The sequence below is a fragment of the Mesorhizobium sp. M0771 genome, from assembly GCF_040320155.1.
Taxonomy (GTDB): domain Bacteria; phylum Pseudomonadota; class Alphaproteobacteria; order Rhizobiales; family Rhizobiaceae; genus Mesorhizobium.
The window spans coordinates 1-112,766 of the sequence record NZ_JAMYPC010000018.1 but is presented as its reverse complement, the minus strand read 5'-3'; the positions used below and the strand labels follow the sequence as shown (position 1 = coordinate 112,766).

General features: G+C 63.2%; 104 protein-coding genes, 2 tRNA genes and 1 pseudogene (1 of these 107 running past the window's edge). 62 read left to right on the top strand and 45 right to left on the bottom strand.

The annotated features are described in order from the left end of the window. The 5 genes from NKI05_RS24420 to NKI05_RS24400 form a co-directional block, all read left to right on the top strand. Positions 1 to 734: the 3' portion of a glucokinase gene (locus tag NKI05_RS24420; protein ID WP_023710339.1), read on the top strand. Its footprint begins 286 nt before the window's first position; 734 of the gene's 1,020 nt are visible here — the last part of the coding sequence; the start codon falls outside the window, past its left edge; its stop codon occupies positions 732 to 734. Positions 735 to 1,013: 279 nt separating this feature from the next. Beyond that, positions 1,014 to 2,873: an ABC transporter ATP-binding protein gene (locus tag NKI05_RS24415; RefSeq protein WP_023681221.1), complete on the top strand. Its 1,860-nt coding sequence runs from the start codon at positions 1,014 to 1,016 to the stop codon at positions 2,871 to 2,873. Continuing rightward, positions 2,870 to 3,691, top strand: a complete 822-nt coding sequence (gene dapB, locus NKI05_RS24410) for a 4-hydroxy-tetrahydrodipicolinate reductase (RefSeq protein ID WP_023747442.1) — start codon at positions 2,870 to 2,872, stop codon at positions 3,689 to 3,691. The genes NKI05_RS24415 and dapB overlap by 4 nt, the downstream gene beginning before the upstream one ends. Positions 3,692 to 3,718: 27 nt before the next feature. Beyond that, complete coding sequence (locus NKI05_RS24405; protein WP_023672068.1) at positions 3,719 to 4,339, top strand: 2,3-bisphosphoglycerate-dependent phosphoglycerate mutase; 621 nt, start codon at positions 3,719 to 3,721, stop codon at positions 4,337 to 4,339. A gap of 299 nt (positions 4,340 to 4,638) precedes the next feature. Beyond that, a tRNA-Leu gene (locus NKI05_RS24400) sits at positions 4,639 to 4,723 on the top strand. Between the two features lie 101 nt (positions 4,724 to 4,824). Here the strand turns inward: NKI05_RS24400 and NKI05_RS24395 are convergent. The 3 genes from NKI05_RS24395 to NKI05_RS24385 all read right to left on the bottom strand — a co-directional run bounded on the left by NKI05_RS24395 (position 4,825) and on the right by NKI05_RS24385 (position 5,957). Next, the gene (locus NKI05_RS24395; protein WP_023672069.1) at positions 4,825 to 5,169 is read right to left on the bottom strand and encodes a low affinity iron permease family protein; all 345 of its coding nucleotides are present in this window, start codon (positions 5,167 to 5,169) and stop codon (positions 4,825 to 4,827) included. 200 nt (positions 5,170 to 5,369) lie between these two features. Beyond that, complete coding sequence (locus tag NKI05_RS24390) at positions 5,370 to 5,678, bottom strand: DUF1236 domain-containing protein (protein WP_023672071.1); 309 nt, start codon at positions 5,676 to 5,678, stop codon at positions 5,370 to 5,372. A 48-nt stretch (positions 5,679 to 5,726) separates the two neighbouring features. After that, positions 5,727 to 5,957 carry a hypothetical protein gene (locus NKI05_RS24385; protein WP_081727407.1) on the bottom strand — a complete coding sequence of 77 codons (231 nt, stop codon included), beginning with the start codon at positions 5,955 to 5,957 and terminating at the stop codon, positions 5,727 to 5,729. A gap of 206 nt (positions 5,958 to 6,163) precedes the next feature. Here NKI05_RS24385 and NKI05_RS24380 point away from each other — a divergent pair, with 206 nt between their 5' ends. Next, entirely contained in the window at positions 6,164 to 6,463 is a 300-nt protein-coding gene (locus NKI05_RS24380; protein WP_023681215.1) for a DUF1236 domain-containing protein, read from the top strand. Between the two features lie 47 nt (positions 6,464 to 6,510). On the opposite strand, the gene NKI05_RS24375 is transcribed toward NKI05_RS24380, so the two are convergent. Then, complete coding sequence (locus NKI05_RS24375; RefSeq protein ID WP_196814851.1) at positions 6,511 to 7,245, bottom strand: hypothetical protein; 735 nt, start codon at positions 7,243 to 7,245, stop codon at positions 6,511 to 6,513. Positions 7,246 to 7,630: 385 nt separating this feature from the next. Here NKI05_RS24375 and NKI05_RS24370 point away from each other — a divergent pair, with 385 nt between their 5' ends. From NKI05_RS24370 to NKI05_RS24360, 3 genes are all read left to right on the top strand, one after another. Continuing rightward, complete coding sequence (locus tag NKI05_RS24370) at positions 7,631 to 10,822, top strand: amino acid permease (RefSeq protein ID WP_081726857.1); 3,192 nt, start codon at positions 7,631 to 7,633, stop codon at positions 10,820 to 10,822. A gap of 235 nt (positions 10,823 to 11,057) precedes the next feature. Continuing rightward, on the top strand, positions 11,058 to 12,725 hold the full coding sequence (locus tag NKI05_RS24365) for an FAD-dependent oxidoreductase (RefSeq protein ID WP_023816134.1): 1,668 nt from the start codon (positions 11,058 to 11,060) through the stop codon (positions 12,723 to 12,725). Beyond that, positions 12,725 to 13,030 carry a UBP-type zinc finger domain-containing protein gene (locus tag NKI05_RS24360; protein WP_023672079.1) on the top strand — a complete coding sequence of 102 codons (306 nt, stop codon included), beginning with the start codon at positions 12,725 to 12,727 and terminating at the stop codon, positions 13,028 to 13,030. Before NKI05_RS24365 ends, NKI05_RS24360 begins: the two co-directional genes overlap by 1 nt. Positions 13,031 to 13,059: 29 nt before the next feature. Here the strand turns inward: NKI05_RS24360 and NKI05_RS24355 are convergent, their stop codons facing one another. The 6 genes from NKI05_RS24355 to NKI05_RS24330 form a co-directional block, all read right to left on the bottom strand. After that, positions 13,060 to 13,236 carry a hypothetical protein gene (locus NKI05_RS24355; RefSeq protein WP_081725472.1) on the bottom strand — a complete coding sequence of 59 codons (177 nt, stop codon included), beginning with the start codon at positions 13,234 to 13,236 and terminating at the stop codon, positions 13,060 to 13,062. Between the two features lie 146 nt (positions 13,237 to 13,382). Then, positions 13,383 to 14,564 (bottom strand): trans-sulfuration enzyme family protein, encoded by a 1,182-nt coding sequence (locus tag NKI05_RS24350; protein ID WP_023702430.1) that lies wholly within the window; start codon positions 14,562 to 14,564, stop codon positions 13,383 to 13,385. After that, the gene (locus tag NKI05_RS24345; RefSeq protein WP_023672082.1) at positions 14,561 to 15,994 is read right to left on the bottom strand and encodes a pyridoxal-phosphate dependent enzyme; all 1,434 of its coding nucleotides are present in this window, start codon (positions 15,992 to 15,994) and stop codon (positions 14,561 to 14,563) included. Before NKI05_RS24345 ends, NKI05_RS24350 begins: the two co-directional genes overlap by 4 nt. Before the next feature lie 227 nt (positions 15,995 to 16,221). Further along, the gene (locus NKI05_RS24340) at positions 16,222 to 17,589 is read right to left on the bottom strand and encodes an FAD/NAD(P)-binding protein (RefSeq protein WP_023672083.1); all 1,368 of its coding nucleotides are present in this window, start codon (positions 17,587 to 17,589) and stop codon (positions 16,222 to 16,224) included. A 16-nt stretch (positions 17,590 to 17,605) separates the two neighbouring features. Next, entirely contained in the window at positions 17,606 to 18,082 is a 477-nt protein-coding gene (locus NKI05_RS24335) for an RrF2 family transcriptional regulator (RefSeq protein WP_023672084.1), read from the bottom strand. Between the two features lie 305 nt (positions 18,083 to 18,387). Beyond that, positions 18,388 to 18,657 carry a hypothetical protein gene (locus tag NKI05_RS24330; protein WP_352793319.1) on the bottom strand — a complete coding sequence of 90 codons (270 nt, stop codon included), beginning with the start codon at positions 18,655 to 18,657 and terminating at the stop codon, positions 18,388 to 18,390. Between the two features lie 232 nt (positions 18,658 to 18,889). Between NKI05_RS24330 and tauA the strand changes: the two genes are divergently transcribed. From tauA to NKI05_RS24310, 4 genes are all read left to right on the top strand, one after another. Then, positions 18,890 to 19,903, top strand: a complete 1,014-nt coding sequence (gene tauA / locus NKI05_RS24325) for a taurine ABC transporter substrate-binding protein (RefSeq protein ID WP_352793317.1) — start codon at positions 18,890 to 18,892, stop codon at positions 19,901 to 19,903. A 161-nt stretch (positions 19,904 to 20,064) separates the two neighbouring features. Next, positions 20,065 to 20,856 carry a taurine ABC transporter ATP-binding protein gene (locus tag NKI05_RS24320; protein ID WP_023747437.1) on the top strand — a complete coding sequence of 264 codons (792 nt, stop codon included), beginning with the start codon at positions 20,065 to 20,067 and terminating at the stop codon, positions 20,854 to 20,856. After that, positions 20,853 to 21,713, top strand: coding sequence for an ABC transporter permease subunit (locus NKI05_RS24315; RefSeq protein ID WP_023816133.1), 861 nt, complete (start codon positions 20,853 to 20,855; stop codon positions 21,711 to 21,713). Before NKI05_RS24320 ends, NKI05_RS24315 begins: the two co-directional genes overlap by 4 nt. A gap of 81 nt (positions 21,714 to 21,794) precedes the next feature. Next, on the top strand, positions 21,795 to 21,977 hold the full coding sequence (locus tag NKI05_RS24310) for a hypothetical protein (protein ID WP_023816132.1): 183 nt from the start codon (positions 21,795 to 21,797) through the stop codon (positions 21,975 to 21,977). Positions 21,978 to 22,113: 136 nt separating this feature from the next. Here the strand turns inward: NKI05_RS24310 and NKI05_RS24305 are convergent, their stop codons facing one another. Next, a complete protein-coding gene (locus NKI05_RS24305) occupies positions 22,114 to 22,401 on the bottom strand; it encodes a GIY-YIG nuclease family protein (RefSeq protein ID WP_023710330.1) in 288 nt (95 codons plus the stop codon). A 283-nt stretch (positions 22,402 to 22,684) separates the two neighbouring features. Here NKI05_RS24305 and NKI05_RS24300 point away from each other — a divergent pair, with 283 nt between their 5' ends. The 4 genes from NKI05_RS24300 to NKI05_RS24285 all read left to right on the top strand — a co-directional run bounded on the left by NKI05_RS24300 (position 22,685) and on the right by NKI05_RS24285 (position 26,462). Further along, positions 22,685 to 23,638, top strand: a complete 954-nt coding sequence (locus tag NKI05_RS24300; RefSeq protein ID WP_023686046.1) for a sulfonate ABC transporter substrate-binding protein — start codon at positions 22,685 to 22,687, stop codon at positions 23,636 to 23,638. 70 nt (positions 23,639 to 23,708) lie between these two features. After that, entirely contained in the window at positions 23,709 to 24,878 is a 1,170-nt protein-coding gene (gene ssuD, locus NKI05_RS24295) for an FMNH2-dependent alkanesulfonate monooxygenase (RefSeq protein ID WP_023706946.1), read from the top strand. Beyond that, the gene (locus NKI05_RS24290) at positions 24,875 to 25,651 is read left to right on the top strand and encodes an ABC transporter permease subunit (protein ID WP_023706945.1); all 777 of its coding nucleotides are present in this window, start codon (positions 24,875 to 24,877) and stop codon (positions 25,649 to 25,651) included. Before ssuD ends, NKI05_RS24290 begins: the two co-directional genes overlap by 4 nt. A gap of 7 nt (positions 25,652 to 25,658) precedes the next feature. Beyond that, positions 25,659 to 26,462 carry an ATP-binding cassette domain-containing protein gene (locus tag NKI05_RS24285; protein ID WP_023816131.1) on the top strand — a complete coding sequence of 268 codons (804 nt, stop codon included), beginning with the start codon at positions 25,659 to 25,661 and terminating at the stop codon, positions 26,460 to 26,462. A 231-nt stretch (positions 26,463 to 26,693) separates the two neighbouring features. On the opposite strand, the gene NKI05_RS24280 is transcribed toward NKI05_RS24285, so the two are convergent. Next, positions 26,694 to 26,879: a hypothetical protein gene (locus NKI05_RS24280; RefSeq protein WP_023710328.1), complete on the bottom strand. Its 186-nt coding sequence runs from the start codon at positions 26,877 to 26,879 to the stop codon at positions 26,694 to 26,696. Between the two features lie 310 nt (positions 26,880 to 27,189). Here NKI05_RS24280 and NKI05_RS24275 point away from each other — a divergent pair, with 310 nt between their 5' ends. The 4 genes from NKI05_RS24275 (at position 27,190) to NKI05_RS24260 (ending at position 30,429) form a co-directional block, all read left to right on the top strand. After that, on the top strand, positions 27,190 to 27,549 hold the full coding sequence (locus tag NKI05_RS24275; RefSeq protein WP_023672096.1) for a septal ring lytic transglycosylase RlpA family protein: 360 nt from the start codon (positions 27,190 to 27,192) through the stop codon (positions 27,547 to 27,549). 250 nt (positions 27,550 to 27,799) lie between these two features. Continuing rightward, positions 27,800 to 29,077, top strand: a complete 1,278-nt coding sequence (locus NKI05_RS24270; RefSeq protein ID WP_023672097.1) for a polyhydroxyalkanoate depolymerase — start codon at positions 27,800 to 27,802, stop codon at positions 29,075 to 29,077. Positions 29,078 to 29,269: 192 nt separating this feature from the next. Further along, positions 29,270 to 29,887 (top strand): transglutaminase-like cysteine peptidase, encoded by a 618-nt coding sequence (locus tag NKI05_RS24265; protein WP_023672098.1) that lies wholly within the window; start codon positions 29,270 to 29,272, stop codon positions 29,885 to 29,887. Positions 29,888 to 30,222: 335 nt separating this feature from the next. Continuing rightward, on the top strand, positions 30,223 to 30,429 hold the full coding sequence (locus NKI05_RS24260) for a hypothetical protein (protein ID WP_023672099.1): 207 nt from the start codon (positions 30,223 to 30,225) through the stop codon (positions 30,427 to 30,429). Between the two features lie 95 nt (positions 30,430 to 30,524). Here the strand turns inward: NKI05_RS24260 and NKI05_RS24255 are convergent, their stop codons facing one another. From NKI05_RS24255 to NKI05_RS24240, 4 genes are all read right to left on the bottom strand, one after another. Beyond that, positions 30,525 to 30,893, bottom strand: coding sequence for a helix-turn-helix domain-containing protein (locus NKI05_RS24255; protein WP_023672100.1), 369 nt, complete (start codon positions 30,891 to 30,893; stop codon positions 30,525 to 30,527). Further along, a complete protein-coding gene (locus NKI05_RS24250) occupies positions 30,893 to 31,411 on the bottom strand; it encodes a Smr/MutS family protein (protein ID WP_023672101.1) in 519 nt (172 codons plus the stop codon). The genes NKI05_RS24255 and NKI05_RS24250 overlap by 1 nt, the downstream gene beginning before the upstream one ends. Further along, a complete protein-coding gene (gene mltA, locus NKI05_RS24245) occupies positions 31,408 to 32,508 on the bottom strand; it encodes a murein transglycosylase A (protein ID WP_023816129.1) in 1,101 nt (366 codons plus the stop codon). Before mltA ends, NKI05_RS24250 begins: the two co-directional genes overlap by 4 nt. A gap of 79 nt (positions 32,509 to 32,587) precedes the next feature. Then, on the bottom strand, positions 32,588 to 33,292 hold the full coding sequence (locus NKI05_RS24240) for a Tim44/TimA family putative adaptor protein (protein ID WP_023672103.1): 705 nt from the start codon (positions 33,290 to 33,292) through the stop codon (positions 32,588 to 32,590). Between the two features lie 196 nt (positions 33,293 to 33,488). On the opposite strand from NKI05_RS24240, the gene NKI05_RS24235 reads away from it, so the two are divergent. After that, positions 33,489 to 33,989, top strand: coding sequence for an FxsA family protein (locus NKI05_RS24235; protein ID WP_023816128.1), 501 nt, complete (start codon positions 33,489 to 33,491; stop codon positions 33,987 to 33,989). Between the two features lie 139 nt (positions 33,990 to 34,128). Beyond that, positions 34,129 to 34,629, top strand: coding sequence for a protein-export chaperone SecB (gene secB / locus NKI05_RS24230; protein ID WP_023672105.1), 501 nt, complete (start codon positions 34,129 to 34,131; stop codon positions 34,627 to 34,629). 243 nt (positions 34,630 to 34,872) lie between these two features. Here secB and dnaQ read toward each other — a convergent pair whose 3' ends face one another. The 5 genes from dnaQ to NKI05_RS24205 form a co-directional block, all read right to left on the bottom strand. Continuing rightward, entirely contained in the window at positions 34,873 to 35,577 is a 705-nt protein-coding gene (gene dnaQ / locus NKI05_RS24225; RefSeq protein WP_023672106.1) for a DNA polymerase III subunit epsilon, read from the bottom strand. A 125-nt stretch (positions 35,578 to 35,702) separates the two neighbouring features. Next, the gene (coaE, locus tag NKI05_RS24220; protein WP_023687592.1) at positions 35,703 to 36,287 is read right to left on the bottom strand and encodes a dephospho-CoA kinase; all 585 of its coding nucleotides are present in this window, start codon (positions 36,285 to 36,287) and stop codon (positions 35,703 to 35,705) included. 27 nt (positions 36,288 to 36,314) lie between these two features. Further along, the gene (locus NKI05_RS24215) at positions 36,315 to 37,142 is read right to left on the bottom strand and encodes a shikimate dehydrogenase (RefSeq protein ID WP_023685038.1); all 828 of its coding nucleotides are present in this window, start codon (positions 37,140 to 37,142) and stop codon (positions 36,315 to 36,317) included. Then, positions 37,135 to 37,734, bottom strand: a complete 600-nt coding sequence (locus tag NKI05_RS24210; protein WP_023685039.1) for a Maf-like protein — start codon at positions 37,732 to 37,734, stop codon at positions 37,135 to 37,137. The genes NKI05_RS24215 and NKI05_RS24210 overlap by 8 nt, the downstream gene beginning before the upstream one ends. Positions 37,735 to 37,792: 58 nt before the next feature. Beyond that, positions 37,793 to 38,731: a pyruvate, water dikinase regulatory protein gene (locus NKI05_RS24205; protein WP_488505159.1), complete on the bottom strand. Its 939-nt coding sequence runs from the start codon at positions 38,729 to 38,731 to the stop codon at positions 37,793 to 37,795. A 283-nt stretch (positions 38,732 to 39,014) separates the two neighbouring features. On the opposite strand from NKI05_RS24205, the gene hemE reads away from it, so the two are divergent. From hemE to yddG, 4 genes are all read left to right on the top strand, one after another. Then, on the top strand, positions 39,015 to 40,046 hold the full coding sequence (hemE, locus tag NKI05_RS24200; RefSeq protein ID WP_023685041.1) for a uroporphyrinogen decarboxylase: 1,032 nt from the start codon (positions 39,015 to 39,017) through the stop codon (positions 40,044 to 40,046). Then, positions 40,046 to 40,588, top strand: a complete 543-nt coding sequence (gene hemJ, locus NKI05_RS24195) for a protoporphyrinogen oxidase HemJ (protein WP_023685042.1) — start codon at positions 40,046 to 40,048, stop codon at positions 40,586 to 40,588. Before hemE ends, hemJ begins: the two co-directional genes overlap by 1 nt. A 163-nt stretch (positions 40,589 to 40,751) precedes the next feature. After that, positions 40,752 to 42,017 carry a transcription termination factor Rho gene (gene rho / locus NKI05_RS24190; RefSeq protein ID WP_023672113.1) on the top strand — a complete coding sequence of 422 codons (1,266 nt, stop codon included), beginning with the start codon at positions 40,752 to 40,754 and terminating at the stop codon, positions 42,015 to 42,017. A gap of 167 nt (positions 42,018 to 42,184) precedes the next feature. After that, positions 42,185 to 43,111, top strand: a complete 927-nt coding sequence (yddG, locus tag NKI05_RS24185; protein ID WP_023672114.1) for an aromatic amino acid exporter YddG — start codon at positions 42,185 to 42,187, stop codon at positions 43,109 to 43,111. Between the two features lie 277 nt (positions 43,112 to 43,388). Here the strand turns inward: yddG and NKI05_RS32275 are convergent. After that, positions 43,389 to 43,531: pseudogene (locus NKI05_RS32275) on the bottom strand (DUF255 domain-containing protein); the annotation flags it as partial. A gap of 51 nt (positions 43,532 to 43,582) precedes the next feature. Between NKI05_RS32275 and mnmE the strand changes: the two are divergent. The 5 genes from mnmE (at position 43,583) to NKI05_RS24155 (ending at position 49,550) form a co-directional block, all read left to right on the top strand. Beyond that, positions 43,583 to 44,905: a tRNA uridine-5-carboxymethylaminomethyl(34) synthesis GTPase MnmE gene (gene mnmE / locus NKI05_RS24175; protein WP_023672115.1), complete on the top strand. Its 1,323-nt coding sequence runs from the start codon at positions 43,583 to 43,585 to the stop codon at positions 44,903 to 44,905. A 326-nt stretch (positions 44,906 to 45,231) separates the two neighbouring features. Further along, the gene (gene mnmG, locus NKI05_RS24170; RefSeq protein ID WP_352793308.1) at positions 45,232 to 47,106 is read left to right on the top strand and encodes a tRNA uridine-5-carboxymethylaminomethyl(34) synthesis enzyme MnmG; all 1,875 of its coding nucleotides are present in this window, start codon (positions 45,232 to 45,234) and stop codon (positions 47,104 to 47,106) included. Continuing rightward, entirely contained in the window at positions 47,103 to 47,735 is a 633-nt protein-coding gene (gene rsmG / locus NKI05_RS24165) for a 16S rRNA (guanine(527)-N(7))-methyltransferase RsmG (RefSeq protein ID WP_023708807.1), read from the top strand. The genes mnmG and rsmG overlap by 4 nt, the downstream gene beginning before the upstream one ends. A 65-nt stretch (positions 47,736 to 47,800) precedes the next feature. After that, positions 47,801 to 48,598: a ParA family protein gene (locus tag NKI05_RS24160; protein WP_023816124.1), complete on the top strand. Its 798-nt coding sequence runs from the start codon at positions 47,801 to 47,803 to the stop codon at positions 48,596 to 48,598. Positions 48,599 to 48,659: 61 nt separating this feature from the next. After that, entirely contained in the window at positions 48,660 to 49,550 is an 891-nt protein-coding gene (locus tag NKI05_RS24155) for a ParB/RepB/Spo0J family partition protein (protein ID WP_023692912.1), read from the top strand. A gap of 272 nt (positions 49,551 to 49,822) precedes the next feature. Here NKI05_RS24155 and holA read toward each other — a convergent pair whose 3' ends face one another. Beyond that, the gene (holA, locus tag NKI05_RS24150; protein WP_023726718.1) at positions 49,823 to 50,866 is read right to left on the bottom strand and encodes a DNA polymerase III subunit delta; all 1,044 of its coding nucleotides are present in this window, start codon (positions 50,864 to 50,866) and stop codon (positions 49,823 to 49,825) included. Between the two features lie 413 nt (positions 50,867 to 51,279). Between holA and NKI05_RS24145 the strand changes: the two genes are divergently transcribed. From NKI05_RS24145 to lpdA, 4 genes are all read left to right on the top strand, one after another. Then, positions 51,280 to 52,512: a 3-methyl-2-oxobutanoate dehydrogenase (2-methylpropanoyl-transferring) subunit alpha gene (locus NKI05_RS24145; protein ID WP_023672172.1), complete on the top strand. Its 1,233-nt coding sequence runs from the start codon at positions 51,280 to 51,282 to the stop codon at positions 52,510 to 52,512. Between the two features lie 2 nt (positions 52,513 to 52,514). Then, positions 52,515 to 53,528 (top strand): alpha-ketoacid dehydrogenase subunit beta, encoded by a 1,014-nt coding sequence (locus NKI05_RS24140; protein WP_023672171.1) that lies wholly within the window; start codon positions 52,515 to 52,517, stop codon positions 53,526 to 53,528. 2 nt (positions 53,529 to 53,530) lie between these two features. Next, complete coding sequence (locus NKI05_RS24135) at positions 53,531 to 54,934, top strand: dihydrolipoamide acetyltransferase family protein (RefSeq protein ID WP_023816122.1); 1,404 nt, start codon at positions 53,531 to 53,533, stop codon at positions 54,932 to 54,934. Between the two features lie 235 nt (positions 54,935 to 55,169). Further along, positions 55,170 to 56,558, top strand: a complete 1,389-nt coding sequence (gene lpdA / locus NKI05_RS24130) for a dihydrolipoyl dehydrogenase (protein WP_352793304.1) — start codon at positions 55,170 to 55,172, stop codon at positions 56,556 to 56,558. A 160-nt stretch (positions 56,559 to 56,718) separates the two neighbouring features. On the opposite strand, the gene NKI05_RS24125 is transcribed toward lpdA, so the two are convergent. Beyond that, complete coding sequence (locus NKI05_RS24125; RefSeq protein WP_023816120.1) at positions 56,719 to 57,822, bottom strand: saccharopine dehydrogenase family protein; 1,104 nt, start codon at positions 57,820 to 57,822, stop codon at positions 56,719 to 56,721. A gap of 150 nt (positions 57,823 to 57,972) precedes the next feature. On the opposite strand from NKI05_RS24125, the gene NKI05_RS24120 reads away from it, so the two are divergent. Beyond that, positions 57,973 to 58,401 carry an Lrp/AsnC family transcriptional regulator gene (locus NKI05_RS24120; RefSeq protein ID WP_023672167.1) on the top strand — a complete coding sequence of 143 codons (429 nt, stop codon included), beginning with the start codon at positions 57,973 to 57,975 and terminating at the stop codon, positions 58,399 to 58,401. 90 nt (positions 58,402 to 58,491) lie between these two features. Here the strand turns inward: NKI05_RS24120 and NKI05_RS24115 are convergent, their stop codons facing one another. The 5 genes from NKI05_RS24115 to NKI05_RS24095 form a co-directional block, all read right to left on the bottom strand. Continuing rightward, positions 58,492 to 60,525 (bottom strand): aldo/keto reductase, encoded by a 2,034-nt coding sequence (locus tag NKI05_RS24115; RefSeq protein ID WP_023816119.1) that lies wholly within the window; start codon positions 60,523 to 60,525, stop codon positions 58,492 to 58,494. Between the two features lie 27 nt (positions 60,526 to 60,552). Further along, positions 60,553 to 61,632, bottom strand: a complete 1,080-nt coding sequence (locus NKI05_RS24110) for an ABC transporter ATP-binding protein (protein WP_023816118.1) — start codon at positions 61,630 to 61,632, stop codon at positions 60,553 to 60,555. A 13-nt stretch (positions 61,633 to 61,645) separates the two neighbouring features. Beyond that, complete coding sequence (locus NKI05_RS24105) at positions 61,646 to 62,482, bottom strand: carbohydrate ABC transporter permease (protein ID WP_023745910.1); 837 nt, start codon at positions 62,480 to 62,482, stop codon at positions 61,646 to 61,648. A gap of 13 nt (positions 62,483 to 62,495) precedes the next feature. Continuing rightward, the gene (locus tag NKI05_RS24100; protein WP_023745911.1) at positions 62,496 to 63,356 is read right to left on the bottom strand and encodes a carbohydrate ABC transporter permease; all 861 of its coding nucleotides are present in this window, start codon (positions 63,354 to 63,356) and stop codon (positions 62,496 to 62,498) included. Positions 63,357 to 63,642: 286 nt separating this feature from the next. Continuing rightward, positions 63,643 to 64,911 carry an ABC transporter substrate-binding protein gene (locus NKI05_RS24095; RefSeq protein WP_023685055.1) on the bottom strand — a complete coding sequence of 423 codons (1,269 nt, stop codon included), beginning with the start codon at positions 64,909 to 64,911 and terminating at the stop codon, positions 63,643 to 63,645. A gap of 106 nt (positions 64,912 to 65,017) precedes the next feature. Here NKI05_RS24095 and NKI05_RS24090 point away from each other — a divergent pair, with 106 nt between their 5' ends. Continuing rightward, a complete protein-coding gene (locus tag NKI05_RS24090; protein WP_023672161.1) occupies positions 65,018 to 65,887 on the top strand; it encodes a helix-turn-helix domain-containing protein in 870 nt (289 codons plus the stop codon). Between the two features lie 192 nt (positions 65,888 to 66,079). Here the strand turns inward: NKI05_RS24090 and NKI05_RS24085 are convergent, their stop codons facing one another. Both NKI05_RS24085 and NKI05_RS24080 read right to left on the bottom strand, forming a co-directional pair. Then, positions 66,080 to 67,468, bottom strand: a complete 1,389-nt coding sequence (locus tag NKI05_RS24085) for a HAMP domain-containing sensor histidine kinase (protein WP_352793300.1) — start codon at positions 67,466 to 67,468, stop codon at positions 66,080 to 66,082. A gap of 56 nt (positions 67,469 to 67,524) precedes the next feature. Next, the gene (locus tag NKI05_RS24080; protein ID WP_023742038.1) at positions 67,525 to 68,196 is read right to left on the bottom strand and encodes a winged helix-turn-helix domain-containing protein; all 672 of its coding nucleotides are present in this window, start codon (positions 68,194 to 68,196) and stop codon (positions 67,525 to 67,527) included. Between the two features lie 224 nt (positions 68,197 to 68,420). Here NKI05_RS24080 and NKI05_RS24075 point away from each other — a divergent pair, with 224 nt between their 5' ends. Then, positions 68,421 to 69,422, top strand: coding sequence for a LacI family DNA-binding transcriptional regulator (locus NKI05_RS24075; RefSeq protein ID WP_023692902.1), 1,002 nt, complete (start codon positions 68,421 to 68,423; stop codon positions 69,420 to 69,422). Between the two features lie 6 nt (positions 69,423 to 69,428). On the opposite strand, the gene ocd is transcribed toward NKI05_RS24075, so the two are convergent. Together ocd and rocF are read right to left on the bottom strand one after the other, a co-directional pair. Further along, on the bottom strand, positions 69,429 to 70,490 hold the full coding sequence (gene ocd / locus NKI05_RS24070) for an ornithine cyclodeaminase (protein ID WP_023692901.1): 1,062 nt from the start codon (positions 70,488 to 70,490) through the stop codon (positions 69,429 to 69,431). Then, positions 70,487 to 71,422: an arginase gene (gene rocF, locus NKI05_RS24065; RefSeq protein WP_023816116.1), complete on the bottom strand. Its 936-nt coding sequence runs from the start codon at positions 71,420 to 71,422 to the stop codon at positions 70,487 to 70,489. Before rocF ends, ocd begins: the two co-directional genes overlap by 4 nt. 146 nt (positions 71,423 to 71,568) lie before the next feature. On the opposite strand from rocF, the gene NKI05_RS24060 reads away from it, so the two are divergent. From NKI05_RS24060 to NKI05_RS24040, 5 genes are all read left to right on the top strand, one after another. Next, positions 71,569 to 72,009, top strand: coding sequence for an Lrp/AsnC family transcriptional regulator (locus NKI05_RS24060; RefSeq protein ID WP_023685065.1), 441 nt, complete (start codon positions 71,569 to 71,571; stop codon positions 72,007 to 72,009). A 100-nt stretch (positions 72,010 to 72,109) separates the two neighbouring features. Further along, positions 72,110 to 72,370, top strand: coding sequence for a hypothetical protein (locus tag NKI05_RS24055; protein WP_023816115.1), 261 nt, complete (start codon positions 72,110 to 72,112; stop codon positions 72,368 to 72,370). A gap of 229 nt (positions 72,371 to 72,599) precedes the next feature. Beyond that, on the top strand, positions 72,600 to 73,814 hold the full coding sequence (locus tag NKI05_RS24050) for a glycosyltransferase family protein (protein WP_023752843.1): 1,215 nt from the start codon (positions 72,600 to 72,602) through the stop codon (positions 73,812 to 73,814). Between the two features lies 1 nt (position 73,815). Continuing rightward, positions 73,816 to 75,060, top strand: coding sequence for a glycosyltransferase (locus tag NKI05_RS24045; RefSeq protein ID WP_023706790.1), 1,245 nt, complete (start codon positions 73,816 to 73,818; stop codon positions 75,058 to 75,060). Continuing rightward, a complete protein-coding gene (locus NKI05_RS24040; RefSeq protein ID WP_023706791.1) occupies positions 75,057 to 76,205 on the top strand; it encodes a glycosyltransferase family protein in 1,149 nt (382 codons plus the stop codon). The genes NKI05_RS24045 and NKI05_RS24040 overlap by 4 nt, the downstream gene beginning before the upstream one ends. On the opposite strand, the gene NKI05_RS24035 is transcribed toward NKI05_RS24040, so the two are convergent. After that, positions 76,183 to 76,854 (bottom strand): class I SAM-dependent methyltransferase, encoded by a 672-nt coding sequence (locus NKI05_RS24035; protein ID WP_081727413.1) that lies wholly within the window; start codon positions 76,852 to 76,854, stop codon positions 76,183 to 76,185. The two genes, NKI05_RS24040 and NKI05_RS24035, sit on opposite strands and share 23 nt — an antisense overlap. A gap of 266 nt (positions 76,855 to 77,120) precedes the next feature. Here NKI05_RS24035 and NKI05_RS24030 point away from each other — a divergent pair, with 266 nt between their 5' ends. From NKI05_RS24030 to NKI05_RS24020, 3 genes are all read left to right on the top strand, one after another. Next, positions 77,121 to 79,835, top strand: a complete 2,715-nt coding sequence (locus NKI05_RS24030) for an ABC transporter transmembrane domain-containing protein (protein ID WP_023706793.1) — start codon at positions 77,121 to 77,123, stop codon at positions 79,833 to 79,835. A 34-nt stretch (positions 79,836 to 79,869) separates the two neighbouring features. Beyond that, positions 79,870 to 80,337, top strand: coding sequence for a cyclic nucleotide-binding domain-containing protein (locus NKI05_RS24025; protein ID WP_023672144.1), 468 nt, complete (start codon positions 79,870 to 79,872; stop codon positions 80,335 to 80,337). A gap of 111 nt (positions 80,338 to 80,448) precedes the next feature. Next, positions 80,449 to 81,300 (top strand): MBL fold metallo-hydrolase, encoded by an 852-nt coding sequence (locus tag NKI05_RS24020; protein ID WP_023816114.1) that lies wholly within the window; start codon positions 80,449 to 80,451, stop codon positions 81,298 to 81,300. A 1-nt stretch (position 81,301) separates the two neighbouring features. Here NKI05_RS24020 and NKI05_RS24015 read toward each other — a convergent pair whose 3' ends face one another. Both NKI05_RS24015 and NKI05_RS24010 read right to left on the bottom strand, forming a co-directional pair. Further along, entirely contained in the window at positions 81,302 to 82,060 is a 759-nt protein-coding gene (locus NKI05_RS24015) for a polysaccharide deacetylase family protein (protein ID WP_023816113.1), read from the bottom strand. Beyond that, on the bottom strand, positions 82,057 to 83,145 hold the full coding sequence (locus NKI05_RS24010) for a glycosyltransferase family 4 protein (protein ID WP_023816112.1): 1,089 nt from the start codon (positions 83,143 to 83,145) through the stop codon (positions 82,057 to 82,059). The genes NKI05_RS24015 and NKI05_RS24010 overlap by 4 nt, the downstream gene beginning before the upstream one ends. A 74-nt stretch (positions 83,146 to 83,219) precedes the next feature. On the opposite strand from NKI05_RS24010, the gene NKI05_RS24005 reads away from it, so the two are divergent. The 7 genes from NKI05_RS24005 (at position 83,220) to NKI05_RS23975 (ending at position 92,853) form a co-directional block, all read left to right on the top strand. Beyond that, entirely contained in the window at positions 83,220 to 84,398 is a 1,179-nt protein-coding gene (locus NKI05_RS24005; protein WP_196814920.1) for a DUF3095 domain-containing protein, read from the top strand. 303 nt (positions 84,399 to 84,701) lie between these two features. Beyond that, positions 84,702 to 86,042 carry an adenylate/guanylate cyclase domain-containing protein gene (locus NKI05_RS24000; protein WP_023672139.1) on the top strand — a complete coding sequence of 447 codons (1,341 nt, stop codon included), beginning with the start codon at positions 84,702 to 84,704 and terminating at the stop codon, positions 86,040 to 86,042. 151 nt (positions 86,043 to 86,193) lie between these two features. Further along, positions 86,194 to 88,089 (top strand): ABC transporter ATP-binding protein, encoded by a 1,896-nt coding sequence (locus NKI05_RS23995; RefSeq protein ID WP_023672138.1) that lies wholly within the window; start codon positions 86,194 to 86,196, stop codon positions 88,087 to 88,089. Further along, complete coding sequence (locus NKI05_RS23990; protein ID WP_023816109.1) at positions 88,086 to 89,984, top strand: ABC transporter substrate-binding protein; 1,899 nt, start codon at positions 88,086 to 88,088, stop codon at positions 89,982 to 89,984. The genes NKI05_RS23995 and NKI05_RS23990 overlap by 4 nt, the downstream gene beginning before the upstream one ends. A 2-nt stretch (positions 89,985 to 89,986) precedes the next feature. Further along, positions 89,987 to 90,985 carry an ABC transporter permease gene (locus tag NKI05_RS23985; protein ID WP_023672136.1) on the top strand — a complete coding sequence of 333 codons (999 nt, stop codon included), beginning with the start codon at positions 89,987 to 89,989 and terminating at the stop codon, positions 90,983 to 90,985. After that, a complete protein-coding gene (locus tag NKI05_RS23980; protein ID WP_031198424.1) occupies positions 90,982 to 92,163 on the top strand; it encodes an ABC transporter permease in 1,182 nt (393 codons plus the stop codon). Before NKI05_RS23985 ends, NKI05_RS23980 begins: the two co-directional genes overlap by 4 nt. Positions 92,164 to 92,373: 210 nt before the next feature. Beyond that, positions 92,374 to 92,853: a class I SAM-dependent methyltransferase gene (locus NKI05_RS23975; protein ID WP_023672134.1), complete on the top strand. Its 480-nt coding sequence runs from the start codon at positions 92,374 to 92,376 to the stop codon at positions 92,851 to 92,853. A gap of 15 nt (positions 92,854 to 92,868) precedes the next feature. On the opposite strand, the gene NKI05_RS23970 is transcribed toward NKI05_RS23975, so the two are convergent. Further along, positions 92,869 to 94,284, bottom strand: coding sequence for an adenylate/guanylate cyclase domain-containing protein (locus tag NKI05_RS23970; RefSeq protein ID WP_023816108.1), 1,416 nt, complete (start codon positions 94,282 to 94,284; stop codon positions 92,869 to 92,871). A gap of 301 nt (positions 94,285 to 94,585) precedes the next feature. On the opposite strand from NKI05_RS23970, the gene NKI05_RS23965 reads away from it, so the two are divergent. The 3 genes from NKI05_RS23965 to NKI05_RS23955 all read left to right on the top strand — a co-directional run bounded on the left by NKI05_RS23965 (position 94,586) and on the right by NKI05_RS23955 (position 97,435). Next, complete coding sequence (locus NKI05_RS23965; RefSeq protein ID WP_023816107.1) at positions 94,586 to 95,407, top strand: hypothetical protein; 822 nt, start codon at positions 94,586 to 94,588, stop codon at positions 95,405 to 95,407. A 136-nt stretch (positions 95,408 to 95,543) separates the two neighbouring features. Then, positions 95,544 to 96,062 (top strand): GNAT family N-acetyltransferase, encoded by a 519-nt coding sequence (locus NKI05_RS23960; RefSeq protein WP_023816106.1) that lies wholly within the window; start codon positions 95,544 to 95,546, stop codon positions 96,060 to 96,062. Continuing rightward, positions 96,062 to 97,435, top strand: coding sequence for a hypothetical protein (locus NKI05_RS23955; protein WP_031205723.1), 1,374 nt, complete (start codon positions 96,062 to 96,064; stop codon positions 97,433 to 97,435). The genes NKI05_RS23960 and NKI05_RS23955 overlap by 1 nt, the downstream gene beginning before the upstream one ends. A gap of 20 nt (positions 97,436 to 97,455) precedes the next feature. Here NKI05_RS23955 and NKI05_RS23950 read toward each other — a convergent pair whose 3' ends face one another. The 3 genes from NKI05_RS23950 to NKI05_RS23940 form a co-directional block, all read right to left on the bottom strand. Continuing rightward, positions 97,456 to 99,219: an adenylate/guanylate cyclase domain-containing protein gene (locus tag NKI05_RS23950; RefSeq protein ID WP_023816104.1), complete on the bottom strand. Its 1,764-nt coding sequence runs from the start codon at positions 99,217 to 99,219 to the stop codon at positions 97,456 to 97,458. A 149-nt stretch (positions 99,220 to 99,368) separates the two neighbouring features. Beyond that, complete coding sequence (locus tag NKI05_RS23945; protein WP_023816103.1) at positions 99,369 to 101,591, bottom strand: SAM-dependent methyltransferase; 2,223 nt, start codon at positions 101,589 to 101,591, stop codon at positions 99,369 to 99,371. A 128-nt stretch (positions 101,592 to 101,719) separates the two neighbouring features. After that, a tRNA-Gly gene (locus tag NKI05_RS23940) sits at positions 101,720 to 101,794 on the bottom strand. Positions 101,795 to 102,012: 218 nt separating this feature from the next. Between NKI05_RS23940 and NKI05_RS23935 the strand changes: the two genes are divergently transcribed. The 4 genes from NKI05_RS23935 (at position 102,013) to NKI05_RS23920 (ending at position 104,653) form a co-directional block, all read left to right on the top strand. After that, the gene (locus NKI05_RS23935; protein ID WP_023710270.1) at positions 102,013 to 102,510 is read left to right on the top strand and encodes a prolyl-tRNA synthetase associated domain-containing protein; all 498 of its coding nucleotides are present in this window, start codon (positions 102,013 to 102,015) and stop codon (positions 102,508 to 102,510) included. An 80-nt stretch (positions 102,511 to 102,590) separates the two neighbouring features. Continuing rightward, a complete protein-coding gene (trxA, locus tag NKI05_RS23930) occupies positions 102,591 to 103,598 on the top strand; it encodes a thioredoxin (protein WP_023816102.1) in 1,008 nt (335 codons plus the stop codon). 110 nt (positions 103,599 to 103,708) lie between these two features. Beyond that, positions 103,709 to 104,380, top strand: a complete 672-nt coding sequence (locus NKI05_RS23925) for an LON peptidase substrate-binding domain-containing protein (protein ID WP_023816101.1) — start codon at positions 103,709 to 103,711, stop codon at positions 104,378 to 104,380. Between the two features lie 30 nt (positions 104,381 to 104,410). Beyond that, positions 104,411 to 104,653, top strand: coding sequence for a Trm112 family protein (locus tag NKI05_RS23920; RefSeq protein WP_023816100.1), 243 nt, complete (start codon positions 104,411 to 104,413; stop codon positions 104,651 to 104,653). 120 nt (positions 104,654 to 104,773) lie between these two features. Here NKI05_RS23920 and NKI05_RS23915 read toward each other — a convergent pair whose 3' ends face one another. Genes NKI05_RS23915 through NKI05_RS23905 form a run of 3 tightly spaced genes read right to left on the bottom strand, consistent with a single transcriptional unit; the run spans position 104,774 to position 110,515 of the window. After that, a complete protein-coding gene (locus NKI05_RS23915) occupies positions 104,774 to 108,046 on the bottom strand; it encodes an error-prone DNA polymerase (protein WP_352793291.1) in 3,273 nt (1,090 codons plus the stop codon). Continuing rightward, positions 108,043 to 109,521, bottom strand: coding sequence for a DUF6504 family protein (locus NKI05_RS23910; protein WP_023816098.1), 1,479 nt, complete (start codon positions 109,519 to 109,521; stop codon positions 108,043 to 108,045). Before NKI05_RS23910 ends, NKI05_RS23915 begins: the two co-directional genes overlap by 4 nt. Further along, positions 109,463 to 110,515 (bottom strand): ImuA family protein, encoded by a 1,053-nt coding sequence (locus NKI05_RS23905; RefSeq protein WP_352513583.1) that lies wholly within the window; start codon positions 110,513 to 110,515, stop codon positions 109,463 to 109,465. The genes NKI05_RS23910 and NKI05_RS23905 overlap by 59 nt, the downstream gene beginning before the upstream one ends. Before the next feature lie 228 nt (positions 110,516 to 110,743). On the opposite strand from NKI05_RS23905, the gene NKI05_RS23900 reads away from it, so the two are divergent. Continuing rightward, the gene (locus NKI05_RS23900) at positions 110,744 to 111,166 is read left to right on the top strand and encodes a metallopeptidase family protein (protein ID WP_023699282.1); all 423 of its coding nucleotides are present in this window, start codon (positions 110,744 to 110,746) and stop codon (positions 111,164 to 111,166) included. 275 nt (positions 111,167 to 111,441) lie between these two features. Here the strand turns inward: NKI05_RS23900 and NKI05_RS23895 are convergent, their stop codons facing one another. Further along, positions 111,442 to 111,648 carry a DUF1737 domain-containing protein gene (locus NKI05_RS23895; protein WP_023673921.1) on the bottom strand — a complete coding sequence of 69 codons (207 nt, stop codon included), beginning with the start codon at positions 111,646 to 111,648 and terminating at the stop codon, positions 111,442 to 111,444. A gap of 39 nt (positions 111,649 to 111,687) precedes the next feature. Next, positions 111,688 to 112,569 carry an HpcH/HpaI aldolase/citrate lyase family protein gene (locus tag NKI05_RS23890; protein ID WP_023816096.1) on the bottom strand — a complete coding sequence of 294 codons (882 nt, stop codon included), beginning with the start codon at positions 112,567 to 112,569 and terminating at the stop codon, positions 111,688 to 111,690. Between the last annotated feature and the right edge of the window lie 197 nt (positions 112,570 to 112,766).

Here is a 112,766-nt window from a genome sequence, read left to right as displayed (position 1 = left end):
TTGCCAATCTGGGCCTGGGCGACATCGTCGTGCTCAACGATTTCGAGGCGCAGGCGCTGGCCGTCGTGGCGCTCGGCGAAGAGCACATGGAAAAGATCGGCGGCGGCACGCCGGAGGAGAATGCCGGGCGTGTCGTGCTCGGTCCCGGCACCGGCCTCGGCGTCGCTGGGTTGGTTCATGCCCTCCACCACTGGATACCGGTGCCTGGCGAAGGCGGCCACATGGATATCGGTCCGCGGACGCCGCGCGATTTCGAGGTGTTCCCGCATATCGAAAAGCTGGACGGCCGCATTTCGGGCGAGCAGATCCTGTGCGGGCGCGGTCTGGTCAATGTCTACCGGGCGGTCGCCAAGGCCGACGGCAAGCCGGCGCCGTTCACCACGCCGGCCGAAATCACCGGGGCGGCCCTGGCCAAGACCGATGCGGTCGCCGAGGAAGCGCTGGCGCTGTTCGTCACCTGCCTCGGCCGCACCGCCGGCGACCTCGCGCTGGTGTTCATGAGCCGCGGCGGCGTGTTCTTGACCGGCGGCATCGCGCAAAAGATCGTGCCCGCGCTGAAGGAAGGCAATTTCCGCGCCGCCTTCGAGGACAAGGCGCCGCACAGCGCGCTGATGGCCTCGATGCCGGTCTATGTCATCACCCACCCGCTGGCGGCACTTCTGGGCCTTGCCGCCTATGCCCGCAACCCTTCGCTGTTCGGCGTCCAGACCGCGGGGCGGCGCTGGCGGGCATGATCCATTTCGTCCCGAAAACGGGTATTTTCTTGGAAATGGCTGCCGCTTTCGTGACCCCAACCTCGGGCCGCGACGAAGTTTCGCCATAGGCAAGCCGTAGCCGGGGCGCTAAGAGGGGCCGAATTCCAGCCTGGCATCCCTAGGGCCTGATGATTTCGGATCGAATCGACCTGAAATCTGAATCCGGCTCTAAATCAAAGAGATAGAGCATGATGTCGTCCGAAAACCGCTTCACACTTTTCGGCATCATGCTCTAGCAAACCACGAAGCGCCCGCGATTTGACCGCTCAAAGTCCACTCAAACTGAAAGTCCAGCCAGCTGAGGTCACTGCGGTGCTGCGCCGCATCCTGGCCGAAAACGGCAGTGAATATCGCTGGACCTATGTCGTTGCCGTCGGCTGCCTGCTGATTGTTTCCGCCACCACCGCCTTCACGGCGTGGATCATGGCCCCGATGATCAACGAGATCTTCTACGAACGACGCGGCGACATGATCGTCTGGATCTGCGCCGGGTTCATGGCCGCCTCCGTACTGCGCGGCTTCGCCGGTTACGGCCAGGCGGTCGCGTTGGCCAAGATCGGCAACAATCTGGTCGCCCGCTACCAGAAGCGCAGCTTCGACCACCTGATGAAGCTCGGCGTCGACTTCTTCAACGATACGCGTTCCGGTCGGCTGGCGGCACAGGTCAACGAGAATGTCGGCGGCGTTCGCGATCTGCTGTCGCTGACGCTGACCTCCATCAGCCGCGACGCGGTCTCGCTGATCGCCCTCGTCGGCGTCATGATCTACCAGGATCCGGTGTTGTCGCTCAGCTCGCTGCTGATCGGGCCGCCGCTGATCTGGGCCGTCGTCTACATCACCCGCCGATTGCGGCGCATCAACCGGGAATCGGTGCTGATCAACTCGCGGCTGAACGGGTCCGTACAGGAGGCCACGCAAGGCATCGCCATCGTCAAGGCCTTCACCCTGGAAGCCGAGCTGGCGCGCCGGATCGGCATCATGGCCGATACGGCCGAGCAGCGTAACAACAAGATCGCCCGGGTCGCGGAGCGGCTGTCGCCGATTTCCGAGATTTTGGGCGGTCTCGCCATTACCTCCGTCCTTGCCTATTCCGGCTACCGGGCGCTGGTGCTCGGACAACCACCAGGCGCTGTGTTTTCCTTCATCACCGCGCTGATCATGGCCTACGATCCGGCACGGCGCCTGGCTCGTACGCAGGTCGGTATGGAACGTGCCCTGGTCAACGCCCGGATGATTTACGAGCTGCTCGACCTGGAGCCTAAACAGGGCGATGCGCCCGACGCGGTCGAAGCCAGGATCACCACCGGCGAGGTTCGCTTCGACAATGTGACGTTCGGCTACAGCGCCGACATGCCGGTGATCAGGAACCTGAGTTTCACCGCCGCGGCCGGCAAGGTTACGGCGGTGGTCGGGGCCTCGGGTGCCGGCAAGACGACGCTCGTGGCGCTGCTGCAGCGCTTCTACGATGTCGACAAGGGTTCGATCGAGATCGATGGCCAGGACATTTCCAAAGTCACCAAGCACTCGCTGCGCGGCTCGATCGCCTATGTCTCGCAGGCGCCCTATCTGTTCGAAGGCAGCATACGCGACAACATCCGTTTTGGCCGACTTTCGGCGACCGACGCCGAGATCGAGCGGGCGGCGGTGCTGGCGGCGGCCGACGAGTTCATCCGTCAGCAGCCGCAGGGCTACGACACGCCCGTCGGCGAGGGCGGCTCGACCCTTTCCGGCGGCCAGCGCCAGCGCGTCTCGATTGCGCGGGCGATCGTGCGCAACGCGCCGATCCTTTTGCTCGACGAAGCGACCTCGGCGCTCGACAACGAGGCCGAGGCGCGCGTCCAGGAGGCCCTGACCCACGTGATGGAAGGGCGCACCACCATCGTGATAGCGCATCGCCTGTCGACGGTCGTCAACGCCGACCACATTATCGTGCTTGAAGAGGGGCGCCTGGTCGAGGAAGGCACCCATGCCGCACTGATGGCCGATCCAAACAGTGTCTACGCCCGCTTCCACCGCATTCAAGGCAAGAACGGACTGGGGCTTGTCGACGACTCGAAGCCCGTCCAAACTCCGGTCCGGCGCAGCCGCGCCAAGAAGGCGGTGGGGAGAACAGCATGAGCGAATCCAGCGAAATGGGCCTGGTGGTGGTGGGGGCGGCCGGCCGCATGGGCCAGACGCTGATCCGCGCCATCCATTCGATCCCCGGCGCCCGCGTCGTCGGCGCGGTCGAACGAACCGGATCGCCCTATCTCGGCAGGGATGCGGGCGAGCTTGCCGGCATCGGCATCATCAATGTGACGATCGGCGACGATCCGCTGCCGGTGTTCGCCAAGGCCGACGGCGTGCTCGATTTCACCATGCCGGCAGCCACCGTCGAATTCGCAGGCTATGCCGCGCAGGCACGCATTGCCCATGTCATCGGCACCACCGGCTGCTCGGCGGAAGACGACGCCAGGATCGAGGCCGCGGCGCGCCACGCGACGATCGTCAAATCCGGCAATATGAGCCTCGGCGTCAATCTTCTGGCGGTGCTGGTCGGGCAGGCCGCGCGCGCGCTCGGTCCAGAGGATTTCGACATCGAGATCCTCGAAATGCATCACAAGCACAAGGTCGACGCGCCCTCGGGCACCGCCTTGCTGCTCGGCGAAGCGGCGGCGGCGGGACGCGGCATTTCCCTTGCCGGCAACGATGTGCGGTCACGCGACGGCCATACCGGCGTGCGCAAGCCAGGAACGATCGGCTTTGCCAGCTTGCGCGGTGGCTCGGTGGTCGGCGACCACAGCGTCATCCTGGCCGGGACCGGCGAGCGCATCACGCTGTCGCACCATGCCGAGGACCGCGCCATCTTTGCCCGCGGCGCGGTCAAGGCCGCGCTCTGGGCGCGCGGTAAAAAGCCCGGACTTTATTCCATGCGGGACGTGCTCGGCTTGAGCTAAACCATCCATAATTTTGAAGGAGCAAACATGTCGGGAACTCTCGTGCTCGTGCGCCACGGCCAGAGCGAATGGAACCTGAAGAACCTGTTCACCGGCTGGCGCGATGTCGACCTTACCGAGCAGGGCCACAAGGAGGCCAAGGAAGCCGGCCAGAAGCTCAAGGCACGCGGCTTGAAATTCGACATTGCCTTCACCTCGGCGCTGATCCGGGCGCAGAAGACCTGCCAGCACATTCTCGACGCGGTCGGCCAGAGCGATTTGAAGACGATCCGCGACCAGGCGCTGAACGAGCGCGACTATGGCGATCTCTCCGGCCTCAACAAGGACGACGCGCGCCAGAAGTGGGGCGAGGAGCAGGTGCACATCTGGCGCCGCTCCTACGACGTGCCGCCGCCCGGCGGCGAAAGCCTGAAGGACACCGGCGCCCGCGTCTGGCCCTATTACCTGCACGACATGCAGTCGCATGTTCTGAAAGGCGGCACCGTGCTGGTCGCCGCGCATGGCAATTCGCTGCGCGCGCTGATCATGGCGCTGGACGGCAAGAGCGGCGAGGAGATCGTCAAGCTCGAGCTCGGCACCGGCGTGCCGGTGATCTACAAGCTCAACGCCGATTCCACCGTGGCGTCGAAGGACGTGCTGGAGGGGTGAGGTTTTCGGCCAGCGCATTCGCCAAGTCGGCGCTGCCCCTCATTGCCCTGCCGGGCAGTTCTCCCGGTATAGTGACGGGGAGAAAGGGCTGGCCGCAGCCTCGGCGCTCTTCTTGTGACGCAGGTGACCGGCGAAAATCATCGATGAGAGCGCCCCTCTCCCCGTCACTGTACGGGGAGAGGATGCCGGCAGGCAGGTGAGGGGCGGCGCTGACCCCCGGGAAACTAAGCCGGCAGGCAGAGGCCCTCGAAAAAGCGCGTTGACACATATCGTTTGCCCGCTTACATGAGCCCGCACCAGCCCAGATGGCGGAATTGGTAGACGCGCACGGTTCAGGTCCGTGTTCCGCAAGGAGTGGAGGTTCGAGTCCTCTTCTGGGCACCAAATTCCCGTTTCGGATAAGTCCGAAATGATTTAGACGCGAAGCAAAAAAGCCCGGTTCCCGGGCTTTTTTGCTGATGGATGACAGATTGTCCAGCGGAGGGTCAATGCGGCGGGCGAACCGCTTTCATTGCTTCTTCTTCGAGTGTCTGGAGCTTCTCCCGAATCTCCTCCGGCTCGGCATGCTCCAAGCCGACGACATCGTTTCTGGTCTCATTCAGCGAAACGATAATCTCATCAAGCTTGGCGTGAATGGCGGCCGTGTCGCGGTAACCCTGGATCAGCACAACGCCGGTGATCACGATGGCCGCTACCGACAATGCGTAGGTGACCACATTCGTCAGGCCGAATGGCACCAACGCAGTACAGAGCAGCATGGCTACAAGAAGGACATAGAAGCCCGGTGGCCGGGATAGAAAGTCGCCCATCACAAAGAGAAAGCGGTTCATATCCAGGCCGCGGTCAAAAATGCCACGAGTGCGGTGACGGCTACGCAAATTGGAATTGCCGCGAGTAAGGCAGCTTCCAGGACCCAAGTTTCCTTGTCGCTAAACATCAGACATCCTCCCGTTCAGAAAACGGCCGCCCATAGAGCCTTCACAGCGCAGCCAAAGCCCGCCGCTCCTGATCGGAGCGGCGGGCTCGCGCGTTACTCGATGATCTGCACGACCTTGCGCGTGTCGGGATCGACGAGAACCGCGTGATCTCCGACAACCGTATACTTGTAGCGGACATCCGGAACGTCGATTGCGTGGAGCTCGACAGTGTCGGGAAGTGCCGTGCCGACGTTGAGTTCGACGCCGAGCAAACTGACTGAGGCCAGCTTCTGCTTATGGATATATTCGCGAACGACCGTCTGTTGTTCGGGCTTGAGAACAATAACATCCTCGGCAAACGAGGTGCCGATGCCCGCCATAAGGACGAGGGCGCCGGCGGCGCTGACGAAATACCTGGTCATGGGAATTTCCTTTTCATAGGTCAGTTTGAAGGCGTGGATACGAGCAGATCAGCCGCCACTCGCAGGGGCTGGGGCAGGTGCCGCAGGCTTTGCAGGTGCAGCCGGAGCTTCCACCTTTGGCGCTTCAACCTTGACGTTGATATCCTTGCCGCCGTCGCCGCGGAAATTGATGACGCCGGTAAAAATAAGCAACACTACGACCGCAATAAGTGCAAGAACAACAGCAATCGCAGTGCCGCCGCCACCCCCAGAATTAACAACAGTTGGGCCGTCTGCCATGTGTTCCTCTCCTGTTTTATTTAGTTGCATTTGGGAAACGCCTGCCCCGCTTGAACGTTCCGCCTCGGGACTTGGGTCTTAGCTGATATCCGACTTTGGTCTGGTTCGCCGCGGACTGAAGTCACAGGAACAATCTGGCTGATCTCAAGTTCGGTCCCTCGGCGAACAGGCGTGGTGCCGTCGCCGGATTACGCGAGGAGAAAACCATGAAAATCCACTTTGCAAGTGCCGCTGCAGGCTTGTTGCTTTTGGCTGGGGTCGGCGCCGCCGCAGCTCAGGATGTCGTCATCACACCGGAGCAGGATACGGTCGTCCGCGAATACGTGAAAAAGCAGCCGCTGGCTTCGGTGAAGATCCCGGGCGTGGAGCTGAACGTCGGCAGTGCCTTGCCTGATACGGTCGAGCTGCACGAAGTTCCCAACGTCAAATACCGCTACGTCGTGGTCGACAACCGCACCGTCCTGGTCGATCCCAGCACCCGGAAAATTGTGAAGGTCTACGACTGATCGAATAGCTGCCGCCCGCCGCCGGCCATGGCGGCGGGCAGCGGATTTCACATTGCGCTCCAGGATGATCGAAGATGATCGATGACGTCGAGACATCGCCAGCCCTTGATACCCGCTTGGGTTCTCTCAGGGCGAGAATGCGCGATGCGCGCATAACAGAGGCCGACATGAAGACCTTTCAGAAAGTCGCATCCATCATGGTTGGCGGCAGTGGCCGCATCAGTGGCGATGACCTGATTGCAGCGTCGTTCGTCCTCGAGGACCAGCCGGAAGGCTTGTGAGGCGGAGTACTCACGTGTGCAGGCTCCCGCAACGCTGATCCCAAGTGTTCTGGTGCTGAACACATTCCTGCTACGGGCCGGCGTCGAAGGCGTGCCCGCTGGCGAGGTCGCGTCGTGCTCAAGCATCGTCCAGAACACCATGTCGCCGCATGTGACGATACTCGGCCATGCTAGCCGATGCGGGCGCCATAGAAAATCACCGCGGCCGGCAGAACCGGGCAGGCCGGTCCAGAGCGTCGCCACGCCTATGGTCAGAAATGTCACCGAGGCCAGTTTGGTGCAGATCGGATGATGGTAGCGAGCGATCGCCATATCGACCGTACGGGCGCCGGCCTGGGAAGGACCCACCAGCGCGCCGAGGCCGACCGCCGCGCCCAGCGTGGTCGGCGCGCTGTTTGCCCTGCAACGCAGGGCTATGGGCGTGCTCGCACAAGTTAGCTCCAGCTTGAGGCACGGCGTGAAGTCTCGGTCTTTGCCCGCGATGGCGAGGTACGAAGTCAAAAGCGGTCAATGTGATTAGCGATCTACAGTCGATTTCAGCCGCCTTCGGATGATAGCGCCGCAATCACGAGATTTGTCGATAATAATCGATATTAGGCTGTATTCGCGACTATTCGATCGCTCTTCCATAGTGGGCGATAGATAAAATTGGAAATGACATCCCAGATCTGAGGAGATCAAGGCCTTGGGGCCGGCATCAGCATGATTGAACCGCAGCCACCGCAAGTTGACAGTGATCATCAGGCGGATCTGGTTTGGTAGGAAGTCTTAATATGTCTCGCCTAAGGTCCAACTTTGACTTGGGAGCGTGACGTTCGACAGACATATCTCCGCAGGTTACATTTCCCAGTCAGACAGCGCTCCGCACTCGAATGGATGTCTCTGAATGCCGGGCCTCACGCCTTCACGACCGCACCCGAGAACCTTGGGATGGATGGGCACGACAGCGCTCGCCATGGGTGGCAGCAATCAAAGCCTGTTTCTGATTGCCGCCCTTTTTGTCGGCCAGGGGAATATTCCCGGGCAAGGAAGCGCCGCGGTTCCTTTGCTCGTTGTTGGTCTGCTTCTAAGCTGGGCCGCCGCACCGGCGTGGACCGAATTGGTTCTCATGTGGCCAAACCGCGTCGGCGGTATCTCCGCAGCGTGCGCCGAAGCCTTCCGACCTTACAGTCCCGTTCTCTCGGCTCTGACGGGCACCTGCTATTGGTGGGGTTGGGTGCCGACCTGCGGACTGACAGCGGTTCTTTCAGCGTCTGCAATCCAGCAATGGTACCTGCCGGGCCTCCCCGTGGAGGCGGTCGCCTGCGGGCTTATCGCATTCTTTACGGCGGTCAACCTGTGTGGAATCAAGTGGGTGGTCCAACTGGCGATCCCGATCGCCACGGCCTCCGCGACGCTTGCGTTTCTCTCATCCCTCGTCCCGGTCATCAGTGGCTCGGTCGACTGGCGGCAGGCGACGGATTTTGCCCTGACCAGCCCGTTTACCGGCCTGTTCGGCGACATCACGTCGGTGATGGCGGGACTGTACCTGATCGGGTTTGCCGCACCGGCATTTGAGGCTGCAGCCTGCCATGTTGGCGAAACCATCGATCCCAACCGCAACATTCCTCTGGCGATGTGGGCCAGCGCCGCAATGGCCGGCGTCTATTTCCTGGTCCTGCCGGTTGTCTGGCTGGGTGTGCTCGGGCCGGAGCCGCTCGGCACCGACCTCGCCATAGCTCTTGGGCCTACCTTTGCGCCCTTGTTGGGGAGTTTCGGCAAGGCGGCCGCCATCTGGCTCATCATGCTGAACATGTTCCATGGAACGTTGCAGCCATTGGCAGGCGCCGCGCGGACCCTTGCGCAGCTGAGCGAAGACGGCCTGCTGCCGAGCTTCCTGGCCAGGCGCACCTCAACAGATTGTCCCTGGGCGGCAACGCTGCTCACAGCTGCCGCGGCAATCGGCTTCATGCTGTGCGGGTATCCGCTCTGGATGATCGCCGCGGCCAATTTTACGTACCTGATCAGCATCTGCATGCCAAACATCGCAGTCTGGCTCTTGCGCCGTGACAGTCCCGAAGCCGAGCGACCCTTCCGGGCTCCCAGGGGAACGATCATCCTTGGCGTAGGCGCGGCTGCAATATGGCTGTTGACCGCCATACTGGGATTTCAGCAATTTGGCCTTCCTACCGTCCTGTTCGGTCTGGCTTTGGCATATTCGGGTGCTGCGCTCTACGCCTGGCGCACGATGGAGGATCGATACGCACTCGGTCTACCCTTGCTGCCACATACGCTTCACCTGAAGCTTACCGGAGCCATGCTTTTTGTGCTCGTGCTTGACGGTGCCGGCTATTTCCTGGCGATCGGCAGCGTTCCCCAAGGCGACACTTCATTGGTCGCCGCGCTGGAGGACATTTTTGTCGTTGTCGCGCTGCTGACCATCAGCGTTGGCCTGATCTTGCCGGGAATGATCACCCATTCGGCGACCGAGGTGAGCAACGCGGCAAAGCGTCTGACATCCGGAACGCTGAAGGATTTCTCTCTCGCCATGGTCGCCCTGGGGCGGGGAGACCTCGCTGCGGCGCATGCCTCCGTGAACATCATGCCGGTTACGGTAAACTCTCGTGACGAACTTGGAGAGATGGCCGAAAGCTTCAACCTGCTCCAGGACAAGGTGAGGGAAGCCGCCCACGGCCTGGACGACGCGCGCGAGAACATGAACGTAGCGCGCACCGAACTGATGGCACGGCACGAGGAAATCGCGCATCTCGCGCACCACGATCCGCTTACCGGCCTGGCGAACCGAGCCGCGCTTGCAGCACACCTGGCCACGACGCTCGAGCGCGCAAAAGCAACGCACGCCAGCTTTGCCGTCTTCAGCATCGACCTTGACCATTTTAAAGAGGCGAACGACGTTTTCGGGCACGCCGCCGGCGACGATCTGCTTTGCACCATTTCCCGGCGTCTCCAAACCGCGGCGCCTGAGGCCTTTATCGCGCGCATGGGTGGCGACGAATTCACGGTTGTCCTGGCCATGGATGACCGGTCCGCGAGTGCCAAGGACGTTGCGGACCGTCTGTTCGAATCGGCGGCAGGCAAATTCGAAATCCGGGGCCAGCACATTTCGATCGGGGTGAGCATCGGGGCGGCGATCTATCCGAAAGACGGAGAGAATGCAGCGGCGCTGATGGCAAATGCCGACGCAGCGCTCTACCGGGCCAAGGCGGACGGTCGTCGAATGGTGCAATTCTTCGATCCTGAGATGGATAAGCGGCTAAGAGAGCGCTACGCCTTGCAGCGAGATTTGCGCTCTGCGGTCGCCCATGGCGAACTTGTGCTTCATTATCAGCCGCAAGCCAGGATGGACGGCGAAATCTTCGGTTTCGAGGCACTCGCCCGATGGCACCATCCAAAGCATGGGCTCATCTCCCCAAACGCGTTTGTCTCGCTTGCCGAACAGGATGGCACGATCGTTGAGATAGGTGAATGGACGCTCAGGCAGGCGTGCAGAGACGCGGCCTCCTGGCCCTCACCGCTGCAGATCGCCGTCAACCTCTCTCCCGTGCAATTCCGTTTCGGGGACCTGGTAGGCCTCGTTCATTCTATCCTCTACGAGACCGGCCTTGCTCCGGGGCGGCTGGAACTGGAAATCACGGAAGGGGTTCTCATCCGCGACCGGGCAACTGCCTTGTCGGTTTTGCGGAGGTTGAAGGCGTTGGGCGTCAGGGTCTCGATGGATGATTTTGGCACGGGGTATGCCTCGCTGTCCTCGTTGCAGGCGTTTCCATTCGACAAGATCAAGATCGATCGCAGTTTTGTTTCGGGTGTCGGTTCGAATGTCCAATCGGCGGCCATCGTGCGCACGATACTCAGCCTGGGGAATGCGCTGGCCTTGCCTGTCATCGCGGAGGGTGTCGAAACAGAGGACGAGCGTGCCTTCCTGATGAAGGAAGGATGTCCCGAAATCCAAGGATATCTGGTGGGGCGCCCGCATCCGATAGCGCTCTACAAAGATGTGACGAATGGGATTTCGCCAGGATCTGCCTTCGGGGAGCCCAAGGATACTACCGCACCTCAGGCGCTTGGCGTAACGCGATAGCCCGGCGCCGACCGTCGGCGCGCTGCTCTTGCAGCATACTGGTGAGCGAGGACTGCTGGCGGTACTGCTCGGGCTCGCCCTTATAAAGGTCGCACTTGTCGGCGCACTGTTTGCCTTGGAGCGCGGGGCCATGTGAGGCATCCGCACGAGTTGGTGCGGGAACCAACCTGCCCTCCCGGCCAGGCGCTTAACAAACCACTTCAAACCCGGCCGTCTCGGCGCTACGCTCGCACCTATGGCCCCACCCACCCAGCCGATCACCGTCACCCGCCGCGACCAGATGTTTCCCATCCTGGGCGACGCCGATATCGAGCGCATGCGCCGGTTCGGCGAGGCGAGTTCCTATGCCGCCGGCGAGCATATCGTCACCGCCGGCACCGTAGCGCCGGGGCTGATCGTCATCCTGTCGGGCACGGTCGATATCACCCAGGATGTCAGGCCTGGCCGGCGCGAGACCATCGTCACTCATGGTCCCGGCAATTTCATCGGCGAGCTGGCGCAGCTTTCCAGCCGGCCGTCGCTGGTCAATGCGGAGGCGGCCGAGCCGGTCGAGGCCTTCGTCATCCCCTCGCAGCGGCTGCGCGACCTGATGGTGCAGGAGGCAAGCCTTGGCGAGCGGATCATGCGGGCGCTGATCCTGCGCCGCGTCGGGCTTCTGGAAAGCGGCTCGAGCGGGCCGGTCGTCATCGGCCCGGCCGGCAATGGCGACACGCTGCGGCTGCAGGGATTTCTGCGCCGCAGCGGCCAGCCGCACCGCGCGCTCGATTCCGACAGCGACCCGTGCGCCAAGACGCTGATTGAGCATTTTCATGTTGACCCGCACCATCTGCCGATCGTGCTCTGCCCCAACGGCAAGCTGATGCACAATCCCGGCGAAACCGAACTTGCCCGCTGCATCGGCCTGCTGCGGCCGATCGATCCCGACATGGTCTATGACGTCGCCATTGTCGGCGCCGGACCGGCGGGGCTGGCGGCCGCGGTCTATGCGGCATCCGAAGGGCTGTCGACCATCGTGCTCGATTGCCGCGCCTTCGGCGGCCAGGCCGGCGCCTCCGCGCGCATAGAGAACTATCTGGGTTTCCCCACCGGCATTTCCGGCATGGCGCTGATGGCGCGCGCCTACAACCAGGCGCAGAAATTCGGCGTCGAAATAGTCATCCCCGACGAGGCCAAGCTGCTCGGTGCAGCAGGCGAGGGCTACACGCTTACCGTCGGCGACGGTGAAAGCCTGCGCGCACGCACGGTGGTGATCGCCAGCGGCGCGCGCTACCGCCGCCTCGACGTCGCCAAGCTGGCCGAGTTCGAGGGCACGTCGGTGCATTACTGGGCCTCGCCGATCGAGGCGCGGCTATGCACAGGGCAAGAAGTGGCGCTGGTCGGCGCCGGCAATTCGGCGGGGCAGGCGGCGGTCTATCTCGCCAGCCAGGTCCGCAAGGTGACGATGCTGGCGCGCCGCGGCGGCCTCAGGGAAACCATGTCGCGCTATCTGGTCGAGCGTATCGAGGCGCAACCCAACATCGAGGTGCTTGGCGAGACCGAGATCGAGGCGCTGGAAGGCGAAGGCGGCAATCTCACCCAGTTGCGCTGGCGCAACCCCGGCGGCGTCGAGACGCGGCCGATCCAACATCTCTTCCTGTTCATCGGCGCCGACCCCAACACCGATTGGCTGGCTGGGTGCGATATCGCGCTCGACGCCAGGGGTTTCGTGCGCACCGGCGCCGACATAGGGGCGGGCCAGATGGAGACCAGCCGCAGCGGCGTGTTCGCCATCGGCGACGTGCGCGCAGGCTCGGTCAAGCGGGTCGCCGCCGCCGTCGGCGAAGGCGCCCAGGTGGTGGCTGCCTTGCACGCCTATCTCGCGCGACCCAACGCAGCAGCGCCCGAACTGGACAGGAGAGCATAATGGATGAATGCAAACACACGCGCGACATTAAGACGGTGACGCCGAGCGCGCTCGGTTGCGAGGAGTGCCTGAAGAGCGGCTCCATGTGGGTGCATCTCAGGCTGTGCCGCACCTGCGGCCATGTCGGCTGCTGCGACGACTCGCCCAACCGCCACGCCACCAAGCATTTCCACGCCACAAAGCACCCGATCATCGAAGGCTACGACCCGCCGGAAGGCTGGGCATGGTGCTTTGTCGACGAGGCGTTCATCGACCTGGAAGGCGACGTGACGCCTCAGAACGGCCCGATCCCGAAGTTTTTCTGAGGCGGCCGACTGTCGGCCGACCGCTGCGCCTATTTCACCGAGCCAGTAACCGTGCGGTCTATGGCATTGGGATTGTGGTCGTTGCCGGCAAGTGCGGCAATGATCAGAAGACTGGCGACGACCGGGACGAACAGGATGGCCACGCGGGCCTGCACATAAAAAATGGCGCGCCATTCGCTGCGCTTTTCCGGGTTGTTGTCCATCATACTCACTCTCGCCATGCCTCCCCAGGCGGGACATAGCGGCGAAGGGTTAAGCAAAGGCTGCTGAATGTGTTAACGCGCGGCGGATTGGGATTTAATCTCGACGGTCAGCGCCGCCCCTCATTGTCATCGGTACGCATCTGGTACGCCTACCCCCGCAGCGCCTGGTCCAGGTCGGCGATCAGATCATCGCCATCCTCTATCCCCGACGACAACCGCACCAGCGAATCCGAAATGCCGATTTCCGCGCGCTTTTCCGCCGGGATCGAGCCGTGCGTCATCAGCGCCGGGTGTTCGATCAGGCTTTCGACGCCGCCGAGGCTTTCAGCCAGCGTGAACAATTGCGTCCGTTCGAGGAAGCGTTTGGTGCCGGCGAGGTCGCGGTCGAGGTCGACCGAGATCATGCCGCCGAAGGCATGCATCTGTTGGACGGCGATGGCGTGCTGCGGATGGCTGGCCAGGCCGGGATAGACGACGCGGCGCACATCTTTTCGCGCCTCCAGCCACTGCGCAATCTTCAGGCCGTTCGTGGAATGCCGCTCCATCCTGAGCGCCAGTGTCTTGATGCCGCGCAGCGCGAGAAAACTGTCGAAGGGACCGGAGATGGCGCCGATGGCGTTCTGCAGGAATTTCAGCTGGGCGGCGAGATCCTTGTTGTCGCCGACGATGGCGACGCCGCCGACCATGTCGGAATGGCCGTTGAGATATTTTGTCGTCGAATGGACGACGATGTCGATGCCGAGTTCAAGCGGCCGCTGGATGTAGGGGCTGCAGAACGTGTTGTCGGCGACCGTCAAAACCCCTTTGCGCCTGGCGAGTGCCGCAACGCCTTCGAGGTCGACGATGCGCAGCAGCGGATTGGTGGGCGTTTCGACCCAGAGCAGTTTCGTCTCCGGACGGATAGCGGCTTCGACAGCGGCGAGGTCGGTAAAATCGACGAAGGAGACCTGCAGATTGGCCGAGCGCTTGCGCACCCGCTCCATCAGCCGGAACGAGCCGCCATAGATGTCGTCGGTTGCAACGATATGGGCGCCGCTGTCGAGCAGCTCGAGCACGGTCGAGATCGCCGCCAGGCCGGACGCGAATGCAAAGGCGGCCGAGCCGCTTTCGAGATCGGCCACCGCGCGCTCGAAGGCGAAGCGGGTCGGGTTCTGGCTGCGGGCGTACTCAAACCCCTTGTGCACGCCGGGCGACTGCTGGCCATAGGTCGAGGTCGCGTAGATCGGCACCATCACCGCGCCGGTCAGCGGGTCATGGCTCTGGCCGCCATGGATGGTGCGCGTGGAAAAAGCCAGGCGGTTCTTGCCCGATGGGGGTGTTTCAGCAGTCATCGTGCGCGCCTTAAATGGTTGATCAGGTCGATACGGGTTATCAGGCCGACGAACTCGTCGCCATCGAAGATGATGGCGACCTCGTTGCGGTCGAACACCGGCAGCAGCGCATCCAGCGTCTGGCTGGCCTGCAGCGTGTGCAGATTGGAGGTCATGGCGGTGCACACCGGAGCGTTGAAGCGGTCCCAGCGGCCGTCATAGGGGCCGTCGACCTTGGCCAATATATCGCCCTCATCGATAATGCCGACCAGCTTGCCGTTGTCCAGCACCGGCAGCTGCGAGACATCGGAGCGGCGCATGCGGCCATAGGCGTTGAGCAGGCTTTCGTCGGGGCCGACATAGACGGTGTCGCCGGTGCGGTGCGAGCGCACGACAAGGTCGCGCAGATCGCCATGCTGTTCCTGTTCGGCCAGCCCCTGCTCGGCCAGCCAGAAATCGTCGAACACCTTGGACAGGTATTTGTTGCCGCTGTCGCAGACGAAGGTGACGACGCGTTTTGCTGTCGTCTGCTCGCGGCAATAGCGAAGCGCGGCCGACAGCAGCGTGCCGGAAGACGAGCCGGCGAGAATGCCTTCCTTCGAAAGCAGGTCCCGCACGGCCAGCATGCTCTGCTTGTCTGGGATGGAATAGGCTTTCCTGACCAGCGACAGATCGGCATTGGGCGGCACAAAATCCTCGCCGATGCCTTCGACGGTCCAGCTGCCGGCCTCTTCCATCTTGCCGGTCTTGATCAGCGGCGCCAGCACCGATCCGACGGGATCGGCCAGCACCATTTCGGTCTTCGGCGATGTTCTGGCGAAGTAGCGGCCAAGCCCGGTCAGCGTACCGCCGGAGCCGACGCCGACGACCACGGCGTCGAGGTCGCCATCGAGCTGGGCAAGGATTTCCGGTCCGGTGGTGGTCTCATGCGCCTCGGGGTTGGCCGGGTTGGCGAACTGGTTGGCGTAGAAGGCGCCGGGCGTTTCCGATGCGATCTTCTCGGCCATGTCCTGGTAATATTCGGCATGGCCCTTGCCGACATCGGAGCGCGTCATGCGCACTTCGGCGCCGAGCGCGCGCAGATGCTGGATCTTTTCGCGCGACATCTTGTCGGGCACGACGAGGATGATGCGGTAGCCCTTGGGGATGCCGACCTGGGCGAGGCCGAGGCCGGTATTCCCGGCGGTCGCCTCGACGATGGTGCCGCCGCGCTTGAGCTTGCCTTCCTTCTCGGCCGCGGAAATCATAGACAGCGCAATGCGGTCCTTGATCGAGCCGCCTGGATTCTGGCTTTCGAGCTTGATGAACAGCCGGCACTTGCCGGTGTCGAATTTGGTCAGTTCGACCACCGGCGTCTGGCCGATGAGGTCGAGCACCGAGGCGTAGGGCGGACGCAGGCGGGATAACGCGCCGTCCGAACTGCCTGGCGCAGCCTTTCCGTGCTCGCTCATATCGATGTGCTCCCTTGAACAAGCGACCGCCTCGGGGGCAGAGCGGCAGCGTAGCTTCTTTTCCGGCCGTTTGCAGTCGGAAAGAAGGTAGATCGTGCCAATCAACCGGCGAGAGGGGGAATGGAATTCCAGTTTTAGGCCGGCTTTGGACTCAAGCCCAACACCCTCCGTAGCGATCCTTCCCACCCCCCTCTGAGGGGCGTGCTATCCCACCGACGTCAACAGCTTTACCCCAGCAGCTGCTTGCTCAGCCGCGCACACTGGACTCGGATATCGGGGATGGCGTCGATCTCGAAGAAGGTGCCGCGGGTCAGCGGCCCGACGGCGAGGATCTTGGCCGATGCGGTGCCGTCGCCGGCGATGATTTCGCATTTGGCTGTGACATCGAGACCAAGCCGCAGCGGGTCGGGCCGCGCCAGGCCGCGGTCGACCAGCGAGCGCACGACGCTGTTCGACGTCGTCGAGATATCGCGGGCGATGCCGGTGCAATCATAGATGCGGGCGACCTGCAGCGTTTCCAGCGCCTTTGTGTGGCGGGACTGGATGCCGACGGTGAATCCATCGCCGGCCTCGATGCCGACGACACGGCCGGCGACCGGGCGGATGCGGCCGGTGCGCACCGCCTCGGTGACGCGGGCATGCACCTCGGGCGCCAGCCGATGGCGATGGATGTCCCACCAGGCCTTGGTGTGCTCGACGAAGCGGCGCTTGGCCGAGGACGGCCAGTTCTGCCAGATCTTCTGGTTGAAGGGTCGCAGCCCATCGACGACGTCGCGCCAGTCGATGCCGGCCTTCTGGTTTTCTCGGATCAGGTCGCGGAACCAGCCGACGAAATAGGAGAGCTGCGTGCCGAGCGGAATGTCGGCGACGTCGAGCTTGATCGGGTTGCCCTTGCGGTGCGGCGACGGCAGCAGGCCGCGCCGCGACACGGCGACGATCTCGCCGCGATGGCCGCGCTGCTCGAGCGACAGGAAGGCATCGACCATGCTGAGCCCGGTGCCCAGCACCAGCACGCGGGCTTCAGGATCGAGCGCTGTGTCGGCCTCGGTGCCCATGCGGATGGCATGACCTTGGCCGGCGCCGGGCTGCTCGTCGTGGCCGGTGGCAAGCACCGCCAGATGCGCGACGACGCTGGTGCCGTTGGCCAGCACCACTTCGACACCGGACGATGTCGGCGAGATCGACAGGCTTTCCTCGCGAATCAGCCTGAGACGGCCGGTTTCCTTTTCGCGCGCTTCGAGTTCGTCGAGCACTTCCTTGAGGTAGCGGGCATAGACGCTGCGCGGTGCATAGAAGGGTGTCTGCGGCGTCTGTTCCTGGCTTATCAGGCCGCGCCCCTGCAACCAGCGCCAGAAATTCAGGGGATCGTCGGCATAGGCGCTCATCCCCGCGGCGCTGACATTCAGCACGTGCGCCGATAAGAGCGTCGAATAGGCGATGCCCTGGCCGAAATGCGGACGCTTTTCGATCAGCGTGACGCGAAGGTCCGGGTTGGGCGACTTCAGCAGATGCGCGGCAAGCACGACGCCGCTGGCGCCGCCGCCGACGATGATGATCGAGCTGCGGATGATCGAATTGGCGCGCGCGACGCTCATGCGAGCACGCTCAGGATCAGGCGGGGACCTTTTGCGCCGGCGCAAGCTCGTCGATGTCCCTCGCGACCGGAAGGTCGTCGAGGACGATGTCGCGCATCTCGGCCAGCGTGCGCTGGTCGAGCACCTCGGCGATCGCCTGCCGGACCTCGAGCATCAGATGTCGGACTTGGCATGTCGCCTCATTGCAGTCTTCACAGCGCTGATACTGGGTGCGGCTGGCGCAGGGGATGGGCGCCAGCGGTCCGTCGAGGACGCGCACGACATGGCCGACCTTGATCTCGTCGGCCGGGCGCGCCAGGCGATAGCCGCCATCCTTGCCCTTGCGGCTCTGGACGAAACCGGCATTGCGCAATTCGCCCAGAATGGCGTCGAGGAATTTCTTCGGGATGTTGTTGCCGCTGGCGATGTCGCCGACGAAGGCGAGCTGTCCCACCGGCAGATGCGCCAGATGGACCAGCGCCTTGAGGCCGTACTTGCCTTTTTTGGTGAGCATAGACCGAATGTTTCTCTGTCAGGCGATGGCCCAAACCATCGGTTGCGAAACGCCTGACGTGCCTCCCCGCCGCGTGCAAGCTGCTTCGACACATAAATTCTACTGACATGATATACAAGCCGAGAAACCTTGATTTTGCTTCGTTTTCACGCCGCAGGGGCCACTTTAGCAAGGCTTTGTGCCGTTACGGTCAGAGCCAGCCGCGAGCGATTGCGGCGATGAACGGCGGCTCCTGCTCCCAATGTCGATAAGATTACTATACTTACCCTCGAACACGCGGAACGTGTTTTCAAATCAACCGTCTTTTACAGCATGGATTTGCGCCATTTGGGGCTTTGCCGGGAATTTTGGGTCGCAGCCCGCGGATCGGCGAACATGACTCCCGACAACTCGGGCGCCGCCCTGCGCCCGATATCAGGACCTGCCTTGCCGCTCTGAGACCGGGCGGCCTTGGCGGCCACCGGCACGCCGCTTGACCGCAGCATCCAGCGGTGGCCGTCGCTGCGGAAGTCGGTGAGGCTCAACGGCTCGACATCGATCCTGCGGCAGGCCGCAAGCGGCGCGCCGAGCACCAAATCAGGCCTCTTCCGTAGCGAGGGTTGGCAGGACCACCAACTCTTCAGCACCTTTGGGGCGCCGTTTGCGTTTGTGCACGGTCCGACACGGGCCGGTCACCGCGCCCGCATCAGCCGTTGGTTTTTTTCTAACAAGTGCTTTTTCCTTGGAACGATTTAACTCTACAAGAATGATAGAATTAGCTGACTATGAACAGGCATCCGGTTTTTCTCATTTTTCATGGAGCCTTTCATGTCCAGCATTTCGCGACGCATTGTCCTCCTGTCGTCGGCAGCTTTGGCGGGTGCGGCCTTCCTCGGCCCGACCCAGGCGCAGGACCTCAACATCACCATTGGCTACCAAACGGTGGTCGAACCTTCGAAAGTAGCACAGGCCGACGGCGCCTATGAAAAGGCGACCAAGGCAACGATCGACTGGCGTAAGTTCGATTCCGGTGCCGATGTCATCGCCGCCGTCGCATCCGGTTCGGTCGATATCGGCTATGTCGGCTCGAGTCCGCTGGCCGCGGCCGCCAGCCGCGAACTGCCGATCCAGACCATCTTTGTCGTCGGCCTGATCGGCCAGTCCGAGGCGCTGGTCGCCCGCAATGGATCCGGCATCGAGAAGATCGCCGACCTCGCCGGCAAGAAGGTGGCGGTGCCGTTCGTGTCGACCACGCATTACAGCCTGCTTGCCGCGCTGAAGCACGAAAACGTCGACCCGAAGTCGGTCGAAATCCTTAATCTCAGGCCACCGGAAATAGCCGCCGCCTTCGCTCGCGGCGACATAGACGCGGCCTATGTCTGGGATCCGGCGCTCGGCCAGATCAAGACGACAGGCAAGGTGGTGCTGGATTCCTCGCAGGTTGCCGCCTGGGGCGCGCCGACCTTCGACGCCTGGATCGTGCGCACCGACTTCGCCGAAAAGAACCCGGACGCCGTGCGCGATTTCGTCAAGGTGACCGGCGAATCCTATGCCCAGTTCCTGGCCAAGCCCGAGGCATGGTCGGTTTCGTCGCCGGAAGCGGCCAAGATCGCCAAGATCACCGGTGCCAAACTGGAAGAGGTGCCGCAGCTCCTCAAGGGTTACGTCTTCCCGACATTGGAAGAGCAGGCTTCCGACAAATTCCTCGGCGGCGGCACGGTCAAGGCGATCGAGGCAGCTTCGGCCTTCCTCAAGGAGCAGGGCAAGATCGACGCCGTGCTGCCCGACTATTCGAAATACGTGTCGTCGAAATACGTGACCGAGGCTCTGGCCTCGAACTGATCTTCAGTTTTACGCAATTCCGGACGGAAAACCGCTTTACACTTTTCCTGGAATTGCCCTGAACACGCGCGGTTTCTTCTTCCCTGACGCCGCGTGCTGCCTGTCCCGGATCCGCTTAACGAGGGCCGGGGCAGGCTGATTTTCTTCCGGAGCCCCTTTTCATGCCGCATCTCGTACTCGACCCGCATCTCGTACTCGACAAGGTCTCGGTTCACTATGACGGCCAGGCAGCGCCGGCGGTCGACCGGGTTTCCATCGATGTCGCCAAGGGCGATTTCGTCGTGCTGGTCGGCCGCTCCGGCTGCGGCAAGACTTCGCTGCTCAATGTCGCCGCCGGCCTGGTCGAGCCCGCGCGCGGGGTCGCCACGATCGGCGGCCGGCCGATCACCGGCCCAGGCTCCGACCGGGCGGTCGTGTTCCAGAACGATGCGCTGTTTCCCTGGCTGACGGCCCGTGAAAACGTCGCCTTTGCGCTCAGGCTGCGCGGCGTGCCGCAAGCCGAGCGGGCGCGCCGCGCCGACCAGTTGCTGGCGCTGGTCAAGCTTAACGGCGTCGGCGACAAACGCATCTGGGAATTGTCCGGCGGCATGCGCCAGCGCGTCGGCCTCGCCCGAGCGCTCGCGGCCGAGCCTGAATTCCTGCTGCTCGACGAACCGCTCGGCGCACTCGATGCGCTGACGCGCGAGCGCATGCAGACGACGCTGCTCGACCTGTGGACCGCAAGCCGGGTCGGCGTGCTGATGGTCACGCACGGCATCGAGGAGGCGCTGGTGCTGGCCACAAGCATCGTCGTTTTGGCGCCCGGACCGGGCCGCGTGGTGCGGACATTCGAGACCAGTTTCAGCCGGCGCTATGCCGCAGGCGAGCCGATCCGCGCCATCAAGACCGATCCGGCCTTTGCCGCGGCGCGCGGCGAGCTGACCGATGCGATCTTCGAAGGAGAGGCGGCATGAGCGTCACCTCCTACAGCGAGCGGCCGGCCGCCGGGACCGGCGAGGCCGATGCCATTTCGGTGCCGTGGTCGCGGCCGGTGCGGAAGCGGCGCGGGGTTTCCTCGCGGGCGATCAGCGCCGTCACCATCGTGGCCGCGCTGGCGGCATGGGCGCTGTCTGCGCGCCTGCAACTGGTGTCGCCGGTGTTCCTGCCGTCGCCCGCCGCCGTGTGGACCAAGTTCATCGTGGTGATCAAGGACGGCTTCGTCGACGCGACTTTGCTCCAGCATATCGTCGCCAGCCTCGGCCGCGTGTTCGCGGCGCTGCTCGCGGCCATCGTCATCGGCGTTCCGGTTGGGCTGGCTATCGGCATTTCGACGGTCGGGCGCGGCATCTTCGATCCCTTGCTCGAATTTTTGCGGCCGATCCCGCCGCTCGCCTATCTGCCGCTGGTCATCATCTGGTTCGGTATCGGCGAACCGTCAAAGATCCTGGTGATTGCCATTGCCATGCTGGCGCCGGTGGCGCTGTCGACGGCCTCGGGCGTGCGCGGTGTCTCAAAGGAGCGCATCGATGCGGCCCGTTCGCTTGGTGCGACGCAGCGCCAAGTGGTGCGCCATGTCATCCTGCCCAGCGCGCTGCCGTCGATCCTCACCGGCCTGCGCATCGCGCTCGGCGCCGGCTGGTCGACGCTGGTTGCAGCCGAGCTGGTGGCGGCAACGCGCGGCCTCGGCTTCATGATCCAGTCGGCCGCCCAGTTCCTGGTCACCGATGTCGTGGTGATGGGAATAGTGGTGATCGCGACAATAGCCTTCGTGCTGGAATTCATCATCCGCCGGATCGAGCGTCAGCTGGTTCCGTGGGCGGGAAAGGAATGACAACAAGTTTCTGCCGGTTTGACCGGCTGCTTCCCTTCGCAGCACGGCGACCGCCGACCCCGGAACAGAAGGAGTGATGTCATGACCCAGTCCACCGCGGTGCTGTTCGCCCATCTCGGCAGCTGGCTGCTCGCCTGGCGGGAGAACTCGTCGTCACAGCCGCAACCGAAATCGCCGGCCCCGGTGCAACTCGACGCCGAACGCGACCGCCTGCCGCCACGCGACGAGGGATTTTACTGGGCCTGGCAGTATTGGTCGCAGTGAGGTGATGGTGATTAGCGCCAGCCTTCGCGATTTCGTCATCCTAGGGCGAAGCAAGGAGCGAAGCGACGCGGCGCAGACCCTAGGATCCATGCCGAGACGCTGATGCTACGCTCCAGGGGAGCAACAAACCGGGCGCCTACCACCCGGTTCCGCGAAACAGCTCAAACCACTCCGGATTGGCCTTCTCTATCAGTTCGATCTTCCACTGTCTCGGCCATCGCTTCAGCGACTTCTCGCGTTGAATGGCATCGGTGATGTCGAAGAATTCCTCATACCAGACCAGCCGTTGAACACCGTAGCGGCTGGTGAAGCCTGCGCCCTGGCCGGATTTGTGTTCAGGCATGCGGCGGGCGAGATCGTTGGTGACGCCGATGTAGATCGTGCCGCGTTTTTGGCTTGCAGTCATGTAGACGTAGCCGGTCATGGTTTCAGGGTATCGAGCCTCGGTTCGCGCACAAGCGACATTCTGATCCGTTCCACTCTACGGCAAACGTCACGGCATGGATCCTAGGGTCTGCGCCGCGTCGCTTCGCTCCTTGCTTCGCCCTAGGATGACGAGCGCTGGGTTCTGAAGAAAATATTTCCACGTCAAGCAGCCAACTCGCAAAATCGTTTCTCTACTAAATTTATAGACCTACCTAGCCTTGTCTCTCATCCACGGCAGGGAGCCCTTCCCGGCGCCGGTTCGCAGCGAAGGAAGAGGGATCATGTTCAGCCTGACCAGACGCGTTTTCGGCCTTGGCCTTTTGGCGGCGGGCATTGCTGCCTCGCTCAGTGCCTCGGCGCAGGAGTTGAAGCAGCTAAACATCGGCTATCAGAAGACCGGCCTGCCGGTCATCGCCCGGCAGCAGCAGGTGATCGAGAAGGCGCTGAGCGACAAGGGCGTCGCGGTGAAATGGGTCGAATTCACCGCCGGCCCGCCGCTGGTCGAGGCGCTCAATGTCGGCGCCATCGATGTCGGCTGGACCGGCGACGCACCGCCAATCTTCGGCCAGTCGGCCGGCGCCAACATCGTCTATGCGGCGGCACTGCCGGCCAATGGCGACGGCGAAGCGATCTTCGTCAAGCCGGCATCGCCGATCCAGTCGCTCGCCGACCTCAAGGGAAAGCGCATCGGCGTCGGCAAAGGCACCAGCGCGCACAATCTGCTGGTCGCGGCACTCGAAAAAGCAAACATCCCCTTCGACCAGATCACCCCGGTCTATCTCAGCCCGGCCGATGCTGCGGCGGCTTTCGCCAGCGACCAGATCGATGCCTGGGCGGTCTGGGATCCGTTCTACGCCATCGCCGAGACACGCTACCAGCCGCGCGTGCTGGCGCGCTCCAGCGAGGTGCTGAAGGTGAACACCTATTTCCTCGCCAACAAGGATTTCGCCAAGGCGCATCCGGAGACGATCACCACGACGATAGCGGCGCTCGGCGTGGCGGCGAAATGGGCGGACCAGAATCGCGACAAGGTCGCCGCCGCCCTGCATGAGGTGACCGGCGTGCCGCTCGACGCGCAGACCATCGCCGCCAATCGCACCAAATTCGGCATCTTCCCGATCACCGACGAGATCATCGCCGGCCAGCAGGCGACCGCCGATCGCTTCTACAAGCTCAAACTGATCCCGAATGCGGTGCGCATCTCCGACGCCGTGTGGACCGCACCGGGCAATTGAACTTTCACGTGCGGCGCCGGGCGGAAAACGCCCGGCGCCTTTTTGCCGTTTCCGCTTCAGGGATTTCGCCATGACCGCTCCAGCCAATCCGCAAGCCAGCCCGCTCGATTTCTTCTGGTTCATTCCAACGCATGGCGACGGCTCCTATCTCGGCTCCGAACAGCAGCAGCGGCCGCCGGAGTTCGCTTACTTCAAGGAGATCGCACAGGCCGTCGACCGGCTCGGCTTTCCCGGCGTGCTTTTGCCGACCGGGCAGAATTGCGAGGATTCCTGGATCACCGCCTCCGGCCTTGCAGCGCTGACGGAAAAGCTAAAATTCCTGGTGGCGCTACGGCCCGGCGTGACGTTGCCGACCTTCGCGGCGCGCCAGACGGCGGCGCTCGACCGGCTGAGCAATGGCCGCCTGCTGCTCAATGTCGTGGTCGGCGGCAACCCGACCGAGCTTGCCGGCGATGGCGTGTTCCTGCCGCATGATGAGCGCTATGCGCAAGCGCAAGAGTTCCTGACCATCTGGCGCGCGCTGGTGTCGGGCGAGAGCGTCAACTTCAACGGCAAATATTACCGCGTCGACAATGGCCGCCTTGACCTTCTGCCGCAACAGGAGCGGCCGCCGCTCTATTTCGGCGGCTCGTCCGATGCCGGCCAGGAGCTCGCCGCCGATCTCGTCGACATGTACCTGACCTGGGGCGAGCCGCCCGCGCAGGTGGCGGAAAAACTCAGCGCGGCGCGCAAAAAGGCTGAACGGCGCGGCCGCAAACTGCGTTTCGGCATCAGGCTTCATTTCATCGTGCGCGAGACCGAGGAAGAGGCCTGGCGCGCCGCCGACCGGCTGATCAGCCACGTCACCGATGCCCAGATCGAAAATGCCCAGGCCCGCTTCACCAGGGAGATGGACTCTGTGGGACAGCGGCGCATGGCCGAACTGCATGGCGGCCGCCGCGACAGGCTGGTGGTTTCGCCCAATCTGTGGGCCGGCGTCGGCCTGGTGCGCGGCGGCGCCGGCACAGCTTTGGTCGGCTCGCCCGAGCAGATCGTCGAGCGCATCCGCGAGTATCAGGCGATCGGCATCGACACCATCATCGGCTCCGGCTACCCGCATCTCGAGGAAGCCTACCGCGTCGCCGAGCTTCTGTTCCCGCGTCTCGGCCTGGGCACCAGGCGGGCACGGGCGCATGAGAACATCGCCAATGAATTCGCCGTCGGCTTCCACGGCGCCAACCGCCTTCAGGCGTCGTCATGAGCCTGGCTCAACGGGTCAAACAGAACGGCATCGGCTGGCTGCTGCCGGCGTTGGTCATAATTGGCTGGGAAGCCGCCAGCCGCGCCGGCGTGATGCCCGCCAATGTGCTGCCGGCGCCGAGCGCGGTGGCCGAGGCCTTCTGGCGGCTGACGCTGTCGGGCGAGCTGATACAGAACATCGGCGTCAGCACGCTGCGCGCGCTGGCCGGCTTTGCCATCGGCGGCTCGATCGGCTTTGCACTCGGCCTTGCCAACGGGCTGTCGGCGCTCAGCCGCGGCCTGACCGACACGACGCTACAGATGATCCGCAACATCCCGCATCTGGCGCTGATCCCGCTGGTCATCCTGTGGTTCGGCATCGACGAGGAAGCAAAACTGTTCCTGGTGGCGCTCGGCGTGTTCTTCCCGATCTACGTCAACACGCTGCTCGGCATCCAGAGCGTCGACCCGCATCTGGTCGAGATGGGCCGGGTCTACGGCATGGACCGCCGCGCGTTGTTTTTTCAGGTGATCCTGCCCGGCGCGCTGCCGGCGATCTTCGTCGGCCTGCGCTATGCGCTGGGCATCATGTGGCTGACGCTGATCGTTGCCGAAACCATCTCGGCCAGTTCCGGCCTCGGCTACATGGCCATGCAGGCACGCGAATTCCTGCTGATCGATGTGGTCGTGCTGTCGATCCTGATCTATGCGCTGCTCGGCAAGCTTGCCGACAGCTTCGCCCGCCTGCTCGAGCGGCTGTCGCTCGGCTGGCATCCCGCCTTCCAGAACGCCTGAGGGTTCGATGCCAACCGCCAGCCTGACCGCCATCCGTTCCTTCGTCGCCGCGCCGGAACCGTCACGGCCGGAGGAGGCCGTCGAAAGGCAGCGCGCCTTTGCCTTCAAGGGCGTGGAAAAGCGCTTTGGCGACAAGGTCGTGCTCGACGGCATCGATCTCGATGTGCCCGTCGGACAGTTTGTGGCCGTCATCGGCAAGAGCGGCTGCGGCAAGAGTACGCTGTTGCGGCTGCTGGCCGGGCTCGATCGGCCAACCGCTGGATCCCTTACATTCGGGCCGGAGGCGAAGGCCGGCGCCGGGGAAGAGAGCCGCTTCATGTTCCAGGAGCCGCGGCTGTTGCCCTGGGCCAGCGTGGTGAAAAACGTCGAGGTCGGGCTGACCGGGCTTGCCACCGGTGCGGAAGCCAGGCGGCGCGCGCTCGCCATCCTGGGTGAAGTCGGCCTCGCCGACCGCGCCGACGAATGGCCCTCGGTGCTGTCGGGCGGCCAGAAGCAGCGCGTGGCGCTGGCGCGCGCCCTGATCGGCCAGCCTCGGATCCTGGCGCTCGACGAGCCGCTCGGCGCGCTCGATGCGCTGACCCGCATCGAAATGCAGCAGCTTCTGGAACGCATCTGGCTGGAGCAAAAATTCACCGCGGTGCTGGTCACGCATGACGTCGCCGAGGCGGTTGCGCTCGCCGACCGGGTGGCGGTGATCGAGGACGGCCGCATCGCGCTCGATCTCGACGTGTCGGTGGCGCGGCCGCGCCGGCGCGGTTCGGTCGAGCTTGCCAGGCTGGAGGGCAGGATTCTGGATCAGCTGTTCGGGTAGTGCTGTCGCGGGCAGGGCATTCTATCCGAACCGGATAGATAGGTAACAGAATGGACCGGCAATATGGGGTGGCTGTTTTCTTGCTCGCCGGGTTGGCCCTGTTTGCGACTGCGGGTTTGACCAGCGCCTTCCCCACTCCGCCTTTCCTCTCCCCCGTCGATCGGGGAGAGGTGTCGAGCGAAGCTCGACGGAGTGGGGGTCGATCTGTGTGGGTCGATTTTTCGTCGCAACTCACCCCCGCGAACGGCTCGCCCATACCAGCCCGGCGAAACCGACCAGCATGGTCACGATGCCGATATAGAGCCATTGCGACTGGCCGGTCATGAAACTGCCGCCGACCACGCCAATGCCCTGCAGCGACCACAGCGCGCCAATGGCGAGCACGATCAGCGCCAGCAGATATCTGAACAGTCTCATCGCCAAGATTCCTTTCCGAAGTCGATCGTCAACTGCGCCATGACCGTGATGACAGAGCGAAAGGACGGCGCCCAATCGCGCTCTCTTCTACTTGTACTATAACGTCGTGCCTTGCTCACGGAATCTGTGAAACAGCTCGCAGTACCGCCGGCGATACGGCCGCGCCACACGAAAGATGCCTGACAAACTGTTTCCCAGCGACTCCAAACGTGTGCCGGTGCCACGGAACTGCCCGATGCTTGCCGCATTTCCTGCCTTATTCGACACTTAACGGCTGGGGTCTGTCGAAAACGGAGCCAATCCCCCCAACATGAAGAAAACAAACCAGACCGCGCTTGTCGCGGTAACGATCGCGGCTGGCCTAATGGTCGGTGCATCCGCCTCCTCCGCCGCCGGCCAGTGCGGCCGCGCCTCCTGGTACGCACTGCATTCCAGGACCGCCAATGGCGAACGCATGAACCCGTCGGCGCTGACCGCCGCGCACCGCAGCCTGCCTTTCGGCACCAAGTTGAAAGTGACCAACCAGAATAATGGCCGCAGCGTCATCGTGCGCATCAACGACCGCGGCCCGTTCATCAAAGGGCGCGTGCTCGATCTGTCCAAGGGCGCCGCCGGCCAACTCGGCTTCATCGGCTCCGGCCATACCTCGGTGTGCATGGCGCGCGTCTAGATCTGTCCAAGTCCGGCCCGATCGGCCGGACGCATCCTGCCCCGTTGTCCAACAGCCTTGCATTTTGCAGTGCACATTGAGCGGCTCCAGCCGCCCAACGCGGTTTCTCAAGGCCTTGGACGAAAGATTGGCATATGTCACGCCACGTGACGTATTGCATCGCAGCAATATCTTGTTAACCTCCGCGCGAGACATTCAAGGCTCGGCGCTGTCCGTCGTCCCTTCGGTCACGGCAGCTGCGGAGTACCTGATGTTCTACCAGCTCTACGAAATGAACCATGCCGCCCTGCAGCCCGCGCGGCTTTATGCCGATGCAGTGCGGCTGTTCTACACCAACCCGCTCAATCCGTTTTCGCATACGCCGTGGGGCCGCTCGGTCGCCGCCACGGCCGAACTGTTCGAGCGCACGACGCGCCGCTACAGCAAGCCGCATTTCGGCCTGAGCAAGACCGTGGTCGACTGGAAAAGCGTCGAGGTCAGCGAAAAGACCGTGTGGTCGCGGCCGTTCTGCAATCTCACCCGCTTCGAGCGGTCGGTGCCCGCCGGTCGCAAGGCCGACCCCAAGCTTCTCATTGTGGCGCCGATGTCGGGCCATTATGCGACGCTGCTGCGCGGCACGGTCGAGGCGATGCTGCCCTATGCCGACGTGCACATCACCGACTGGGTCGATGCCCGCATGGTGCCGGTGACCGACGGCCATTTCGACCTCGACGATTATATCGACTACATCATCGACATGCTGCATGCGCTGGGGCCGGACACCCATGTGATGGCGGTGTGCCAGCCTTCGGTGCCGGTGCTGGCGGCGGTAGCGCTGATGGAAAAGCGCGGCGATCCCTTCGTGCCCTCGACCATGACCTTGATGGGCGGGCCGATCGACACCCGCCGCAATCCGACCGCGGTCAATCTGCTGGCCAAGGAAAAGGGCATCGACTGGTTCCGCGACAACGTCATCATGCACGCGCCCTGGCCGGTGCCGGGCTTCGGCCGCGAAGTCTATCCGGGCTTCCTGCAGCTGTCGGGCTTCATGAGCATGAACCTCGACCGCCACATCACCGCCCACAAGGACTTCTTCATGCATCTGGTCAAGCATGACGGCGACAATGCCGAGAAGCACCGCGATTTCTACGACGAATATCTGGCGGTGATGGACCTGACGGCGGAATTCTATCTGCAGACCGTCGACACGGTGTTCGTGCGCCATGCGCTGCCCAAGGGCGAGATGACGCATCGCGGCGAGGTGGTCGACACCAAGGCGATCCGCAATGTCGCGCTGTTCACGGTCGAAGGCGAGAACGACGACATTTCCGGTCTCGGCCAGACCCAGGCCGCCCACGATCTCTGCCCCAACATCCCGGCTGACCGGCATGCGCATTACATGCAGCCGGCCGTCGGCCACTACGGCGTCTTCAACGGGTCGCGATTCCGCTCGGAAATCGTGCCGCGCATCGTCGATTTCATCACCAGCTACGGCCGCCAGAACCGGGTTGCGGTGAAACCAAGGCTGGTCCGCTCCGCCAAAAGCTGAGGCTCGATCCGGCTGCAGCGTGCATTGCCCACAAAAGCGGGGCGATTTTGCGCGCCACAGGCGTTCTGTTGCACAATAGACGCTGTTGGGCGGGCGCGGGTAACCATGCCGAAGAATCTGGCTCCCCTTATAATTGACACGGAGTGTAAATCCCCTTTAACCTTTCGTTAAGAACAAGGGCGAACGGGGACAATGACTTCCTCACCGATGGCACGGACGCTGCGCTTGTGGGCGGCAGCAGGGCTGGCGATCTCTGCGTGCTGGGCAGTGCCGGCACTTGCAGGCGGCGCCATGGCGACGGGCGGCATGACCTCGCAGCCGATCGGCCACTATGATTTCTGTAAAACCCAGCCCGGCGAATGCTCGATCCGGCCGAGCAACCTCAACCCCGCCGCGATGACCGACGCCTTCATGCGCAAGCTGATCAACGTGACGTCAAGGGTCAACGCCGCCGTCAAGCCGATGAGCGACTACGACATCTATGGCAAGGACGAGGTCTGGGCCTATCCCGACAAGGGCGTCGGCGATTGCGAAGACTATGTGCTGGAAAAGCGCCGCCAGCTCTCGCGCTCTGGCGTGTCGCTGGCCGATCTCTTGATCACCGTCGTGCGCAAGCCGGACGGCGAAGGCCATGCCGTGCTGACCGTGCGCACCGACAAGGGCGACTACGTCCTCGACAATCTGACCGACAAGGTGAAGATCTGGGACGCCACCGGCTATCGCTTCCTCAAGCGGCAGGCCATCGACAACACCGGCCGCTGGGTCTCGATCCGCGGCGGCCAGCAGGTACTGGTCGGCGCGGTTCAGTAAATAAGGACGATGCATGTGAGCGCGTCGCTGCGAACAGCTTCGTCGGAAGCCCGCGGCTAATAACTTTCACGAGATAACCGCAAGTCGGCGCTGCCCCTCATTGCCCTGCCGGGCATTTCTCCCCGTATATGACGGGGAGAAAGATGCTGCCATCGGTGATTTCGCCAATCGTCAACGTTGCAAAATAGTCGCCGGCAGGCGGATGAGGGCAGCGCTGCCCTCGAAATCTTATCTCTCGAAACGCCTCCTCAAAAAATTTCGCTACCTGCGTGAACCAAACCGTCTCCAGCGGCGACACACAGCCGTAAACAGAAACCCAACCATGGAGACTTCAAATGACTGCTTTCCTGCGTAATGCTTTCCTCGCCGCCATCGCGGTATCGTCCCTGGCCGGATCCGCTATGGCCGACCAGACCGGCTGCGCCAAGAACAACCAGTGGGGCAATCGCTGTTGCGATCTCACCTCGGACTGCCTGGGTGGCGGTCGCGGCGGCGATCATGACAGCACTGGCGGCCGTGGCGGCCAGGCCGGCGCGAAGTAATCTCGCTATATGCCCGCTGGCTAACGGCCGGCGGGCATCGCCTTCAGGATGAAATGCCGGCGCTATTGATGAGCATTCGTGGCCTTGGCGCCGCCCTACTTACGCCGCTCCAGTGCGGCCCGGATCGAGCCGGTGATGCGGGCAAGCTCGGCTTCGTCCAGCTTCTCGATGTTTTCGGCCAGGAGATTGGCCAACTCGGTGGCGGCAGGACTGAGGCCGGACGTATCGAGTCTCACCCGCGGATGTGAGGCCTCGGCCAGACGCGCCAGCTCTTCGGCATCGTCCCAGATGACGTTGAAATAGCCGATGATCTTCTGGATCAGCGTCCAGGTCGGCGCGCCGCGGCGGCCATGTTCCAGCGCCGACAAATAGGCGGCGCTGACTCCGATCGCCTGCGCCATGTCCTTCTGGCGCAAGCCGCGCTCGGCTCGAAGCGCCCGCAGTTTTTCGCCGAACGGCGTCATCAGCGGGTTCGCCTGAGTCGAACGTAGAGCGCGCCCGAACCGCCGTGGTTGCGGGCGGCGTGATCGTGGCTGGAGACCAGCGGCCGGAAGGCAGGCGTCGACAGCCAGGCAGGCACGGCGCGCCGCAAGACGCCGTCGCCGCCCGACGACGACCCTTTTCCCGTAATGACGAGGACATAGCGGATGCCGCCGGCATGGGCCCGGTGCAGGAACGAAAACAGCAGCGAATAGGCCTCGTCCTGGGTCATGCCATGCAGATCGACGCGGCCTTCGATCGGCAGCCGGCCCTTCTTCAGCTTGTCCAATGTCGGCTCGTCCAGCGCGTGCGATACATGCTGCGCCTTCGGCTTGGCGGCGAGGACCGGACCGACAGCGACCGGCGTCTGTGCCGGCTTGGGGTCGACGACGATGTCGGGAATCTCGACCGCGGTCCGGCCCTTCAGCGGTCGGGCGGTGCGCGCCACCAGGTTCCACAGCACCCGGTCGTCTTCGTTGAGTTTATCGGGGCGCTTGCTCATCGATTCGATTCCGAAACGAGAGCGCGTGGAACCAAGGCATAGAAATCGGCCGCATTGCGAACGACGCCGGCGATCTCGCCGGCCGCATCGCCGGAGCCGGCGAACAGATCGCCCCGCGCCGGTCCGGTGATGGCCGAGCCGGTGTCCTGCGCAATCATCAGCCGCCGGAACGGTTTTCCGTCGAAGGCGGTCAGCGACGGAGCGTCGATGTAGAAGGGGGTACCGAATGTGTGCCGCAGCCGGTCGACCGCGAGCGAACGGCCCGGCGTCAACGGCACCTTGGCGGCGGCGATAGGACCGAGTGCGGCATCGTCGACATCGGCTTCGCGAAAGAAGATATAGGAGCGGTTCTGCCAGAGGATCTCGTCGACGCGATCCGGATGCGCCCTGAACCAGGCGCGGATAGACTGCATCGTCACTTTTTCCAGTGGGATTTCGCCGAGTTCGGCGAGAATCTTCCCCGGACCGCTGAAACGTTGGCCGGATTTGGCGGCGTAGGTGACGCGGCAAAGCCGGCCGTCGGTCATCTTCAGCCTGGCCGCACCTTGCACATGGATGAAGAAGACGTCGACCTTGTCGGCAAGCCAGGCGATTTCCAGGCCTTGGCCGGCCAGCGCGCCTCTCTCGATCTCACTGCGGTCGAAATACTCCACCAGGCCCTGCGGCGTATCGCGGGCGAAGGCGACATAGTCGTCCATCCCTCGAGGACGGTTGGCATCATCGATGTCGACGAGATCGGAAGGCCGCTCCAGCAGCGGCACCGTGAATTCATCCGTGCGCACTGGTGAGGCCTCGACCTCCGGCTCGTAGAAGCCGGTGACCAGGCCGGGGTTTTCGGATCGAATCTGGACTGGGGCGAAATGGCGCTCGAAAAAACCCTTGGCCGCCGACCGATTCGCCGGCGAAACGGTGCGCGCCTCGTCATAAGCGCCGGCAAACGCGTCGAACCGGACGCCCAACGAACCGGTGCGGTAGGGCTTGTTCAGGACATGAAAGGCCGAACGGCGGAAGGCTTCGAAAGCGGGCAGATGGTCATCGAAATTCCAACCGGGAAGATCATCGAAGGACTTTTCCACGAAAAGCGGCGAGAGCGACACCTCAGCCTCGCCACTGCCGATGTTTGCCTGCATGTCGCTATCCCAAAAAAGCTGCCCGCACCGGGCGACATGCATAGGCTCAGTCTTCTTCCTCGGTGGCGACCAGCTTCCAGTTCGGATCGCGCGAGCGTGTGTCGCGGGCGAAGGTCCAGACATCCTTGACCTCGGCCACCGTCTCGGGATCGCCGTCGATGACGGCACCCGCCTTGTCGCGGGTCGCCGAAATCAGTTCGCTCACGATGCGCAGCGTGATGTGGGCCTCGCCGCCCTTCATCTCGGCCGAGACGATGTCGGCCTTGTCGATGCCGACGAAGGAGGACTGGATCTTTTCGGCTTTCGCCTCGCGGTCGCCAATCGCGGCAACGAAGCCGTCAAAAACCTCGCGCGACAACAGGTTCTTCAGCGTTTTTCGGTCGCCATCGGCATAGGCCATGACGATCATCTCATAAGCCATCTTGGCGCCGTCGACGAAGACTTTGGGGTCGAAGGAGGGATCATTGTCCTTGATCGCGCGCAGGCCCTTGTTGAGGTCGGTGTCGGGCTTGGCGAAGGCATCGATGGCCGCATAGGTCTCGGCAGCCGTCTCGCCCGGCATGCGCTTGCGTGGCAGCGAAACCACATTTTCGGGCTTCTGGGTCGCGTCCTTCTCGGTGCGGCTGGCCGTGTACGGATCGAAGGGCGGGCGCTCGCTGCCCGTGCGGCGGCCAAGCACGTTGCGCAGCTGGAAAAAGATCACCACCGCCGCAATCAGAAAGAAAATGGTGCCGAAGTCGAAGAATCCCATATCTTTCGCCAATCAATCCCTGACCTGGCCGGAACCGCCAGCCAATCGGGCGGCGGTCGCATGGCGTTAAACATGCAAAGCATATAGAACGCATGGCGCAATCATTCAAATCAAAGGCAGGCATACCTATCTAACGGCCTCAGTGCCAGCGGCGATTATGCGCCGCCCGGCAAACATGGAAACGATCGGTCAAGACTTGCGCATTTCCTTCCTTCCTCTGTTCCTGCTTGCGCTGCCGCTGCTGGAAATCGCCGGTTTCGTCATTGTCGGCCACGAGGTCGGGGCGCTGGCGACGGTCGGCCTGGTGCTGGCTTCAAGCATTGCCGGCGTGCTTCTGCTCCGGCACCAGGGTTTTGGCGTCATGGCGCGGGTCCGCGCCGAGATGGCCGGCGGCGGCGACCCCAGCCGCCAGCTCGCGCATGGCGCCATGATCGTGGTCGCCGCGATCCTGTTGATCATCCCCGGCTTCATTACCGATATTATCGGCCTGCTGCTGTTCCTGCCGCCGGTGCGCGACCTTGCCTGGCGCAGGCTCAAGGGCCGCATCGTCGTCGCGACCGATTTCACCGCCGGCGGTTTTCGCGGCAGGTCGCGCGACAAGGTCATCGACCTCGACGACGGCGACTATTCGCGCGAGGACGATTTCAACCGCGGTCCCGACCATAACTCGCCGTGGCGCCGCCTGAAGGACGACTGAATGTCGCCTTGAGGACGACTGACTATTGACCCCTTCCGGCCTGAAGGCGGCAAACCTTGTCTTGTCTTGCCGACCATGCTAGCCAACGCCCGATTTCAATTCGGTCAGCGCTGCTGTCCAGGCAAAAGGAACAAGGCTCATGGCCAGCAAAGATGACGCGCCGGTCGGCGCCGCCAACGGCAACGGCGAAACGGCGCAGCCGTCGCTCAACGTGCTTGCCCAGTATGTGAAGGACCTGTCCTTCGAAAGCCCCGGCGCGCCGAACTCGCTGCGCGGCCGCGACAAGGCCCCCGGCATCGCGATCAACGTCAATGTCAATGCCAACCCGCTCTCCGACAAGCAGTTCGACGTCAATCTGACCTTGAACGCCAAGGCGTCCTTCGACCAGGAAGTGCTGTTCAATGTCGAACTGGTCTATGGCGGCGTCTTCGCCATCGCCGGCTTCCCGCAGGAGCACATGCTGCCGATCCTGTTCATTGAATGCCCGCGGCTTTTGTTCCCGTTCGCCCGCCAGATCATCGCCGAAGCCACCCGCAATGGCGGCTTCCCGCCCCTGATGCTCGACCCGATCGATTTCGCCCAGATGTTCCAGCAGAAGCTGGCAGAGGACCAGGCGGCATCGAAGGTCAAGGTGAGCTGAAGGCAAGCGTCACGCGCATGAGTTGAAAGCCCGGCTTCGTGCCGGGCTTTTAGTATACTGAGATGCTGGCGGGACAGCACCCCCCTCTGCCTTGCCAGGCATCTCCCCCTCATCGCGACCATCGCCAACTTTAGACGTTGCAGGAATGGGCTGGAGCGGCGAAGCTGCTGATCTCCCCCCTTGAGGGGGAGATGGCCGGCAGGCCAGAGAGGGGTGTGACGGAACGCTACCTCCGCGATCCGTTCACCCCGCCGCCACCTTCAGCCACAGCGCCTTTTCACCCAGCGTCGCCACCAGCCCCGCATGCGCCGCTCGCTCGCCCTCAGTCAGGCGCGGCGGCAGGGCGATTGGCCTGGCGGCGATCGAGATGTCGATGTCGGCAACGTCGCCATTGCTGTTGAGCTGCACCACGACCGCGTCGAGGACAAGTGCGGCCTGCTTGCCGCCGATGAGTTCGATGTAGACCTCGGCCAGGAGCTCGGAATCGAGCAGCGCGCCGTGCTTGGTGCGGTGGCCGTTGTCGATGCCGTAGCGGCGGCAGAGCGCGTCGAGCGAATTGGGGCCCATCGGATGCTTGCGCCGCGCCAGCGCCAGCGTGTCGACGACGCGCCCGGTGTCTATGGCCGGCTGGCCGAGCCGCCCGAATTCCGTGTTGAGGAAGCCGATGTCGAAATTGGCGTTGTGGGCGACGAGCTTGGCGCCGTCGGTGAAGGCGAGCCATTCCTCGGCGATTTCGGCAAAGGTCGGCTTGCCGACGAGGTCGGCGGCGCTGATGCCGTGCACGGCTTGCGCCTCGACATGGACGGCGCGCCCCTGCGGATTGATGAATTTGTGGAAGGTGCGGCCGGTCGGGAAGCGGTTGACCAGCTCGACGCCGCCAAGCTCGATGATGCGGTCGTCGCGCATGTCGAGTCCGGTGGTTTCGGTATCGAAAATGATCTCACGCATAGAATCAACTCACTCCTGGAGGAGTAGAATCATGGAGCGCAACAAAATGGCAATGGGCAATGCCGACAGCCTGCCGTCAGGAGCCTTATGGGCGCGACTTATCCCCCAGGAGTTAGCAGGCGAGCTCAGCGCCCTGAGAGCTCGGCAATGATCGCGCCGACCGCGCTGCGGGCGGCGTCCATGCCTTCACCGGTGTCGATGACGAAATCGGCCTGCCGGCGTTTTTCGGCATCGGGCACCTGCTTGGCCAGGATGGCCGCCAGCTTTTCCTCGCTCATATCAGGACGCGCCAGCACGCGGGCGCGCTGGATATTGGCCGGCGCGGTGACGACGACGACCTTGTCGACACGGTTGCGGCCGCCGGTTTCGAACAGCAGCGGAATGTCGAGCACGACGAGCGGCGCGGCGGCGGCGCGGTGCCTTGCCAGAAAGGCATCGGCATCGGCCCGCACCAGCGGATGGACGATCGCCTCCAATGTCTTCAGCGCAGCAGCGTTGCCGAGCACGCGGCGCGCCAACTCGGTGCGGTCGACCGAACCGGCAATCACGGTGCCGGGAAAGGCCGCCTCGACGAGAGGTGCTGCCTTGCCGGCATAGAGGCGATGCACGGTCTCGTCGGAGTCATGCACCGGCACGCCGGCGTCGACGAACATTTTCGCCGTCGTCGACTTGCCCATGCCGATCGACCCGGTGAGGCCAAGCACGATCATCATTTTGCGCCCATCATTTGCGACCCATCATTTGGCGACGATGTCGGCGACGATCATCTGTCGCAACTCAGGCGTGACCTGCGGCTTCTTGCCGAACCAGCGTTCGAAACCGGGCACAGCCTGGTGCAACAGCATGCCGAGCCCGTCGACCGTCTTCAAGTTTCTCGCGCGGGCAGCGGCAAGCAGCGGTGTTTCCAGCGGCACATAGACGATGTCTGCGACAATGGCGTGAGCTGGCAGGCCGGCCGGATCGGCGGCCAGCGTCGCATCGCCATGCATGCCAAGTGCCGTCGTGTTGATCAGCAAGCCGGCATCGCCAAGCAAGTCGCCGACCGCGCCATGCGCCGAGACGCCGGCCCCGAAGCGGTCGGCGAGTTCCTGCGCCCGCGCCAATGTGCGGTTGACGATGCGGATATCTTTGATGCCGCGCGATTTAAGCGCGTGGATGACCGCGCGCGACGCGCCACCGGCGCCGAGCACCACGGCCGGAGCGTTTCTCTCCCAGCCCCGGGCATGCTCGTCGAGATTGCCGGCAAAGCCGATCCAGTCCGAATTGCCGCCCCACAGCACGCCGTCGTCCAGCCACAGCATGTTGACCGCGCCGATCATCTCCGCCGCCTCGTCGCGGCGCTCGACCCGGGCGAAGGCGACTTCCTTGTGTGGAATGGTGACGTTGCCGCCCTGATAGCCATTGGCCTGGAGGGAAGAGAGGAACTCGGGAAAATCGGCCGGCGCGACATCGATCGCATGATAGCTGCCGTCGATGCCGTATGTGTTCAGCCAATAGCCGTGGATCTTCGGCGAGCGCGAATGCGCGATCGGATGGCCGGTGACGAAAGCTTTTTTCTCAACCATCGATGGCTCCGAGCGCACGCAATTCCGCCAGCACCGGTAACAGCGGCAGGCCGACAATGGTGAAATAATCGCCTTCGATCTTTTCGAACAGCTGGATGCCTTCGCCCTCGATCTGGTAGGCGCCGACGCTCGACAACGCCTTGGCGCCGACGCGGGCCAGGTGCCGGCCGACGAAGGCCGGATCGAGCTTGCGCATGGTAAGGCTGGCGATGCCGACGTGACGCCACAGCACCTTGCCGTTGCGGCAGAGCACGGCGGCGCTGTTCAGCTGATGCGTCTTGCCCGACAGCGCCAGCAGATGGCGGCGGGCGCCTTCCATGTCGGCCGGCTTGTGGAACACTTCATCTCCCAGTGACAAAGTCTGGTCGCAGCCGAGCACCAGGGCGCCCGGTCTGCGTTCGCTGACCTCGGTCGCCTTGGCTTCGGCGAGTATCAGGGCGACATCTTCCGGCGACACACCGCTGTCCTGCAACGGCGCCTCGAGCGCACGCTCGTCGACATCGGCAGGCACCGCTTCGATGCCGAGCCCGGCATTGATGAGCATTGCTTTGCGGAACGGGCTGCCGGAGGCGAGGATGATTTTTTCGGTCATGGGTTCTGGGCCTGGTCGATAGTGGTTGATTGGGGCAGGAGGTCGCGTTGCCATCCCATCATCTATTCTTCCCCCGCAGGGCAACAATGGCTGCCGCGGTCTCTTCGATCGAACGGCGGCTGACGTCTATCATCGGCCAATTGTGGCGGGTGCAGATCTGGCGGGCATAGGCGAGCTCTTCGGCGATCGAGGCACGGTCGACATAATCGGTCGCTTCGTAGGTGCTGCTGTTGCCGAGCACGCGGTTCTGCCGGACATGCGAGATGCGTTCGGCGGTGGCGATCAGCCCGACGATCAGCGGCTTGGTAGCAGCGGCCAGGCTTTCGGGCACCGGCACGCCGAGCACGATCGGGATGTTGGCGGTCTTGATGCCGCGGTTGGCGAGATAGATGCTGGTCGGCGTCTTCGATGTCCTGGAAATGCCGATCAGCACGACATCGGCGTCGTCCATGTTGAGCGGCAGCTGCCCGTCATCATGCTCCATCGTAAAATTGAGTGCGTCGATACGGTGGAAATAATCGGCATCGAGCACATGCTGGGCGCCGACGCGGCGGCCGGCCGGCGTGCCGAGATAGGACTGGAACACGGTGAGGACCGGCTCCAGCACCGAAACGCAGGGCAGCCCCATGGCGGCGCAGCGCTCGTCAATACCGCGCGCCAGCTTCTGGTCGACGACGGTGTAGAGGATGATGCCCGGTTCCTCTTCTATGTCCTCGAAGACTTTCGCCACCTGCTTTTCGGTGCGGATGAGCGGATAGATATGCTCGATGGCGCGCGCATCCTTGTATTGCGCCGAGGCGGCTCGGCCGGCCGCCAGCAGCGTCTCGCCGGTGGCGTCGGAAATCAGGTGCAGGTGAAAGAAGCTCTGGGGTTTGTTCACAGGGGGCGCCTCAGGCTGTGGGCTTGTGTGGATAAACCGGGGCCGCAAAGGCGACCGGCTGGAGGCGACTGTATCAGAAGGCCAGTTGTCCACAATTCGATGCGCTGTCAGCTTCACTGTGCGGTTGGGGACAAATCTGGGGACGGGCGTTTTTGCCAGCGCTTCATCCACAGAGGCGGTTTTTCAGCGGCTACGTCAAACCATTGACTCCAGTGATGGAATCCTGGTCATCCACACTCTTTGACAATCCCGCGGAAGAAACACGCGACAAAATGCTGGCTGGCCTTTTCCAGGGCAAAGCGGGACAGGTGACAACCACCGATACCAACAGACTCTTAGAATCAGAAAATTCTAGAAATAGACTATTTAATTATAGAGAAGGCAGGGAAGAGAGCGCTCAATGCCCGAGAACCGCATCGTGCTGGACGTGCTGAGAGGCGAGGCAGTGTTTCCGCCGCCGCTCTGGATGATGCGCCAGGCCGGGCGCTATTTGCCGGAGTACCGCGAGACCAGAAAGCGCGCCGGGTCCTTTCTCGATCTTTGCTACAATCCTGATCTGGCCGTCGAGGTGACGCTGCAGCCGATCGAGCGCTTCGGCTTCGATGCCTCGATCCTGTTCTCGGACATTCTGGTCGTGCCGCATGCGCTTGGGCGCGATGTCCGCTTCGAGGAGGGCCGCGGGCCGCTGCTGACGCCAATCACTGCAGCTCAGATTTCGGCTCTCAACGGCGAAACGTTTCACGTGAATCTCGAACCCGTCTACGAGACGGTTCGCCGGCTGCGTGCAAGATTGCCTGACGAGACCACGCTGATCGGCTTCTGCGGCGCGCCGTGGACGGTGGCGACCTACATGATCGCTGGCCACGGCACACCCGACCAAGCGCCGGCGCGGCTGTTTGCCTATCGCGAACCGACGGCCTTCAAGCATCTCCTGAAAGTGCTCGCCGACCACTCCGCGGCCTATTTGATCCGCCAGATCGAAGCCGGTGCCGACGTGGTGCAGATTTTCGATTCGTGGTCCGGCGTGCTTGATGATGCGTCTTTCGATCAGTTCTGCGTGCAGCCGGTGGCGGAGATCGTCAGGCAGGTTCGTGCGGTTCATCCCGATGTTCCGATCATAGGCTTTCCCAAGGGCGCCGGCGCCCGCTACGAGACCTATCGTGAGAAGACCGGTGTCACGGGGCTGGGGATCGACTGGACCGTACCCCTGGCGGCGGCGAACGAACTGCAGCGCTCGGGTGCGGTCCAGGGCAACCTCGATCCCTTGCGGCTCGTGGCCGGCGGCAAAGCCCTGTCGGACGGCGTCGATGCGATCCTCAAGGCGCTGGGCGACGGACCGCTGATCTTCAATCTCGGCCATGGCATCACGCCGGAGACGCCGGTGGCACATGTCGAGGCGATGGTGAAGCAGGTGCGGAGCGCGACACGCTGATGGCTCAATCGGATAATACGCGCGGCAACAGCACTCGTGGGGCGATGATGCGCATGACCATCGGCATCGGAGTGCTGGTTGTTCTCACCGCACTTTTGTTTTTCTTTGCGCCTGAGGGTTTCTATCCCTGGGCGAAGGCAATCCATATCCTGGCCGTCATCTCCTGGATGGCCGGCATGCTCTATCTGCCGCGATTGCTGGTCTACCACGCCGACGCAGAGAAGGGGTCCGTCCAATCGGAGACCTTCAAGGTGATGGAGCGGCGTCTGCTGCGCGGCATCATCAATCCGGCGATGATCGTCACCTGGGTGTTCGGACTTTGGCTTGCCTGGAAAGTGTTTGGCTTTCACGGCGGCTGGCTGCACGCCAAGATAGGCTTGGTGCTGTTGCTGTCGGGCGTGCATGGCTATCTGGCCGGTGCTGTCAGGAAATTCGCCGAGGACCGCAATGAAAAACCGGCGCGGCACTGGCGAATCGTCAACGAGATCCCCACATTGCTGATGATCGCCATCGTCATCCTGGTTGTCGTCAAGCCGTTCTAGGCCCATTTCGGTCGACAAAACGCAGCTTGCTCTTTCCCCCGACCGACGATAAAAGACGGGTCTTCCTTCCCGTCATGCGCCGCCCTTGATTGCTTTCGGCCGCGCCCGGCATTTATCGCATCCAGCCGATATATTTTCCCCAAAGCAGATTCAGAGTCCGTCTATGCAAGAAATGAAACTCGCAGAGTTCAAGAACAAGAAGCCGCCAGAGCTGATCGCCTATGCCGAATCGCTCGAAGTGGAAAACGCCAGCGTCATGCGCAAGCAGGAACTGATGTTTGCCATCCTGAAGAAACTGGCCGCCCAGGACGTCGAGATCATCGGCGATGGTGTGGTCGAGTTGTTGCAGGACGGTTTCGGCTTCCTGCGCTCAGCCAACGCCAATTATCTCCCGGGTCCCGACGATATCTACATCTCGCCCTCGCAGATCCGCCGCTTCTCCTTGAAGACCGGCGATACCGTCGAAGGGCCGATCCGCAGCCCAAAAGAGGGCGAGCGCTATTTCGCCCTTCTCAAGGTCAACACGATCAATTTCGACGATCCCGAAAAGATCCGTCACAAGATCCATTTCGACAATCTGACGCCGCTCTATCCGACCAAGCGGCTGAAGATGGAGATCGACAATCCGACCGGCAAGGACATCTCGTCGCGGGTGATCGACCTGGTGGCGCCGATCGGCAAGGGACAGCGCGCGCTCATCAACGCGCAGCCGCGTACCGGTAAAACGGTGCTGATGCAGAATATCGCCCACTCGATCACGGCCAATCATCCGGAATGCTATCTGATCGTACTTCTGATCGACGAACGGCCAGAAGAAGTGACCGACATGCAGCGTTCGGTGAAGGGCGAGGTCGTGTCCTCGACCTTTGACGAACCGGCGGTGCGCCACGTCCAGGTCGCCGAAATGGTCATCGAAAAGGCCAAGCGCCTGGTCGAGCATGGCCGCGACGTCGTTATTCTGCTCGATTCGATCACCCGCCTCGGCCGTGCCTACAACACCGTTGTGCCGTCCTCCGGCAAGGTGCTGACCGGCGGTGTCGACGCCAACGCGCTGCAGCGGCCGAAGCGCTTCTTCGGCGCGGCCCGCAACATCGAGGAAGGCGGCTCGCTGACCATCATCGCCACCGCGCTGATCGACACCGGCAGCCGCATGGACGAAGTCATCTTCGAAGAGTTCAAGGGCACCGGCAACTGCGAAATCCAGCTCGACCGCAAGGTCGCCGACAAGCGCATCTACCCGGCCATGGACATTTTGAAGTCCGGCACCCGCAAGGAAGACCTGCTGGTCTCCAAGCAGGATCTGCAGAAGATCTTCGTCCTGCGCCGCATCCTGGCGCCGATGGGAACCACGGATGCGATCGAGTTCCTGATCGACAAGCTGAAGCAGACCAAGACCAACGCCGATTTCTTCGATTCGATGAACACGTAAGCTTCTCGTCGGCCATCGTTTCGCATTGAAGCCCCGTTCCGGGAACTGGGACGGGGTTTTTCATTGCGGGGGCAAACAGGTCGCATTTCCGACAGGGCGTGGCCTTGGGCGGCAATTTCCACAGCTGTCGTCATGCGAGTAATCGCGTCTCGAAGATCGGAAGCCGCATGGAGAAAACAATCCCGACCCTGATCGGCTTCTCGGCCATCCTGACATGGTCCTTCCTGGCGCTGCTTTCGACGGCGGCGGGACCGATTCCGCCCTTTCAGCTGGCGGCGATGACGTTTCTGCTTGGCGGGTTGGTCGGCGCGTCGAGCTGGCTTGTCCGTCCGGCGGCGATCAAGTCGCTGCGCCAGCCGTGGCAGGTCTGGGCGCTCGGCACAGCGGGGCTGTGCATCTACCACTGCGCCTATTTCTTCGCCATCCAGTCGGCGCCGCCGGTCGAGGTCAGCCTGATCGCCTATCTCTGGCCGTTGCTGATCGTCGTCTTTGCCGCCTTCCTGCCTGGAGAAAAGCTGAGGGCCCATCACATTGCCGGCGTCATGCTCGGCCTTGCCGGCGCCATTGTGGTGATCACCAAGGGCGGCACGATCGGACTGGCCAATGGTGTGATGAAGGGGCATGTCATCTCGCTGTTCTGCGCTTTCATCTGGGCCGGCTATTCGGTTTTATCGCGCCGCTTTGGCAAGGTGCCGACCGATGTGGTCGTCGGTTACTGCTTCATCACGGCTGCGGTCGCCTTGGTGCTGCACCTCACCCTTGAGACCACCGTCTGGGCACAGACGGCGACGGAGTGGAGCGCCATCGTCATCTTGGGCGTAATACCGCTAGGCGCCGGCTTTTACGCCTGGGACTATGGCTGCAAGCACGGGGACATCATGATCCTCGGCGCCCTCTCCTATGCCGCGCCCCTCTTCTCGGTCATCGTGCTTCTGCTGGCAGGCTTTGGTGTGTTTCACTGGTCGGTGGCTGTTGCTTGCATCCTGATCACGGTCGGAGCGGTGGTCGCGGCCAAGGATTTGCTGTTCGGGCCGCGGTCGCCATCCATTGATGCGACGCCGCTTCCTTCGGCGTTGGACGGAAACACCGGTTGACCTGCCGTCGCAACAGCGGCTCGGTTCCTACGGATCCGGCGCCACGGGCAGGATAGCCGGTGCATAGCTCCGGTCTGCCGGTTGGCGGCCGGATGCCACTGGCCAATGTTCGATCGATTCGCATGCGTTCCGATCGGGGCGACAATATCGGCGTGACGCGGGTCGGGATTCTGATTCGCAGCCGGAACGAAGCTTGCCTGTCGGGGGCGAAGGATCCAGCTTCACGGCTCGGGGCCAGGCACAAGCGTTAACGATGCGGCCTGCGTAGGGCTTGCTGGCCCGCCCAGAACTGCTTGGCGTCGGAATTAGGACCCGCCTGCTCGCACATGGATGACAAGGCGGCTATACAGATTTGGTAATGTCCGGCCGCTCCTCGCGATCGACCTTGATATTGACGAACAGCCGGTTCATGACGGCCGCATACTGTGGGATTGTCGACCGGACAGCTAGGCGACCGGTGAGAACGGGCAAATGATTTCAGGCGATTCGATTGTTGCGCTGTCCAGCGGCCGCCTGCCTGCCGGCATCGCTGTCATCCGCATCTCCGGACCAAGAACTCGATTCGCTGTCGAAACGGTTGCCGACGGCATGATCAAGGACCGGGTTGCGACCCTGCGCAAGCTCCGAACAGTGGACGGGTCGCTTATCGACAACGGCCTGGTGCTGTTTTTTCCGGGGCCGAACAGTTTTACCGGCGAGGATGTCGCCGAGTTCCACGTCCATGGCGGCCGCGCCGTCGCCAGCAAGATGCTGGAGATCATTGCCGGGTTTGACGGCGTGCGTCATGCGGAACCTGGTGAATTTACGCGCCGGGCTCTTCTCAACGGCAAGCTGGATCTGGTCGAGACGGAGGCGTTGGCCGATCTGGTCAACGCCGAAACCGAAGCGCAGCGGCGCTTTGCCGTGCAGAATGCCGAAGGAGTGCAAAGCGAACTCTATCTTGGCTGGCGCCGTCGGCTGATCCATGCACGGGCGATGATCGAGGCGGAAATCGACTTCGCCGACGAAGACGACGTGCCCGGTTCGGTTTCGGACACGGTTTGGTCCGATGTGCGCGCAATGGTGGGCGAGATCGGCCGGCATGTCGATGGCTTCCATGCCGCCGAGATCATCCGTGACGGGTTTGAGGTTGTCATCCTCGGTGCACCGAACGCCGGCAAATCCAGCCTGTTCAACGCGCTGGCCAGGCGTGAGGCGGCGATTGTTACCGACGAGCCCGGCACGACGCGGGACTTGCTCGAAGTGGTGCTGGATCTCCACGGAGTGCGGGTCAGGGTAACCGACACCGCGGGCCTGCGCGAGTCGCCCGGCAAGATCGAAGCGATCGGTATCGAAAAGGCGCGGGCCAAGGCGCACACGGCTGACCTGGTGCTGTTGCTGGAAGATCTGGCGGACCCTACTGCGATCGGCAACATGCCTGTTGACGCCCCGGCTTTGAGAATCGGCACCAAGGTCGATCTCTTGAAAGGTTCGCCGCGATCAGAGGCGTATGATGCGTTGATATCGACGGTGGACGGCACTGGTTTGGCTGAACTGCTGGCTGAGATCGGCAGGCGCGCCGCGGCTGCTATCGGCGATGCCGGTGACATCCTGCCGTCTCGGTTGCGGCATGTGGAGCTGCTCAATGAGACCAGGCGCTTTCTGATCTCGGCTTTGTCGGGGCAAGAGTGCGGCCAGGAGCTACGGGCGGAGGAGCTGCGTCTTGCGGCGGACCGACTTGGCCGGATTGTCGGCGCGGTGGATGTCGAGGACCTGCTGGACGTGATCTTTTCGCAGTTTTGCATTGGAAAGTGACTCACGTGAAACAGGGGGGCGTGTGAGTGACTCACGTGAAACACAGGGGGGCCGCCCTAGTGCGTGTTTCACGTGAAATGAGGAGTTTGGCAAAAACGGCAAGTGCCGAAGGCCGGCCCCGCCCCTCATTGTCCTCCGGGAGAAGATGCCGGCAGGCAGATGAGGGGCAGCGCCGGCCGAGGTAATTGTCGCCGCTTCCCTCACTCACGTGAAACACCTCTGCGGCTTTCAGCACTCCGTTCCCCGTGAACGAATCAACCTGCAATCCTTGACAGCGTCCTCTCGTGGGGACATGTGTCGGGAAATCTCTGAATCTGGAAGGGACAATGATCGATCACTATGATGTGGTTGTGGTGGGCGGTGGCCATGCCGGGTGCGAGGCTGCGAGCGCTGCCGCGCGCGCCGGTGCCAGGACCGCGCTGATCACGCTGCGCTTCGACACGATCGGTGTCATGTCCTGCAATCCGGCGATCGGCGGCCTCGGGAAGGGCCATCTGGTGCGTGAGATCGACGCCATGGACGGGCTGATGGGCCGCATCGCCGATGCTGCCGGCATCCAATTCCGCCTGCTTAATCGCCGCAAAGGCCCTGCCGTGCGCGGGCCGCGCACGCAGGCCGACCGCAAGCTTTACCGGCTGGCCATGCAGGAAGCGATTCGGCAGCAGAACGGTCTCGACGTCGTCGAAGGCGAAGTCTTGGATTTCGAGATCGAAGAAGGACGGATCGCCGCTGTGCTCCTGGCCGACGGGCGCCGGTTGGCGTGCGGTGCAGTCGTCCTGACCACCGGCACTTTTCTTCGCGGCCTCATCCACATTGGCGACAGGAAGATTGTCGCCGGGCGGATGAACGAGCAGGCGAGCCTTGGCCTGTCGGCGACGATGAGCCGCGCCGGTTTCGCGCTTGGACGGCTGAAGACCGGCACGCCGCCGCGGCTCGATGGCCGCACCATCGACTGGGCGTCGCTGGAAAGCCAGGCGGCCGACGAACATCCAGTGCCGTTCTCGCTGCTCACCGACACAATCAAGAATCCGCAAATCCATTGCGGCATCACGCGTACGACACCGGCGACGCACGAGCTGATCCGCGCCAATCTCGGCCGCTCCGCCATGTATTCCGGCTCGATAGAGGGGGTCGGACCACGCTATTGCCCGTCGATCGAAGACAAGATCGTCAAGTTCGGCGATCGCGAAGGCCACCAGATTTTCCTCGAGCCGGAAGGACTGGACGACGACACGGTCTACCCCAATGGCATTTCGACCTCCCTGCCCGAGGATGTGCAACTCGACATTCTCAAAACTATACCCGGGCTAGAGCGGGCGACCATGCTGCAGCCCGGCTACGCCATCGAATACGACCATGTCGATCCGCGCGAGTTGGAGCCGACGCTTGAGGCCAAACGTATTGCGGGGCTTTTCCTAGCCGGTCAGATCAACGGCACCACCGGTTATGAAGAAGCCGGAGCGCAGGGCCTGCTCGCCGGGCTCAACGCCGCGCGCAAGGCGGCGGCCGACGACCAAATCGTGCTCAGCCGCACCGAAGCCTATATCGGTGTGATGGTCGACGACCTCACCAGCCGCGGCATTGCCGAGCCCTACCGCATGTTCACTTCGCGGGCGGAGTTTCGCCTATCGCTGCGCGCCGACAATGCCGATGAAAGGCTTACGCCTCTGGCAAATCGGCTTGGTATTGTGTCGCCGGAGCGAACGCGGCGGTTCAATCAAGTCACACAGGATCTTGATAGGGCGCGCGAACTCGCAGCTGCGACGACGATGACGCCCAACGAAGCAGCGCGGCATGGGCTGGAGATCAACAGGGACGGCGTGCGCCGCTCCGCCTACGAATTGCTCGCTCATCCCGGCGTCGATATCGCTTGGCTGGCCCGTGTTGCGCCGGCCTTTGGCGCAATCGACCCCAAAACCGCCGAGCGGCTCGAAACGGAAGCGAAATATTCGTTTTACCTTGATCGCCAGCAGGCAGATGTCGCACAGATCCGCCACGAGGAAAGCCGGTTGATCCCGGCGTCGGTGGATTTCGCCGATGTTCCCGGCCTGTCCAATGAGCTGAAGCAGAAGATGCTAACGCGTCAGCCCCGGTCGATTGCTGACGCGCAGCGTATGGAAGGCATGACGCCGGCGGCGCTGGCAATCATCGTCGCGCACGTCCGCAACGCTGAAACGGCCGCGCAAAGGGCCGTTGCGTGAGCGCTGCCTCATGGGCGAGCCTGCAAGAGGCCGCGGGACCGGTTTCACGTGAAACATTCGATCGGTTGGTGACGTTCGAACAGTTGTTCCTGAAATGGAACCGCAGCATCAATCTGGCCGCGCCGTCGACGCTGGACGATGTCTGGGGCCGCCATATTCTGGACAGCGCGCAGCTGGCGCGAATCGCCCCCCAGGCCAAACGCTGGGCCGATCTTGGTTCGGGCGGCGGTTTTCCGGGCCTGGTAATGGCCTTCCTGCTGGGCGAGCGCGACGGCGCGTCGATCGATCTGGTCGAGAGCAACCGCAAGAAAGCATCGTTTTTGCAGGCGGTCATTGGCCAGTTCGGTTTGCCGGCACGGGTCGTCGCCCGGCGCATCGACGACAGCTATGCGCTTGTTTCCGCACCGGAAATCATCACGGCGCGGGCGCTGGCCGCGCTGCCGGCGCTGCTCGATCTGTCGGCGCCGTGGCTGACCAAGGGATCGCGGGCGCTGTTCCACAAAGGCCGGGATTACCGCTCCGAGGTGGAAGAAAGCACTCACCGCTGGGCTTTCGATCTGGTAGAACATCCGAGCATGACCGACGCCCATGGCGTCATCCTCGAAGTGACCGATCTGCGGACGGCGTAAGCTCTCCTTTGCAACCTTGGCGACGCAATGAATACCTGGCCCACATGAATACCTGGCACAGACCCATGAAAACCGGACCTCGCATCATCACCGTCGCCAACCAGAAGGGCGGCGTCGGCAAGACCACCACCGCCATCAATCTGGCCACGGCGCTGGCCGCGATCGGCGAAAAGGTGCTGATCGTCGATCTCGACCCGCAAGGCAATGCCTCGACGGGTCTCGGTATCTACCGCAAGGACCGCACCGTCTCCTCCTACGATGTGCTGACCGGCGAACTGGGCCTGGAAGAGGCCGCCATTCCAACGGCGGTGCCCGGCCTGTCGATCGTGCCGTCGACGCTCGATCTGCTCGGCATCGAGATGGAAATCGCCTCGGCGCCGGATCGCGTGCTTAAGCTGCGCAACGCGCTGCGCGCCGCCACCGAGCGCGGTGCGCCGTTCGGCTATGTGCTGATCGACTGCCCGCCCTCGCTCAACCTTTTGACTTTGAATTCAATGGCGGCAGCCGATTCTGTTCTTGTGCCGCTGCAGTGCGAGTTCTTCGCGCTGGAAGGGCTAAGCCAACTCCTGGAAACGGTGGAGCAGGTGCGTCGTTCGATCAATCCAGACCTGATCATCCAGGGCATCGTGCTGACCATGTATGACGGCCGCAACAACCTCGCCAACCAGGTGGTGCAGGACGTGCGGGCACACATGGGCGACAAAGTCTACGAGACGATCATTCCTAGGAATGTGCGGGTGTCCGAGGCGCCGTCCTACGGCAAGCCGGCAATCCTCTACGACCTGAAATGCTCCGGCAGCCAAGCCTATCTGCAATTGGCATCCGAAGTGATCCGCCGCGAGCGAAAATTGCGCGCTGCATGATTAGGCAGGGTCGATAAACAAAGCGATCCGGCACCGAAACGATCAAGAATCTGGAATTGAGATGAGCGAAGACCTTTCGAGAAAGAGACTGGGGCGTGGACTGGCGGCGCTGATCGGGGAGATCGACCGCCCGGTGGCAGCGGCCGAAAAGCCAGGCCTGAATGCCGACGGCAAGGTGCCGATCGAGTTTCTGAGCCCGAACCCGAAAAACCCGCGCCGGCATTTCGGCGACGCCGATCTGACGGATCTCGCGCAATCGATCCGCGAACATGGCGTCGTGCAGCCGGTGGTGGCGCGGCCTTCGCCGACGCAGGCCGGGCGCTACGAGATCATCGCCGGCGAGCGGCGCTGGCGGGCGGCGCAGCGCGCCGGGCTGACCGAGATCCCGATCATCGTGCGCGACGTCAACGACCGCACAGCGCTGGAACTGGCGATCATAGAAAACGTCCAGCGCACCGATCTCAACCCGGTCGAGGAGGCGCTCGGCTACCAGCAGTTGATCGACGACCACGGCTACACACAGGCCGACCTCGGCAATGTCATCGGCAAGAGCCGCAGCCACGTCGCCAACACGCTCAGGCTGTTGAAGCTGCCCGACGTAATCCGCGACATGCTGGTCGACGGCGTGCTGTCGGCCGGCCATGCCCGGACGCTGGTGACGGCGCAGGATCCCGCCGGGCTAGCCAAGCAGATCGTCGAAGAAGGGCTTTCGGTGCGCCAGGCTGAGGCGCTGGCGCAGATGCCGGCGGGCGGCACGCCGCCCAAGGCAAAACCAGCACACGGCGCATCGGGCAAGGATGCCGACACGCTGGCGCTGGAAAGGCTGATGACCAACACGATCGGCATGATCGTGACCATCGAGCACAAGGGCAAAGGCGGCGCGATCCGCGTGGACTACCGCAGTCTGGAGCAGCTCGACGAGCTATGCCGGCGGTTGAAGGATGAGCGGTAGAGGGTTGGGGTTGCGCCATATTTAGCCGGCGAATGAAGTTCTGGCTTAGGATGAAGAAAGGGCTTGGCGGTTGCCGGCCCTTCTTTTTATTGGCGATTGCCGAAGGGATCGAACTGCTGATCTCCCCCCTTGAGGGGGAGATGGCCGGCAGGCCAGAAGGGTCGTCTCCCATCAAGCGCCGACCTCGTTCGTCGTTGCGAAAGGCGCCAGCGCTCCACGCGCCGCGACCCCCTCTGTCGCCTTTGGCGACATCTCCCCCTCAAGGGGGGAGATCACCGCTGCGCCAGCCTCGCGCTCTCCACCGCAATGCCGAGCAGCGCCTGCCGCGCCAGCGCTTCCGACAAATCCGGCCTGCGCCTGGTCTGCAGCACGGCCGATTGCAGCCGGTTCAGCGCGCGGCTGAGCGCCTCGACGTTCCAGCGCTCCAGCGCCTTCTCCACCAGCTTGCGCCGCGAGAAAAACACCGGCGGACGGGCGCCGGCCACTGCCGAGGCGGCGTTGCGGCCGGCGGTGTCCATCTGGCCGCGCATGATTTGAAGCTGCTGCAGCTGCCGCATCGCCGAGGACAGTACCAGGAAAGGATGGCCGCCGGACAGGCAGTGGCGGGTGAAGGCGGTGTCGAAGTCACCGATCTTGCCTTCCAGCACAGCATCGACCGCGTCGTCGAAGGAGGCGCCGGAAACGTCGCCGGACATCGCCCTGACGTCATCGAGGCCAATGTCCTTCTGGCCGTGGGCGTAAAGCACCAGCTTTTCGATTTCACCGCGCGAGGCCAGCCGGTCGCCGCCGAGATTGCGGCGCAGCGCCTGGCGCGCATCGAGCGCCATCGACATGCCGGCCTTGCGCAACTCGTCGTCGATGACGCTGTCGATGTCGCGCGCTTCATCGGCATAACAAGGCAGCGCCATGGCGTTGTCGGCCGCCTCGACCACGGCGCGCAGCCCGACGCCTTTTTTCAGGTCGCCGGCCTCGATGAGAATGATCGCGTCGCGCGCGGGCTCCGCGGTCAGCGCCTTGACGTCCTCAGCCAGCGGCTTCTGGCCGCTGGCGTTGCGCACCCACAGAAGCCGCCGGTCGGAGAACATCGGCACGGTCCGGGCTTCGTCGAGCAGCCGGCCCTGGTCGCGATCGACCTCCGCGCCGTCGAGCCGTACGACGGAAAACGGATCGTCGAGCGGCAGGCCAGTTTTCGCGGCAAAGGTTTTGGCCCGCTCGGCGACCAAGCCGCGGTCGGGTCCGTAAAGCAGGACGATCGATATGCGCGCTTCCGGCTTCGCCAGCCACGAATCGACTTCGTATCCTTTTTTCTGCGCCATTAGCGTTGGTTAGCATGGGGAGAGGGCGGAGTGAACGGAGAAGCGGTCTTCCCTTCTCCCCTTGTGGGAGAAGGTGTCGCCGAAGGCGACGGATGAGGGGTGTTCCAGAAGGCACCAACGTCTCACTCCGCTGGAACACCCCTCATCCGTCTTGCCGCTTCGCGGCAATCCACCTTCTCCCACAAGGGGAGAAGGTCAGTCGCGCTCGTATCTGGCGGCAATCGCCCGCAATCTTGCGCCAAATTGCGCCCCGCCTCAAAACATCGACAAGAAATTTCGCGGCCATATCTGCATCTTGCGGTCGCTTGACGGCCGAGATGCCGGGTTGGGTTCGAGGCCCGATGAATTGGCGCTGTGCCGGCCGCGCGGATGTGCAAATATCCACCACCGGGCAACATGGGAGGACGATGGTCATGACCGATGCTGGGATGTTGCGGTTTCATGTGCCGGAGCCGGAAGTGCGGCCGGGCGGAACGCCCGACTTCTCCAACGTGCCTATCCCCAAGGCGGGCTCGGTGCCGCGACCGGACATCGATGTCGATCCGCGCACCATCCGCGACATGGCGTTTTCGATCATCCGTGTGCTCAACCGCACCGGTGAGGCGGTCGGGCCGTGGGCCGGGCTGCTCACCGACGAGGAGCTGCTCGAGGGGTTGCGCCACATGATGACGCTGCGCAGCTTCGATGCGCGCATGCAGATGGCGCAGCGCCAGGGCAAGACCTCGTTCTACATGCAGCATCTGGGCGAAGAGGCGGTGAGCTGCGCTTTCCGCAAGGCGCTGGCGCCAGGCGACATGAATTTCCCGACCTATCGGCAGGCCGGCCTGCTCATCGCCGACGGCTATCCGATGGTCACGATGATGAACCAGATTTATTCCAACGAGGCCGATCCGCTCAAAGGGCGGCAATTGCCGATCATGTATTCGTCGAAGGAGCATGGCTTCTTCTCGATCTCCGGCAATCTGGCGACGCAATACATCCAGGCGGTCGGCTGGGCGATGGCTTCCGCTATCAGCAACGATTCGAAAATCGCGGCGGCGTGGATCGGCGACGGCTCGACGGCCGAATCCGATTTCCATTCCGCACTGGTGTTCGCCTCGACCTACAAGGCGCCGGTCATCCTCAATGTCGTCAACAACCAGTGGGCGATCTCGACGTTTCAAGGCATTGCGCGCGGCGGTTCCGGCACCTTTGCCGCGCGCGGCCTCGGCTTCGGTATTCCGGCGTTGCGCGTCGACGGCAACGACTATCTCGCCGTTCATGCCGTGGCCAAATGGGCGGCGGAGCGGGCGCGCCAGAATCTCGGCCCGACGCTGATCGAATACGTGACCTACCGTGCCGGCGCGCATTCGAGCTCGGACGATCCGTCTGCCTATCGGCCGAAGACGGAATCCGACGCCTGGCCGCTCGGTGATCCGGTGATGCGGCTGAAGAACCATCTGATCCTGCGCGGGGTCTGGTCGGATGAGCGCCATGCCCAGGCGGAAGCCGAAATCCTCGACACGGTGATCGCGGCGCAGAAGGAAGCTGAAGGCCACGGCACGCTGCATGCCGGCGGCAAGCCGTCGACGCGCGAGATGTTCGAGGGCGTGTTTGCCGAGATGCCGCCGCATCTCAGGCGCCAGCGCCAGCAGGCGGGAGTCTGACCATGCCGAGACGGACCATGATCGAGGCGATCCGCGACGCCATGGACGTGTCGATGGCGCGCGACGAACGCGTCATCGTCTATGGCGAGGATGTCGGCTTCTTCGGGGGTGTCTTCCGCTGCACGGCAGGCCTGCAAGCGAAGTACGGCAAGACCCGCTGCTTCGATGCGCCGATCAACGAATCCGGCATTGTCGGCTCCGCCATCGGCATGGCCGCCTATGGGCTGAAGCCATGCGTGGAAATTCAGTTTGCCGACTACATGTACCCGGCTTACGACCAGCTGACGCAGGAAGCAGCACGCCTGCGCTACCGCTCGAACGGCGATTTCACCTGCCCGATCGTTGTCCGCATGCCGACCGGCGGCGGCATTTTTGGCGGCCAGACGCACAGCCAGAGCCCGGAAGCGCTGTTCACCCATGTGTCGGGGCTGAAGACGGTGGTGCCGTCCAATCCTCATGATGCCAAGGGGCTGCTGATCGCGGCGATCGAGGATCCCGATCCGGTGATTTTTCTGGAGCCGAAGCGGCTCTATAACGGACCGTTCGATGGCCATCACGACCGACCGGTGACGCCATGGTCGAAGCATGAACTGGGCGAGGTCGCCGACGGCCATTACACGGTGCCGCTCGGCAAGGCGGCGATCCGCCGGGCGGGCTCGGCCGTCACCGTGCTCGCCTACGGCACCATGGTCTATGTCGCGCAGGCGGCCGTGGAAGAAACCGGAATCGATGCCGAGATCATCGATTTGCGGACCCTGCTGCCGCTCGATCTCGACGCGATAGTCGCTTCGGTGAAGAAGACCGGACGCTGCGTCGTCGTGCACGAGGCGACACTGACCTCCGGCTTCGGCGCCGAGCTGTCGGCACTGGTGCAGGAAAATTGTTTCTACCATCTGGAAGCGCCGGTGGCGCGCGTCACCGGTTGGGACACGCCCTACCCGCATGCGCAGGAATGGGATTATTTCCCGGGGCCGGCCCGTGTCGGCCGCGCGCTTCTCGAAACCATGGGAGCCTAGGGATGGGCGAACACATCATCAAGCTGCCGGATGTCGGTGAAGGCGTCGCCGAGGCCGAACTTGTGGAGTGGCACGTCAAGGTCGGCGACCTCGTGCGCGAGGACTCGGTGCTTGCCGCCGTCATGACCGACAAGGCGACGGTGGAAATACCTTCGCCGGTCGATGGCGAGATCCTGTGGCTGGGCGCCGAGATCGGCGACACGGTGGCGATCGGCTCGCCCATCGTGCGGCTGAAAGTGGCGGGGGAGGGCAATGTCGCCGAAGGCTCGAAATCGTCAGAGGTCACGGCGGCACCGACCCCCACCCCTGCCGGGGCGAGCCACGGGTTTCGCCCGTCCTCCGGACCCCCACAAGAGGGAGGCGTTTCGGCCACGAAATCCGACGCCAAGTCGCCACCACCTGCACCAGCAGCCAAAAGCGCACGGGCAGCTGAGACTGAATCCCCCTCCCCCTTGTGGGGAGGGGCTAAGGGTGGGGGTGCTGCGCCGACATCTAAAGGTGCGGCACCCTCCGGCGCGCCGCGCCCGGAGGGCGAAAAGCCCCTGGCGTCGCCCGCCATCCGGCTCAGGGCGAAGGAGGCGGGGATCGATCTGCGCCAGGTGTCGGGTACCGGCCCTGCCGGCCGCATCAGCCACGAAGATATCGAGGCATTCCTGGCACGCGGACCGCAGGTAGCGAAGGCGTCGGGTCTGGCGCGCAATGACAGCGTCGAGGATATCAAGGTCATCGGACTGCGGCGCAAGATCGCCGAAAAAATGTCGCTGGCGAAGTCACGCATCCCGCACATCACCTATGTCGAGGAGATCGACGTCACAGCACTTGAGGAGTTGCGCGCGGCGCTCAACAAGGAAAAGCGCAAGGGTGTGGAGAGGCCGAAGCTGACGCTGCTGCCGTTCCTGATGCGGGCGATGGCCAAGGCGATTGCCGACCAGCCCAACATCAACGCGCTGTTCGACGACGAGGCCGGCATCATCCATCAGCATGGCGGCGTCCATATCGGCATTGCCGCGCAGACGCCGTCGGGCCTGGTGGTGCCGGTGGTCAAGCACGCCGAGGCGCGCGACCTCTGGGATTGCGCGGCCGAGCTCAACCGCCTGGCCGAAGCGGCGAAGTCCGGCACGGCCAGCCGCGACGAGCTGTCGGGATCGACCATCACCATCACCTCGCTCGGCGCCATGGGCGGCGTGGCGACGACGCCGGTCATCAATCATCCTGAGGTGGCGATCGTCGGCGTCAACAAGATGATGGTGCGGCCGGTCTGGGACGGCACCCAGTTCATCCCGCGCAAGATGATGAACCTGTCATCGAGCTTCGATCACCGGGTGGTCGACGGCTGGGATGCGGCGGTGTTTGTGCAGCGGATCAAGGCGCTGATTGAGACGCCAGCGCTGATATTTGTGGATTGAGGGGCGGAACGACCGAGATGACGGCGGGACAGCGCCCCCCTCTGCCTTACCAGGCATCTCCCCCACAAGGGGGGAGATTGGACGTCACGCAGGGTTTCGCCAATCTCCATCGTTGCAGGAATGAGCGAAGCGAAGAAGCTGCTGATCTCCCCCCTCGTGGGGGAGATGTCCGGCAGGACAGAGGGGGGCGCGAAGGATCGCGACGGAACATTCCCTCGCATCAAAGGGTCACGCCATGAAAGAAATCTCCTGCAAGCTGCTGGTCATCGGCGCCGGGCCCGGCGGCTACGTCTGCGCTATCCGTGCCGGCCAGCTCGGCATCGATACGGTGATCGTCGAAGCCGGCAAACCGGGCGGCACCTGTCTCAATGTCGGCTGCATCCCGTCCAAGGCGATGATCCATGCGGCGGAAGAGTTCGAGAAGGTCGCGCATATGGCCGGCGGCAGCAGTCCGCTCGGCATTTCTGTGGCGGCTCCGGTGCTCGATCTCGGCAAGACGGTTGCGTGGAAGGACGGCATTGTTAGCCGGCTGACCGGGGGCGTTGCCGGGCTACTGAAGAAGGCCAAGGTCAAGACCGTCTATGGCTGGGCGACGTTCCGCGACGGCAAGACCGTCGCGGTCGAGACCGAGACCGGCACCCAGATCATCCGCGCCGAAACGGTTGTGATCGCCACCGGCTCGGCGACGGTGGAACTGCCGTTCCTGCCGTTCGGCGGCCCGGTGATTTCATCCACAGAAGCGCTGGCTCTCGGCGAGGTGCCGAAAAAGCTCGCCGTGGTCGGCGGCGGCTATATCGGGCTGGAACTAGGCATGGCGTTCGCCAAAATGGGCGCCGCGGTGACCGTGGTCGAGGCGCTGCCGCGCGTGCTGGCGCAATATGATGCGGAACTGACCCGGCCGGTGGTGAAACGGCTGGCCCACCTCGGCGTCGAGGTGATGCTTGGCGCCAAGGCCGAGGGGCTCAAGGGCGACGCGCTGCTGGTCGAGACCGCGGACGGCAAGAGCACCAAAATCGCGGCAGACAAGATCCTGGTCACGGTCGGCCGCAAGCCGGTGACGGAGGGCTGGGGCCTCGATCAGATCGATCTCGACATGGCCGGCAAGTTCATCAAGATCGACGACCAGTGCCGCACCTCGATGCGCGGCATCTATGCCATTGGCGACGTCACCGGCGAGCCGATGCTGGCGCACCGGGCGATGGCGCAAGGCGAAATGGTGGCCGAGATCGTCGCCGGCCACAAGCGCAGCTGGGACAAGCGCTCGATCCCGGCCGTCTGCTTCACCGATCCGGAGCTGGTGACGGCAGGGCTAACGCCGGAGGAGGCGAAGGCTTCAGGCGAAATCAAGATCGGCCAGTTCCCCTTCGCCGCCAACGGCCGGGCGATGACGAAACTCGGCGAGGACGGGTTTGTTCGTGTTGTCGCCCGCGCGGACAACCATCTGGTGCTGGGCATCCAGGCGGTCGGGCAAGGCGTGTCGGAACTGGCGGCGGCGTTCGGCCTAGCGCTGGAAATGGGCGCGCGGCTGGAGGATATCGCCGGGACCATCCATGCGCATCCGACGCAAGGCGAAGGCTTCCAGGAAGCGGCGCTGAAGGCGCTGGGCCACGCGCTGCATATTTGAAGTGCGCTTACCCTTCCCCTTGTGGGGAGGGTCGATCCGCGTAGCGGAGCGGGGTGGGGGTCCTCGCCGACCGTCAGCGCTCCCCCCCACCCCGTCTCGCCATCTCCGCTTCGCTCCGATTGCGCGCCGACCCTCCCCACAAGGGGGAGGGTGAAGTAGCTCAGCTTGCGAGCCGGCTCACCATCTCGTGCTGCGCATAAGCGCGCCCAAAACGATTGGCGAGAAACGCATCCAGCGCGATGTCTTCCTGCTTGACGAAACCGGTCGCCGGCAAGGTGCCGTCGGCCAGCATGTCGAGCACGGCGCAGATGCCGGACGCGGTGGTGATCTGGATTGCGCTGCGCACCTGGTTGCCGATGCGCTGCGAATAGATCTTGTTGGCGTAGGTTTCCTGCAGCAGGCGGCCATTGCGGCGGCCCGAGACGGTGACGAAGACGATGACCACGTCCTGCAGCGTTGCCGGCAGGGCGCTCTCGAAGATATCCTTCAGCACGTCGCGGCGGTGGCGCAGGCCGAGATCGTTGAGCAGCGCCTTCATGATCGCCGCGTGGCCGGGATAGCGGATGGTGCGGTAGTTCAGCGTGCGCACCTTGCCCTTCAGCGTCTCGGCCAGCGTGCCGAGACCGCCAGAGGTGTTGAAGGCCTCATAGGTGACGCCGTCGAGCGAGAACTCTTCGCGCTCCTCCAGCGGCGGCACCTCGATCAGCTCGCCCTCGACGATCGCCTCGCAGGGTTCGCAATATTCGTTGATGACGCCGTCGGTGCTCCAGGTCAGATTGTAGTTCAGCGCATTGGACGGGTATTGCGGCAGCGCGCCGACGCGCATGCGAACGCTTTCCAGCGTGTCGAAGCGGCTGGCGAGATCGTTGGCGACGATCGAGATGAAGCCCGGCGCCAGGCCGCATTGCGGAATGAAGGCGCTGTTGCCCGACTTGGCCAGCTCCTTGACGCGGCGGGTCGAGACGACATCCTCGGTCAAATCGAGATAGTGCACGCCGGTGGCGGCGGCCGCTTCGGCGATGCGCGTGGTCAAATGGAAGGGGGCGGCGCTCAGCACGGCGAAGGCGCCGGCAAGGGCGGCCTCGAGTGCGCCCGGCGCTGCGATATCGAGCCCCAGCCCCTCGACGCCGGCGGGAAGTTCGGCCGCGGCAAGCTGCGCCGCCGCGCGGTCGATAACGGTGACGTGGTAGTCGCCGCTGTCGGCGAGCATGCCTGCAATGGTGGAGCCGATCTTGCCGGCGCCGACGACGATGATTTTCTTCATGACCTTGCCCCTCGTGAAAACTCTTTGGCCCAGACCGCCGCGCGGTGGACGCGATGCCTTCAAGAATCGCAGCTTGCCTGTCGAAAGGAAGCGTGGGATCGTTCGAAATGAACCCTGCAATTGAACGATACGCCGACGAGGTTCGTCGAAATGCTCAGTGACGCCGAACAAAAACTGCTTTCCCTGCTGCGCGCCAATGCCCGCGCGTCGACCACTGAGCTGGCGCGCCAGCTCGGCGTTTCGCGCACGACGGTGCAGAGCCGGATCGAGCGGCTGGAACAGCGCGGCATCATCACCGGCTATGGCGTGCGGATGGCGCCGGACTACGAGCAGGGGCTTGTGCGGGCGCATGTGCTGCTCACCGTCACGCCCAAGCTCGCCGACAAGGTGGTGCGGGCGCTGCAGGCGCTGCCGCCGGTACGGACGCTGCACTCGGTGAGCGGCAATTTCGACATGATCGTCATCGTCGACGCGCCGTCGATCAGGGATCTGGATGCGTTGCTGGACGAGATCGGGGCGATGGACGGGGTCGAGCGGACGTCGTCGTCGATTATTTTGTCGACACGGATCGATCGGTAGGTGGAACGCATGAGCCGCTAATCTCCCCCGCAAGGGGGGAGATCAGCCTTCGCCTTGGCTTTCGCCAACCTCCAAATCTGAGCTTGCTCCCTAAGCCCGCCGCCTTTCCGGCCCGCTATCCAGCCACGCCACATCCTCCGCCGACAGCTTGATATCCAGCGCCTTCAAACTGTCCTCCAACTCGTCCAGCGTGCGCGGGCCGATCAACGGCACCGACGGAAAAGGCTGCGCCAGCACATAGGCGAGCGCGATGTGGATCGGACTTTTGCCCAGGCGCTGCGCCAGCTCGATGGCACGGTCGCGGCGGCCGAAATTTTTCTCCGAGTACCAGACCCGCACTAGCTCCTCATTGTCCTGCTTGTCGCGGCCGGCGCGGTCGGTGAAGAAGCCGCGGCCCTGGCTCGACCAGGCGAAGTTGGGCATCTGCCTTTTCGTCAGCCAGGATTTCCAGTCGTCGGTGGACGAGGTGATGCAGCCGGCCCAGATCGGTTCCAGCATCTCGGCCAGCGAGAAATTGTTGGAGAGCACGCCGGGCTTCTGCTTGCCGGTGCGCTCGGCATAGGCAATCGCCTCGTCCATGCGCGCCATCGTCCAGTTCGAGCCGCCGAACGGGCCACGGATGCGGCCGGCCTTGACCTCGGCGTCCATCGCATCGACGAATTCGCCGACCGGCACATCCGGGTTGTCGCGGTGCATGAAATAGAGGTCGACATGGTCGGTCTGCAGCCGGTCCAACGACTGGGCGAGCTGCTTGCCGATGACATCGGGATAGCAGAGCGGCGAGTGGGCGCCCTTGGCGATGATCACCGACTGCTCGCGCACGCCGCGATTCCTGAGCCACTGGCCAAGCAGCGTTTCGGTGTAGCCGGCGCCGTAGACATAGCCGGTATCGAACAGATTGCCGCCGGTCTCGAAGAAGGCGTCGAGCAGGATTGCGCCCGACGAGAAGGTGCGGAAATCCTCGAAGCCGAGCGCCACCACGGAGGCCGGCTTCGACAGGCCCGGAATCTTGCGCTTGCCAATGGCCGTGCCGCCGGTGCGCAGCGGCCGGCCCGAAATGGTGTTGGTTCGCTTAGCCGGCTTTTCGATCTCATATTCGAGCCCGACGGCGGCGCGCCATCTGTCGAGGACGCGCAGCGTGCTGAGGCTGTCGGCCCAGCTCATGCCCGGCCAGGCGAACTCCTGTTTGCCGGCCAGGATCGCCTCGCCGGCGGCGTCGACCTCGAAGGAATAGAGATGGCGGGTTTCGTTGACGCTGATGGTATCGCGCGTGTCGTCGGCGAGAATTACATCGATCCGGCCAGGGCCGCCATCGCGGTTGCCGCCGCCGGCGAACCAGAAATCCGGCACCTCGATGCGGCCCTTGGTGCCGAGGATGCGCAGGACATTGTCCTGTTTCAGCGAGATGCTGCAGGACACCTCGGCGACGACGCCACCGGGGAAATGCAGCAGCGCCGAGGCCCATTCGTCGACGCCGGACTTGCCGAGATGGGCGGTGCCGACAACCGTGTCCGGCTCGGCGAAGGGTTTTCCAGTCGCAGCCCCGGCAATCAGCCGCACCATCGAGACGGGATAGCCGCCGACATCGAGGATGCCGCCGCCGGCGAGATCGTTGGCGTAGAGCCGGTGCTCGGGCATGAAGCCCGGCATGGCGAAGCCGAAGCTCGACTTCATCAGCCTGACATCGCCGATGACGCCCGACTTGATGAGTTCCACCAGCTTCGCCGTCTGCGGGTGCAGCCGGTACATGAACGCTTCGCCGAGGAAGGTGCCGGCCTTGCGCGCAGCATGGATCATGGCGTCGGCCTCGAAGGCGGTCAGCGCCAGCGGCTTTTCGCACAGCACATGCTTGCCGGCTTCCGCCGCCTTGATTGCCCATTCGGCATGGCCGGGATGCGGGATGGCGATATAGACGGCGTCGACCTCGGGGTCAGCGAGCAGCGCGTCGTAACCGTCGAGGATGCGGGCGCCGGGAAACGTCTCGGCCAGGCCTGCCTTGCCGGGATTGCGGGCGCCGAGCGCCACGATCGTGCCGGTGCGCGAGCCTGCCACGCCGCGGGCGAACGCTTTGGCGATGTCGCCGGGCCCGAGTACCCCCCAGCGGATGGGCGCGGTTGCAGTCATGGTCATTCTCCTTGCATAGCTGGAAGGTCAGCGCAGCCGCTGGCCGTTTTCATCGAACAGATAGGATTTGCGGATGGACACGGTGATCGCCTGGGTGTCGGGGACCTTTGCCGCGTCGCGCTGGATCACCAGGTCTTCGCCATGGGCGGTCCTGGCATAGATGAAGCTGGTGCCGCCGAGATGCTCGACCACGTCGATGCCGACGGTGAGGTCGGCGTCGCCTTCGCCGCCATAGCCGAAATGTTCGGGCCGCACGCCGACAATGACCTTGGCTCCTGTTTGCGGCACGGCGCCGGTCAACGGTTGCATAATGCGGGTCATTTCCTCGCCCACCAGCTCGACGGTGACGCTGCTCATGTTGCGCCCGACGACGCGGCCCTTGATGAAATTCATCTTCGGCGAGCCTACAAAGCCGGCGACGAACTGGTTGTCGGGATTGTCGTAGAGATCGAGCGGCCTGCCGATCTGCTCGACATGGCCACCGCGCAGCACGACGATCCGGTCGGCCAGCGTCATCGCCTCGGTCTGGTCGTGGGTGACATAGATCATCGTTGTGCCGAGTTCCTTGTGCAGGCGCGAGATCTCGACCCGCATCTGGACGCGCAGCTCGGCGTCGAGATTGCTCAACGGCTCGTCGAACAGGAAGACTTGCGGTTCGCGCACGATGGCGCGGCCAATGGCGACGCGTTGGCGCTGGCCGCCGGACAATTGCCTCGGCCGCCGCGCCATCAACTCTGTGATGCGCAGGATTTCGGAGGCCCGCTTCACCCGCCGCTCGGTGTCCTCCTTGGGGTTGCCGGTCATCCTGAGGCCAAAGCTCAGATTCTGCTCGACACTCATGTGCGGGTAGAGCGCGTAGGACTGGAACACCATGGCGATGCCGCGCTCGGCCGGCTCGACATCGTTCATCACCTTGCCGCCAATGGCGATCTCGCCGCCGCTGATATCCTCCAGCCCGGCGATCATCCTGAGCAGCGTCGATTTTCCACAACCCGACGGGCCTACGAAGACGACGAACTCGCCATCGGCGATATCGATGTTGGCGTCATGGATAATCTCATAGACGCCGAAGCGTTTTACGACATTGGTGAGGGTGACTGCCGCCATATCGCTGTTGTCCCTACTTGACGGCGCCGGCGGCGATGCCGGCGATGAAATGGCGCTGCAGCAGCACGAAGACGACCAGCATCGGTACGGTCAGCATGACGGCGCCGGCCATGATGCCCCCCCATGAGACCTTGGTCAGGCCGATCAGCGTGCCGAGCGCCACAGGGGCCGTCATCGCGCCGGGCTGGCTGTTGATCAAAAGCGGCCAGAGATAATTGTTCCACGAGGCGAGGAACAGAATGATGGCGAGCGCCGCCAGCATCGGCCGCGCCAGCGGCAAAGCGACGAACAGGAAGATACGCCATTCCTTGACGCCTTCGACTCGCGCGGCGTCGAAAAGGTCGGCCGGCATCATCGAGAAAGCCTGGCGCATGAACAGCACGCCCAGCGAATTGAACAAGGGTGGCACGATCAACGCAATCCAGGTGTTGGCGAGCTGGAAGTCGCGCGCCACCATGATGAATTGCGGGATCAGCACCACCGCATAGGGCAGCGTGATGGTGCCGAGGATGATCGCCACCACCGCGCCCTTGCCGAAGAACTGATAGCGGGCGAGCGCCCAGCCGGCCATCGAGGTCAGCAGCACCGAGAAGAAGGTGTAGGTCACCGCCACCGCCACCGAAATACCGATAGCGCCGATGAAATTGGTGTCGCGCTGCAGGTTGTTGAAATTGTCGACGAAATTGCCGTGCGGCAGAAGCTCGATGCCGGGGCTGAAAATGCCGTTATCGGGCATGGTCGAAAACACCACCATCATCCATAGCGGAAACAGCCAGATCACCGCCAGCGGCGTCAGGACCAGATGCAGCAGGACGCTGCGGCCGAGCCGGCGTTGCGAGAGCGAACTCATTTCGGCGCCCCTCTCATTTCGGCTCTCGTGTCAGCCACAGCTGCACCAGCGTGATGGCGATTGCCAAGCCCGCCATGGTGTAGGCGACGGCCGAGGCATAGCCGAAATTGAGCGAACGGAAGCCCTGGCGGTAAAGCAAGAGGCCGAGCGTCTCGGTGCCGCCGCCGGGACCGCCGCGCTCGGTGATCAGGAACGGTTCGGTGAAAAGCTGCATGGTGCCGATGATCGACAGCACGGCGCAAAACACGATGACCGGCTTGAGCAGCGGCAGCGTTATGTAGAAGAACTGCTTGAGCTTGCTGACGCGGTCGAGCGTCGCCGCCTCATAGACATCCTCGGGGATCGACTGCAGGCCGGCGAGCAGGATGATGGCGTTGTAGCCGGCCCAGCGCCAGGTCACCGCGATCATGATCAGCGCCATGGCCGGTGTGACGTTGGAGAACCAGTCGATCTTGGACAGGCCGACGCCGGCGAGCAATTTGTTGATGATGCCGAAATCGAGATTGAACATCAGCCGGAACACGGCGGAATAGGCGACCTCGCCGACCACCACCGGAGCGAAGAAGGCGAAGCGGTAGAGGCCACGTGCTTTCAGCAGCGGCGAGTTCAGCAGCACCGCCATGACGATCGCCAGCGAGATCATCACCGGCACCTGGATCACGAGGATGAGCAGCGTGTTCTTCAGCGCGTTGAAGAAAGCGGGGTCGCCGATCAGGCGGCCCCAGTTGAACGTCGGCGCAAAGCGCCAGGGCACCGTGCGCGTCGCCTGGAAGGAAATCATGAACGAGGAGATGATCGGCCACACCCAGAAGATGGCGAAGATCAGGAGGTAGGGCGTGAGGAAGCGATAGGCCGTGGCGTTCTGGTAGCGCATAGTTCCTCCTCCTTCCTCTTTCCCGGCTGATATCCGGCGTGTTGTTAGCCGGCGTCAATTATTAAGGCTTGGCGCCGCCCCTCATCCCCCTGCCGGGACCTTCTCCCCGTATAGTGACGGGGAGAAGGGGCTTGTTGGGACGCCGCCGGCGATTGGCGAAGTGTTGGGCGAGAGCGTCCCCCTCTCCGTCACTATACGGGGAGAGGATGCCGGCAGGCAGGTGAGGGGCAGCGCCAACGGTCCGGCAAATTGCCCTATATCTGGCCCGCCATAATCACCGCCTTGGTCACTTGATCGGCAGTCCCGTCGCCGAAGCGATCTGGCTGGCGGCGTCGTCGAGGGCGGCCTTGGCATCGGGATAGCCGCCGCCGAGATATTTGGTCTGCACGGCGCGCATGATGATTTCGGCGTCGCTCTGGAACGGCGTGCCGCGGCTCGGCACCACCTTGGGCAGCGTGGCGAGAATGTCCTTCCACACTGCCTGGCCGCCCCAATAGGGCAGGCCCTGCGAGACGTAGGGGTCGTCGAGGGCCGAGATCAGTGACGGCACCAGGCCGAAATCCCTGAGCATGGTGATCTGGCCTTCATTGGTCTCGAGCGTGTATTTCAGATAGGCGTAGGCGGCCTCCTTGTTCTTCGAGGCTGAGGTGATGGCGAGCGACGAGCCTCCGAGATTGGCGGCGCGCGGGCCGTCGGCGGTCAGGCTCGGCATCAGATAGACACCCCATTTGCCGTTTTCGCCGGCGGATTCGGTGCGGATGGTGCCCTCATACCAGCCGCCATAGACCTGGGTGGCGACGGTGCCGGCGGTGTTGTTGGTGATCTTGGTGCCCCAGTCGGCCGACGAGATGATGCCGGCGTCCTTCATGTCCTTGATCTTGGCCAGCGTGTCGACGCATTTCGGCTGGTTGACGGTGATCGACTGCCCATCGGCGGCGAAATAGCCGCAGCCCTGTTCGTTGGAAATCATGCGGAAGAATTCGGTGTCGCCGTTGAAATCGGCATTGGTCATGGTGACGCCGGGATTGGCGGCCTGGACCTTCTTGCCGGCGGCGATGAAATCGTCCCAGGTCTTGATCGAGGCCGGATCGACGCCGGCCTTCTCGTAGAAGTCGCGGCGGTAGAAGGCGGCGACTGGGCCGGAATCCCACGGCATGGCATAGGCCTTGTCGCCGACCTCCAATTCGGTGCGCTTGAAATCCGGGAATTTCTTCTGGTCGTCGGCGGTGTAGCCCAGCGTGTGCAAATCGACGAAGCAATCGGGGAACTGGCTCCAGTAGTTCTCGGCCTCGCCGTTTTCGATCGAGACGATATCGGGCAGGCCGACGCCGCCGGCCGCACAGCCGGCGATCGACTTGTCATAGGTCGGCTGGTTGCCGAGATCCTGAACGGTGACCTTGACGTCGGGATGCTGTTTGTTGAAGCCGGCCACCGTCGCCTTCAGCGACGAAGCGGCGATATTCCAGCTCCAGATCGTGATTTCGCCGGACTGCGCCAAAGCCGGGGTTGAGCCCAGGCCAAGCGCCAGCGCGGCACAGATCAGTGTCGTGCGCATTGAAATCCTCCCATTTCATTTGCTCTCTCTTCGCGAGCATGGCTAGACTAGGCGGCGCGGAAGGCTTGTCCCTGACAACGGGAATAAAAGATGGGCGGAAAGTAAGATGCCGGAACGGCCGTTTTACCAGCCTGGCGCCAGCAGCGTCGAAGGCCTGCCGATGGCTTTGCAGATGTTTCACAACCATCCGCTGGTGATGCTGAAGCCGCACTGGCATGCCCAGGTCGAGGTCAATTTCATCGTCCGCGGCAGCGTGCATTACCGCATGAACGAGCACGAGATCTCGCTGTCGGCCGGCGACATGTGCCTGTTCTGGGGCGGGCTGCCGCACCAGATGGACGATCTCTCCGACGACGCCATCTATGCCGGCGCGCATCTGCCGCTGGTGCATTTCTTCCGCCTGCATCTGCCGACGGATGTCCGCCACAGGCTGATGACCGGCGCCACGCTGGTGACATCGGCGACCGACCAGGCCGACCATCACAATTTCGAGCGCTGGAACCGCTATTTCCGCTCGGGCGATGCGGCGATAACCGAGCACGCCGTGAACGAGCTGCTGCTGCGGTTGGAGCGGGTGCGCTTCGAGCCCTACCGGCTGGTGCCGGAAACCGCCATCGGCCAGGAACCCGGCGGCCCGTTCGACCAGCAATCGTTGCGCAATGTCGGTCGCATGTGCGACTTCATCGCCGAGAATTTCCTCTACGACATAGACTGCGTCGACATCGCGGCGGCGGCCGACATCCATCCCAAATACGCCATGAGCATTTTCAAGAAATCGACCGGCATGACGCTCAACGAATATATGAATCTGCTGCGGCTGAGCTACGCGCAGGCGCTGCTGATGCATGAAGACGCCAATGTGCTGCGCGTCGCCATGGATTCAGGCTTCGGCTCGCTCAGCGCCTTCAACAAATCCTTCCGCAAGCTGGCAGGGATGTCGCCCTCGGATTTTCGCCGGGGTGCGGTGGGCCGATAGGTTCAACGGTCATCTTGATCAACCCGCAGCCGTTCCGGGTGGAAACATGTGCAAGGCTAATCGCGACCGCCTTTGTCGGATGCGATCATCAACTTGGAGAAAGTTGTCAGCGACTTGGCGTTTCATGAGCGCCTTCCCCCACTCCGTCGCTGCTTCGCTCGACGGAGTGGGGTCGACCTGGCTCTGGCGTTGTCATTTCAAGCCGGGACCGGTGCCCTCCGCCCGAGGAAACCCGACAATTACCGCCAGCCCAGGCCGGCGATCCTCCAGCGCAATCGTTGCACCATGCAGGTCGGCGATGGCCCGCACAAGGCTGAGGCCCAGGCCGCTGCCGGGCGTGGTGCGGCTGGAGTCGAGCCGGTAGAGCCGCTGGAACACTTTTTCGCGCTCCTGCGCCGGGATGCCGGGGCCATTGTCGGCGACCTCAGCCAGAATGCGGTCGCCTTGCCGCCGCACCGATAGAAGGATTGCCGTGCCATCGGGGCAATGCCGCAGCGCGTTCTCAACCAGATTGGCAAACAATTGCGTCAGCAGGTCGCGGTCGCCGTGGACCAGGCATGGCGTGCCGTGGACGATCGTGGCCGACAGCGACTTGCCGTCATCCTCGGCGACACCGGCGTAGATTTCGGCAATGGCATCGATGACGCCGGTGAGGTCGAGATCGACAAAGCGCGCCTTGCGGGCGCCGGCCTCGATCTGGGCAATACGCAACAGCGCATCGAAAGTATCGTTGATCTGCAGGCTTTCCCCACGTGCCTCCGCCAGCTCATCGGCAACGGCCTCACCCCGCGCGGTCCTGTCGGCCGCAGCTTCCAAAATCATCTGCAGCCGGTTGAGCGGCGTCTTCAGATCATGCGCGATGTCGGCGCTGACCTGGCGCATGCCGTCCACCAGCGCCGCCAGCCGCTCCAGCGCGGCGTTGACCTGGCGCGAGACGCCGTCAATGTCGTCGCCATTGCCGAGCAGTGGAATGCGGGCGTCGAGCCGGCCGTTGGAGACATCGTCCATGGTGGTGGCAATGCCGTCGAGGCGACGCTGCACACGCGACGCCAGCAAGGCGCCGCCAGCCACCGCCAGCCCTGAAATGATCAGGGTGGCCCAGCCGAAGTTCATCAAAACGATGCGTTCCAGCTCCTCGGTTTCGGAAAGCGAAAAGGCAATTGTCAGGCTGTTGGGCCCGACCGAACCGGTCCAGGCGCGGTACATAGTGTCCGGCGCAACGCCTGGCAGGGAAGCGGCAAAATCGGAAAAGCCATCCGGAAGGTCGGCGGCGGTGAAATTCCCGGCCAGGCGATTGCCGGCGGGATCGGTGAGCGAGAACAGCTGTTCCTTGCTCGGGCTGAGCGCGGCGTGGCTGTCGACTGCCGAAACCAGATCCTCCCGGTGGTTTCCGGCATAGGTCACCGCCACGACCGAATAGGTCTCCTTGACCGACTGGTCGAGCTGCTCGGCAAGATCCGCGCTCATCAGCTGGTAGACGATGGCGCCTGACAGGATGAAGGCGAGCACGAACAGCAAGGCGAAGGTCAGGGCCAGCCGAAACGGCGTGCTGCGCAGCAGGCGAGAGCCTGTCTCAGTCATAGTGCGTTTCAGTCATTACAAGCTTCAGTCATGGCAAGTTTCTGTCATGCCGCGCCTCAGTCGTGAACACTGTAGCCAGTGCTGCGCACGGTGTGGATCAACGCGGTTTCGAACGGCCTGTCGATCTTGGCGCGCAGCCGGCTGATATGGGTTTCGACGACGCTGGTCTTGGGGTCGAAGTGAAAATCCCAGACCCGTTCCAGAAGCATGGTGCGGGTGATGACGCGGCCCTCGCCGCGCATCAGCACTTCGAGCAGGCTGAATTCGCGCGGCTGCAGGTCGATCGCCTGGCCCTGCCTGGTGACGCGGCGCTGGATCAGGTCCATTTCGAGGTCGGCGATGCGCAGCGTCGTCTTCAGCTCCTGCACCGCAGGGCGACGGCCGAGCGCGTTGATGCGGGCGAGCAGTTCGGAAAAGGCGAATGGCTTGACGAGATAGTCGTCGCCGCCGGCCTCGAGCCCTTCAACCCTGTCGTCGACGCCGCCGACCGAGGTCAGAAAGATCGCCGGCGTACGCACGCCCGCTGCCCGCACCGCCTTGATCATCGACAGGCCGTCGAGGCCGGGCAGCATGCGGTCGACGACGATCACGTCATAGGCGTCGCGTGTCGCGGCAAACAGCGCGTCGCGGCCATCGCGCCTGAGGTCGCAGATATGGCCTGCCTCGCCAAGGCCCTTGACGACATAGTCGGCGGTGCGTGGGTCGTCCTCGACAAGGAGAAGTCGCATCGTTGTTCCGATCGTTGGCGATTGAGCAGTTCCCGGCTCTCGAACCTTATCCGGTTGCGACAACAGGTCGACCACCAAGCACCCAGCCTTGCGGCTTTTTCTTGGCGGCAGATCGCTCCGCTCAGCAGGTTGCTCAAAGGGACATTGACACTCGAAAGCTGCGCTCTAGCGTGCGACACATCCGGTTACGCAATCATTAGGCTAATCGAGTCAGGGGACAAGAAATGACGACGATTGCCGATGTCGCGCGCCATGCCGGAGTGTCGGTCGCAACCGTCTCGCATGTGATGAACCGCACGCGCCATGTCGAGCCTGAGACGGCCGAGCGCGTGCATTCGGCCATCGCCGCCTTGCGCTACAGCCCGAACACGCTGGCGCGCAGCCTGAGGCGCGGCGAGACCAAGACCATCGGCCTGCTGCTGCCGGACAATTCCAATCCGTTCTTCGCCGGCGTGGCACGCCAGATCGAGGATGCCGGCTTCCTTGCCGGCTATACGGTGATCCTGTGCAACTCCGACGGCAGCGCCGAGAAGGAGGAGCGCTACCTCCAGGTGCTGATGGCCAAGCAGATCGACGGGCTGATCTTTGCCGGCTCGTCCGATCATGCGCGGGTGTTCTCCAGCCTTCTGCCCGGCGTGCCGGCGGTGCTGATCGACCGCGAGATCCATTCGGTCAATGTCGATTCCGTGCTGGTCGATCACGATTATGGCGGCTATCTCGCCGGCCGCTATCTGGCCGGGCTCGGTCACGAGAAGATCGGCGTCATCGGCGGCCCGCGCGATTCCAGCTCCAGCCCCGCCCGCCTGCGCGGCTTCGCCAGGGCGCTGCAGGAAGCCGGCCTCGACCTGCCGCCGGCCTCGGTGGTGGATTCCGACTACCACTTCGCCGGCGGCCGCATGGCGATGGAGCGGCTGATGGCGCAGGCGCCGGGGATCACGGCGCTGTTTGCCTGTAACGATCTGATGGCCATGGGCGCGCTGACAGTGCTGCGCGGGCGCGGATTGCGGGTCCCCGGCGACATGTCGATGATCGGCTTCGACGACATACCCTATGCCGTCACCACCTGGCCGCCACTGACGACGATCGCACAGCCGGTCGAGAAGATCGGCACGCGGGCGGTCAGCCTGCTGCTCGAGCGGGTTGCCGAGCCGGCGGCGCATTCGCGCCGCGAAGTGCTCACCCCGGTGCTCGTCGAACGGGAGAGCTGCGCGCCGTTGCGCGGCTGAAGCCCCTCAGGCGGCTGCCGGCTGCAGCGCTGCCCTGAGCAGCATGCCGAAGAGGTCGCGCGGCTCGTCGGGATCGGCGAGCAGGTCGAGCTCCTCGTAGAGGCCGGTGGCCTGAAGCTGGTCTCTGATATAGCGCAGTGCGGAAAAATCCTCGGTGGCGAAGCCGACGGAATCGAACAAGGTGATCTGTTCCGCCGTCTTGCGGCCTTCCGCCTTGCCGGTCATCACCTGCCACAACTCGGTCACCGGATGGTCGGCGTGGAGCTGCTGGATTTCGCCCTCGATGCGCGTCTGCGGCGAGAACTCGACGAAGATGTCGGAGCGCAAAAGGATGTCGCGGTGCAGTTCCGTCTTGCCGGGGCAGTCGCCGCCGACCGCGTTGATGTGCACGCCGGAACCGACCATGTTGTCGGTCAGAATGGTGGCGGACAGCTTGTCGGCGGTCACCGTGGTGATGATGTCGACTCCTTCCACAGCATCCTGGCCGGTGGCGCAGATGGTGATGTCAAAGCCTTTGCCGGCGAGGTTGCGGGCGCATTTTTCCGAAGCCGAGCGGTCAATGTCGTAGAGCCGCAGCCGGTCGATGCCGAGCAGCGCTTTGAAGGCGACAGCCTGGAATTCGGACTGGGCGCCATTGCCGATGATGGCCATCGAGCGCGCGCCTTTCGGCGCCAGATATTTGGCCGCGACAGCGGAGGTCGCCGCGGTGCGCAGCGCCGTCAGGATCGTCATTTCGGTGAGCAGCATCGGATAGCCGGAGCCGACATCGGCGAGCACGCCGAAGGCGGTGACGGTCTGGCGCCCCTCGCGCATGTTCTTGGGATGGCCGTTGACATACTTGAAGCCGTATAGCCGGCCGTCGCTGGTCGGCATCAGTTCGATGACGCCGTCATGGCTGTGCGAGGCGATGCGCGGCGTCTTGTCGAACAGCTCCCAGCGGCGAAAATCCTCCTCGATATAGGCGGCGAGTTCGGTGAGGAACCGCTCGACGCCGATGGTCAGCACCAGCTTCATCATGCGGTCGACGCTGACGAAGGGGACGATGGCAAGGCGGGAAGGCTGGGTCATGCAATGCTTCCCGAATGGCTGCGGGTCGGGCGGTCCATGATGCGCCGGCCCATCAGGCTGGCGGCGAGGTCGACAATCAGCGTGGCGGTGCGGCCGCGCTCGTCGAGGAACGGGTTGAGCTCGACCAGATCGAGGCTGGAGACCAGGCCGCTGTCGGACAGCATCTCCATCACCAGATGCGCCTCGCGGAAGGTGGCGCCGCCGGGCACGGTGGTGCCGACGGCCGGCGCGATGGAGGGGTCGAGGAAGTCGACGTCGAGGCTGACATGCAGCAGGCCGTTTTCCTTTTCGACGATGGCCAGGAAGGCGCGCAGCAAAGGTGCAACGCCGTGCTCGTCAATGGTGCGCATGTCGTGCACGGTAACCCCCGCTTCGCTCAGCGCCCGGCGCTCCGCCGGATCGACGCTGCGCAGGCCCATGACGCAGATGTGGGCAGGGTCGACGGCGACAGGCAGGTCCGGGAAATAACCGTTGAAGCCCGGCCGGCCGCTGGCATAGGCGAGCGGCACGCCGTGCAGATTGCCGCTGACGGTGGTATCGAGCGTGTGGAAATCGGGATGTGCGTCGAGCCACAGCACGAAGAGCGGCCGGCCGCGTTCGGCGGCGCGGCGGGCTATGCCCGACACCGTGCCGGCCGATATCGCGTGGTCGCCGCCAAGGAAGATCGGCATGGCGTCTCGCGAAGCCGCATAGGCGGTCTCGGCAATTGCCGCCGTCCAGGCGGAAATCTCCGGCAGGGCCTTCAGCGCGAGATTGCCGTGGACGATTGCGCGCACGGCGGCCGGTTGCACCGCGCCCCAGTCCTCGACGTCATGGCCGAGTTCCGAGAGCACCGAGACAAGCCCGGCCGTTCGCAGCGCGCTCGGCCCCATCTCGCATCCCATCCTGCCGGCGCCGTCCTGCACCGGCGCGCCAACGATCCTGCAGCGCATGGTTCTTGTTGTCCTTGTAAATTGATTGGGCGGTTGATGCGTGGAATGAACCATCCCGGCCCGGCAGTATGAACAGGCGAAATTGGCATTTCGAGAAGAATGATTTATCAATTCGATAAGTCAGTTTGGTCAAAGTGGATAGAATCATGGACTTGCTCGACGAAAGGCTGGTCACGCTGCTCAGGCATGATGCCCGGCGCAGCATCTCCGATCTCGCGGTCGATCTCGGGGTGTCGCGCGCCACGGTCAGGGCGCGCATGGAGCGGCTGGAAAAAACGGGCGAGATCATCGGCTACACGGTGGTGCTGCGCGCCGACGCGGTCGACCAGCGGATACGCGGCGTGATGATGATCGAGATCGAGGGCCATGCCGCCGACCGCGTGGTCCGGGCGCTCGGCGGCCTCGCCGAGGTTTCGACCATTCACACCACCAATGGCCGCTGGGACCTGGTGGTCGAACTCGGAACGGCGTCGCTCACCGATTTCGACGCGGTGCTTAGGCGGATACGGCTCATCCCGGGGATAACCGGCAGCGAGACAAGTCTGCTGCTGGCAACGCCGAGGACGACAAGGGCAAGGTTGGCGTAGCCGTCCTTCCGGCCGGCGTGTTCACGCAAAGCTTTGTGACGGATCTGGCGAATGGGTCGCCTGGCTGACGAATCTCATTGGGGCCGCAGCTATCCTCCACATGACGGAGAAAGCCGGCATGACGCGAGATTGCACCAGCTTCAACGGTGCAAGGACCGGACGCTTGCCACAGGCCAAGGCTGATGGCAGGATAAAAGGCCGCAACGTGCGGCCTCTGGCGGCCGTTGTGTTTCGATGGATTATGAAGCATTTTCCCAAGGTGCGGGTTCTCCTCACAATGTGCGGCAGCCTCGTTTCGCCTTGGTCGCCCTTGATTTTTCGCAATGTGCGCTTTGCCTGCCTCAGGCCGCAGGGCATTTAATTCCACGGGGTCAAGCCTCATGACAGAGATTTGTGCTCGGGCCGTCTATCGTCGGCGAAGACAAGGCATGGCGCCACAATCAGCGCCCCTGGCATTCGTGACCTGGTGAAGAATGCCGTTGCGTACCTCTCGCCCCCATGTTTCAAAACAGGTCGATAGACCCGTGAGAATGGTTTCGAAGCCTGCGGGGTTGCCCACGGTCCGGCGAGAATTCTAAAAGACGTTCACAATGACACAGCACGCAAAAGACGCACGAATTCTCATGTACAGCCACGACACGTTCGGGCTCGGCCATTTGCAGCGTTGCCGAACGATCGCTCATTCGCTGGTCGGGGATTTCCGCGGACTTCAGGTGCTAATCATTTCGGGCGCCACCATCGCCGGCGCCTTCGACTACCGCGCCCGCGTCGACTTCGTGAAGATCCCCAGCGTCATCAAGTTGCGCAACGGCGAATACACCTCGCTGGAAAAGGACATCGATCTGCATGAGACGCTCAGGATGCGGCAGTCGATTATTCGCCACACAGCCGAGAGCTTCCGGCCGGATATCTTCATCGTTGACAAGGAACCGCTGGGGCTGCGCGGAGAGATCGAGGATACGCTGTCCTACCTCAAGACGCGGGGCACCACGCTCGTGCTTGGCCTGCGCGAGGTGATGGACGCGCCGCATTTGCTCGAAGCGGAGTGGGCACGCAGGGATGTGATGCGCAAGATTGGCCTGTTCTACGACAAGGTCTGGGTCTATGGCCCGCCGGATTTCTACGATCCGTTGACCGGCCTGGACGTGCCGCCGGCGGTCAGGGCAAAGATGAAGTTCGTCGGTTTCCTGCAACGGAGCCTGCAGCAGAACCAATTGCCCGGCCACCGGCCCGAGGGCGACTATATCCTGGTTACCACCGGTGGCGGTGGTGACGGCGCCGACCTGATCCACAACGTCATCGAGGCCTATCAGCAGGATCCGCGATTGCAGCACAGGGCGCTGATCGTGCTTGGGCCTTACATGCCGGCGCGCAAGCGCAACAAGCTGGTCAGGAAAGGGGCCAAGATCCCCTATGTCAAGATCATCGAATTCGACAACCGGATGGAAGAGCTGATTGCCGGCGCCAAGGCGGTGGTGGCGATGGGCGGTTACAACACCTATTGCGAGATACTGTCTTTCGACAAGCCGGCGCTGATCGTGCCGCGCGTCACGCCGCGCGAGGAACAGCTGATCCGGGCACGGCGCGCAGCCGAACTCGGCCTCATCGAGATGCTTTTGCCTGAGGAAGCCGAGGATGCCCAGCGGTTTGCCGATGCGCTGCAGGTTTTGCCGGGCCGGCCCCGCCCATCGCAGAGCAATGCGCATCTGACGCTGGAAGGGCTGCCTCATATTTCCGAAATCGTCGCGGAACTGCTCGACCGGCGGGCCGGCCATCACCTTTCGGTCATTGAAGGCATGAACTGAGTTGCAACACCGCAAGATCGTCGTGGTTCTGAAGGGCTACCCGCGGCTGTCGGAAACCTTCATCGCGCAGGAGCTGCTCGGTCTGGAGCGTGCGGGGTTGGACCTGATACTTTTCGCGCTCAGGCGGCCGACCGACGCAAAACGTCATCCCGTGCATGACGAGATCAAGGCCCCCGTCCATTATCTGCCGGAATATCTGCACAGAGAGCCGCTGCGCGTGGTTCGATCGCTGTTTGCCTGTCTGCCGCGGCCTGGCTTCTGGCGCGCGCTCAAATCGCTCGCTGCCGATATCCGCCGCGACTTTACGCGCAATCGCGCGCGCCGCTTCGGGCAAGCGCTGGTGCTGGCGGCCGAATGGCCGCAAGATGCCGGATGGCTGCATGCCCATTTCGCGCACACGCCGGCATCGGTGACGCGCTATGCCAGCCAGCTTCGTGGCTTGCCCTGGAGCTGCTCAGCCCATGCCAAGGACATCTGGACGTCGGCGGACTGGGATCTGGCCGGCAAGCTTTCCTCGGCGCGCTGGACGGTCACGTGCACGAAAACCGGCTTCGACCATCTGAAAAAACTCGCCAACGGCAGTTCGTCCGTGCATCTGAGCTATCATGGGCTCGACCTTGACCGCTTCGGCAGTTTCGGCGAGGCGCGAAAACAGCGTGACGGCTCGGCGCCGGCCGAACCGGTCATGATCTTGAGTGTCGGACGCGCCGTTGAAAAGAAAGGCTATGATACGTTGCTGGAGGCTCTTGCCCTCTTGCCTGGCGATCTGGCGTGGTGTTTCGAGCATATCGGTGGCGGCGAGGAACTGAACCGGCTGAAGGCGCTGGCGCAAAGGCTCGGGCTGGAGGGGCGCGTCTCCTGGAAAGGCGCGCTGGCGCAGGAGGAGGTGCTTGAGCACTACCGCAGCGCCGACATCTTCGCTTTGGCCTGCAGGATCACCGCGGACGGCGACCGGGACGGCCTGCCGAATGTTCTGGTGGAGGCGGCCAGCCAGCGGCTTGCCTGCGTGTCGACCGATATTTCCGGCGTGCCGGAGCTTTTATCGTCGGATGAAACCGGGCTGCTGATTCCCTCGGAAAACCCGACTGCCCTGGCACAGGCGCTGGAGCGCCTGATCCGCGATCCCGTCCTGCGCGCCCGCCTCGGCGACGCCGCGGAGCGGCGCGTGCGAAGCAATTTCGACCATGTGGCAGGCATTGGACAGCTCAAGGAACTGTTCGAGCGGGAGTGGCGGGCCGCCGAATGAAGCGGCTGCGCGCTTTCTTCTATGTTCAGCACCTGCTCGGCATCGGCCATCTCGCGCGCGCCAGCCGCATTGCGGCGGCTCTGGTCGATGACGGGTTCGACGTCACCGTCGTGACCGGCGGAGCGCCGATCGCGGGATTTCCGGGATCGGGTGTAAAATCCGTGACCCTGCCGCCTGTCACCTCCGGTGACGAAGGATTTTCCGGACTTGTCGACCTGCAGGGCAAAGCCATCGACGATGATTTCAAGAGGCGGCGCTCAGAGATGCTGCTGCAGGCTTTCCGGGATTACAGGCCCGACATCGTCATTATCGAGGCGTTTCCCTTTGGACGCCGGCAGATGCGTTTCGAACTCTTGCCACTGATCGAGGCCATCGAAGCGACATCGCCCAGACCGCTGCTGGCGGCGTCCGTCCGCGACATCCTTCAGGAGCGCGTGAAGCCGAGCCGAAACGAAGAAACGGTCGATCTCGTCAACAGGCATTTCGATCTTGTCATGGTCCATGGCGATCCGGCTTTCGCAACCATCGACAAGACATTTCCGCTGGCTGGGGCGATCAGGGCCGAGGTCGCCTACACCGGGCTCGTTGCTGCGCCGCCGGCGCAAGCGGCCTCAGAGCGCTTCGACGTTCTGGTGTCGGTTGGCGGCGGGGCGGCCGGAAAGAGCCTTGTCAGATCCACCGTCGCGGCGGCGCGAAATGCCGACAACGCCTGGACATGGTGTTTGATCACCGGCCCAAACCTGCCGAAGGACGAGTTTGACGCGATTTCACGCGATGCCTCCCCACGCCTGTCCATCTTCCGGTTCCGCGAGGATTTCGCCAGCCTGCTGACCGGCGCCCGCCTGTCGGTCTCGCAGGCGGGTTACAACACGGTCTGCGATGTCATGCGCGCGGGGTGTCGCTCGCTGCTCGTTCCATTTGCAGCCGGCGGGGAAACCGAGCAGACGCGTCGCGCTCTGATGCTCGAAGAGCTCGGTCTTGCAACGGTGCTGACGGAACAGGACCTGACGCCTGAAGGTCTGGCGCATGCGATCGAGCAGGCGCTTGCGGGACCGCCGCCAGCCTCGCATCGTCTCGATCTGGAAGGGGCGCGGCGCTCGGCGCAAATCCTGCGCGAGCGCTTCAAACAGTTCCAATCAGCATGAAGCGTGTATAATTTTTTGTCGGCAATTCGCCGGAGAACCTGATCTGCCGCAGCGCCGCCATTGCTTCGAAGGCTGCAAGTGACGCCACGCAGTTGATGTGCGTCGGCTCGCTGAAATAGTCGTTCGACTGCAGCAGCACGTTCGTACCCCGCGGAAGCAGGGCAAGCCAGGCGCTGAGATCGGCTATGTGTTCGCAGCTCGTATTGACCACCAGGTCGGGTCGGCCGGCGCCATAGTCGAGTGCGTACATATCTGCCGTCAGCGCTTGAAACCGCTCGCCGGCTTGCCGGTTGAGTGTCCGGGCGACCGCGCCGACTTCGGGATCGATGTCGATGCTGTCGATCGCCCCGATGTCGAAGCGGGCGTCATTGAAAAGCATCGCCGGCAATACGCCGTACCATCCACCCAGAACCCATATGCGCTCGAACCGGCCGCCGCAGCTTTCGAACAGCCTGTCGAGCGCCCACATCTTGCAGGCGACCTGCTTGTGGTTGAAGGCATTGGCGATATCGGCCTGCGGATGCTTGGCGATGACGCGCGCCAGCCCGGCCACGAGAGGGTGGTCGACATAGGCGGCAATTCCCCGCGTGAGGTCCAGGGCTTGCTCATGCCCACCCATGCCGGCATTGCGTGGTTGCGTGACATCCATCATATTCGTCTTCTATGTTGGGATTTCGGGCGACACAACGCAATCTTGCCTCTTGCAAGCCTGTTCGACTTGCGGACGCGACTGTGCCGCAACCCGTTTCGCCATTGACCGGAGGAGGCCGATTGCATTTGTCCGGACCATCGGCGCCCATCCGCCTGGCGCGCAGCTGCCGCTTTGAGCTCGTCGTTGGCGGCGAAGACATGGCCGATACACCATTTGCCAGCAGGTGCCTTTACATTCCGCATCCTTCAAACTGACAATCGCATATGGAAACCAGCCTAGCCCGCTATATCTGGACGCACACCAGGAAGCAGCAGCTCTGGATATTGATGATCGTCGTGCTTTCGATGGTCCCGTATTTCATGTCGTTCGACCTGCCGAAGCTGATCGTCAACGGCCCGATCCAGGGCAAGGGGTTCGAGCAACCGGGCGCGACCCTGCCATTCATGCGGTTGCACTATAACCTGCCGTTCATCGGCGAGGTCCAGTTCTTCTCCGGTTTTCAACTGGACCGCACCTCGACCCTGCTTGCGCTCAGCCTTGTGTTCCTCTTGCTGGTCGTCATCAACGGCTTGTTCAAGCTCTACATCAACACTTACAAGGGCCGGCTCGGCGAACGCATGCTGCGGCGTATTCGTTTCGATCTGGTCGATCGTGTGCTGCGGTTTCCGCCGGTTTACTTCAAGCGGGTGAAATCCGCCGAAGTGGCGACCATGGTGAAGGACGAGGTGGAGCCGCTGGGCGGCTTCATTGGCGATGCCTTCCTGCAGCCGGTGCTGCTCGGCGGCCAGGCGCTGACGGCCATGCTGTTCATCATGGTCCAGAACGTCTGGCTCGGAATGATAGCGGTCGTGATCGTGGCGATCCAGATCGTGCTTATCCCGCGAATGCGGCGGCGGCTGCTCGTGCTCGGGCGCCAGCGGCAGTTGACGGCGCGCGCGCTTTCAGGCCGGGTTGGCGAAATCGTCGACGGCATCGGCGCGGTTCACGTCCACGATACGTCGAACTACGAGCGCGCCGACATAGCAGCCCGGCTCGGGCTCATCTTCAAAATCCGCTTCGATCTTTACCAATGGAAATTCATGGTAAAGTTCCTCAACAATTTTCTCGCGCAGCTCACGCCCTTTCTGTTTTACATGATCGGTGGCTATCTGGTCATCCAGGGGAGGTTGGATGTCGGCCAGCTCGTGGCCGTGATCGGCGCTTACAAGGACTTGCCCGGACCGATGAAGGAACTGATCGACTGGGATCAGGACCGGCAGGATGTCCAGGTCAAATATCAGCAGGTCGTCGAACAGTTCACCGTCGAGAATATCATCGCGCCGGAAATCGGAGCACTGACGGTCGACGATCCCGATCCGATGACCAAGCCGCTGTCGGCGGTCAGCCTGTCGATAGCAGACGATGGCGGCGCAATGCTCCTCAATCGCATCTCGCTCGAGGTCAAGCCGGGTGAGACGGTGGCTCTGGTCAGCACCGCAACAGGGGGAGCGGAGGCGCTTGCGGAAGCCTTTGCGCGGCTGACCTGGCCGGACAGCGGAAGGATCGTTTCGGGCTCCGATGACTTGCTTGATCTCCCCGAAGCCGTGACCGGCCGGCGCATGTCCTACGCTTCGTCGGATGTTTTCCTGTTCCAGGCAAGCCTGCGCGACAATTTGCTCTACGGTTTGAAGCATGCGCCGCTGACATCGGTGACATATGACGGCGCAGCGGCGGACCAGCACCGTTGGAATATCGACGAGGCGCGCCGGTCGGGCAATCCGGATCTCGATATCCGCAGCGACTGGATCAACTATGCCTCCGCCGGCGCCACCGGCCCGCACGACCTCTTCGAAGCCGTGCGCCGGGTGCTCGACGCGGTTCTTCTGTCGCGCGACATTCTGGATCTTGGCTTGCGCTCTTCGGCCGACCTCAAGCGCCACACGAAGCTTGCCGAGCGGATCGTCGAATTGCGTGCGGCGCTGCGAACCCGGTTGGAGGAAGAAGGCCTGAGCGCGCTGGTGGTTCCTTTTGAACCGGGCGCCTACAACAAGGAAGCGACGATCGGCCAGAACCTGCTCTTCGGCGCCGCGGCCGGCCCCGAACTGGCTCACAAGGCACTGGCGTCCAATCCCTATTTTGCTTCCGTGCTGAAGCAAGCCGGCCTCGACCGCACGCTCTACGAAATGGGCATGGAGATCGCCGAACAGGCGATCGAGCTGTTTGCCGACCTGCCGCCCGAACACCAGTTCTTCCAGCAGCTCGCCTTCATGAGCGCCGAGGAGATACCCGCCTACGAAACCTTGCTGCAACGGCTCAAGAATCGCCCCTACGATGCGGTTTCGGAGAACGACCGCGCCATGATGGTCACCTTAAGCTTTGCCTATATCGAGCCCCGGCATCGCTTCGGCCTGTTGACCGACGAGCTGATGAGCAAGATCATCGCTGCACGCAACCAGTTCTATGAAAACCTGCCGGCCGAGCTGGAGAAAGCTGTCGAACGGTTTGATCCTGCCAAATACATCGCCGCGGCCACCGTCATGGACAACGTCCTGTTCGGGCGTGTCGGCAACAACCATCCCGACGCGCCGGACCGTATTCGCTCCATCGTCTATGATATTCTTGACGAACTGGGACTTTATGCCGAGCTTCTGGATGTCGGCCTGGACTTCAACGTCGGCGCCGCCGGCAGGCGGCTGACCGGCGGACAGCGACAGAAGCTCGATGTTGCCCGCGCCTTGCTCAAGCGTCCCGATTTCCTCATTCTCAATCGGCCGCTGTCGGCGCTCGACCAGCGCGTGCAGGACAAAGTGTTGCGGAATGTGCTCGACGAAGCCAGACGCGACGGCCATTCGCCGGCAATTGTGTGGGTGGTGACGAATCCGGCAATGGCGGCGATGTTCGATCGGGTTGTGGTCTTTGACTCAGGCCAATTGGTGGAAGACGGAACACACGAGACACTCTTGGCGGGAAACGGTATCTTCAAGGAACTTGTGTCATAGTCTGGCAAACGCGAATTCAGGAAGGTTTGCGACAATGCTGCTCAAGGATGAAGTTGGAATGCTGCAACGCGTTCCCTTGTTCTCTGGCATCGAGCCGACAAAGCTCAAGCTGCTCGCGTTCACGTCCGATCGCGTGAACTACAGTGCCGGCCAGATTCTTTTCCGGCAGGGCGACGAGGCAGACGCCGCCTATGTCATCCTTTCGGGCAGCGCGGATATTCTGGTCGATTCCGACAATGGGCCGATCAAAGTTGCCGAATTGCTGCCAAATTCGATCGTTGGCGAGATTGCCATATTGTGCAACAGCTCCCGTACTGCCACCGTCAAAGCGGCAAGTGAGCTGGAGGCCTTGAGAATCCGCAAGGACCATTTCCTGAGGCTTATGAAGGAGTTTCCCGAAATGACCATCGAGATATTGCGGGTTCTTGCCGATAGGCTAAGCAGTACGACCGCGGACCTGATCGACGCACGAACGGCCGAGAGCGATTCACAGTTGCACTGAAGCGGCGAGCCGCTCTGTTTCTTTGTTTTGATGCAGTTTCCGGAACCGTGTCACACCTTTCCTGGAACGACTCTGGCAGCAGTTGGTTGGCTACGATGGGCGAAAGGGTGCATGGACGACGATTTCTTCCTTGTCAGGTTTTGGGGCGTGCGCGGCAGCATTGCGGTGTCGGGGCCAGAATTTGCTCGCTATGGCGGCAACACGATCTGCATCGAGATGCAATGCGGCAAGCATACGCTTCTGTTCGACGCGGGCTCCGGCTTGCGGCCTGCCGGCAGGACGCTTCGGGCGGCGGGCGTCACCGATTTCGACCTGTTTTTCACCCATTGCCATTACGATCACATCATCGGGCTGCCGGCTTTCAAGCCTATTTATGAACGAGGCATCAAAGTTACGCTTTGGTCCGGGCATCTGGCTGGACGCATGACGACGCGGCAGATGGTCGATGAATTCATTCGGCCGCCATGGTTTCCGGTGACACTCGGTGTCTGCAAGGCGAGCCTCGACTGCCGCGATTTCGCATCCGGAGACGTGCTTCGGCCGCGCGAAGGGGTGGTGGTGCGAACCGGTAGTCTTACCCATCCGGGCGGCTGCATCGGCTACCGGGTCGAATGGGGTGGCCGCGTCGTGGCGGTCATCACAGACACCGAGCACGAGCCGGGCAAACTCGATCCGGCGGTGCTCGGCCTGATCGAGAATGCCGACCTCGTCATTTACGATTGCACCTACACCGAGGAGGAAATGGAGCGCTACCGCGGCAACGGGCACTCGACATGGCAACAGGGCGTCAAGCTCTGCGAGGCGGCCGGCGCGCGCGGGCTTGCGCTGTTTCACCACGATCCGGCACGCACCGACGATGAGCTGGACGAGATGGAGAAACTGGCCAAAGACAGATTTGCCGGCGCTTTTGCGGCGCGGGATGGCCAGACGCTCACATTTCCAGTCTTGCACAAAAAGCGCTGAGCTATTTTCCGGCGCTGCGTTCTGTCAGTGTGCTGATCGGAAGCCATGCGCAGCCTTCTGCCCGCGCGGTGATCGTGAACAGCCGTTCGAGGAAAAGCCAGGCCGATTCATCATGGACGAGATGGTGGGTGAGCAGGCCGACCGGTTCGCCGCCGCCGAATGCACGCTGCAATTGCGCGACGATGGCCTGAACCAACAGACCATGATCGCGGCAGCCGCGCGTGCCATGCCAATCCATGATGTCGACATTGCTGTTGATGACCGCCAGGGAAGCCGGCCTTGGCGGCCCGAACACCGACAATGCCGCAAATCCTATCGATCGGAGGTCGGGTACCAGGCCGGCGTCGATCCGGTTCCAGGGCGGCACCAGCATCGGAACCGCACGTGCGCCGTGCAGGCCGCTTACACGCGACAGCCCGCCGGCCAGCTCATCCAGCACCACCTCGCGTGGCCGATGCGCGCCAAGCTCCTGCTTTTTTTGACCCTCGGGCGCATGATTTCGGTGCGCCCAGCCATGAATGGCGACCGTGGCATGCGGCGCCGCGTCAAGCCGGAGGACAAGCGTCCCGTCGGTCCGGGCCGGAATGACGGCCAGAGTGACCGGCACCGCGAAGTCACCGGTGAGGTCGAGCAACCGATCGAGCGCCGGCGTCGGATCCACGGCGTCATCGTCGCGCAGCCAGAACTCTGCCTTGCGGCCCGCCCGTTGCCGGTGCGCCAGCTCGTCCACCAGGGGCTGCCAAGTCGGGTCGGATGTCATGACAACGGGATCATCTTGAGAAGTTCCGCCAGACGGGCCTTTGCAGCACCGAGAGAGCGTTCTTCCAGAACGAAACGTCTGGCCTCTGCAGCCATGATGGTTCTTTCGTCATTACTGGCCAGAAGCCTTGCGATGGCGGAAGCGAACGCCGCCACATCGCCCGGCGGGGTGAGAAACCCGGTCTGGCCATGCCGCACGACCTCCGGCACGCCGGCAATGTCCTGAGCCACCACCGGAAGGCCGGCGGCCTGTGCTTCAAGATAGGCAATGCCATAGGCCTCGCCGTAACCCGGCCAGACGTAGATTCCCCCGCTATAGAGGACATCCGGCACGGCGACCGGCTCGATCGCGCCAAGCCATTCGATACGGTCGGCGGGCAAGCCGGCGAATTGAGCCTTTACCTCGTCACGGGCAGGTCCGTCCCCGACGACCGACAGCGTCCAGGGGAGGTGGCCGATCAACCCGAGCGCCTGCGCCAGCATGCGATAGCTCAAGACCTTGTCGCCCGGGCGCATCATGGCGACGGTCACGAGGCGCGTCGGATAATCCAGTAGCGGCATTTCGTGGAATGCCGATGTGTCGATGAAGGGTGAAAGCATACCGAGAGCGGCGTGGGGAACAGCATCCGCCAGCCCCTGGCGATCCCTTTGCGTGAAGCAGATGTTCAGCGCCGCCTGTTCGATGGCTCGCGCCACCAATGCCTGGCTATCGGCCCACGAACCGGCGTTGCGCCGTTCGGAATAGGAGGCTTCGGCCGTCACATAGGGGACGGCAAAGGCCAACGCCAGCCCGGGCCCGATCAGGTCGGGCGCCTTGTAGTAGGGATGATAGGAGAACCAGAGATCGGGCTTGCCGTCACGGTCCCAAAGCCTTGTCAGTCGCGCGGCTTCGTCCCGCGCCTCGATCACGAGCGCATGGAAACTTTTCGGTTCCGGCTGGCGTAGATAGAAGCGCAACTCCGATGCCAGTTCGACGCTATGCCCGCCATGCTGCAGCGCCTGGACCAGCATCCGTGCCATCTGGCGGTCGCCGGAGACAACGGGATGATTGGGCGACTTCAGCGGGGCGTAGAAGGCAATTCGCATCGCGCGATCCTATCATCGCAAAGCCTGCCCAAGTCAATTTCGAGGCATGATCGACTTCACCTTCAAGCGCTGGAATGTGCTATCTGATGCTTATGGAAACAGCAGTCGCGTCCGACCCGTTCGTCGCTTCTTTGCCGGTCTTCGCAAAGTTCGAAAGCGTTGCCGATATCGACAACTATCGGCCTCTCCCCGATGGCTGGGCCCTGGCCACCGCCGACATCGTCGGCTCGACCAAGGAGATCGAAGCCGGGCGCTACAAAACCGTCAATATGGCCGGCGCCAGCGTCATTTCGGCGCTTCTCAACGCGCTGGGCCGGCAAGATCTTCCCTTCGTCTTCGGCGGCGACGGCGCGCTCGTGGCGTTTCCCGGCTCGGCGCTGGAGATCGCCCGTATCGCGCTGGCTTCTGTCCAGAGATGGGTGGCGGACGAACTGGACCTGACCTTGCGTGCCGCAATCGTGCCGATAAAGGACATAAGAGCGCAAGGCCTCGACGTTCGCGTGGCGAGGTTCCAGGCCTCCGAAGCAGCCTTCTATGCCATGTTCGCCGGCGGCGGCGGCAGTTGGGCGGAAGCCGAAATGAAAGCCGGGCGCTACCGCGTCGACCCCGCCCCGGCCGGCGCGCGGCCGGATCTGACGGGCCTCTCCTGCCGCTGGAACCCGATCGAAGCCCGGCATGGCGAAATTGTCTCGATCATAGCCGTGCCCGGGGCATCGCGCGACTTGCGTGGTTTCCAGTTTCTGGCTTCCGACATCATCACCCTTGCCGGCAGGCAGGAGCGCGATGGCCACCCGGTGCCGGTGGACGGTCCGGCCTATAGTCTCTTGCCCGCCGGTCTCGATGTCGAGGCACGGGCCACGGCGCCGCCGGGGCGGCGGTGGCTGGCCAAGCTGTGGGTGATCTTCCTGATGACGCTTACGGCCGTCACCGACAAATTGGGCTGGACGATCGGCGGTTTCGATCCGAAGGTCTACAAGCGCGAGGTGGCCAGCAATTCGGATTTCCGCAAGTTCGACGACGGCTTGAAGATGACCATCGACGTCGACGCGGATGTGTTGCAGCGGATCGAGAACCGGCTGAAACAAGCGGAAGAGGCCGGCATCTGCAACTATGGCCTTCACCGCCAGAAGTCGGCCTTGATGACATGCCTCGTCATCTCGCCGCTGCAGCGCGATCATGTTCACTTCATCGATGGCGCCGCCGGCGGCTATGCAATGGCTGCCGCAAGCCTGAAGGCGAAGGCGCCGGTCTGATGACGGCTTGGGGAATCGATTTTCCGCAATGCGCCGCGGCCATGGTTCTTGAGACCCGGCGAGCCCAACGGTGCCTGAGCCGACCAATTATTTGCGCGATGTCAGGATCGGGATTGCACTTCGCCGGCAGCCTCGCCACATAGTGTTGCAGGTGATTTGTGCGGTCGACGTCTGCTTGCTTCCTGCAAGGACAGTCATTCGGGATATTCTTCGCCGGCTTCTGCCCCCGAAGCCGGCTTCGTTGACTTCGAGAATTTTGCGGATCAAAGGAGATGGCTCGTCTTCGACGGGTTTCGAGATAGCATGAGCACAGCGCAAGCAGAAATTTCCAACATTCTCATGGATAAGGTTGCCGATTGGCTGACCCAATCGGCGCTGGCGGGCGACGACCTGGAAACATTGGTCAAGGGTTTTTGTGAACGGCTGGCTGCTGCCGGCCTGCCGCTGAAGCGGGTGCATTTGAGCTTTTCGATGCTGCATCCGCTTTATGACGCGCTCGGTTTCACCTGGATTCGCGGCCAAGGCCTGGAAGTGGAAGGCTTCCGGAGTGAGAACGGCGTCCATTCCGACAGATTCCTGACCAGCCCATACTACCATCTGCTCAGCAACAAGCTCGACCATCTGCGGCGCCGGCTCGACCCGTCGGTGCGGTCGGAGTTTCCTGTTTTCGATGAGCTCAGGCTTATGGGCGTCACCGATTACATGGCTTTCGTCCATCCCTTCAACGGCGATACAAGTCAGGGCATGTTGGGGTCCTGGTCCACCGACAGTGCTTCAGGCTTCAGCGACAGCATGATTTCGGCGCTGCTGCGGATCCAGAACCATCTCGCTATAGCAAGCAAGATGGCGGTGCTCACCAAGCTCGCCGACAACATGATGACCACGTATCTCGGCGGTGACGCCGGCAGGCGCGTGCTGGACGGCCAGATCAAGCGCGGCGAGGGCGACACAATCCGGGCCGCGCTGGTGATGGGCGATATGCGCGGGTCGACAAGGCTCGCCGAAACCTCCGGCCGCGAAGTCTATATCGATACGCTGAACCAGTTTTTCGATGCCATCGCAGCACCTTTCAATCGCAAAGGCGGGCAGATCATGAGTTTCCTGGGGGATGGATTCATTGCCGTCTACCCCTGCGAAAGGCACCGGGCGCAGTCAGAGATCGCCTGCCAGGCTGCTCTTGCGGCTGCGCACAAGGCCAGCATGCGCATGATGGAGCTCAATCTGCGCAGAAAAGAGCAAGGACTGGGCGACATAAAATTTGGTATCGGCCTGCATGTCGGCAATGTGATGTTCGGCAATGTCGGGCTTACCGACCGACTCACATTCTCCGTCTTCGGCTCGGCTGTAAACGAGGTCCAGCGTCTCCAGACCCTCACCAAGAAATATCCGCACAGCGTTCTCGCCAGCAAGGACTTCGCCGGTTATTGCGGGGCCAACAGTTGGCTGACGCTCGGCGAGGAGGAACTGGCGGGCAGCAAGCAGAAGCTGACGGTGCTTTCACCCGATCTGTCGGGTGCTCTCGCACTCGATGAAGACGCTGCGCTGCAGCCGTTTCACGATCGGATATCGGACGCCGAGCAGGTCATGCTACTTCATCGCGATGCCGCGCGGCTGTCGGCGGGCGACCGGAGGAAGCTCCAGTAGTCACCACCATCCGATCTGGACGCCCTGGTATGCTGTCCGGCCGCCGGTCGCCGGGGAATTCGTTTCGAATCCAAGTTGCTCTGCGCTGACAATGCGCTAGTCTTGCTTTTTGGGGCCGGTCGGGAGGCGCCAGATTGGGGCTGGTGTGGGAATGGATGCAGGCGTTGATCTGCTGCGGATCGAGGATGTTGGCATCTCTTTTGCCATTGTCGGGGGACCGTTGCATGCCGTCAGGCGGGCAAATCTTCGCGTCCTGCCCGGCAAGGTCACCGCACTTGTCGGTGAGTCCGGTTCCGGAAAATCGGTTCTCAGCCAGGCGGTGATGGGCATCTTGCCGAACACGGCCCATGTTCGCGGCCGTATCCTGTTTTCCGATCCCAAAAAGCCCGGCACGACGCAGGATATCCTGCAGATGCCGCGAGACGGACCCGAAATCCGGGCGTTGAGAGGCAGCCGCATCGGCAAGATCTTTCAGGAGCCGATGACATCGCTGTCGCCGCTGCACACGATCGGCAACCAGGTCAGCGAATCCCTGCAGATTCATACGCACATGGATCGGACGGAGCGCAAGGCACGGACCGAGGAAATGCTCGGCCTCGTCGGGTTTCCCAATCCCAAGCGCGCCTACGACATGTATCCATTTGAACTTTCGGGAGGATTGCGGCAACGCGCCATGATCGCCATGGCGCTTATCTGCCGGCCCGCTCTGTTGATCGCCGACGAGCCAACGACGGCGTTGGATGTCACCATCCAGGCGCAAATCCTGCAATTGCTTCGTGGGCTCCAGACCAAGCTCAACATGGCAATGCTGCTGATCACGCACGACCTCGGCGTGGTCGCCAATGTCGCCGACGAGGTGGTCGTCATGTACCATGGCGAGATCATGGAAGCGGGCCCTGTGGAGGCAATATTCCGCCGGCCAGGCCACCCTTACCTGAAGGGCCTCATGGCAGCCGTCCCGCATTTCGACCTGAAGCCTGGCGAAAGGCTGAAGGCGCTCCGCGAGGTGCCGGTGAATGTCGGGACCCTGCTGGGCAAGCAGACGGCGCCGGAAGCGAAGGGGCCGGACGACATTCTGCTGTCGGTCAGGGATCTGAAAAAGGTCTACACCATCCGCAACTCCGGATGGTTCAGCGGGAGCCATCAGACCTCTGTTCGCGCCGTGGACGGCGTCAGCTTCGACATCAGGCGAGGTGAGTGCCTGGGCCTGGTTGGCGAAAGCGGCTGCGGCAAAACCACCGTCAGCAAGATCCTGATGCGGGCCGTCACTCCTACCGGCGGCTCCGTGATCTTCAACGGCCGCGACGGACCGATCGACGTCCTGGAAGCCGAGGGAGACGCCCTGCGCTTGCTGCGGGCGAAACTCCAGATGGTTTTCCAGGATCCGGTCTCGTCGCTTTCGCCTCGCATGACCGTGGAAAACATCTTGAGCGAGCCGCTGGAAATCCATCAACGTGGCAATGCCGCGTCCCGGCTAGCCACAGTCAAGAGCCTGATGCAGGCAATCGGGCTCGATCCGCGCTTCATCCAGCGTTATCCCCACAGCTTCTCCGGCGGGCAGCGTCAGCGTATCGGCATTGCGCGCGCCTTGGCGCTGGGGCCTGAACTGCTGATCTGCGACGAGCCGGTTTCGGCGCTCGATGTCTCCGTGCAGGCGCAGATCCTGAACCTTCTGAAGGACCTGCAGAAGGAACTGGGCCTGACCTACCTGTTCATATCCCACAATCTGGCGGTGGTGGACTACATGGCGGACCGCATCGCGGTGATGTGCGGCGGGCGTATCGTCGAGCTTGCACCGCGCGAAATTCTGCTCAGGAAACCGATCCACCCCTACACGCGCTCACTGCTCGCCGCAGTCCCCTTCCCCGATCTCGACCGGCCGATGGATTTCAAGACGCTGAAGCTCGGCGGCGCTTCCGACACCAGCGCATGGGGCCCGCAATTCCGCGACGAGGGCGAAGAGGATATGCTGTCGCCGCTCGATCTCGGCGGCGGCCATCTCGTGCTGGCCCGACGTTCGGCCGATGTCAGCGAGTTACGCCATTGATCAGCCGCCGCACTGTCCTTGGTCTCATGGCTTCGGCATTTCTGCCGGGCACGGCGCGCGCCGGCGATCTGGAGCCGGATTTTCTTCAGCCGCAGCTGAAAGCCAGGGCTCTGCCGCCACTCGCGGATCGCCTGCCCAAAAGCCCGCGCGCGTTGAACCTCGCCGCGATGGGCCGGCAGCCCGGCCAGTATGGCGGCACGCTGCGTACGATCATCGGCAGCCAGAAAGATATCCGGATGATGACGATCTACGGGTATTCCCGGCTGGTCGGCTATGACGAAAAGCTTAACTTTCAGGCCGACATTCTCGAAAGTTTCGACGTAAAGGACGATCGCGTCTTCACGTTCAAGATTCGGGAAGGCCATAAATGGTCAGACGGCAGCCTGCTGACGCCGGAGGATTTTCGTTATTGCTGGGAAGATGTCTGGCTGAACGATGAGCTTTCGCAAGGGGGGCTCGCCCCTGCCCTGCTGGCGGACGGCAAGCCGCCACGTTTCGAGATCGTCGATCCGTTGACGGTCCGCTACAGTTGGGACGCGCCCAATCCCGACTTCCTGCCCAAGCTTGCCGCTGCTTCGCCGACACCGCTTGTTTTGCCGGCCGCCTATCTCAAGCAGTTCCACAAGAAATACCAGGATCCATTCCGGCTCGCCGGCCTGATGAAGGAGAACCGGACCGCGAAATGGACGCTCCTGCATATCCGCATGTCGCGGCAGTATCGCCCGGAGAACCCGGATCTGCCGACGCTCGACCCCTGGCAGAACCGGACCAAGCCGCCGGCCGAGCAGTTCATCTTCGAGCGCAACCCGTTCTTTCATCGAACAGACGAGAACGGCCGGCAACTGCCCTATGTCGACCGGATCATCATGAATGTCAGCTCGTCGGCGATCATCTCCGCCAAGACCGGTGCGGGCGAGAGCGACCTGCAATGCATGGGAATCGACTTCAGCGATTACTCCTTCCTGAAGGACGCGGAGAAGCGCTACCCGGTGAAGATGCATCTGTGGAAACGCACACAGGGTTCGCGGCTGGCGCTCATGCCCAATCTGAATTGTGCCGACCCGGTGTGGCGTGGCCTTTTGCGTGACGTGCGCGTGCGCCGCGCCCTTTCGCTCGCTGTGGACCGGCGCGAGATCAACATGGCCGTCTTCTACGGATTGGCGCAGGAAAGCGCCGATACGGTCTTGCCGGAGAGCCCGCTCTACCGGCCGGAATTCGCGAAAGCCTGGGTCGCCCACGATCCCGACCAGGCCAATGCACTGCTTGACGAGGTCGGGCTTCAGGCCCGTGACGATGACGGCCTGCGGCTACTTCCCGATGGACGCCCGGCGCAGATCATCGTGGAAACGGCCGGCGAAAGCACGCTGGAAACCGATGCGCTCGAACTCATCACCGATCACTGGCGCAAGATCGGCATCGCTTTGTTCATCCGGACTTCGCAGCGCGACATCTTCCGCAGCCGCGCGCTGGGCGGCCAGATCCTGATGTCGATGTCGTCGGGCATCGACAATGGCGTGCCGACCGCCGACATGAATCCATACCAGTTGGCCCCCACCATCGACGACCAGCTGCAATGGCCGCTCTGGGGCGCTTACTATCTGTCGCATGGCAAGATGGGTGAGGCGCCCGATGTTCCTGAAGTGGTCGAGTTGATGGCTTTGCTCAAGCGCTGGAACGGATCGACCCAATCCAGCGAGCGCGCCGAAATCTGGAACTCGATGCTGTCGATCTACACCGATCAGGTGTTCTCTATCGGTACGGTGAACGAAACACTTCAGCCGATTCTGGTATCCTCGCGGCTGCGCAACCTGCCTGACAAAGCACTCTACGGCTACGACCCGACCTCCTATTTCGGTGTCTACATGCCGGACACATTCTGGCTTGGAGGCTCCTGAGCGTGCTTCGATATCTTGTCTGGCGCATCGCTGTGATGGTTCCAACGCTGCTGGTCATATCGGCGCTGGTGTTCACCATCATCGAACTTCCACCGGGCGACTATTTCGACAGCTATGTCGCCGAGCTTCGGGCCCAGGGCGAAGCGGTGGATTCCGACCGCATCCAGATGATGCGCAAGGAATATGGTTTCGACCAGCCGCCGGTCATTCGCTACTTCTACTGGGTGGGCGGGATGCTGCACGGCGATTTCGGCTATTCCTTCGAATATGAGCTGCCGGTTCGCGACGTCGTCGGCGACCGAATGTGGCTGACCGTGCTGGTTTCCTTCGTCACGATCATCTTCACCTGGCTCATCGCCTTTCCGATCGGCATGTACTCCGCCACGCATCAATACAGCTGGGGCGACTACGGCCTGACTTTCTTCGGCCTTCTCGGCCTTGCCATTCCGAATTTCATGCTGGCGCTGATCCTGATGTATTTCGCCAACATCTGGTTCGGCACGTCCATCGGCCACCTCATGGACCAGCAATATCTCGGTGAGCCGATGAGCTGGGCCAAGGCGAAGTCGATCCTCGCCCATCTCTGGATCCCGGTCCTGATCATCGGCACCGGCGGCACGGCGAGCATGATCCGGCGGCTGCGCGCCAATCTGCTCGACGAACTGCACAAGCAATATGTCGTTACGGCGCGCGCCAAGGGCCTGCATCCGTTCAAGGCGCTGGTCAAATATCCGCTGCGCATGGCGCTCAATTTCTTCATTTCCGACATCGGCTCGATCCTGCCGGCCATCATCTCCGGCGCTGAGATCACGGCTATCGTTTTGTCTTTGGAAACGACCGGGCCGATGCTGATCAAGGCGCTGCAAAGCCAGGATATGTATCTGGCAGGGTCATTCCTGATGTTCCTTGCCTTCCTGACGGTTATCGGCGTGCTGATTTCCGACCTGGCGCTGGCGCTGCTTGATCCACGAATTCGTTTGCAGGGTGGCAGCACCAAATGAAGCAGGACTCGCCGCTGCCCGCTCCGGGTGCTCCACTGCAACACTACATTTCCGGCGCGCCCTTCGACCTGCAGTCGGTCGAGGCGATGACGCCGGAGCAATCGAAGGTCTTTCAGGCATCGCAGTTGCGGCTGATGTGGTGGAAATTCCGCAAACACCGGCTTGCGCTTATATCCGGCATATTCCTGGCAGTGCTGTATTCCGGGATACTGATCTGCGAGTTCCTGGCGCCCTACAATCTGCACTCGCGCAACATGGACTACATCTATGCGCCGCCGCAGCACGTGCACCTGTTCCACAATGGCGAGTTCGTCGGGCCGTTCGTCTATGGCCGCCAGATGACGCTGGATATGGACACGCTCAAGCGGAACTACATCGAGAACCACGACGATGTTCAGCGGCTCCGTTTCTTCTGCAAGGGCGACACTTATCGGTTCTGGGGCCTGATCGAAGGTGACAGGCATTTTGTCTGTCCTGCCGAAAACGGGCAGCTGTTTCTGGCCGGCACCGACAGGCTGGGGCGCGACGTGCTCTCGCGCATGATCTATGGCGCACGCATTTCACTGACTATCGGCCTCGTCGGCATCAGTTTCAGCTTCCTGCTCGGCATCGTCATCGGCGGACTGGCCGGCTATCACGGCGGTATCTTCGACCTGATCGTTCAACGAATAATCGAAGTCCTGCAATCGATTCCCAGCATTCCGCTATGGCTGGCCCTGGCGGCGATCATGCCGATAACCTGGAGTCCGATCCTGATCTATTTCGGCATCACCGTCATCCTCGGGCTGCTCGACTGGACCGGACTGGCGCGCGCCGTGCGTTCAAAGCTTCTGGCCTTGCGCGAGGAGGATTACGTTCTGGCGGCGCAATTGATGGGCGCCGGAAGCAGCCGCATCATCAGGCGGCATCTCATTCCCGGCTTCATGTCGCATCTGATCGCGACGGCGACGCTCTCCATCCCTGGCATGATCCTGGGCGAAACGGCGCTGAGCTTCCTCGGGCTCGGCCTGAGAGCGCCGATCACCAGCTGGGGCATCCTGCTCACCGAGGCGCGCAGCGTCAGCGTGATCGCGTTCTATCCATGGCTGCTTTTGCCGATGCTGCCCGTCATCCTCGTCATCATGGCGTTCAACTTCCTCGGCGACGGCTTGCGGGACGCCGCGGACCCCTACAAGTGAGATCGCCATTCCGCCACGCATAGTGCCGCCGACGCCACCCGGAATGTCGCTTGCCGGCCTCCTGTACGGTTGTTGCACTGTTTATTGTCCGCCCCTATATGTGCCGACTCGCAATCGAGCTTAGCGCGTCAGCTTCGGGATTCACCCGTGAACAGTTCTTGTCGCGGGCGTTACCGATCTCTTGATCTGGTTCAGGACACACAATCGCATATGAGTCGCCTCGATAATTTCATCAGCAGGATGACCGCGCAGCGCGACATTCTTAATCGAATCTGCCCCGAGGTGGCGAAGATGGAGGGGCTTGTGCTTGAGCTCGGCCTCGGCAATGGCCGGACATTCCACCATCTGCGCGAGCTTCTGCCCGGGCGCCGGATCGTGGTGTTCGACCGCGAAGTTGGCGCGCACACTAGCTCAATTCCCGAAGCTGAAAACCTCGTGCTCGGCGAAATACGCGAGACGGGCCGCAAGTTCATTGGCATCGAAGCCGCCCTTGTTCATGCCGACATTGGCACCGGCTATGACGATCGCGATGCAGTGACCGCTACCTGGCTTCCCGATCTGATTGCGAGCCTGCTTCGGGTCGGCGGCTTCGCGGTCAGTGGCACGCCGCTCGATCACCCGCTGCTGCAACATCTCCCGGCGCCCACTTCGGAGCCCGCCGACCGTTATTTCCTCTGCAAGCGCGTGTGAGCGGTAGAGAACTCTTCAGGGGATCGTATAGACCGCTATCTCCCGCTCGATGCCGCGCAGCGAGACCTCGTGCGGCACCGGCGTCAGCGCGTTCCTGTGCAACAGATCGGCGGTGAGATTGTCATCGACCACCGTACGCGTGGCGAAGATCGCCTGTGCGTTGGCGAGGTTCTGGACCCGCGAAGCAATGTTGACCGTCTGGCCGAAATAATCCTGCCGCTCGTTCATTGACACGGCTATGCAGGGGCCGGCATGAACACCGATCTTGAGCAGAAGGTCCTCGCGCCCGCTTTTGTCATTGAGGGCCCGCATGGCGTCGCGCATCCGCAGCGCCGCGGCAATCGCACGGTCAGGCGTCGCGAAGGTCGCCATCACCGCATCGCCGATCGTCTTCACAACCGCGCCTGCCTCCGCCGCGACGATCTCGTGCAGAACCTGGAAGTGCTCGCGCACGAGATCGAACGCTGAAAGATCGCCCACCCGCTCGTAAAGCTCGGTCGATCCGCGCAGATCGGTGAACAGGAAGGTCAGGCTGGTGATCTTCAGGCGCTGGTTGATATCGAGCGTATCCGTGCGATAGAGATCCCGGAACGTCTGGTTGGTGAGCAGGCGCTTGGCGGTCACGAAGGGCCGGCGCTTGCCCAGGAAATCATGCAATACCGGGCAGGCGATGAAGACCGTCGGCAGCACGCGCGTGTCGGTCCTGTTTTCCAGCGAAATGCGCAATGGGCCGGGTTGCATCTCCAGCGTCTGGCTCTGGACATGGTCGCGGTCGAAGGCCAGAGAGAGGTTTCGCCGCTCTTTTGCCGGTTCGCCCTTCGCGTCAATGAACTGGGCCGAATGCGTGACCGGCTCGAAGACGATGATGAATTGGGGCGGAAGCTGGATGTGCAGAACCGCCTTTTCACCGGGCGCAAGCTCGATATCTTCCAGCGAGAACGCTTCCATCTTTTCCGCCAGATCCTCGTCCGGCAGATCGGCCCCGGACGCCCAGTAGATCTGGCGGTAATATTCCACCAACGGCAGTTCGTGTGGATTGTGGGCGGCAATCCTGCGCACGCGGGGACTGACGGTGAATGTCACCTCGACCATCTCGTCGAGTGTCGGCGAATAGCCCTGGGAGCACAGCGCGCAGGTGTATTCGTCCTTCTGCATGGTTTTCAGCGTGGCGTTGGTGTCGAGCACGCCGCCACAGCCGGGGCACAGAACATTCCAGGAAATGTCGAAGATGCCCACCCGCGCCGCATGGAGAAAGGCGCTTATGGTGCGTTCCTCGTCGAGGCCATGCTTGCTGGCGAAGGCCAGCGCATTGATGCGGCAAAGTTCGCGGTCCTTGCCCTCGGCGATGGTTTGCCGGATTGCGTCGATTGCCTGCGGATCGACATCGGTCGATTGCCGCAGAAGCGAGAACAGATCCTGAGCTTCGGTCATCGTGCAGGCTCCGGAAATTGCGCCGTTAGGGCATGATGCCGAAAAGTGTGAAGCGGTTTTCGGACGACATCATCCTCTATTTCCTGATTTAGAGGCGGATTCAGATTTCAGGTCGGACAGACCTGAAATCATCCGGCTCTAGGCGTGTTGGCCGGACCGATCTTCGACCCGAACGCTCCATCATACTGCGAAATGGACCGTACGGCCATTCGAATGGACAAGCCTGGTGACAGGTCAATTTCCATTTGTTGAATTCCAAACTATGATAGCCCATGGGGCATTCATCTCTGGGGTTTTCTCCATGCCGACACGCGACAACCCGCCATTTCCGGCGGCCCTGCGCCTTTTCTCGGCGGGGGTCATCATCGTCCTGATCGTCGGGGCCGGCCTGTTTTTCGCGCCCGGGCTGGTCAAGCCGCGCTGGCCCTGGGCCGTCACGCCGTTCAATGCCCGCTTCCTCGGCGGCTTCTACACCGCCGAAATGGCAGTGATGGCGGCGCTGCTGGTCTGGAATCGCTGGTCGCCCGGCAGGCTCGTGCTGGTCATGGCCTTCATCTTCACCGTCATCGTGTCGGCGGCTTCGTTCATCAATCTCGGTTATTTCAACTTCGAGCGCAAAGCCCCCTGGCTCTGGTTTCTGGTCTATCTTGCGTCAGCCGCGGTATCCGGGCTGTTCCTGTGGCGGGCAAGGGCCCGCCCTTCTGCAAAAGGCGTGATCTTGAACCCCGCATGGCGCGCCTACCTACCGGTGGAAATGACGATCCTCGGGGCCTACGGCGTCGGCCTGTTGCTGTTTCCCCTGACATTCGGTGGCTTCTGGCCATGGCCGATCGATGCCTTCCACGCCCAGGTCTACAGCGCCATCTTCCTCGCGGGTGCAGGCGGCACCTATCTCGTCTGGAGAAGTGCGCCGCGTGAGGAATTGCTGGTGCTCGGCTTGGCGCAGTTTCTGGTTGGCCTGCTTGCCGTCCTTGGCCTCGTCATCACCGACGCCGCCGTGCACCGGATCGACTGGACGGCGGCCGGGACATTGTGCTGGCTTGCCCTTTTCGGCTGGATCGGCATCAGCGGTATCCTCAAGCTCTGCGCCGCCCCCCGGCATTTTGCCCCGCAATCGGCATAGGTCTCAGAGACGGCTGGATTTTCAGGTGACGTCCGGTGCATCGTGCCGGGCATATTGCCTCTGTCCTTTGTTCTGACGCAATTCCGGACGGAAAACCGCTCACACTTTTCCTGGAATTGCTGTAGCCGGAAAAGCCATGACCAGCACGCCACCCCTAGAGAAAATCCAGCCGCAGCTCCGGGCCGTCCGCCCAAGCGATGCCGAGGCGCTTTGCGCTATCTTCAATATGCCGGGCTTCCGCTGGGGCACGCTCAGGATGCCGTTCGAGATGGTGGAGCAGGTGGAGCGGCGCATCGCCAAGTCCGGCCCGGAAACCACCTGGATCGTTGCCGAGTTGGACGGCAAGGTTGTCGGCCATGGCAGCCTGATCGCACAGGGTTCGCCGCGCCGCTCGCATATCGGCGAGATCAATATCGGCCTCGACGATGGCTTTGTCGGCAGGGGCATCGGCTCTGCCATCCTTGGCGCGCTGCTTGACGTGGCCGACAATTGGCGCGCCCTGAAGCGGGTCGAATTAAGCGTCTATGCCGACAACGAACCGGCCATCCGTCTCTACACAAGCCACGGCTTCGAGGTCGAGGGACGGCATGTGAAGGCCGGTTTTACCGACGGGCAGTACCACGACCTCCTGAGCATGGCCCGGCTGCGGTTCTGATGACCACCGTCCCTGCCCTTGCCCCTCCGGTGGACATTTTGGCTGTGCTGTCGCTGCTCTGCCCGGAGGTCGTGCGTGACATCGAGCAGAACTGGAATGCGCCGGTTTCCGATTATGCCCGCCATCTGTGGCGGCCGGTGGCAAGGCCTGCATCGGCCCCGTCGATCGCTGCCCGCTCGATCCTGCGCGACGTCCTGCAGCAGCGCCTCGGTGCGATCATGCAGCCCGAAGCGATCGACAAGGCCCTCGACGAATTCGACCACAGACCGGTTATCCAGTCCGGCCTGCACTGCCTGCTTCTGATGGATCGCATCACCTTCGATGCCCTGCTGCTTGCCTGGCTCGGCGCGGTCGAAAACGGGCTGTCGGCTTTTTTCGGCTTCATGGGAACGACCATGACCATGGAGACAACCGGCCGGGAGGGGCCGGGATGGCTGGATGTCGGCGACGACAAGGTCAATTTGTTTGGCATGGGCCGCCACAAACTGTGCCGCAAAAGCGCCTGCGCGGCCGGTCCCGTCGCCCTCAACGGGCGCGCGCTCGAAACGGTGGGCAATGAGACGGATGCCAGAAGCTGGCTCGGCACGCTGCTTGCCAGCCAGGACAAGGTATTTGCAACAGCCGCCGATGCGCTGACAGAACTCAACGAGCATCTGGTCGCCGATTGGGATCGTTCCGGCATGGCTCGGCCGGTTTTCGTCGATGATAGGCTGGCCGCGACTGTCGTTTCGCGGCATCTGGAAGATGAAGGCAGCCTTCTTTCCAGGCTGCTCCTCGAGCCCGCAAGGCGCCGGCGTCTCGACCATGCCTTGCAAGAAGCCGCATCGGGCCCATTTGGCAGGTTCCTGCCCAATGCCACGGCCTATTTCTGGGGCATCCGCGAGCAGCGCGTGCGCAAGCTCGTCCTCGAGAACGGGCGGCTGATCGAGCCTGACAGGCCGCATGGTCTTTCCATCCCGTTCGAGCGGCCGCATCTCCAGCAGGCACTGCTGGACGGCATGCTTTTGCCGGACTTGTTCCTGATGTTCCTTGCCCTTGCCATATTGCCGCGCGTGCGGGTTGTGGGCGGCCTGAGACAGATTGGCTATGTCGCGCTTTTTCACTCGATCCTGCTGGCTACGCTTGATGAAAACGCGCCAGAAGAGCGCGATCTGGCCGCCGAGCTGCAGGTTCGGGAAAATGCCTGGGGCATGCGGGTCATCGATGAACAAATCTCGGTCCGCGAGCAGCTTGCCGGACTGCCGGAAGGGGCGCTGTTCCCGGACCTGCTGCGGCAATACCGGTTGCGGACATTTGCCGAGACGACCGATGACCTGAAACCGGTTCGCGAAAACGCCCGATGGCGCAAGATCGGCCGGGCCTCAGGCCTCTGACCCGGCCGGGCTTTAGCCCGTCATTGCACCACGCCGGCCTTGCGGAGCCCCTCGACCATGAGTTCGAAATCGGCAGGGTTCTTGTAAGGCAAGACCTTGCGACGGTGTTCCAGCGAATAGGCGGGATTGACGCGAAGCAGGTCCTGCCATGCCGCATGGGCCTCCTCCAGACGGCCCAGATGGCCGTAGCATGCCGCCAGAAGCGCGCGCGAGAGGTCGGTGACAGCGTTGCGAGCCAGCCGTTGCAGCAAGAGGTCGACCGCCTCTTCGTACCTTCCCAGTTGAAACGATGCCAAAGCCTGGAAGTGCAGAAGCACATCCGGGAAGTATGGATTCAAGGTCTTTCCCCGGGCGAAACTCTCTAGCGCCTCCGCGGGTCTACCCGAATAATACAGCGCCTCGCCGCGGGCGACGTGCGCTTCGGCGAAGTTCGGATTGAGGGCTATCGCGCGCTCCACCTCGCCGATGGCCTCATCGTGCCGTCGTGTGTAAAGCTTGGCCGATGCCAGCGCCCAGTGCGCCCAGGGATCGCTGTCATCCAGCGTTACCGCTCGCGTTGCTGCCTCTTCCGCTTGCGCCATCGAGTCCGACGCACCCCACCTGTTGAGGTAATCGAGCCCGTACGTGAGGGCTAGGAAAGCGTGGGCAGAGGCAAATTTCGGGTCCAGTTCGATGGCCCGCTGCAAGAGCTCGCGGGCCGCGACGTTCGTGTCCTTCGTCAGCCGGTGCCACAGCTCCCGGCCCCGCAGGAAACAGTCATACGCCTCCGGGTTGCGCTGGTGTTCGGGCGCCAGCCGCAGACGGTCATCCTCGGTCAGATTGAGCGCCAGCGCACCGACGATGTGCTGCGTCACGTCATCCTGCACGGCGAATATGTCGGTCAGATCGCGATCGAACCGCTCCGCCCAAAGATGGCCGCCTGAGATTGCATCGATGAGCTGCGCGGTGATGCGTACCTTGTTCCCCGACTTGCGTACGCTGCCTTCAAGGACATAGCGCACGCCGAGCTTCGTGCCGACATCCTGCACATGGACGTTCTGGCCCTTGAAGATGAACGACGAATTGCGAGCGATGACGAAGAGCTGTGACAGTTTGGACAGCGCCGTGATGATGTCTTCGGAGATGCCGTCGGCGAAGTAGTCCTGTTCGGCATCACCGCTCATATTGGCGAACGGCAGCACGGCGATCGACAGTTTCGGCGGCGCTGCCGCAGCCGGAGGGCTCGTCGGGGTTTGCGAGGTCGCGGCCACCTTGGCCCCGGCGCCGACCTGCAGCGAATACACCCGGATCGGCTCGGCGATGTTCTTGAGCTGTGTGCTGCCGAGATCGCTGACCGAGAGGTCAAGCCTGGCCTTGACCTGGCGATAGGCATCCTCGGACAGGCAGATGGCGCCGGGCGCCGCAACGCCCTCCAGACGCGAGGCGATGTTGACGCCGTCACCCATCAGGTCGCCATCGTTCTCTTCGACCACGTCGCCCAGATGGATGCCGATCCTGAACTCGATGCGGCGCTCCTGCGGTACGCCGGCATTGCGCTCAACCATACCGTTTTGAATCTCAACGGCGCAGCGCACGGCATCCACCACACTGCGAAACTCAACCAGCGCCCCATCTCCGGTACGCTTGATAACCCGCCCGTGGTGCACTGCAATGATCGGATCGATCAGGTCGCTGCGCAGTGCCCGCAACCGCGCCAAGGTACGATCTTCGTCCGCGCTCGCGAGCCGGCTGTATCCGACCACATCTGCAGCCAGGATTGCGGCCAGCTTACGGTTCTCGCTCATGGGTCGCCTCCTCATCTCCATCATAGCAGGAAGACGGCGGGACGAGGGAATTTTCGCAAATCACGGCCACGCAGCCGCGCTACCGGCAGCGCTCTGACACCAGCCCACGCGGATGCCCATTTGCGCTGCCGCACCGACCAGTTCGGCGTTTATCCGAGCACGGCCTCCACAGTGGCGACAAAGTCATCGAGCGAGCGGTCGCCGCGAATCTCGATGCGCGGAAGGTCGATGAGATCGCTATCGAGGTCCGCCGGCCCGTGCCTGCGGCCGAAGCCTACTCGATAGCCGCACTCCCTGGCCAGCCGGCCAAGCCGTCGGTCGGTGACGGAGAAGGGTGCCGCGAACGCCGTGGTTGGACGGCCGGTCCAGCGTTCGATGAACAGACGAGAGCGCAGGAGCTCAGCGGCCAGGTCAGCGCTCGACAGACCATCGATGGCGCGATGCGTCGCCATGTGGCTGCCGAAGAAGGCGCCTTCGGCAGCGAGGCGTCGCACCGTCCCGGCGCCCATAAGCGGCGTCGGCGGACCGATGTCGGTGTCCCACTTTGCACTTTCGCCCACCAGGTCCGTCACCAAGAACACTTCCGCGGTCAGGTCGTTGGCGCGCAAGATCGGCCAGGCATGGTCGGCGAAGTTCTGGAAGCCGTCATCGAAGGTGATGAGCACCGGGCGGCCGACGAAAGGCTGACGGTTGGTGATGAACTGCTCCAACTGCTCGGAGCCAATGGCGTAAAAGCCATTGGCGCGCAGCCATGCCATCTGGCTGGCGAATGCGGCGGGCGTGAGCCGAAAGCGAGCGAGCGCGGCCGGACCTCCATCGGCAACGCCGTGATACATGAGGACAGGGATATGCCGGCGCTGCTCGTTACGTGCGACGTCGCGGCGCAAGGCTCGCGCTCCACCCCAGACGATATTTCGCGCGACGCCGATTTCGATCGGCGCGCGGATCGGCACATGAGCAATCACCGGTTCCGTCGCCACATCGTCCGACGACAGGCGGCGGAAGCGATCTATGCGGTAGAGCTCGGTCTGGATCGATTGCTCGAGGACGAGGCCTTCGGTCGCCGCCAGCGTCTCGGAGATCGACTGGGCACCGAATGTGTTCCAGTCGAAGCCCGTCTTTTCGACATTGTCACGCAACACGAATGCGTGTGCGCTGATGAAGCTGCCGCCAGGCGCCAACGCCTCGGCGAATTTCCTGGCGATGCGCCGTAGCTCGGCGAGGTCATCCAAGTAGTAGAGCACTTCCGAACAGACGATCAGATCCATCTCACCCGGCAGCGTGTCGGCAGCGAAATCGAGTACGCCGAACTCGACATTCGGCTGATCGTTGCATCGGGCGCGGGCTCGCTCGACGGCTATGGCGGAAATGTCGGTTGCGGCCAGATGGCTCACACGCGGAGCCAGCTGCCGCGTGAAGTGGCCCTCCGCGCAGGCCAGTTCAAGCGCCCGCCCGATGGGACCGGGAGGCAGGATTTCGAGCTGGCGCTCGTATTTCTCCTGCTCATAGGACGAACCGTAGTTCCACGGATCCTCGGTCGCGAAATAGCTGTTCCAGAACGCCGTGCGATCCTTGTCGTGCTTGTCCGCGACCCGTGCGCGGCGCGGCGCAACAGGCTCTGACGGTTCAGCGCTCGACCGAACCAGGTCATGCGCCTGTGCGGCCAATTGCGCGAGTTTGCCGAAGTGGCTGTCCTGATCGGGCTCGCTTCCCGCCATGGCAAACGATGCCTCGGCTGCAGGCGTGTTTGACGTGGTCGCGCCGGCGCCCTTTTGCGGTGCAGGCGATCCTCCCGCAAGCCGCTCAGCAGGCACTACATCCAGGATCAATTCAATCCAATGATCGCTTGTCACCGTCCCGAGTGCACCGAACTGCACTACAGCCTCGATCCGGCCATCCAGCATCAGATGGGCATAGATCTGATCGATGCCTTCCGGCAGTTCGGTCGCGGTCGGGTTGCGAGCGTCGACGCGAATTCCGAGCGTTCGCGCCAGCCTGCGCGGCGTGGCAAGATCGTCGGATTCGAGAAGCATTTGCTCAAGCTGGTACTGGACGCGGCGAGCTGCTGCGGGATTGTCCCAGATCTTGCCGAGTTCGATGATCAACGCGGTGGTTGCGCTGCCGAACCTCGCCCATCCGGCAGCCAATTGCGCCGGCACCGACAGGCTTCCTGCCATGAGGCCATCGAAGATTACCTTGGCAATCTCATGCGCCCACTTGCGTCCCGCCGGGAGTGCGCGCAGGGGCTGCGGGTCGATCAAGCGCGAGCCTGAGCCGCATTCGGACGCGGCGTTCCGCAACGCCAGCCAAGCAAGCGCTTCGGATGCGGTGCCGCCTTTCGCCGAAATTGAACCCGAGGGATTGTGCGCCACGCCGTCTTACCTGCGCCTGGTTCTGAGGGAGAACAAGTGTCCCGCAACGCGCTTACATCGCCGGTCTGGAAAAAGCAAAAGGCGCCCCGAAAGGCGCCTCTTCATCGCTTGATTCCCCTAGAGGAAACTGGAGCGGGTGAAGCGATTCGAACGCTCGACCCCAACCTTGGCAAGGTTGTGCTCTACCCCTGAGCTACACCCGCTCACACGGCCCTCGGGGCCGCAAGCCGGGCCTATATGGCTGAAGAGCGCGGCGATTGCAACAAGGAAATGACGGGCTTTTTAGCCGCGCCAAATTCGCCTGGCCGAACCTTGTCGGCCACGCGGGTGGTTCATCGACTTCCCGCATGACGGTCTTGTCTCGGCGGCATCATTGGCCGTAAACGGCTTTGCCGCGCGCCGATACAGGGGAAGACCACCAATGCCGAAGACCGAAGCCGAGCTTTTCGCCTTTCTTGCCGATCTCGGCATATCAGTGTCGACCGTGCGCCATCCGCCGCTCTATACGGTGGCCGATTCGCAGTCGCTGCGCGGCGAGATACCGGGCGGGCACACGAAAAATCTGTTTCTCAAGGACAAGAAGGACAATTTCTTCCTGGTCAGCGTCGGCGAGGAGGCGGTGGTCGACCTGAAGCAGATCCACACGATCATCGGCGCCGCCGGCCGGGTGTCGTTCGGCAAGCCGGAGATGCTGATGGAGCTGCTCGGTGTCATTCCGGGCGCGGTCACCGTGTTCGGGCTGATCAACGACACCGAAAGACGGGTCAAGGTGGTGCTCGACCAGGATTTGATGGCACATGCGACAGTCAACGCGCATCCGCTGACCAATGAGGCGACGACGTCGATCGCGTCCGCCGACCTCATCAGATTCGTCGAGGCAACCGGACATGATGCTGCTATCTTGAAAGTCTCGGCTTGATCGCCACATGGATGGCGAAAACTGACCTCTAGTTAAGGACGTCGCGCTGCTCCGCTGGGCGCGACCGGAAGGGCGACGAGATGAGCGACAACAACAATCCGTTTGGCGGCCAATTCGGCGGCAATTCGGGCCAATACACCACTTCCGTGCGATATGGCGGCGCCGAGCCGGCCAAGTCGGCACTTGGCCCGACACCCGGCGCAGCACCTGCCGCTGGTGAGCTGATCAAGGACACCACGACCGCCACTTTCGCCGCCGACGTCATCCAGGAATCGCGCAAACAGCCGGTACTGGTCGATTTCTGGGCGCCGTGGTGCGGGCCCTGCAAGCAGCTCACGCCGCTTCTGGAAAAGGCGATCAAGGCCGCCGGCGGCAAGGTCAAGCTGGTCAAGATGAACATTGACGATCATCCCTCGATCGCCGGCCAGCTCGGCATCCAATCGATCCCGGCGGTCATCGCCTTCAAGGACGGCCAGCCTGTCGACGGCTTCATGGGCGCCATCCCCGAGAGCCAGATTGCCGAGTTCATCACCAAGGTCGGCGGCAAGGGCAATGGCGCGCCGCCCGTCGCCGAAGCACTGGCCGCGGCGGCGGAAGCGCATGCGGCGGGCGATGCGCAGACCGCAGCCGACATTTACGACGCCATCCTGGCGCAGGCGCCGGAGACGATCGAGGCGATTGCCGGGCTGGGCGAGCTTCTGTTCGAGGCCGGCGACAGCGACGGCGCCGAGGCGCTGCTGGCAACGGCGCCGGAGGCCAAGAAGAATGCGCCGGCACTTGCCGCGCTGCGTGCCAAGATGACGCTGGCTGCGGAAGCGGCAGCACTTGGCAATCCAGCTGAATTCGAGCAGCGACTGGCCGCCAATCCCGGCGACCACCAGGCGCGTTTCGACCTCGCCATGATCCAGAACGCCAAGGGCGAGCGCCATGCGGCGGCCGACAATCTTCTGGCGATTATAAAAGCCGACCGGACGTGGAACGAGGACGGCGCCAGGGCGCAGCTGCTGAAACTGTTCGAGGCCTGGGGCATGACCGACGAGGCGACGCTGGCGGCACGGCGCAAATTGTCGTCGCTGCTGTTTTCCTGAGCCGTTTGCCGGCCAAATTGCCGGGGCGTGGCTGTCGGGCCTTGCGGTCGGCGGCCGCCGCGCCAGATTAGGCCGATAACATCGCGCGCGAGCGGGTCGGAGGAGTGAAGGTGCAGGTCGGAAACGCATTTTACCGGGTCGGCAAGGATCTGCCGGCAACCATTCCGGTGTTTCCGCTTGCCGGCGCGCTGCTGCTGCCGGGCGGGCGCATGCCGCTCAACATTTTCGAGCCGCGCTATCTGCAGATGGTGGATGAGGCGATCGCCGGCGCGCGGCTGATCGGCATCGTCCAGCCCAGCCTCAATGGCGCGTTGCGCGCCGACGGCGAGCCGGAACTGTGCAATGTCGGCTGCGCCGGGCGCATCATCTCGATGGCCGAGAGCGGCGACGGCCGATATCTGATTTCGCTGCAGGGCGTCTGCCGTTTCCGCATCACCAGCGAATTGCCGGTGAAGACGCCGTTCCGGCAATGCAAGCTGGCGCCGTTCCTCACCGATCTCGCCGAAGACCAGGCGGCAAGCGAGATCGACCGGCCGGCGCTGTTGAAAGCGTTTCGCGCCTATCTGCAGGCCAACGATCTCGAAGCCGATTGGGAAAGCGTCAGCCGCGCCGAGAATACCATGCTGGTCAATGCGCTGTCGATGATGTCGCCCTACGGACCGGCCGAGAAACAGGCGCTGCTGGAGGCGCCCGACCTGAAAGCCCGCGCGGAGACGCTGATCGCGATCACCGAAATGGCGCTGGCGCGCGAGAATGAGGACTTTGGTTCCAGCCTGCAATAAGGGCTGAGCCGATGGCTGAAGGGGGATCCAATGGCTGCGGATGGGCGTGACGGCAAGTCGGTCAATGTCGATCCAAAATTGCTGGAGCTGCTGGCCTGCCCGCTGACCAAGGGGCCGCTGGCCTGGGACCCGGTGCGCGGCGAGTTGATCTCGCGGGCTGCCAAGCTCGCTTATCCCGTGCGCGACGGCATCCCGATCATGCTGCCCTCGGAGGCGCGGACTATTTCGGCGGAAGACGTGCTGTCGCCGCCGCGATTGGGTGGGCCGGGCTGAAGGGCCAGGGGTGGTTCAAACGGACCTCAGCCTAAGAAGCCATTCTGTTGGCGATCCTTCGCGCCCCCCTCTGCCCTTGCCGGCATTAATGTCATGGGCTCCCGACCGCCCTGCACTTGCCTACTGAAAATTCCGCCCCTTGGGCATGACCCTTTCAGCTTTGTCCGAGAGGGTGGCAATGTCGGGCCGGGCAGCCGGCGTCATCTCTTCCAGCAGCACCGTCAGCCACGGCGTCAAATCCTCGATCTTCTCGGCGACGATGTGGATGACGTCGGATTCCGACTGCAGCTTGCCGGTGACCTTGACGAAGCGCGCGCCCATGACGATGGGCCGGAAACGGGTAAAGGTCCGCTCCCAGAAAATGACGTTGGCGACGGCCTTGTCGTCTTCCAGCGTCAGGAAGATCGCATTGCCCTTGCCGGGCCGCTGCCGCACCAGCACCAGGCCGGCGACCGAGACCCGCCTGCCGTCGCGCACCGAGCCGAGATTGGCATTGGGAATGACGCCGGCGCGGTCGAGCCGCTCGCGCAGGAAGGCGACCGGATGCGCCTTCAGCGACAGGCCGAGCGCGCGGTAGTCGTGGATGACGTGCTCGCCGAGCGGCATTGTCGGCAGTTTTGTCTCGGGCTCGAGTTCGCGCAGCCGGATCGCCGGCTGGTCGAACAGCGGCAGCCGTTCGGCGGCGCTCTTGCCATCCAGCGCGCGCACCGCCCACAAGGCTTCACGACGGTCGAGGCCGAGCGAGCGGAAGGCGTCAGCCTGCGCCAGTCTTTCGATTTCGCCGACATCGAGGCCCGAGCGCAGCCAGACATCCCTGACGCTTGTATAGCCGGCGCCGCGCCGCGCGGTGAAAGCTTCCATACGCTTCTCGGCCAAGCCCTTGATCTGACGGAAGCCAAGCCGGACGGCGCACCGGGTCTTGATGACACCGCGCATTTCGGCATGGCGCGCAAGGATGCGGCCCGGATCGAATTGGGCTTTCTCCAGGGTGCAGTCCCAGTCGGAAAAATTGACGTCGACGTCGCGGATATCGACGCCATGGTCGCGCGCGTCGCGCACCAGCTGGGCCGGCTGGTAAAACCCCATCGGCTGCGAATTCAGGATCGCGGCGCAGAACACGTCGGGATAAAAGGTCTTGAACCAGCAGGAGGCATAGACGAGCAAAGCGAAGGAGGCGGCGTGGCTTTCGGGAAAGCCGTATTCGCCGAAGCCTTCGATCTGCTTGAAGCAGCGCTCGGCGAAGTCCTTGGTGTATCCCTTGCCGACCATGCCGTCGATCATGCGCTGGCGGTAATTGCCGATGGTGCCGGTGCGCTTGAAGGTGGCCATGGCGCGGCGTAGTTCGTCCGCCTCGCCCGGCCTGAAGCCGCCGGCGACGATGGCGATCTTCATCGCCTGTTCCTGGAACAACGGCACGCCCAGCGTCTTGCCCAGGATTTCTTCCAGTTCCGGCTTGGGGTACTCAGGCATTTCCTTTTTCTGCCGGCGGCGCAGATAGGGATGCACCATATCACCCTGGATCGGACCGGGCCGCACGATCGCCACCTCGATGACCAGGTCGTAGAATTCGCGCGGGCGTAGACGCGGCAGCATAGACATCTGCGCGCGCGATTCGATCTGGAAGACGCCGAGCGTGTCGGCGCGGCAGATCATGTCGTACACGTCGTTCTCTTCCGGCGGCAGGGTGGCCAGCACATAGGGTCGGCCGTAATCATCCCGGGCCTTCGGATAATGGTCGGTGAGCAAGGTGAAGGCGCGCTTCAGGCAGGTCAGCATGCCGAGCGCCAGAATATCGACCTTCAGGATCTTCACCGCGTCGAGATCGTCCTTATCCCACTCGACCATCTTGCGCTCGTCCATTGCCGTCTTGACGATGGGGACGATCTCGTCGAGCCGGTCGCGGGTAATGACGAAGCCGCCGACATGCTGCGACAGATGCCGGGGAAAGCCCATGATCTCGTTGGCGTGGGCGATCACGTGACGGGTCGAGGTCTCGTTGCTGTCGAGGCCGCCGGCATGCGCCTCCTTCTCGCCGAGCTCCGAGGTCGACCAGCCCCAGATCGAACTGGAGAGCGCAATGCGGACATCGTCCGACAGGCCCATGGCCTTGGCCACCTCGCGCAGCGCCGAGCGGCCGCGATAGCTGATGACGGCGGCAGCCAGCGCGGTGCGCTTGGCGCTGTATTTGGAGTAGATGTACTGGATCACCTCCTCACGCCGCTCATGCTCGAAATCGACGTCGATGTCGGGCGGCTCGTTGCGCTCCTCGGAAATGAAGCGCTCGAACAACGTGTCGATGCGTTCGGGGCCGACCTCGGTGATGCCAATGCAGTAGCAGACGATCGAGTTGGCGGCCGAGCCTCTGCCCTGGCACAGAATGCCCTCATTGCGGGCGAACTGGACGATGTCGTAAACGGTCAGGAAATAGCGCGCATAATTCAGACGCTCGATCAGAGCGAGCTCCTCACTGATGCGCTGCAAGACGGAAGCGGGGACGCCCGCCGGATAGCGCGTGGCGGCCCCCTCCCTGGCCAGACGCTCTAGCTCGGCCTGCGGCCCAAGCCCTGATTGCGTCGGCTCGTCGGGATAATTGTACTGGAGGTCGCTGAGCGAGAAGGTCAGTTCGCCGGCAAAGCGCAGCGTCTCGGCCAGCGCCCGTGGATGGCGGCGGAAGAGACGGGCCATTTCCAGCGGCGGCTTCAGATGGCGCTCGGCGTTGGCCGTCAGCTCCAGCCCGACCTCGGCGACCGGCAAATTGAGGCGGATGGCGGTGAGCACATCTTGCAGCGAGCGGCGCTCGGCGCTGTGATAAAGCACGTCGTTGGTCGCCATCAGCGGCACGCCGGCGATGTCCGCCATGCCCGCCGCCTGCTCGATGCGGAAACGGTCATTGCCGCGATAATCCGGCGCCATGCCTAGCCGCAAATTAGCGCCGAAACGGTCTTTCAGTTGACGGACCAATGCCAGGGGATCGTCGGCATTCGCCGAGAGATCCGGCAGCACCGCCAGCGACAGCAGGTCGCCCCATTCGAGCAGGTCGCTGCGCTGGAGAAGGGTCGCGCCCTTCTCGTTTTCATCGCGCAAATTGGCTTGCGTCAGCATGCGGCAGAGATGGCCCCAGCCCTTGCGGTTCTGCGGATAGGCGAGAATGTCCGGCGTGCCGTCGCCGAACACCAGGCGGCAACCGGGGTGATAGGCGAGCTTCTCGACCTTGGCCTGCTGCCAGGCGCGCACGACGCCGGCCACCGTGTTGCGGTCTGCCAGTCCGATCGAGGAAAAGCCGAGGAATTTGGCCGCCACCACCAGCTCCTCCGGCTTGGAGGCGCCGCGCAGGAAGGAGAAGTTCGACTGGATGCCGAATTCCGCATAGGGGATGACGGTCAGCGCGTTCATGCGAAGACCCCATGCATGAACCAGCGCGGCGGCACCTGCGGGTTGCCATAGAGGCCTTGCCGGTAGAGCCAGTAGCGGCGGCCGTCGGCATCCTCGATCCGGAAATAGTCACGCGTCGATGTGAGCGGATCGCTTGACGTTTCACGCCACCATTCCGGCGCGATGCGTTCCGGCCCCTCGGCGCGCGCGACCCGGTAGAGCGCGCGGCGCCAGCGGAAATTCATCGGCGGACCCTCAGGCATTTCGGTGGCCGGCACCTCGATCGGCTCGGGCGAACGGAACAGCCGGATCGGCCGTTCCGGCGGGAAGATGGTTGCGCGCGGCGCGTCTTTCGAGCCCGGCTTCCTGAGCGGTGTTTTGCGTTGTGGCGCTTCCGAGAACGGGATGGTGGCGATGGCGCGCTCCGGCAGATGGCTCTCGAGGGCGACCGGTTTCAGCACCGCACTGTCGCCGAGCCTGGCGCGGATGCGGTCGGCAAAGAGTGCCATGTCGGCGCCGTCATCCTCGGTCTCGCCGGTCAAATCGGCCTGCTGCATGTCGAAGCCGGCGGCCGCCAGCACCGAAAGCCGCACCAGGTCGAAGCCGTAGCCGGCATCGATGTCCTGTTCGAGCGCGGCCAGCCGCTCATGGAACAGGCGCTGGATAAGCTTGGGTTCGCGCAACGGTCGCGAGGTACCGACAGCGATGCGGCTGACGGCGCCGTCGACGCGAAACAAAAGCAGCGCCAGCATCCTTGCGCCCTCGCCGCGGCGTTCGAGATCGGCCTTCAGCGTCACCGCCAGCAAGAGCACCAGCCGTTCGATCTCGGCGGTCAGCACGACCGGCTCGGCCAGGTGGCGTTCGACCGAAAGCGGGGCCACGGGCAGGCGCGGCGATACCGCCTCGTCGAGGCGGCCGAGCGCCTGGTCGAGCCGCAACAGCAAGGTCGCGCCGAAGCGACGGGCGAGCGGCGCGCGCGGCGCTGCCATGACCGCGCCGGCGGTCCGCAGGCCGACGCTTTCCAAGCTGGCGCGGATATCGGCCTCGATGCGCAGTGCCGCCAGCGGCAAGGGGGCGAGCAGCGCTTCCTCCTCGCCGGAGACAACGATGCGGTTGCCGCAGAAGCGCGCCGCCGCCCAGGCTGCACCCGGCGTCGCGGCCAACCCTGCGCGGACATCGAAACCCTGCTGGAAAAACCGCGCAAGGATGTCGTCCAGCATGGCGCGCTCGCCGCCGAACAGATGCGTGCAGCCGGTGACGTCGAGATAAAGGCCATCAGTACCGTCGAGCGCCACCAGCGGCGTATAGCGATCGCACCAGTCGGCGAGGCCTTCGAGCAGCCGGCGATCGGCGTCCGGATCGGCCTCGACGATGTCGATCGAGGGATGCATGGCGCGCGCATCGGCAATGCCCATGCCAGGCTTCAGATGCAGCGCCTCAGCCCGCTCGTCGAGGGCCGATATGCGCTGGGCGTTGCGGTCGCGATGGCTGATCACGAGCGGTGGGTGAGATGGCGGCAGATGATCCGAAGGCCGGGAACGCCACGACCGTCCCAGGCGCTGGCGCAGGATCCGTTCTGCCGCCAGATGCGGGAACCACAGCGACAGAATTCTCTGCCCGTTTTTCGCGGGGCTTTCTTTCTTCGAATGCGTGTTCATCGGGGTTCCACTCCAGTGTGAATTGTCCAGGCAGAGCGGTGCGGCTCTTGCCGATGCTGACGGTGAAGGCAGGCCGGCCGATCGAGCCGGCGAGCGACCCGGCGATCGTCCGGCGGCTCGCCGCTGGTGCAGCCGACACGATGAGGCGCACCGGGGCGGCGGTCGGCTCGGCTTCGCCGGCCTGGCGCAGCAGGAACACCGGCCGGCCGGCGTTTTGGGCGCGCGCGTGCAGCCGGCGCGTCGCGGTGAGGTCGAGCCGCTGCGGGCTGCCACGGATTTCGAGGATGATTGCGGCGAGCGCCGTCATCTTCGCGGCCTCCTCGGCTACCCACAGCGCATCGGTGAGTTTCGGCGCCTCGGAAAACAGCAATTGCTCCGGGGCGATACCGAACATGCCCTGCAATCCCCTGGCATAGGGAAAGCCGGCCTCGCGAAAAATCTCCGATGTGCCGATCCACAGCACGGGCAAGGGCTGGCCCCTGAGGATCAGGCTGACCAGCGACAGCACAAAGCCGGCGACGGCCCCGGCATTGCGGGTCTCAAGGCCATGGATTTCGTTCAAGGCGGCTTTCGGCAGGCCGCCGCTCAGCGCCGCATCGAGGCGCTCGACGCCGGTGGCCAGGAAAGCATCCGGCGAAGCCACGGCAAGCCCGCGGCGGATGATGGTGACATCGGCATTAGGTTCGGGCGCACCGCCGATAGCGCTGTCAGGGCACGCACGAGGTCGCTCGCCGGCCGGCACGGCCAGGCGCTCGGGCAGCGTTCCCTCGATCTTCGCGATCTGGCGGCGCAGGGCAAAAACAGTCTCCCGCGCCACGGCTGATGTCGCCATGACGGTCAATTTCTCTCATAATTGTTCCTGTTATGTTCCTATAGATTCCAGAGGGTGCCGAAAGAGTCAAGCGGAGTCAGAAGGAATTTATTCCTTGATCAAAGGTAGCGAGCCAACCTTAGGCTTTGGTCGCAGTCATTCGGTGCAAAGAAACAGTCATTGGCCAGGGACCCGTCCATTTGCCGAGTCCGGAGGGAAAGCCTATATGCCGGGATCAAAGGACAAAGCATGGCCCGCATCTACAAGACCCGCACCTGGCACGACGAACTCTCGCCCTCGATCGAGGAGATGGAGTTTCTGGCGCTGGAGGCTTACGCGCATCTGCCCGACGATTTCCGCAAGCTGACCGGCGAGATCGTCATCATGATCGCCGAATTCCCGACCGACGAGATCATGGACGATCTGTCGCTGGAGACGCCGTTCGACCTGCTTGGCCTGTTCGAGGGCCGCGGCATCGCCGAGCGCTGGAACCCGCAGACCGGCGAGGGCCCGAACCGCATCACCCTCTACCGCCGCGCCATCCTCGACTACTGGGCCGAGAACGAAGAGACGCTGGGCGACATCGTCACCCATGTGCTGATCCACGAGATCGGTCACCATTTCGGCCTGTCGGACGATGATATGGAAAAGCTCGAAGAGGCGGCGGAATAGCCCCCGCCTTTGTCATCCCAGGGCGAAGCAGGAGCGAAGCTCCGTCGCGAAGACCCTGGGATCCATGCCGTGACGGCGGTGCAGGTGCCGCGGTGCAGGAAAGCAAGCGGTTCTGCGAACAGCACAGATCCGCAGTAACGAGCGCCGGCACAAGCGTCATCTGATCCGCTGCACTCTAGGGCAAACGGCACGGCATGGATCCTAGGGTCTGCGTCGCGTCGCTTCGCTCCTTGCTTCGCCCTAGGATGACGAAGACGCGGAGGTTGACGCCTTCCCTACCAATCACTCAGCTTCGTATCCGGCCCGTATTCCTGGCCGTCGATATCCTTCACCACCGCCTGGCCGCAGCGCATCGATTTGGTCTTCTTGTCGTAGGCGTAGGTCGGCGAGCCGTACAGGTGCCAGCCCTTGTTCAGCGCCGCGGTCACCTTGTGGCAGAAGGTTGAATCGTCGGGGGCGGACAAAAAGCGGTAAAGTCTCATGGGTCAGGTCCTGTCGTGAGTTCGTCTTTTCGGGGCGGATCATGCGCCGATGGCGGCGGCCTTCGCCAGCAGTTTCTCGGCTTGCACCAGGTGCAGCCGTTCGACCATCCTGCCATCCAGCGCAATCACGCCCTTGCCGGCATTTTCGGGCAAGGCGAAAGCCTCTTTCACCGCGTGCGCCTCGGCCAAGGCTTCGGGCGCGGGCGCAAAGGCGCGGTTGGCGATTTCGATCTGGGCGGGGTGGATCAGCGTCTTGCCGTCGAAGCCCATGGCGGCGGCTTCCGTGCATTCGCGCGCAAACGCGTCGAGGTCGCGAAAATCGTTGGAGACGCCGTCGAGCATGTCGATGCCGCCGGCTCGCGCCGCCAGCACCATCTGCATCAGCCAAGGCACGAGGTAGCGCCGATCAGGCGTCGCCAGAATGCCGGTTTCCTTGACCAGATCGTTCGTTCCGGCAACGAAACAATTTAGCCGCGAAGCGCGATCGCGGCCGAGTTCGGCAATGGCGCCGATATTGAGCATGGCTTTGGGCGTCTCGATCATCGCCCAGAGCTTGACGCTGTCGGGGGCAAAATTATCGTCGAGCACGTCGCCGACTTCGAGGATGTCACGCGGCGTGGCGACCTTGGACAACAGGATGCCGTCGGGCTCGAATTTCGCCGCGGCCAGCAAATCGTCGTTGCCCCATTCGCTGGACAGCGCGTTGACGCGCACGATCATCTCGCAGCGGCGTTTCGGTCGGCTGGCGAAAATGCCGGCCAGTTTGTCCCGCGCGGCGATCTTGTCTGAGGGCGCGACGGCGTCTTCGAGGTCGATGATCACGGCATCGCAGGCCAGCGTCGCGATCCTGGCCAGCGCCTTGTCGTTGGAGGCGGGGACGTAAAGCACCGAGCGGCGCGGGCGGTAAGGTTCGCTTGTCATGGCCGATCTATGCCGCGTGGGGGCGGGTGAGGCAAGCGTCCGACCGGTACCTGATGACGAGCCAACTGCGAAAGCTTGCGCTGCCCGCCCGTCCCGCAGCAGTTGCGGAAGGGGGGCCTTTCCTCTCCCCCGTCGATCGGGGGAGAGGTGTCGAGGGAAGCTCGACGGGGGGGGGGTCGCCCCAAGCGCGCCGGAGT

Coding starts and splice junctions, on each gene's coding strand:
- dapB (WP_023747442.1), top strand. CDS start 2,870: ATGAGCGAATCCAGCGAAATGGGCCTGGTGGTGGTGGGGGCGGCCGGC.
- NKI05_RS24405 (WP_023672068.1), top strand. CDS start 3,719: ATGTCGGGAACTCTCGTGCTCGTGCGCCACGGCCAGAGCGAATGGAAC.
- NKI05_RS24395 (WP_023672069.1), bottom strand. CDS start 5,169: ATGAACCGCTTTCTCTTTGTGATGGGCGACTTTCTATCCCGGCCACCG.
- NKI05_RS24390 (WP_023672071.1), bottom strand. CDS start 5,678: ATGACCAGGTATTTCGTCAGCGCCGCCGGCGCCCTCGTCCTTATGGCG.
- NKI05_RS24385 (WP_081727407.1), bottom strand. CDS start 5,957: ATGGCAGACGGCCCAACTGTTGTTAATTCTGGGGGTGGCGGCGGCACT.
- NKI05_RS24380 (WP_023681215.1), top strand. CDS start 6,164: ATGAAAATCCACTTTGCAAGTGCCGCTGCAGGCTTGTTGCTTTTGGCT.
- NKI05_RS24370 (WP_081726857.1), top strand. CDS start 7,631: ATGCCGGGCCTCACGCCTTCACGACCGCACCCGAGAACCTTGGGATGG.
- NKI05_RS24365 (WP_023816134.1), top strand. CDS start 11,058: ATGGCCCCACCCACCCAGCCGATCACCGTCACCCGCCGCGACCAGATG.
- NKI05_RS24360 (WP_023672079.1), top strand. CDS start 12,725: ATGGATGAATGCAAACACACGCGCGACATTAAGACGGTGACGCCGAGC.
- NKI05_RS24355 (WP_081725472.1), bottom strand. CDS start 13,236: ATGATGGACAACAACCCGGAAAAGCGCAGCGAATGGCGCGCCATTTTT.
- NKI05_RS24350 (WP_023702430.1), bottom strand. CDS start 14,564: ATGACTGCTGAAACACCCCCATCGGGCAAGAACCGCCTGGCTTTTTCC.
- NKI05_RS24345 (WP_023672082.1), bottom strand. CDS start 15,994: ATGAGCGAGCACGGAAAGGCTGCGCCAGGCAGTTCGGACGGCGCGTTA.
- NKI05_RS24340 (WP_023672083.1), bottom strand. CDS start 17,589: ATGAGCGTCGCGCGCGCCAATTCGATCATCCGCAGCTCGATCATCATC.
- NKI05_RS24335 (WP_023672084.1), bottom strand. CDS start 18,082: ATGCTCACCAAAAAAGGCAAGTACGGCCTCAAGGCGCTGGTCCATCTG.
- tauA (WP_352793317.1), top strand. CDS start 18,890: ATGTCCAGCATTTCGCGACGCATTGTCCTCCTGTCGTCGGCAGCTTTG.
- NKI05_RS24320 (WP_023747437.1), top strand. CDS start 20,065: ATGCCGCATCTCGTACTCGACCCGCATCTCGTACTCGACAAGGTCTCG.
- NKI05_RS24315 (WP_023816133.1), top strand. CDS start 20,853: ATGAGCGTCACCTCCTACAGCGAGCGGCCGGCCGCCGGGACCGGCGAG.
- NKI05_RS24310 (WP_023816132.1), top strand. CDS start 21,795: ATGACCCAGTCCACCGCGGTGCTGTTCGCCCATCTCGGCAGCTGGCTG.
- NKI05_RS24305 (WP_023710330.1), bottom strand. CDS start 22,401: ATGACCGGCTACGTCTACATGACTGCAAGCCAAAAACGCGGCACGATC.
- NKI05_RS24300 (WP_023686046.1), top strand. CDS start 22,685: ATGTTCAGCCTGACCAGACGCGTTTTCGGCCTTGGCCTTTTGGCGGCG.
- ssuD (WP_023706946.1), top strand. CDS start 23,709: ATGACCGCTCCAGCCAATCCGCAAGCCAGCCCGCTCGATTTCTTCTGG.
- NKI05_RS24290 (WP_023706945.1), top strand. CDS start 24,875: ATGAGCCTGGCTCAACGGGTCAAACAGAACGGCATCGGCTGGCTGCTG.
- NKI05_RS24285 (WP_023816131.1), top strand. CDS start 25,659: ATGCCAACCGCCAGCCTGACCGCCATCCGTTCCTTCGTCGCCGCGCCG.
- NKI05_RS24280 (WP_023710328.1), bottom strand. CDS start 26,879: ATGAGACTGTTCAGATATCTGCTGGCGCTGATCGTGCTCGCCATTGGC.
- NKI05_RS24275 (WP_023672096.1), top strand. CDS start 27,190: ATGAAGAAAACAAACCAGACCGCGCTTGTCGCGGTAACGATCGCGGCT.
- NKI05_RS24270 (WP_023672097.1), top strand. CDS start 27,800: ATGTTCTACCAGCTCTACGAAATGAACCATGCCGCCCTGCAGCCCGCG.
- NKI05_RS24265 (WP_023672098.1), top strand. CDS start 29,270: ATGACTTCCTCACCGATGGCACGGACGCTGCGCTTGTGGGCGGCAGCA.
- NKI05_RS24260 (WP_023672099.1), top strand. CDS start 30,223: ATGACTGCTTTCCTGCGTAATGCTTTCCTCGCCGCCATCGCGGTATCG.
- NKI05_RS24255 (WP_023672100.1), bottom strand. CDS start 30,893: ATGACGCCGTTCGGCGAAAAACTGCGGGCGCTTCGAGCCGAGCGCGGC.
- NKI05_RS24250 (WP_023672101.1), bottom strand. CDS start 31,411: ATGAGCAAGCGCCCCGATAAACTCAACGAAGACGACCGGGTGCTGTGG.
- NKI05_RS24240 (WP_023672103.1), bottom strand. CDS start 33,292: ATGGGATTCTTCGACTTCGGCACCATTTTCTTTCTGATTGCGGCGGTG.
- secB (WP_023672105.1), top strand. CDS start 34,129: ATGGCCAGCAAAGATGACGCGCCGGTCGGCGCCGCCAACGGCAACGGC.
- dnaQ (WP_023672106.1), bottom strand. CDS start 35,577: ATGCGTGAGATCATTTTCGATACCGAAACCACCGGACTCGACATGCGC.
- coaE (WP_023687592.1), bottom strand. CDS start 36,287: ATGATCGTGCTTGGCCTCACCGGGTCGATCGGCATGGGCAAGTCGACG.
- NKI05_RS24215 (WP_023685038.1), bottom strand. CDS start 37,142: ATGGTTGAGAAAAAAGCTTTCGTCACCGGCCATCCGATCGCGCATTCG.
- NKI05_RS24210 (WP_023685039.1), bottom strand. CDS start 37,734: ATGACCGAAAAAATCATCCTCGCCTCCGGCAGCCCGTTCCGCAAAGCA.
- hemE (WP_023685041.1), top strand. CDS start 39,015: ATGCCCGAGAACCGCATCGTGCTGGACGTGCTGAGAGGCGAGGCAGTG.
- hemJ (WP_023685042.1), top strand. CDS start 40,046: ATGGCTCAATCGGATAATACGCGCGGCAACAGCACTCGTGGGGCGATG.
- rho (WP_023672113.1), top strand. CDS start 40,752: ATGCAAGAAATGAAACTCGCAGAGTTCAAGAACAAGAAGCCGCCAGAG.
- yddG (WP_023672114.1), top strand. CDS start 42,185: ATGGAGAAAACAATCCCGACCCTGATCGGCTTCTCGGCCATCCTGACA.
- mnmE (WP_023672115.1), top strand. CDS start 43,583: ATGATTTCAGGCGATTCGATTGTTGCGCTGTCCAGCGGCCGCCTGCCT.
- mnmG (WP_352793308.1), top strand. CDS start 45,232: ATGATCGATCACTATGATGTGGTTGTGGTGGGCGGTGGCCATGCCGGG.
- NKI05_RS24160 (WP_023816124.1), top strand. CDS start 47,801: ATGAAAACCGGACCTCGCATCATCACCGTCGCCAACCAGAAGGGCGGC.
- NKI05_RS24155 (WP_023692912.1), top strand. CDS start 48,660: ATGAGCGAAGACCTTTCGAGAAAGAGACTGGGGCGTGGACTGGCGGCG.
- holA (WP_023726718.1), bottom strand. CDS start 50,866: ATGGCGCAGAAAAAAGGATACGAAGTCGATTCGTGGCTGGCGAAGCCG.
- NKI05_RS24145 (WP_023672172.1), top strand. CDS start 51,280: ATGACCGATGCTGGGATGTTGCGGTTTCATGTGCCGGAGCCGGAAGTG.
- NKI05_RS24140 (WP_023672171.1), top strand. CDS start 52,515: ATGCCGAGACGGACCATGATCGAGGCGATCCGCGACGCCATGGACGTG.
- NKI05_RS24135 (WP_023816122.1), top strand. CDS start 53,531: ATGGGCGAACACATCATCAAGCTGCCGGATGTCGGTGAAGGCGTCGCC.
- lpdA (WP_352793304.1), top strand. CDS start 55,170: ATGAAAGAAATCTCCTGCAAGCTGCTGGTCATCGGCGCCGGGCCCGGC.
- NKI05_RS24125 (WP_023816120.1), bottom strand. CDS start 57,822: ATGAAGAAAATCATCGTCGTCGGCGCCGGCAAGATCGGCTCCACCATT.
- NKI05_RS24120 (WP_023672167.1), top strand. CDS start 57,973: ATGCTCAGTGACGCCGAACAAAAACTGCTTTCCCTGCTGCGCGCCAAT.
- NKI05_RS24115 (WP_023816119.1), bottom strand. CDS start 60,525: ATGACTGCAACCGCGCCCATCCGCTGGGGGGTACTCGGGCCCGGCGAC.
- NKI05_RS24110 (WP_023816118.1), bottom strand. CDS start 61,632: ATGGCGGCAGTCACCCTCACCAATGTCGTAAAACGCTTCGGCGTCTAT.
- NKI05_RS24105 (WP_023745910.1), bottom strand. CDS start 62,482: ATGAGTTCGCTCTCGCAACGCCGGCTCGGCCGCAGCGTCCTGCTGCAT.
- NKI05_RS24100 (WP_023745911.1), bottom strand. CDS start 63,356: ATGCGCTACCAGAACGCCACGGCCTATCGCTTCCTCACGCCCTACCTC.
- NKI05_RS24095 (WP_023685055.1), bottom strand. CDS start 64,911: ATGCGCACGACACTGATCTGTGCCGCGCTGGCGCTTGGCCTGGGCTCA.
- NKI05_RS24090 (WP_023672161.1), top strand. CDS start 65,018: ATGCCGGAACGGCCGTTTTACCAGCCTGGCGCCAGCAGCGTCGAAGGC.
- NKI05_RS24085 (WP_352793300.1), bottom strand. CDS start 67,468: ATGACTGAGACAGGCTCTCGCCTGCTGCGCAGCACGCCGTTTCGGCTG.
- NKI05_RS24080 (WP_023742038.1), bottom strand. CDS start 68,196: ATGCGACTTCTCCTTGTCGAGGACGACCCACGCACCGCCGACTATGTC.
- NKI05_RS24075 (WP_023692902.1), top strand. CDS start 68,421: ATGACGACGATTGCCGATGTCGCGCGCCATGCCGGAGTGTCGGTCGCA.
- ocd (WP_023692901.1), bottom strand. CDS start 70,490: ATGACCCAGCCTTCCCGCCTTGCCATCGTCCCCTTCGTCAGCGTCGAC.
- rocF (WP_023816116.1), bottom strand. CDS start 71,422: ATGCGCTGCAGGATCGTTGGCGCGCCGGTGCAGGACGGCGCCGGCAGG.
- NKI05_RS24060 (WP_023685065.1), top strand. CDS start 71,569: ATGGACTTGCTCGACGAAAGGCTGGTCACGCTGCTCAGGCATGATGCC.
- NKI05_RS24055 (WP_023816115.1), top strand. CDS start 72,110: ATGACGGAGAAAGCCGGCATGACGCGAGATTGCACCAGCTTCAACGGT.
- NKI05_RS24050 (WP_023752843.1), top strand. CDS start 72,600: ATGACACAGCACGCAAAAGACGCACGAATTCTCATGTACAGCCACGAC.
- NKI05_RS24040 (WP_023706791.1), top strand. CDS start 75,057: ATGAAGCGGCTGCGCGCTTTCTTCTATGTTCAGCACCTGCTCGGCATC.
- NKI05_RS24035 (WP_081727413.1), bottom strand. CDS start 76,854: ATGGATGTCACGCAACCACGCAATGCCGGCATGGGTGGGCATGAGCAA.
- NKI05_RS24030 (WP_023706793.1), top strand. CDS start 77,121: ATGGAAACCAGCCTAGCCCGCTATATCTGGACGCACACCAGGAAGCAG.
- NKI05_RS24025 (WP_023672144.1), top strand. CDS start 79,870: ATGCTGCTCAAGGATGAAGTTGGAATGCTGCAACGCGTTCCCTTGTTC.
- NKI05_RS24020 (WP_023816114.1), top strand. CDS start 80,449: ATGGACGACGATTTCTTCCTTGTCAGGTTTTGGGGCGTGCGCGGCAGC.
- NKI05_RS24015 (WP_023816113.1), bottom strand. CDS start 82,060: ATGACATCCGACCCGACTTGGCAGCCCCTGGTGGACGAGCTGGCGCAC.
- NKI05_RS24010 (WP_023816112.1), bottom strand. CDS start 83,145: ATGCGAATTGCCTTCTACGCCCCGCTGAAGTCGCCCAATCATCCCGTT.
- NKI05_RS24005 (WP_196814920.1), top strand. CDS start 83,220: ATGTGCTATCTGATGCTTATGGAAACAGCAGTCGCGTCCGACCCGTTC.
- NKI05_RS24000 (WP_023672139.1), top strand. CDS start 84,702: ATGAGCACAGCGCAAGCAGAAATTTCCAACATTCTCATGGATAAGGTT.
- NKI05_RS23995 (WP_023672138.1), top strand. CDS start 86,194: ATGGATGCAGGCGTTGATCTGCTGCGGATCGAGGATGTTGGCATCTCT.
- NKI05_RS23980 (WP_031198424.1), top strand. CDS start 90,982: ATGAAGCAGGACTCGCCGCTGCCCGCTCCGGGTGCTCCACTGCAACAC.
- NKI05_RS23975 (WP_023672134.1), top strand. CDS start 92,374: ATGAGTCGCCTCGATAATTTCATCAGCAGGATGACCGCGCAGCGCGAC.
- NKI05_RS23970 (WP_023816108.1), bottom strand. CDS start 94,284: ATGACCGAAGCTCAGGATCTGTTCTCGCTTCTGCGGCAATCGACCGAT.
- NKI05_RS23965 (WP_023816107.1), top strand. CDS start 94,586: ATGCCGACACGCGACAACCCGCCATTTCCGGCGGCCCTGCGCCTTTTC.
- NKI05_RS23960 (WP_023816106.1), top strand. CDS start 95,544: ATGACCAGCACGCCACCCCTAGAGAAAATCCAGCCGCAGCTCCGGGCC.
- NKI05_RS23955 (WP_031205723.1), top strand. CDS start 96,062: ATGACCACCGTCCCTGCCCTTGCCCCTCCGGTGGACATTTTGGCTGTG.
- NKI05_RS23950 (WP_023816104.1), bottom strand. CDS start 99,219: ATGAGCGAGAACCGTAAGCTGGCCGCAATCCTGGCTGCAGATGTGGTC.
- NKI05_RS23935 (WP_023710270.1), top strand. CDS start 102,013: ATGCCGAAGACCGAAGCCGAGCTTTTCGCCTTTCTTGCCGATCTCGGC.
- trxA (WP_023816102.1), top strand. CDS start 102,591: ATGAGCGACAACAACAATCCGTTTGGCGGCCAATTCGGCGGCAATTCG.
- NKI05_RS23920 (WP_023816100.1), top strand. CDS start 104,411: ATGGCTGCGGATGGGCGTGACGGCAAGTCGGTCAATGTCGATCCAAAA.
- NKI05_RS23915 (WP_352793291.1), bottom strand. CDS start 108,046: ATGAACGCGCTGACCGTCATCCCCTATGCGGAATTCGGCATCCAGTCG.
- NKI05_RS23905 (WP_352513583.1), bottom strand. CDS start 110,515: ATGGCGACATCAGCCGTGGCGCGGGAGACTGTTTTTGCCCTGCGCCGC.
- NKI05_RS23900 (WP_023699282.1), top strand. CDS start 110,744: ATGGCCCGCATCTACAAGACCCGCACCTGGCACGACGAACTCTCGCCC.
- NKI05_RS23895 (WP_023673921.1), bottom strand. CDS start 111,648: ATGAGACTTTACCGCTTTTTGTCCGCCCCCGACGATTCAACCTTCTGC.
- NKI05_RS23890 (WP_023816096.1), bottom strand. CDS start 112,569: ATGACAAGCGAACCTTACCGCCCGCGCCGCTCGGTGCTTTACGTCCCC.